We start from the raw sequence: 113,354 nt of genomic DNA, 5'->3' as shown, positions 1-113,354 counted from the left end.
GAGTTGGTCGAATAACCGCATGGACCAGGAAACCGCGAAGCCCGAGACGTTGCGGACGGGGATCACTCGGTGCCGCCGCTGTCGGGCGTACGCCGTGGGTTCCGCTTGAGAAAATCGAAACGACCGAGGGGACTGTGCTCGGCTATGTCATGGAGTTTTTCCCCGCTTACATGCATATCCTGCATTCCGCAGATCGCACTCTGCACATCATGTTGAGCAGCACTGTCCTCTCCAGACAGGAGCTCATCGGGTCGCATCAGTCCCCTGTGGGCGAGGACACCGGATTACCCACTGTCGCCGGATGTGTTCGTGTGGTTAACATCCGGTCACACGTGATCTTGGTTTGAACAGCTGTTGAAAACCCGTCGGCCAATTCTCCCGGTTGGCCGTGAACACGCGCGCGCTTTCAGCAATGTCCCCGCCGCCTGCAAGGGAAGATCCATGACCAAGTTCCGCAAGTCCGTCGCCGCGGTCCTCGCCGCCGGTGTCCTCACCCTCGGCTTCGGCCCGGCCGCGACCGCGTCCGCCGAGGTCCCTGCCGCGTCGCGAGCCGCTGCCGAGACCAAACTCGCTGCCCTGCGGCAGATCGTCACGCCGGAGAACGTCGACGAACTGCTCACGCGCGTCGACGACCCCGCCACTGTGAAGCAGCTGACCGACGCGCGTGCCGCGCTGGACAGCCCGCGGGCGCAGGACATCGACATCATCGCCGAGTTCAAGAAGTTCGCGAAGTTCGCCCAGCCGATCATCGTCGCCGGGATCCGGTACGGCGGTCCGATCGCCGCCGCGTTCGTCGCGGCCCTGCCCCTCATCGTCCCGCTGATCCCGGGGCTCAACGCGTTCGCCCCGTTCGTCGCGCTCCTCGCCCCGCCGATCGCCTTCCTGATCGAGAAGGGCGCGCCGATCCTGGCCGACTTCATCGAGTCGATCGAGATCGAGGGCGTCGACGAGCCGCAGGCCAAGCAGATGCTCACCAGTCACCTGCGGGACAGCGGCCTGCCGCTCGCCTCCGCCACCATGTTCGGCGGCGTGTTGGCCGCCCTGTTCGCCTGAGCCACGAGAACACCGGAGGGCGCCCGAGTGGCGCCCTCCGGTTACCTGGGAAGGGGTACCGTCGCGGTCATGCGAATCGCGTTCGCGGCTGACGACGAGAACGAGACCACCGAAGCGGTCCTCGACCACCTCGCCGCCGAGCACGAGGTGATCCGGCTCGCGCAGTCGGAGTCCTGGCCGGAGTTGGGCGCGGCGGTGGGTCGTGCCGTGGTCGACGGCGACGCGGACTTCGGCGTGGTGATGTGCTGGACCGGGACGGGCACGGCGATCGCGGCCAACAAGGTCCCCGGTGTACGGGCCGCGTTGGCGTGGGACGCGTGGATCGCGGCAGGCGCTCGCAAGTGGAACGACGCGAATGTCCTTGCCATGAGCCTGAAGCGGCTCGCGCCGGACGTCGCGGTCGAGGTGACGAAGGCGTTCCTCGGCGTCAGCGAACCGGATCCGGACGAGGCCGCGAACATCGCGCGGCTCTAGGTCACTGGCCGAAGCGGCGGATGATCCTCGCGACGACGCTGGACACGACGAGCCAGAACAGCGCCGCGATGCCGTAGTTGACCAGGACGTTCAGCTTCGGGTCGCTCGGCGTGAACAGGTCCTTGAAGCCGAGCGCGACCGGGTCGGCGACGTCGGCGAAGAAGCTCGTGATCCCGTTGGCGGGGTTCGCGCTGCCGACCGTCAGCAGGACGTGGATCACCAGCACCAGCGTGCAGAGCAGGCCGATCCACCTGACCACGGCCGCGATGACACCGACGACCTGTGCACGCGTGGCACCGGAGCTCTTCGATGAGTCGGCATGCTGGGCCATGCCTGCGAGTCTGGCACGGCCCAGCCAGTTTGGCTACTTCCGAGTAACCAACCGTTACCGGCCGATGATCCGGGCGATGATCGAGCCCACGACCAGCCAGAACACCGCTGCCAGGCCGTAGTTGAGGATCACGTCGAGGTTGTAGTTCCCTGTGCCGAACAGGCCGGGGAAGAACAGTGCGAGCGGCTCCGCGAGTGACTGGATGAACGTGTAGAACGCGTTCGCGGTGTTCGCGCCAAGCACGATCAACAAGATGTAGACGGCCTCGATCAGCGCGAAGATCGCCGTGACCCCGAACACGATCCGAGCCGCCGTCCCCCGCCCGCTCGACACATGCCATCTGCGAGTAGTCATATCTGGGGATTGACCTCGGCAACCACGGGGAAACCCGGCCGTTCGGAGTAACCGGTTCGTCCAGGATGTGGGACGCCTGGTTTTCGCCGACCGGGGTCGGCTCGCTAGTGTGGGACTCGTGGCTCGATCCCTCCTGCTTCGCTGCCGCGACGGGGCCTGATTCTCGACCGGCTCCCCGCCGCGGAGCTCAGCGTTGCCGCCGGTTGTCCGCTAATGAAGCTGGAGACCCTTTCGATGACCACGAATCCCGACTTCCGCACGTCCCGAATCCGCAAGCCCGCGCGTCCCGCGCCTGCCGGGCAGCCGGAGTGGAACGCCCAGCTCGGCTCGTCGATGCCGGTGCACCGGTACCGGCCGTTCGCCGAAGTGGTCGAGGACGTGACGCTGGCCGACCGCACGTGGCCGGACCGCAGGATCACCACGGCGCCGCTGTGGTGCGCCGTGGACCTGCGTGACGGCAACCAGGCGCTGATCGACCCGATGTCGCCCGCCCGCAAGCGGCGGATGTTCGACCTGCTCGTCAAGATGGGCTACAAGGAGATCGAGGTCGGCTTCCCCGCGGCCAGCCAGACCGACTTCGACTTCGTCCGCGAGATCATCACCGAGGGCGCGGTGCCCGACGACGTACGCATCCAGGTGCTGTCGCAGTGCCGTCCCGAGCTGATCGAGCGCACGTTCGAGGCCCTGCAGGGGGCGAGCAAGGCGATCGTCCACATCTACAACTCGACCTCGATCCTGCAGCGGCGCGTGGTGTTCCGCGAGGAGCGCGAGGGCATCAAGAAGATCGCCACCTCGGCCGCGGAAATGGTCGTCGAGCTGGCGGACAAGTACACCGACACGGACTTCCGCTTCCAGTACTCGCCGGAGTCCTACACCGGCACGGAACTGTCGTACGCCGCCGAGGTCTGCAACGCGGTCACCGAGATCTGGCAGCCGACGCCGCAGCGCCCGGTGATCCTGAACCTGCCCGCGACCGTCGAGATGGCCACGCCCAACGTGTACGCGGACTCCATCGAGTGGATGCACCGCAACCTGGAGCGCCGCGACTCGGTGATCCTGTCGCTGCACCCGCACAACGACCGCGGCACGGGTGTGGCCGCCGCCGAGCTGGGCTACCAGGCGGGCGCCGACCGCATCGAGGGCTGCCTGTTCGGCAACGGCGAGCGCACCGGCAACGTCTGCCTGGTCACGCTGGGCATGAACATGTTCAGCCAGGGCATCGACCCGCAGATCGACTTCTCCGACATCGACGAGGTCCGCCGCACGGTCGAGTACTGCAACCAGCTGCCGGTGCCCGAGCGGCACCCCTACGGCGGCGACCTGGTGTTCACCGCGTTCTCCGGCAGCCACCAGGACGCCATCAACAAGGGCTTCGACGCGCTGCGCGACGCCGCCGACAAGGCGGGGACCCCGGTCGAGCAGTTCGAGTGGGAGGTCCCGTACCTGCCGATCGACCCGAAGGACGTCGGCCGCACGTACGAGGCCGTCATCCGGGTGAACTCGCAGTCCGGCAAGGGCGGCGTGGCCTACGTGATGAAGACCGAGCACCAGTTGGAGCTGCCGCGCCGGCTGCAGATCGAGTTCTCCGGCGTGGTGCAGCGGATGACCGACAGCGAGGGCGGCGAGGTCAGCCCGACGGCGATGTGGGACATGTTCTCGGCCGAGTACCTGTCGGCCGAGGCGCCGCTGACGCTGCAGCGGCACCGGCTGGCCGACGACGGCGACGGCCACGACGAGATCTCCGCCCTCGTGCACGTCGAAGGCGACGCGCACGAGGTCACGGGTAACGGCAACGGCCCGATCGCGGCGTTCGTGGACGCGTTGGCGAGCGTGGGTTTCGACGTCCGCGTCCTGGACTACACCGAGCACGCCCTCACGGCAGGCGACGACGCACGCGCCGCCGCCTATGTGGAGTGCGCCGTGGGTGAGCGTGTGCTCTGGGGAGTCGGAGTCGACTCGTCGATCGTGACGGCTTCGTTGCGGGCCGTCGTGTCGGCGGTCAACCGAGCAAACCGGTAGGGCTCAGCGAGTCGGGCTGGTCGGGCATGGTCACCATGCCCGCTATCCCGAGCGCCACCGCGAGCACACCGGCGGCGACACCGATGGCGGCCATCCCGCCATCGGTCGCCCTGCCCTTGCGGGCCCGGACGACGCCGATGATCCCGAACAGCACGGCCAACACCCCGAACACCGTCGCGAGCAGCCCGAACAACACGGTCAGCCCGAATCCGACGCCGACGATGCCCAACGCGAGGGCAGTCGTGGCGAAGCCGTTGCGGAAGATCGGCGTTGCGGCCTCCGGCGGCCGGATCACGGCGCTCATGGGCAACTCCCGTGTGGGCTCGGCGCTTGCCCATAAATCGCCATTATCCACTTTGGTGTTACCGCTGAAACCCCACGTCAACCTATTGGCGTACAACAAAAAACACCCTGTGTACGACTCATCGCACAGCGTTGTGACTTGACCGATTCCGCCGGGTTCTAGCCGTATGTGTAGATCGCGGAGTGATCGACCATGTCCCGGGGTGTCACATCGCCCCACGGCTGCATGGCCTCGTCGATGTCGACGACGTCGGCGGTTCCGGAGACCGGCAGGTAGTTCGCCGAGCCGTGCGCCGCCTGCCAGTCCGACCACAGCTTGTCCACATGGCAGTGGTGCAGCCAGAACACCGGATCATTCGGTGATCCCGCGCCCGCCATGGTGCCGTTCACCCACACGTGCACCCGGTTGTGCAGGTTGACCCCGCGGAAGCCTTCGAGGTTGTTGCGGAAGCTGCCCGACGACGTGCTGTTCCACGGGGCCGTGTCGTACGTCCTGATGGCGAGCACGGTCTGCACGTCGCGGGCCGTCGGCAGGGGCACCCCGCTCGACCCGAAGCTGCGTCGCAGGAACCCCGCCGAGTCGCTGCGGACCGTCAGCGGCCAGTCCGTGCCGGTGAACGGACCGCTGGTCACCCGGCCGTTCTGGGTACGGCTGCCGTCCGGGCCCATGAAGTCCGTCGCCCACAGCGTGGATCTGGTGCCCGCGGTGGTCCAGTCCCAGTAGGGCAGGCTGACCGACGCGTCGACCGCCTGCAGCGCGCGCTCGAACTCGATCAGGTACTTGCGGTGCCACGGCAGGAAAGACGGCGACCGGTGCCCGATCCTGGTGCCGCTGTCGCTGTCGCCGTTGAACCGCTCGATGTGTTGGCGGACAAAGATGTCGTACGTCCCCGCGCCTTTGAGCGACAGAATGGCCTCGACCAGGCGGGCCTTCTCCTCCGCCGTCAGGTTCTGCTGGTTCTTGCGAACCCCCATGGTTCCGTCCCCTTCTCAGTGCGCGTGTGTGACTGGACGCAGGTCGCCGAGCGTGTCCACGGCTCGCTTGGCGGCGTCGCGCAACGACGAGAACGACTCGTAGTGGTTGATCGAGGTGGTGTACGAGCCATCACCGTTGCGCATCACGTGCACGAGGTCGCCGTCGACGAACAGCAGGTCGGCCTTGCCGCGGATGCGGCGGCCGTCGTAGATCTCGTCGAACTCCTGGTCCGCGTTGGCGACCAGCACGTTCCAGCCGAGGGTGACCCCGCCCGCGACGGCGACCGCGCTGGTCATCAAGAGTCTTCGTCTGTTCAGCATGTGCCAGAAGCTAGCCGTGCCGGGCACCGGGACGAATCCGCCGATCGGGAGGAAACCTTTGCCCATAAGAGAAAGCGATGAACAAAATCGCCAGAGATGCTGCTAGTAAGGGCTTTCTGTGCCGCTGGTCATAGTAACGCTCGTTAACCGATGAATCAACGCGGCCTGGTCGGCCGTCCGGTCCCGCCAGCACAACACGACCCGGCTGGCCAACGGATCTCCTTGTGGTGAACGGAAAACAACGCCCTGCCGGGCACGTGTCACCCCGGTGAACAAGCCGACAGCACGGCCCGAACGCACAAGCGGCCAATACACCCCGGGGTCGGCGATCCAATACCGCACGCGCGGCTCGAACCCGGCTCGCCCGCAGGCCGTCCGCAGGCCGCTGTCGCTGAACGGGTTGTCCACCCAGTCGTCGTCGGCGAGGTCAGCGAGGTCGACCGTGTCCTTGTCCGCCAACGGATGCTCCGCCGACATGCCGACCGGGCACGACTCGCGCGCGATCACCTTCCGGTGCACGCCTGCGGGCACGGGCAGTTCGGACCCGGCCGGTTCGGTCAGCACGCAGACGTCCACGGCTTCACCCGCCAGTTGCTGGAGCAGCCACGCGGGCGAATGGTCGACCCGCACCTCGGCCGTCCGCGGCAGTTGCGGGATCAGCGCCACCATCGTGGCGCACGGCTGGCCCGCGACCGTGAGCCTGTCGCTCCCGCAGGCCACGCTGCGGGCCGAGGACACCAACTGGTCCATGTCGGCGGCCAGCGTGCGGGCCTTGACCAGCACCCAGTCACCCAGCGGCGTGGTCCGCACGCCGCTGGCCGACCGGTGGAACAGCGCCCCGCCGAAGTACTTCTCGATCCGCTTGACGTTGCCGCTGACGGCGGGCTGGCTCTGGCCGAGGCGGATGGCCGCCCGGCCGATGCTGCCGCACTCGGCCACCGCGATGATCGTCCTCAAGTGTCCCTGTCCGAGCTCCATAATGCGGAGATCTTCTCGTGACCAGGGCTTTCCGCAACAGTATCTTTGGACCCAGCCCCTCGTGAGTGTTTTCGCCGGTTTGAACCGGACGAAACACTCACGAGGCTTGCGCTGGGAGTTTCACACCACGGTGACGGTTGGTTGCGACCCGGTGTTCTCCGGGAAGTGGCACGCCGCCTGACGGCCGGGCGCCAGCTCCGCCAGCGGCGGCTCCTGGGTCTTGCAGATCTCCTGCGCCTTCCAGCAGCGGGTGTGGAACCGGCAGCCGGACGGCGGGTTGATCGGCGACGGGACGTCACCCTTCAGCCGGATCCGCTCGCGCTTGGACTTGCGCTCGGGGTCCGGCACGGGCACCGCGGACAGCAGCGCGACGGTGTACGGGTGCATCGGCCGCTCGTACAGGCTGGTCCGGTCGGCCAGCTCGACGATCTTGCCGAGGTACATCACCGCGACCCGGTCGGACACGTGCCGCACCACCGACAGGTCGTGCGCGATCATCACGTAGGTCAGGTCGAGCTCGTTCTGCAGGTCCTCGAGCAGGTTCACCACCTGCGCCTGGATCGAGACGTCCAACGCGGACACCGGCTCGTCCGCGATGATCAGCTTCGGCTTCAGCGCGAGCGTGCGGGCGATCCCGATGCGCTGCCGCTGACCGCCGGAGAACTCGTGCGGGTAGCGGTTGTAGTGCTCCGGGTTCAGACCGACCAGTTCGAGCAGCTCCTGCACGGCCTTCTTCACGCCACGCTCGGTCTGCACCTTCTGCAGCTTGAACGGCGCGCCGACGATCGCACCCACGGTGTGCCGCGGGTTCAGCGACGAGTACGGGTCCTGGAAGATCATCTGCACATCCCGGCGCAGCGGGCGCAGGGCCGCCTGCGACATGTGCGTGATGTCCCTGCCCTCGAAGACGACCTTGCCCGCTGTCGGCTCGAGCAACCGGGTCAGCAGCCGTCCCGTCGTGGTCTTGCCACAGCCGGACTCGCCGACCAGCGAGAGCGTCTCGCCCTTCTGCACCGTGAAGTCCAGCCCGTCCACGGCCTGCACGTTGCCCTTGACACGCTGCAGCAGGCCCTTGCGGATCGGGAAGTACTTCTGCAGACCGCTCGCCTCGAGCAGCGTCTCGGTCCTGGTGGGGGTGGAAGTCAGTTCACTCATCAGCTCACAACTTCGGCTTGATCTCGGTGGTCCACAGGTGCTGGCGTTGTTCGCCGGACAGGTGGCACGCGATGTGGTGGCCGGGGCTCACTTCCCTGAACTCCGGGCGCTCGGTCGTGGACAGGTCACCGTTGAGGCCCGCGAAGGCGCAGCGCGGGTTGAACGGGCACCCCTCCGGCACGTTGATCAGGCTGGGCGGCGTGCCCTTGATCGGCAGCAGCCGCTCGCTGCGCTCCCGGTCGAGCCGGGGCATCGAGCCGAGCAGGCCCCAGGTGTACGGGTGCTGCGGCGCCGCGAAGATCTCGCGCGAACTGCCGTACTCCACCGAACGGCCCGCGTACATCACCATGATGTCGTCGGCCAGTTCGGCGACCACGCCGAGGTCGTGGGTGATGATGATGACCGCGGAGTTGAAGTCCTTCTGCAGGTCCACGATCAGGTCGAGGATCTGCGCCTGCACGGTCACGTCGAGCGCGGTGGTCGGCTCGTCCGCGATCAGCAGTTCCGGGTCGCACGACAGCGCCATCGCGATCATCGCGCGCTGCCGCATACCGCCGGAGAACTGGTGAGGGTAGTCGTCGACCCGCTTGTCCGGCTGCGGGATGCCGACGCGGTCGAGCATCTCGACCGCGTGCTTCCTGGCCACCGACTTGGACACGTTGTGGTGCACCCGGTAGGCCTCGATGATCTGGTTGCCCACCGTGTAGTACGGGTGCATCGCCGTCAGCGGGTCCTGGAAGATCATCGCCATCCGCTTGCCGCGCAACGACCGCACCTGCTCCGGCGTCGCCGTGACCAGGTTCTGGCCGTCCAGCACGATCTCGCCGGAGATGTTCGCGGTGCCCCGCTTGTGCAGGCCCATGATCGACAGGCTGGTCACGCTCTTGCCCGAGCCGGACTCGCCCACGATGCCGAGGGTCTTGCCCCGCTGCAGGGAGAACGTCAGCCCGTCGACCGACTTGACGATGCCGTCGTCGGTCGGGAAGTGCACCTTCAGATCGCGAACCTGCAGGAACGCCTCGTTCGGCCGGTCCGACGGGCGGGCCGCGCCGCCTGCCAGCAAGTCCTCTTGGGAATGTTTCACGAGTACTTCACCCTCGGGTCGACGACGGCGTACAACAGGTCAACGACCAGGTTCGCGATGACGATGAAGGTCGCGCCGACCAGCGTCACGCCCAGCACCTTCGGCAGGTCGTTGTTCACGATCGCGTCGATGGCGTACTTGCCGAGACCCGGCAACGAGTACGTGCTCTCGGTCAGCACCGCGCCACCGAGCAGGATGCCGAGGTCGAGGCCGAAGATCGTCAGGATCGGGGTGAGCACGGACCGCAGGCCGTGCTTGACCACCACAGTGCGCTCGTTGAGGCCTTTCGCCCGCGCGGTGCGGATGAAGTCCTCGTTCATCGTCTCCAGCATGGTCGCCCTGGTCAGCCGGGCGTAGCCGGCCGCGTTCAGGAACGCCAGAGTCACCCACGGCAGGATCAGCGCGCCGGCCCACGCCAGCGGGTTCTCGGCGAAGTTGACGTACGTACCACCGGGGACGGCCCAGCCGAGGCCGTAGCTGAAGATCGTCAGCGACAGCAGACCGGTGAAGAAGATGGGCAGTGAGACACCGGCGAGCGCGACACCCATCGCCGCCCGGTCGAAGACCGTGCCGCGGCGCAACGCCGACAGCACACCGGTGGCGACACCGAAGAACAGCCAGATCACCGCGGCACCGACGGCCAATGAGATCGTCACGCCCATCCGGTCGACGAGGTCCGGCCAGACCGGGTTCTGGGTGATGAAGGAATAGCCGAGGCACGGTGCCGGGCAGTGCACGGTCGTCGGACCGGTGCTGTAGTCCGCACCAACGAAGATTGCCGAAACGAACCGCCCGTACTGCGTCAGCAGCGGGTCGGTGAACCCGAGCTTCTCCGCCATCTGGCGGATGGTCTCCGCGTCGGCGGTCTTGCCGACATACCGCGAGGCCATGTCCTCGACGGACGCGCCTGCGATCCGCGGGACCAGGAAGAAGATCGAGAAAGTGACCAGGCTGACGACGAAGAGCAGGATCACCGCTCCGAGCAGCCTGCGGATGATGTAAGCGAGCACCGTACTCGGCCTTGGTGGCCGGGACGCTGGAGAATCTCAAGCGTCCCGGCCACCAGTTGCCTTCACCTACCTTTTATCTGGTCGCTGGTCCAACTCAGCCCGAGACGCCCAGGGCGAGGTAGTCGTACTCCGAGAAACCGTCCGTGATGAACACGTTGGTCAGGTTCTTCGGCCGGTAGTACAGACCCTTGGCGACCACACCGGGCAGTGCGTACGCGCTCTCCATGGCCTTGCGGTCGACTTCGACCCACGCCTTCTGGCGTGCGTTCTCGTCCTTCTCGGTCATGGCCTTGTCGATCGCCTCGTTGACCTTCGGGTCCTTGACGGAGAAGTTGGTGTTACCGGCAGGCTTGATGTTGCGGCTGTCGGTGATCTCCTTGAGGAAGCCGAAGCCGTTCGGCCAGTCGGCGGCCCAGCCGAAGACCATCATGCCCAGGTTGTTGCTCTTGGCGAAGTCCGGCTTGCCCGCGTACAGCTTGGCGTAGTCACCGGTCGGGTAGGCCTTGATGTTCAGCTTGATGCCGACCTTGCCGAGCGACTGCTGCAGCGACTCGGCGGTGGCCTTCTCCTTCGGACGCTCGGCCCGGTAGGAGATGTTGGTCTCGAAGCCGTTCGGCTGGCCGCACTTGGTCAGTGCTTCCTTGGCCTTGTCGAGGTCACCGGCGTTGTCCTTGCTCGGGTACAGGTCGATCTTCTCGGCACCCGGGATGATCGGGGGCAGCAGGCTGGAGGCGACCTCGCCACCGGCGTTGCCACCGTAGGCGCGCTGGTAACCGGTGCGGTCGGCGGCGTACTGGATCGCCTTGCGGCACTCGATGTTGTCCAGCGGAGCGACTTCACCGTTGATGTTGGTGAACCAGAGGCGCGCGGACAGCGGGTTGTCCGAGTTGTTCTTCAGGTTCGGGTCCGCGAGGATCTTCGCCTGCGCCGCGGGCTGGACACCGCTGCCGACCACGTCGACGTCGAGGTCACCGGACATCAACCGGTTGTCGAGGTCGTCAGGGTTGACGTTCACCTGCACCGTGATCTTGTCCGGCAGCGCCTTGCGGTTCGGGTCGGTCGCCGGGTCCCAGTTCTCGTTGCGGACCATCGAGAAGCTCTTGCCCAGCTCGACCTTCTCGAACTTGTACGGCCCGGTCGAGACGACCTTCTCCTTGTACTTCGAACCGGTGTCCTTGGCCTTCGGGACAGGCATGGTCGACGGCATGCCCGCGAAGTAGTCGAAGTCCGCGAACGGCTTCTTCAACTTGAACACGATCGTCTGGTCGTCCGGCGTCTCGATGGCCTTCAGACCGAGGCCGTTCGGGTCGCTGTCCTTGTAGGGCGAGGTGTAGCCCTGCAGGTCGAGGAACTCGTTGAAGTACGTCGGACCGTTGGGGAAGATGTCCTTGTCCAGCGACCGCGAGACGCCGTACTTGACGTCCTTCGAGGTGACGGGGGTGCCGTCGTCGAACTTGACGCCCTTGCGGATCTTGTAGGTCCAGGTCTTGAGGTCCTCGCTCGGCACGCCCTTGGACTCGGCGAGGTCCGGCGTCAGCTTGGCGCCGTCCTGGCCGGGAGCGGAGGCGAACATCATCAGCGAGCGGCCGTAGAGCCGGATGAAGTTCCACGAGTACGCGTAGTACGTGTCACCCGGGTCGAGGGAGTCCCAGTCACCCGCGTTGGCGAACCTCAGCGTGCCGCCCTTCTTGTCAGAAGGGTTGAACGCCTTGCCGATGGCTGCGTTGGGGCCGGTGGCCGACGGGTTGCCGCCACCTTTGTTGTTGTTGTTGTTGCTGCTACCCCCTCCGCCACCACACGCGGAGAGTGCCATGACGGTAGCCGCGCCCGCGGCAACCATCGTGACCAAACGTTGCTTCCTCATCTACAGTTGCACCCCTTTTAGGTTGCTAGCAGCCACCGGTTCGGCGGCTTATCCGATGGCTAACGCGCCCGCGGGTCCAATGCGTCACGCAGTCCGTCGCCGAAGAGGTTGAAGGCCAGCACGGTGATGAAGATGGCCAAACCTGGGAAAACCATGAACCACGCGTCGACCTGGTACCACCTGGAGGCCTCGGACAGCATCGTGCCCCAGGTCGCCGACGGTGGCTGGATGCCGACACCGAGGAACGACAGCGCCGCCTCGAACAGGATGTTCGTCGGGATCAGCAGCGTCGAGTAGACCAGGATCGGGGCGACCAGGTTCGGCAGCAGCTCCTTGAACAGCACGTGCGGCGCCCGCGCGCCGAGGCTGCGGGACGCGTCGACGAACTCGCGCTCACGCAGCGAGAGCGTTTGTGCCCGGATGATCCGGCCGATGTACGGCCAGCTGAAGAACCCGATCACGAAGATCAGCACGAAGATCCGTGACCCGTCGCGGCCGAGGCCGAACGCGCTGTCCGGCACGACACCGACCAGCGCGATGGCGAACAGCAGCAGCGGGAACGCGAGGAACACGTCCATCAGGCGGCTGATCACCGTGTCCACCCAGCCGCGGAAGTACCCGGCGATGACACCCATGATCGTGCCGATCACCACGGACACCAGTGTGGCCGCGAAGCCGATCAGCAGCGAGATCCACGACCCGGCGAAGATCCGGGTGAGCAGGTCGCGGCCGTTGATCGGCTCGAGGCCGAACGGGTGGTCCAGGCTGATCCCGCCGAGCGGACCGGTCGGGATGCCCTGCTCGGGGTCGATCAGCTCCTGGTGGAAGGCGTTCGGGTTGATCACGCCGAACACCCGGTCGAGCAGCAGCGCCACGATGGCGGCGACGACCATCACCGCGATCAGCACGCCGCTGGCCATCGCGACCCGGTCGCGCTTGAGCCGCATCCACGCGATCTGCCCGAGCGACCGGCCCTGGATGGCCTTCTTGCCCATTCCCTTGAGCGCTGCCTCCGGCTGGGCCTCGGACGAGCCGGGGGAGGCTTCGAGTGGCGCGGTCACGAGATCGGAGTGCGGGTCGAACGGTCAACGCCGGTGACACTCAGCGGTCGCCGCGACGCGTCAGAAGCAGCACGCTGCATCGGACGCGCGGATCGCGGGTAAGCCATCACGCACTCCCTAGGAAACCGTCCGGATGTTGTCCGGGTCTCACTGTGTGGTCGCCGAATCTAGTCGGTCAACGGTGCTGTCCGAACCACCGGAGGTCACAATCGGGCCACGTCGTTTCCCAAAAAACACGCATCTACATGCGCACGATTACCTAGGGTGAAATTTTGGGCCCGCGCGAGCCGCCGGATTGTCGACTTCGAACCACCCCGTCTCGAACCGCTGCCAACGCAACAGGTGTGTGCGGTATCTCTCACCATCGCGTGTAACAGAGCGTTCAAGTCGAGCGGCCGCGTCGGCGAATTCAACCCAAACGAGGGTTGAAAGCCGGGCGTGAACAGCCGTGCGCCCAGCGGACACACCTTCGAGAACGAGGACTTCCGGAACTTCGACGGTGATGAGTTCACCGGATGTTGGTATGTCGTGCACCCACTCGGTGCGTTGATAACGACCCGCGCGGCCATGCGCCAATGGCTGCAAAACGCCTTCTTCGAGGCGTGACCACCAGGCGACCGGGTTGTCCCAAGTCGCGAACTCGTCGGTGGATATCAGGGTCGTCGTGCGGGATTCACCGCGCAACCGCTCGACGACCCGGCGGGCCAGCGTGGACTTGCCCGACCCGGACGGGCCGTCGACGGCCAGCAGGCGGACGCCGCCGAGTCGCGGCGGCGCCGCCAGAACAGCTTCGACGACATCGGGGACGACATCGGGGATGTCGTCAGACGGCACGACGTCCCGACAGCGCGCGGGTCAACGTCAGCTCGTCGGCGAACTCGAGGTCGCCACCCATCGGCAGGCCGGACGCCAGCCTGGTCACGGCCAGCCCGGGGAAGTCGCGCAGCAACCGGATCAGGTACGTCGCGGTGGCCTCACCCTCCGTGTTCGGGTCGGTCGCCAGGATCACCTCGGTCACGTCGTGCTCACCGATCCGGCCGAGCAACTGGCGGATCCGCAGTTGGTCCGGACCGATGCCGGACAACGGGTCCAGCGCGCCGCCGAGCACGTGGTAGCGGCCCTTGAACTCACGGGTCCGCTCGATCGCCAGCACGTCCTTGGGCTCCTCGACCACGCACACCTTCTGCGCGTCGCGCCTGGCGTCCCGGCAGATGCGGCACGTCGCCTGCTCGCTGACGTTGCCGCAGATGTCGCAGAACTGCACCCCCTCCTTGACCTTCTGCAGCGCGTCCTGCAGCCGGGCGATGTCGGCGGGCTCCGCGGCCAGCAGGTGGAAGGCGATCCGCTGCGCGCTCTTCGGACCGACGCCCGGCAGCCGGCCGAGTTCGTCGATCAGGTCCTGTACCGGGCCTTCGTACATCAGAGACCAGGCAGTCCGAGCGCGCCGCCGAACCCACCGGCGAGGCCACCCATCTTCTCCTCGGCCAGTTTCTGCGCGTTGCGGTTGGCGTCCCTGACCGCCGCGACGACCAGGTCGGACAGGGTTTCCACGTCGTCGGGGTCGACCGCCTTCGGGTCGATGGCCAGCGCGGTCAGCTCGCCCGCGCCGGAGACCGTCGCGGTCACCAGCCCGCCGCCTGCCGTGCCCGTCACCTCGACGTCCTCGAGCTCCTGCTGCGCGGACGCGAGCTTCTCCTGCATGGCCTGCGCCTGCTGCAGGATGTCCTGAATGTTCGGCATTCCGCCGGGTCCGGGTTGCACCGCCGCTCCCTCGAGTTCGCGTCCTGGTTTGTGTTGTCAAGACTAGTCTCTCGGTGTGACGTCCTCGCCCCGCCGCGCCTGTTTCGCGCTCGCCGCCGCAGTGGCCTTCCTCGCCGCGTGCGGCACGACCGAACCAGGCACGCCCATCGCGGTGCCCCCCGCGCCGACGCCGGTCGAGACGGCCGCGTCGACTCCGTCGGCGACCTCGTCGAGTCAGGCCCCCGCGTCACCTCCGGCTGCGTCGACGCCGCCGACCACGTCGGCCGCCCCGCCGGTGGCGGGCAAGGTCGTCGTCCTCGACCCCGGGCACAACGGTGGGAACTCGTCGAATCCCGCCGAGATCAACAAGAAGGTGCCAGCCGGGCGTGGGCAAACCAAGGCGTGCAACACCACCGGGACATCGACCAACGCCGGGTACACCGAGCACGCGTTCACGTGGGACGTTTCCGTTCGCGTGCGGGAGTTGCTGACCGCCAAGGGAATCAAGGTCGTGATGACCCGTGACGACGACACCGGTGTCGGCCCGTGCGTGGACAGGCGCGCGGCGATCGGCAACCAGTCGGGCGCGGCCGCCGTCGTGTCCATTCACGCCGACGGCTCCACTTCCCCTGGCGCACACGGTTTTCACATCGCCTACTCGGCGCCGCCGCTGAACGCCGCGCAGGGCGAACCGGCGAAGAAGCTCGCCACGGCACTGCGGGATGGCTTGCGCGCAGCGGGTTTCGCGACGTCGACGTACATCGGGACGAACGGCATGTCACCCCGCGCCGACCTGGGTGGACTGAACCTCTCGGAACGCCCGGCGGCACTGGTCGAGTGCGGCAACATGCGCAACGCGGACGAAGCGGCCGTGCTGTCCAGCCCCCAGGGGCGCCAGCGCTACGCCGACGCCATCGCGGCGTCGATCGTGACCTACCTCGGCTGATCCCCGGCCGGATCCACCGACGGTCAGATCTTCTTCGCGCCGAGTTCCTGGGTCAGCAGCTCGATCGCCACTTCCTCCGGGTCGCGTGCCACGATCCGCTCGCCCTCGCCCGGCTTCTGTGACGCCTCGACGAGCATCTCCTCCTCTTCCTCCGCCTCGGTCTTGGGCGGCGGTGGTGGCGGAGCAGGTGGCGGGAGGGGGTCGTCGGGCTCGGGCGGCTCCGGCGGCGGGATGTCGTCGTGGTCCGTGGCCGGACGCGGGGCCTGGCGCTGCGGCGGTGGAGGGGCAGCCGCCTGGCTCGGGCGCGTCGGCTGTGGGCGCGGCTGCGGCGGGGCCTGGGCCGCCTGCGGCGCGGCCGAGGCACTCCCGTGCACGCACGTGATCCGCCACTTGCCGCCGATCACGTTGTTCAACGCCGTACTGATCAGGTCGACGTTGCGAGCCTCGCCCAAGCGCCTGGCCAGCGGTGCGGCGGCGTGCGCGATCACGACCATGTCGCCTTCGATGCTCTGCACAGTCGCGTTGGTGAGCATGGCCTCGGTGCTGCGGCCCCCGGGCTGGCGACGCACTTCCGCGAGCAGTTCCGGCCAGATCCGGCGCAGCGCCGCGGCGTCCATCACACCTGGCTCGGCAGGTGCTGCCGGGGCGGCGGCGGGCGGAGGCGCCTGGTGTACAGGGGCCGCGGCCACCGGCACCGGTTCCGGCTGCCGTTGTGGTTGCTGCACAGGAGCCGCGGCGGGCGTGGGCGCCTGCGTCGGCGCGGGCGCGGCCTGCTGGGCGAGCGCGGGAACGGCGGCAGCGGCGATCGGCGCCACCGACGCGCGCTTCTCCAACTGCTCAAGACGTTGCAGCACAGCGGAATCGAGCGCCGGATCGCTCGGCACCGCCGCGGGCAGCAGCATCCGCGCGCACAGCAGCTCCATCACCAGCCGCGGCGACGTCGCGCCGCGCATCTCGATGAGTCCGGTGTGGACGATTTCGGCGAACCGGGACAACGTCGCCGGGCCGAGCCGGTCGGCCTGCGCGGACATCCGCGACAACTCGTCGTCCGGCACGTTCACCAGACCACGCGCGCCCGAATCCGGCACGGCGCTCAGCAGGACGAGATCACGCAACCGGTCGAGCAGATCGGACGCGAACCTGCGCGGATCGTGCCCTGCGTCGACGAGGCGCTCGATCGTGCCGTACACGGCCGCCGCGTCACCCGTTGCCAGCCCGTCGACCATGTCGTTGATCAACGCGATGTCCGTGACACCCAGCAACGACACCGCGCGCTCGTAGGTGACACCGTCGGCACCGGCACCGGACAACAACTGGTCCATCACCGACTGCGTGTCCCGCGCGGAGCCGCCACCGGCCCGGATCACCAACGGGAAGACCGACGGCTCGACCGCGACGCCCTCGGCGGCGCAGTTGCGCTCAAGCAGCTCGCGCATGATGCCCGGCGGGATCAGCCGGAACGGGTAGTGGTGCGTCCGCGAGCGGATGGTGGTCAGCACCTTGTCCGGCTCGGTGGTCGCGAAGATGAAGATGAGGTGCTCCGGCGGCTCCTCCACGATCTTCAGCAGGGCGTTGAAGCCCTGCGTGGTGACCATGTGGGCCTCGTCGATGATGAAGATGCGGTAGCGCGAGATGGCGGGCGCGAAGAACGCCCGGTCCCGCAGCTCACGGGTGTCGTCGACACCACCGTGGCTCGCCGCGTCCAACTCCACCACGTCGACGCTGCCGGGGCCGTTGGGCGCCAGCGACACGCACGACTCGCACTCACCGCACGGATCAGGGGTCGGCCCCTGCACGCAGTTGAGCGATCTGGCCATGATCCGCGCGCTGGAGGTCTTCCCGCAGCCACGAGGGCCGGAGAAGAGATACGCGTGGTTGACCCGACCAGCCGAGAGCGCGATGCGCAGCGGGTCGGTGACGTGCTCCTGACCGACCACCTCAGCGAAGGTCGCCGGACGGTACTTGCGGTAAAGGGCGAGCGCCACGGCGACGACCCTACCCAAAGGGTCCGACATTCCCAGCGCCAGGACCAACCGGGCCCACCGACCGCCCCGGTGTAAGTCGGCTACACTGATCGTGGATCCCATGCGGCGTCCATCCCGTGAACCTCCCCAGGGCCGGAAGGCAGCAAGGATAAGCGGGCTCTGGCGGGTGCATGGGATCCGCTTACTTCCACCGCCCCCTTCGCCGGGCCGGTTCAGGTTTGGCAACCAATGTGGCCTTTGTTGCGAAAAACGCAACGAAGGCCACATTGGTTGCACCCAACACTCAGGTGAGTGGTTGGCGGTTTGGCAACGTCATGAACCGATCAGCGGTTGCACGCGCTGTGGTCGTCCCGTTACTCATGGATCAAGCCCCTCGTCGAGGGGCTCATTGAGAAGGGAGACACCCATGGCGGTAACCCTGCCCCGCCTGGTGCGCACCTGCCTCGTCGCGTTGGCGACCGCGGCGGCGGCACTGTCGTCCGTGTCCGTGGCATCGGCGGATGTCTCACCCATGATCGTCGGCGGTACCCGGGCCAACATCAACGACCACAAGTACACCGTCTACCTGGCGAGTGGCTCCACCGGCAGCGGGCAGTTCTGCGGTGGCACGCTCGTCAGCGCGACCAAGGTGGTCACGGCTGCGCACTGCACCGTCAACCGCAGCCCGTCCAACACCTACGTCGTGTGGGGTCGTGAGGACAAGCAGAGCACGGCGGGCACTGTCGCCCGGGTGACCAAGATCTGGGTCCACCCGAGCTACACCTCCGCCACCCGCGGTTTCGACGTGTCGGTGCTGACCCTCGGCACCAGCCTGGCCGGTCCGTACCTGCCGCTGGCCACGACGGCCGACACCGCGCTGTACGCGGCGGGCACCCAGGCCACGATCCTCGGCTGGGGCACGACCAGTTCCGGCGGGTCCGCCTCCCGCTACCTGCTCAAGGCCACCGTGCCGCTGACCTCGGACGCGACCTGCCGCAGCGCGTACGGCACCTCGTTCGTGCAGTCGGCCATGGTGTGCGCGGGTCTGGCAGGCGGCGGCGTGGACACGTGCCAGGGCGACTCGGGCGGCCCGCTGATCGCGGGCGGCAAGCTGATCGGTGACACGTCGTGGGGCCGCGGGTGCGCGCTCGCCGGTTACCCGGGCGTGTACGGCCGGATCGCCACCTACCAGACGGCGATCGCCGCTCAGCTGTAGAACGGCTCAGCTCGGGAAAACGGGTTTTCCCCACTCCCCGGTGAACGCGATCTCCGAGAGCGGGAGCCGCTTGCGAGGTGCGAGCTCCCGGTCTCGGAGGTCGTCCGGGATCGAGTCGCGGTCGCCGAGCTTGCCGATCGCGATCACCACCACCGGCCTCGCCTCCGGCGGCAGTTCGAACAGGATCCGCGCGCCTTCCGCGTTGAACCCGCCCATCTGGTGGGCGACCAGGCCTTCCGCGACGGCCTGGAGCACCAGGTTCTCAGTCGCCAGGCCCAGGCCGTACTCCGAGAGCGGCAACCCGCCTTTCTCGTTGACCGTCATCGCGATACCCAGCATCAGCACGGCGGATCGCTGCGCCCATTCCTGGTTGCGTCGGCTGAGTACGTCGAACACGCGCTCGTACGTCGAGTCGCCACGGCGTCCCACGAAATATCGCGCGGGTTGTGAGTTGCCGTAGGACGGCGCCCAGCGCGCGGCCTCCAGCATCGCTCGCAACTGCTCGTCGGTGACCACCGCGTCCGCGTCCAGCCACCGCGGGCTCCACCGGTCCTTGATCAACGGGTGCATCAGATCGCCCAGCTCCACACCGTCAGCGAGTAGGCGCCGAACCAGGACGTGACCACGGCCAGCCCGGCCAGCGTGGCCACGACCGTAGCGGTCCGCCGTTGGGCGAGGCCGATGGCTATCGGGATCAGCAGGACGAACGCGGGCATCAGCAGCCTCGCCTTCGACGCCATCATCCCGTTCGACCCGAGGTCCATCACCAGCACGCCGAGGGCGAACACCATCAGCGGCCACGGCACCTTCATCCGGAACCCGATCACCACGAGGGCGATCGACGCGAGGATCACCAGGATCGTGACGCCTTCGAACACCGACAACTGCCTGGTCAACGCGTCCAGCGCGAACCTCGCGGTGGCCAGGCCCCCGTCGAACTGCGAGTCCCAGCCACGTGCCTGCAGTTCGAAGTACCCGAACAGGTCGCCCGTGCGCACGGCCACCCACCCCAGGTAGCCGAAGAAACCGAGCGGCACCAGCAGGCCACCGAGCCACGGCCGCCACCCGTCGCGCCGTTTGATCACGGCGACCACCATGGCGAGCCCGACCCCGAGGATCAGTGCCGCCGCCGTCGGACGGACCAGTCCGGCGCACGAGCACGCCAGCCCGGCGAGGATCCAGTTGCGTTCGAGCACCCAAACCAGCGACCACGCGGCGAACGCGCAGAACAGCGCCTCCGAGTACGGCATGACCAGCACGACGCTCACCGGCGCCGCCGCGAACAGCGCCACCAGGATCAGCCCGACCTTGGTCGAGCCGCCGGGGACCAGCCTGCCGATCCGGACGAGGGCGTACGCGCAGAAGACCCCGGCCACGATGGTGATCGTGAACGCCGCGAACAGCCGCGCGCTCTGCGTGCCGCCGAGCGGCGCCGCGAGGTAGTTGATCAGCTTCGGGTAGCCGGGGAAGAACGCGAGCGGTGTCTCGGGGCTGCGCTGGCTGAAGGCGTCGACGAGCCGGGCGGGCACGTTGTCGTAACCGCCTGCCGCGATGCCCAGGTACCAGTCCGCGTCCCACGAGGTGAGCGCCTGGCCCATCGGGAAGTGTGTCTGATAACTCATCCACGACAGCACGAGCAGCCCGAACTCGCGGATGCCCAGGTAGATCAGGGCAGGGGCGAGCATGTAGGCGACTCTGCGCACCGTCCAGGGTCTGCGCCGCGGCCGCGGTTCGGTCGGCGCGGTCAGCACCGGCTGCTCGGTCACCTCCGTCGTGGACACGGCAACCAGGCTAAAGCGTGCGGCGCCGAGTGGGCGGCACCACACGAAGAACGAAACCCGATACCAGGCGCGGGTAGGCTCACCCCGACGTGGTCTGAAGCGATTGAGGAGAGGGTTGAGCTGCGTGGCGCTCGTCGTCCAGAAATACGGCGGTTCCTCCGTTGAGAACGCCGACCGGATCAAGCGGGTCGCCGAGCGGATCGTCGCCACGAAGAAGGCGGGCAACGACGTCGTGGTCGCTGTCTCCGCGATGGGGGACACCACGGACGAACTGCTCGACCTGGCTGGCCAGGTCGCGCCGGTGCCGCCCGCCCGCGAGCTGGACATGCTGCTCACGTCCGGTGAGCGGATCTCCATGTCGCTGCTTGCCATGGCCATCCACGCGCACGGTCTCGAGGCCCGGTCGTACACCGGCTCGCAGGCAGGCGTGATCACCACGGCGGCGCACGGCAACGCACGAATCATCGACGTCACCCCGAGCCGGATCCAGGAGGCGCTCGACGACGGCGCCATCGCGATCGTGGCCGGGTTCCAGGGCGTGAGCCAAGGCACCAACGAGATCACCACGCTCGGCCGCGGCGGTACGGACACCACGGCGGTGGCGCTGGCCGCCGCGCTCGGTGCCGACGTCTGCGAGATCTACACCGACGTGGACGGCGTGTTCACCGCCGACCCGCGGATCGTGCCCAACGCCCGGCACCTCGACCGCATCACCTACGAGGAGATGCTGGAGATGGCCGCGAGCGGGGCCAAGGTGCTGATGCTGCGCTGTGTCGAATACGCCCGGCGGTACGGGGTGCCGGTCCGGGTCCGGTCGTCGTTCAACCAGAAGCCCGGCACGGTGGTGACCGGGTCGATCGAGGAGCTCTCCGTGGAACAAGCGATGATCACAGGCGTCGCACACGACCGTTCCGAGGCGAAAGTCACCGTCGTCGGCGTGCCGGACAAGCTCGGCGTCGCGGCCGCGATCTTCCGCGTGATCGCCGACATCGGCACGGACATCGACATGGTCCTGCAGAACGTGTCGTCCACCCACACCGGCCGCACCGACATCACGTTCACGCTGTCCAAGGCCAACGGCCCGACCGCGGTCGCGGCGCTGGAGAAGGTCCGCGCCGAGCTCGGCTTCGAGCAGGTGCTCTACGACGACCACATCGGCAAGGTCTCGCTGGTCGGCGCGGGCATGCGCTCGCACCCCGGCGTCACGGCGACGTTCTGCGAGGCGCTGGCCAAGGCCGGTGTGAACATCGAGATCATCAACACCTCCGAGATCCGGATCTCCGTGCTGATCAGGGACACCGAGCTGGACGCCGCGGTGCGCGCGATCCACGAGGCGTTCGAGCTCGGCGGCGACGAAGAGGCCGTGGTGTACGCGGGGAGTGGTCGCTGATGGCACCGGTTCTCGCGCTCGTCGGAGCCACCGGCGCGGTCGGTGGCGTGATGATCGACATCATGAACAACCGCCCCACCTTCCCGTGGGGCGAGGTCCGGCTGATCGCCTCGGCGCGTTCGGCCGGCAAGAAGATGACCGTGCGCGGCAAGGAGCTGACGGTCGTCGAGATCTCCCCCGAGGCCTTCGACGGCGTCGACGTGGCGATGTTCGACGTGCCGGACGAGATCTCCGCCCAGTGGGCGCCGATCGCCGCCGAGCGCGGCGCGATCGCCGTGGACAACTCCGGTGCCTTCCGGATGGACGCGGACGTGCCGTTGGTCGTGCCCGAGGTGAACCTCGACAAGATCGGCGAGCGGCCGCGCGGGATCATCTCCAACCCGAACTGCACGACGCTGTCGATGATGGCCGCGGTCGGCGCGCTGCACCGGAAGTTCCAGCTCACCGAGCTGGTGGTGGCGAGCTACCAGGCGGCTTCCGGGGCGGGCCAGGGCGGGATCGACCGGCTCTACGCCGAGCTCGAAGCGGTGGCGGGCAAACACGTCGGCGGTCGTGCCGGTGACGTGGCCGAAGCGCTCGAAGCCGCGGGACTGTCGGCCGCGGACTCGCCGTTCCCCGCGCCGTTGGCGTTGAACGTGGTGCCGTGGGCCGGGTCGCTCAAGCAGGACGGCTGGGCCAGCGAGGAGCTCAAGGTCCGCAACGAGGCACGCAAGATCATGGGTATCCCGGACCTGAAGGTGTCCGCGACCTGTGTGCGCGTCCCGGTCGTGACCACGCACTCCCTCGCGGTGCACGCGACGTTCGCCAAACCGGTGACGGTCGCCGAGGCGCACGAGGTGTTCGACGCGCAGCCGTCGATCGTGCTGGTCGACGACCCGGCGAACCTGAAGTTCCCGACCCCGGCGGACGTCGTCGGCGGTGACCCGACCTACGTCGGCCGGGTCCGCCAGGCGCTGGACTTCCCGAACACGCTGGACTTCTTCGTGTGCGGGGACAACCTCCGCAAGGGCGCGGCGCTCAACACCTACGAGATCGCCGAGGCGCTGGTCGGCTGAGCACGGGCCGGTGACCGGCGGATGAGCAACGCCGCGACAGCGGCGACGACCAGTCCGCCGGCACCGGCGCCGACGAAGCCCCAGCCCGGTGATCCGCTGTGGTCCACAACGAACCCGACCACCGGTGAGCCCAGCGCCGCCCCGAAGGTGAACGCCGAGCTCTGCAGCCCCGTCGCTTCCCCGCGCACGACCACCGGGACGAGCTTGCTGACCTGCTCGCCGGTGGCCGCGATGGTCGGGGCGCACATCGCGCTCGCCGGCCCGAGTGCGATCGCGACGACCCACCACGCGGCGCCGTCCACGAACAGCACGGGCAGGGTCAACGCGCCCAGCAGTGCCATCAACACGACTTGCGGCAACGATTTCCGCACGGCGCCGTGCACGAGTCCGCCCATGATCGACGTCGCGCACAGGATGATCGTCGCCGCGCCGGTCCACTGCACCTCGCCGTTTTCACGGAGTGCGGCGACGAGCGCGACTTCTGTGCCCGCCAGCACGAAGACCGCGCCCGCGCCGACCAACAGCACCGCGGCCAGCTTGCCGTTGAGCCATTCCCGCCGTGGCGGTCGTTCGCCGACGACCTCGTCGTCGCCGCGCATCGCCGGGTTGGCGAAGAACAAGGCGACCGCGACGACCGCGAACCCGACGGCGACCACCCGCAGCGCGTCCGACGTGGACACCTGGGTGGCCAGTGCGACGGCGGCGAGCGGGCCGACCATGAAGCTGAGTTCCACCGAGATGGAGTCGAACGAGTAGGCCGTGCGGCGGTGCTCGTCCGGCACCAGCGCCGCGATCGCCTGGCGCCCGATCGACATGGTCGGCACGGCGAACATGCCGCCGAAGAACGCGACGACCAGCAGCACCGGGTAGGACATCATCGGCGCGGTCAGCCAGAACGACGTCTCGCCGATCCCGGTGACCAGCAGCAGGGTGCGCAACCCGTACCGGTCGATGATCCGGCCGGACAGCGTCGCGCCGATCGCGATGCCGACGGTCGCCACACCGCCGACCAGCCCCGCGGCGCCGTAGCCGTGCTCGAGCCCGATGGCCACGTGCAGCGTGAGCGCCAACGACGTCGCGGACGGCGGGATGCGCGCGAAGAACATCAGGACCAGCAACGTGCGAACGCCGGGGATGGCGAACAGGCGTCGGTAGCGCTCCACGAACAGTCAGGGGATCATGTGATTACCCCATCCGGCAACCGGGTTTTCGGTGCCCGCCGCACCTTTCCCGTGAAGTGTCACACGAATGGACGAGGTCTAGACCAGCCCGTTGTGGGTCACCCTGAGGGGATACAGCGACAGACGCTGTTACTTGGACGAGTCGTTCGGCGGACTCGGACCAGATTGAGCGGTGAGGTAGGTAGCGATGTCGACACCGACTACCCCGGACCGGGCCCGGATGCGTGAGCAGTTGCGTTCGACGGGGCTGCGTGTGACCGCGCCGAGGCTGGCGGTGCTCGCCCTGCTGGGTGAACACCCGCACTCCACCGCGGACCAGGTCGCCGGCGGCGTACGCGAGCTGCTGGGGTCCGTGTCCACCCAAGCGGTGTACGACGTGCTGAACGTGTTCACGGCCACGAACCTGGTGCGCCGGATCGAACCGGCCGGATCGCCCGCCCGGTACGAGACGCGCACCGGGGACAACCACCACCACCTCGTTTGCCGCCAGTGCGGCCGTACCGAGGACGTCGACTGCGTGATCGGCCCGGCGCCGTGCCTGACGCCCGATCACACGGCCGGTTACGTCGTCGACGAGGCGGAAGTCGTGTTCTGGGGGCTGTGCCCGGCCTGCGCGAGCGAGTGACCCCACGAACCTCCCACCACGAGGCAGAACGGCCCGGCGAGTGACAACTCGCCGGGCCGTTCGCGTCAACGCCGTGTCCGTGAGGTTCACTCACCCGGGTGACTCACCGGCGTGAGCACGCTGATCGCCTGTCCTCATTGCCAAGCCGGTCCGCAAAGCTCCGGCAGCCTCGTACATCGCCTCCCGAAAACGAGTCCCGACAGTCAGGAAATTGGCGTAACCGTGGATCAGGTCGTCGTGCCGGGACAACACGACCGGCACGCCGGCTTCCCGCAGCAACGCCGCGTACAACTCGCCCTCGTCACGCAGCGGGTCGAACCCGGCCGTCGCGAGGTAGGCCGGTGGCAACCCGGACAGGTCAGGCGCGAGGGCCGGTGAGTACCGCGGGTCGAGCTTGTCCTGTTGAGTCGCCGGGTACTGCTCGCCGACCCAGTCGATGTCCGCCTTGCTCAGGAAGAAGCCTTCGGCGAACAGCTCCTTCGACCGGGTCGCCCGTGTCCCGTCCGTCGTCGGGTAGAGCAGCAGTTGGAACGCGGGCTGCGGGCCGCCTTCCCGCGTTGTCACCAGAGCGACCACAGTCGCGAGGTTGCCGCCCGCGCTGTCGCCGCCCACCGCGATGGACGACGGGTCCGCTCCCAGCTCCCGTGCGTTGGCGTGCGCGTACCGGAACGCCGCGATCGCGTCGTCGACACCGTGGGGGAACCGGTGTTCGGGGGCGAGCCGGTAGTCCACCGACAGCACGCGCACCCTGGCGTACTTGGCCAGGAACCGGCAGACGGTGTCGTGTGACTCGACGCTGCCGAGCACGAACCCGCCGCCGTGGAAGAACACCAGCAGCGGCGAGCCCACGGGCAGGCCAGTTGGCGTGTACAACCGCGCGGGGACTGACCCGACAGCCAGATCCCGTACGTCCATCGGGCCGATCGGCGGTCCGCCGACGAGACCGCTGCTTTCTTCCAAGTTGCGGCGCGCCTTGACAGGGTCGCCGCCGAACAGCGAGGGCATCCCGGCCAACTCGCGGGCGCGCAGCAGCAGCTGGGCGTCCAGTGCCAGCTCCTGTCCGTCGATCCGGATCGGCGGTCCGGCCAGCAACCTGCGGATTCGCGGTGGTAAGCGGTACAGGGTGCGGAGTGCGACGCCCTGCACGGTGATCATCACTGACTTCGACGAGAGCGGCATCACGCTATCTTACTGTCGGTAAGTTCGGTGACGCACTCTAGACCTCAATCGAACTTGAACCCCTATTCTCGAAGGGTGGCCATACATGTGGTAGGTATCGGTGGCTCCTTGCGGGCCAACTCCCAGTCCGAGCGCGCGTTGCGGGTCGCGTTGGCCGGCGCGGAGGACCTGGGCGCCAAAGTCACGATGATCACGGGCGACGACCTGGTGCTCCCGTTCTACGACCCGGCCGTGCCCGAACGCTCCGATGCCGCGCGCAGGCTCGTCGAACACCTCCGCGACGCCGACGGCGTCGTGCTCGTCTCACCCGGCTATCACGGAACCATCTCCGGCCTGATCAAGAACGCACTGGACTACATCGAAGACCTCCGCACCGACGACCGCGTGTACCTCGACGGCCGGGCGGTCGGTTGTGTGGCCACAGCCCAGGGCTGGCAGGCAGCGGTCACCACGCTCACGTCGCTGCGGTCGATCGTGCACTCCCTGCGCGGCTGGCCGACACCGCTCGGCTCCGCGATCAACTCGGCCGAGGTCCGGTTCGACGGGTCGGGCGAGTGCTCCAGCGAGTCGGTCGCCACCACGCTGCGGACGATCGGTCAGCAGGTCGCGGAGTTCGCTCTGGGACGGTGACGATCGAGCAGGGTGCGATCGGAATCACCGTGATCGCCCCGGTTTGAGCCCGGGACGACCCGGGAAGCCTTCACGGTGAGGAGGCGATGAAGCAGTGAGCAAGTCACCGATCACCAGTCCGCTGTCGGAAGCGGACAAGAAGACCACCGGTGCCATTCTGCAGGCGACCCTCGTGGACCTGGTCGACCTGTCCCTGATCGCCAAGCAGGCGCACTGGAACGTGGTCGGCAAGAACTTCCGCAGTGTCCACACGCAACTCGACGAGCTCGTGGCGACGGCGAGGACCTACGTCGACGAGGTGGCCGAGCGAGCCAACGCGATCGGCGTCTCGCCGAACGGCAAGGCGAAGACGGTCGTGGAAAGCTCCGGCATGCCGGACTACCCGGACGGGTGGCTGTCCGACGAGCAGACCGTGGCCGCGATCGTCAAGACGCTCGAAGCGCTGGTCAAGCGACTGCGGGGACGGATCGACGAGACGGACAAGTCCGACCTGGTGACACAGGATCTGTTGATCGCCATCGCGCAGGACGTGGAGCAGGCCCACTGGATGTGGCAGGCCCAGCAGGCCTGACTCCGATTTATGGCCGGTCCCGCGTGCGTGCCTTGCAGGGAGGCACGCACGCGGGATGGCCCCATGTCTAGCGCATGCCGAGCATTCGCAACACGAAGTACACCTCGATGCTGACCTGCTTGACCATCTCGGAGACCACCAGCGAGCCGTGCCCGGCGTCGTAGCGGAACTCCTCGTACCTGGCCCCGCGTTCGGCCAGCCGGTCGAGGTAGTTGTCGATCTGCCGGATCGGGCAGCGCGGGTCGTTCTCTCCGGCCCACACCAGGATCGGCGCGCGCACGTTGTCGACGTACGTCATCGGCGAGCATTCCCGGTACAGGTCGGGCAGTTCCTCGGGTGAACCGCCGAACAGCGCCCGGTCGAACGCCCGCAACGGTTCCATCTCGTCCTCGTACGCGGCCAAGTAGTCCGCCACGGGCACGCCACCGACAACCGCTGCCCACTTGTCCGGCTGGGTCCCAGCGGCGAGCAGGCTCAGGTAACCGCCCCAGGAAGCGCCTGCGACAACGCACTTGTCCGGGTCGGCAAGGCCCGTGCTGACCGCCCACTTGTGCACCGCGGCGACGTCCGCGAGTTCCGTCAGCCCAGGGCGGCCTTCGATGGCGTCCCGCCACGCGGACCCGTAACCGGTCGAACCGCGGTAGTTCACGTGCACGACGGCGAACCCGGCGTCGACCCACGCCGCGCGGTACGCGGAGAACCTGTCCTCGTCGGCCGAGTGCGGTCCGCCGTGCAGGCTGAAGACCGTCGGCAACGGACCGTCCGGCGCATCGTCCGGCCGCGCGATCAACGCGTGCACATCACCGCCTTCGCTCGGCACAAAGGCATCCGTGAGGTTGACGGACCCCGGCGCCCTGTCGCCTGGCGGCGTCAACAGGACGCGGTCGGTGCCGTCCACGTGCAACGCGCGGATCAGCGACGGCTCGGCGGCCGACGACCACGAGTACTCGATCGTCCCGTCCGGGCGCACGCCCGCCGAGCCGACCGTCCCGGCAGGACTGTCCAGAAGCGAGAGTGAGTCGGTTTCGATCTCGTAGCGGTGCAGGGTGTTGCGTGCCTGGTGGGTGTGCACGACCAGCAGTGACCGGCCGTCGGGGTACCACGCGGCGGACAGCTCGCCCGGCAGGTCGAGCTGGATCTCGGCCTCGGTGTCCGCGGCGACGTCCCAGATCAGCAGTTCCTCGCGGCCGTGCCGCTCGTGCAGGACGAGAAGGCGTTGGTCGCCCGCGACCGGGCTGAACCCGACGGCGTCGAGGCCCTTGCCCTTGCCGTCCCACTTGTCGGCGACCGTCTCGCCGCTCGTAGTGATCACACGCAGGGCCGTGTGCCGGTTGTCGCCGTGTTCGGAGTGCGCGATGGCCAGGTACTGCTCGTCACGTGACAGTGCCGCCACACCCGCGTCGTGCTCGTTCTCGTAGACGACCTGACCGGGCTGGCCATCGCAGGACACGACGACCGTGGTGCCGTCGTCGTTGGAGATCCCGATGGCGCTGACCGTCTTCCCGATCTCCAGCCCGGCGGGGTAACCGGCGGGAACCTCGGCGATCGCTGGCGACGGCTCGGAGTCGACCGGGCGCCCGGCGAACGGCTCGGTCACCCAGCTGCCGAACTCGTCGCCGTCCTTGTCGGCGAACCACCAGATGTGCTCGCCGTCGGGGCTGATAGTGGAGTTGTAGGTGCCGTTGGGGCGGTCGGTGACCTGCCGGTGGTTGCCCGTCAGCCGGTCCCACGCATATGTCTCCCACACCCCGCTGGCGTTGGAGGTGTACACATTGCGGTCGGGTGCGTCACGGGCCCACTCGGGCAGGCTGACTCGGGCAGCACGGAATCTGGCCCGCCACCGCGCGTCTGCGTCCGCGTCGGTGAACAGGTGCTCCGGCTCCTCTGCTGCGGGATGCTTCGTCACAGCATGGATCCTGCCTCATCCACCTACTGATTTCGTTGACACGCCGAATCAATGACGGGCGGTAATCAACCAACACCGCCATTAGGAGGAAGCTCCTCGGCAAGGATCTGATCGACCTTCCGCGCTGCCGCCCGCAACGCCCGCACGGCCCGAACGACACCCACGAGGACGAGACCGACGACCAGAACGATCCAAAAAGGAACAAGGAAGCCGAGAAGAACAAGCAGGCAAACGAAAACACCGACGATGACGGTGCGAACGGCATGCGGCCGGATGGCGGGGGAGAGCGTGGAAAGGCTGCTCATGATGGATCCTTCCACCCACGGAACGCCCCGTGTTGGACGCTCGTGATCTCCTCGCGTTGATCACGCCGCCTGTTACCCAACGTGAGTTGAGCCCTCAACTTTCACTCTTTTGGGTTATCTACGCTGGGAAAACAGGTGCCAGCAGTGGACTTTGTGCCCTACCCAGGGCAGCAAGAAGGCCCGGTCGCGCCGAGGCGACCGGGCCTTGGAGCGAAACTACCCGGCGAGCTTCGCCTTCACCGCGGCGGCGACGCGGCCGCCCTCGGCCCGGCCGGCGACCTTGGCGTTGGCGGCCTTCATCACCAAGCCCATCTGCTTGGGAGTCAGCTCCCCGCCGACCTGCTCGCTGACCTCCGCGGCGGCCTGGCCGACCAGGTCGGCGAGCTCGTCGTCGGACAGCTGAGCGGGCAGGTACTCCGCGATGACCTCGGCCTCGGCCCGCTCGGCGGACGCCTGCTCGGCGCGACCTGCGGACTCGAACGCCTCGGCGGCCTCCTTGCGCTTCTTGGCTTCGCGGGTCAGCACGCGCTGGACTTCCTCGTCGGTCAGCTCGCGCGCCTCCTTGCCCGCCACCTCTTCGGTGCTCACGGCGGCGAGCACCATGCGCAAGGTGCCCAGGCGTGCGGTGTCCTTGGCCTTCAGCGCGACAACCATGTCGGACTTCAACTTGTCCTTCAGCTCAGCCATGGTGGAAACGTTACCGTCGGCACGCAACTCGGATACGGCTGCCACCACGCCGCGCGACGCCCGTACCCTCGAAGAGTGAGCAGGTTGGGTCGAATCGCGATGGCAACGACAGCAGCAGGCGCGGCGGCAGTCGCATACGGGGCCGGCATCGAGCGACGGCGCTGGACACTGCGCCAGGCCACCCTGCCCGTACTGGGCGAAGGCGCACGACCGCTCCGGATCCTGCACATCTCGGACATCCACATGCTCCCCGGGCAGAAGTCGAAACAACGCTGGATCGCCGCCCTCGACGCACTGGAACCCGACCTGGTCGTCAACACCGGCGACAACCTCGCGCACAAGCAGGCCGTCCCCGCGGTGGTCCGCGCCCTCGGACCGCTGATGCAGCGCCCGGGGATCTTCATCTTCGGCAGCAACGACTACTTCGCCCCGAAACCGAAGAACCCGGCAAGGTACCTGCTGCCCAGCGCGAAGAAGAAGCGCATCCACGGCATCAAACTGCCGTGGCGAGACCTCCGCGCGGCGATGGTCGAACGAGGCTGGCACGACCTGACCCACGTCCGCCGGATAGTGAGCGCGGACGGCAGGAACATCGCGGTCGCGGGCGTCGACGACCCCCACCTCCGCCTCGACCGCTACAACGAGATAGCAGGCCGCCCAGATCCGACGGCAGCACTCCGCCTCGGCATCACGCACTCCCCGGAACCACGCGTCCTGGACGCCTTCGCCAACGACGGCTACGACCTCGTCCTCGCCGGACACACCCACGGCGGACAACTGAGAATCCCCGGCTACGGAGCAATCATCACCAACTGTGACCTGGACCGCTCCCGAGCCCGAGGAGCCTCCCGCTGGGGAAGCCACATGTGGCTGCACGTGTCAGCAGGACTCGGCACATCCCCCTACGCCCCAGTCCGCTTCGCCTGCCCACCGGAAGCAAGCCTGCTGACCCTCGTACCCAGGACAAACGGCGGCGAAGCCGCGAAAACCAATACCCGTTTCGGCGCACGGGCAGACGTCCGCTAGAGTATCCCCAGCAAGACAAGCCGGGGTGTGGCGCAGCTTGGTAGCGCGCTTCGTTCGGGACGAAGAGGTCGTGGGTTCGAATCCCGCCACCCCGACGCTGGTCAGAAGCCCTTTCCTCCTCTTGGAGGGAGGGCTTCTTGCTGTCTGGGGCGTGCCTGGGGGAGTGGATCTTGAAAACGACTCTCCAGCTTCCTACGCCCGCGCCTTGCGAAGTTCGTCCAGTGCGACGACCGGTGAGCGCGGAGACATCGCCAGCCGGGCGTCCAGAGCGACTTCCCACTCGGCCGTGAGCCCCTCCATCAACCGCACCCGCATCTCCGGGGTGATGTGGTCATACCGGGATTGGACACTGCCGTCCTCGTGTCCCATCCGCTCGTCCATCAACTTCGGCGGAGTACCCAGCTCACGCATTCGCGTCTTGTGGGTGTGGCGCAGCCCGTGCGTCGTGAGCCCCCGCGCGATGGCCCCCAGCAGGCCTCTGTTCGGCCGTAGGCGCCACGAGCTGGCACACCGGGCCAGGGGTTCCGCCAGCACGGGCACGGGACGCGCGTCCTGCGGCGCCTTCTTCGGGGTACCACCCAGTCACCGCAGGTTGAAAGACCCACGTGGCGAACCCGTTTCGCCGCCAATGCGCGGCTGGCTCGCCCGAACTGGCTCCCCGCACGTAACCGAGGTCAGCAATCGCCTCCTCAACTCGCCCCGCGTCCCCTCTGCGACGGTCGCAGGTCGGTTGAGCACCGCCGACACAGTGGCAGGCGATACACCCGCAAGCCGAGCGACATCCACGAGCTTCGCCCCTGGCCGACGGGCGGCTTGTTTGCCGGACCAAGGCCGCGGAACACGTACATTTGGTCGTGACACACGCACGGTTGCGGTGAACTCCGCGCAATATGGTCAATGATCAACTTCCGCAGCCACTCCGGGATACCGATGTCGCGATAGCTGTCATCCTTGGGCGGACAGCGACGCAGCTCTCCTGTGTCCAGTTCGTACAGTTGCCACTCAATCCGAATCGACTCAGGCCGCACGAACTTGGTCTCCAAGCCAACGAGTTCGCCCCATCGCATGCCCGTGTACGCCTTGGTAACGCACGCGACGAATTCGTCATCTCGGCCAGACAGCAAGCCGCCGCAGCCAAAGGCAACCACGGCGGCCGACCCAAGGTGATCGACGACGACATGCTGACCTTCGCCCGCGTACTACGCGACAAGGGTGTCCCGGAGATCGCGAAGACACTCAAGATCCCGACCGGGAAGAACGCGGGCCGGCATCCCTCGGTGGCGTCGGGATACCGCTTGCGGAAGTGCTTCACCAGTTGGTCGACGTGAGCCGCCGCGTCCACAGGCTTCTCCTCGGGTGTCCCGGCCGATGAAGTTCCTGAGCCTACGGAGGATGGACAGTCCGGCTGTGACGAGGTAGCGGCGTAGCGCGCGTCTCGGTGTCGCGCTGCCGACCTCGGTCTGATCACATCAAGGTCGCAACCCGGGTGCCCCCGTGAGCACGATGGCAAGGTTCGGGCAATACATGAAGTATGGAGGCCATAACGAACCCGTTGCCTGATAGCGACCTCCGTCCTGACCTGCGAGGAGGCGGGAATGAACCTGCTCTTGTAGTGAGCCGGTTGTTCGACGCACACGCACGAGGACTGCATCGATACCTCGCTCGACGGGTCGGCGAGGCAGCCGCCGAGGATCTTGTGGCGGAGACGTTCGTCGCGGCCTGGGCCGACCGCGCCCGGTATGAACCTGAGCGGGCCGAGATCCGGGTGTGGCTGTACGGCATTGCCACGAACTTGTGCCGCCGGCATCGACGTCAGGAGTTGCGGGCTCTGGCAGCTACCGCTCGAGCCGGTGGGCAGGAATCTCTGATGATGGACGGGCCAGCTGACGTGGTAGCTGGGCAAGTGGACGCGCAGGCGCGTGTCCGACGGCTTGCGGCGGCTTTGGTTCGGCTACCGGATGCCGATCGGGACACGTTGTTGCTCACCGCGTGGGCCGGGCTGAGCAACGCCGAGGTGGCGGAGGCGTTGGGAGTGCCGGCGGGAACGGTCCGGTCGCGGCTGCATCGCGTGCGTCAGCTGCTGCGGACTGAGGAAGGCCGAACGGGGACGGCGCAGGCCACGTTCGGGGTAGGAAAAGACAAGGGAGGCACGCGATGACGGAGCGCGGTGACGATCGGGGTGACAGGCGGGACGACGCGGTGTGGACCGAGGACGAACTGGACGCCGCGTTGGCGGGCTTGCATTCGACTGCGCGCACAACGGACACGATGTTGGCGACCGCGCGCAAGCGGGTGCTGGCCGAGGTGATCGAACAGCCTGCGCGGGGAACAGGACAGCGGCGGCGTTCGCGGCGGCGGTGGCTGTTGAGCGCGGCGGCGGTGCTGTTGGTGGTGGTGGCCACGGTGGCTGGGGTGGTGCTGTTCCAATCGGCGACCGCTGGCCCGGCGTCGGCGCAGGCGGTGGCGGTGTTGGACAAGACAGCCGCGGGCACGATCGGGTCGTCGGATCCCGTGGTGGCCGCTGGCCAGTATCGGTATGTGGTGACCCGGGCGTGGAACGTGCGCGGTATCGGGTCACCGAGCAGTGGGCCGATGTCCTACCTCGCCGAAACGGTGATCGAAGTGTGGGCGCCGCAGGACTACCGGCAGGAATGGATGCAGGAGCGGGCAACCACGGGTCGTAAGAAGTGGCTGCAGGGCGATGAACGGCAAGCCCGGGAGGCGAACCTGCTGGTCGACTATCCGAGTGACCAGGCGGGGAAGTCGGCGGTGCTGCGCGCCCAGTGTGGTGACTTCGGCGCGGTCGACACAGGTAAACAGCCCTGTACCACTCCGGGAAGCTGGCAGGCGCCGACTCCGGAGTTCGTGGCGGGACTGCCTCGGGATCCGCAGCAACTACACGAGCGGCTGCTGCGTGACGCTCCGGGCGAACGTCGCGGTGACGCGCGTGCTCTGGTGTACGCGGCTGACGCACTGCGTAGTGGGTTGTTGCCGGCGGATGTGCGCTCGGCGCTGTATCAGGCGTTGACCCGCCTGCGGGGGCTTGAGGTCACCGACGGCGCGGCGAACCTCGATGGTCGCACGGGCACCGCGCTGGGCATCGATGACGGCGAACGCCGTCAGGACATCATCGTCGACCCGGCCACTGGCACGTTCATCGGGGAACGCCAGGTGCTGACCGGTGACGACTCGGACACCGACCTGCCGGAAGGAACGGTCACAAGTTTTACGTCAGTGCAAACCACGGTCGTGCAGACGCTGGGAGAACGGCCTCCACGGTGATCTGGTCACCGGAGGGCATCGGGTCCCTTGCCTCGGTCCGAACGAGGCCAGGGACCTGATGCATGCCCCCGCAGTTAGCGATACTCGACCATGATTACGGCAGACTAGTCAGAGGGACTCACGGCCAGTAACTGGAAAAGACCTTCACGCGGCCGACGTTGTCATTGAGCCCGGCACCCAGGAGCGGAACCGACAGCGTATACGTCTCAGTGAAGTCTATTCGAGTATTGTACACAAACGCCTTGTCACAGGTGTCGACTCTTCCGATGGACGACAGGTTCCCTGCCCAGTACGAGTTGGGGTTGATTTTGTACCCGGATCGGTCACATCGTCCAGCGTTGCCATAGATGACGTTGGAAAAGCCCTTGTAGTCGGCGTGTTCATACCAGATCATCAGGGGTGTGTCCGCAACAGCGGTGATGCCACGGTGTGACGCTTCGGCCCGCATTTTGTCGACCGCGTCCGCCCTTGACGTCTCCGAACATGCCTCGGCGAGCGTTGGCGATATGTCGGACGCCGTGGCGGCACCAACCAGCGTCGCACAGAATTCCGGTTGCGACGAACCCGGTGAGCGAGTGCCGGTGGTCTCTGTTGCCGAGGACGTCCCGGCGCCCATGAACGCGGACACCGCGGCAACTGTCATAACTAAAGTAGCTAGTCTTCTCACATTCTCTCCAATCGCAACAAAAGAGAGTTTTGTTCATGAGAGGGAGTGAGCAGGCCAAAGAAACCCCGAAATCACAGGGGGCGAAAAGTGGCGGTATCGACAATTAGCGCGCACCTACGGCCGGGTGGGCATGATAAAGCCCGCCATGATGTGTGGCCGGACTTCAGCGCAACAGGACTCCCCAGTGCCAGCAGTCAGCTAACGCCCTATTCGCGACAGAATCTGACAACACCGCCCTCTTTAACTTTGCCTTAGCTCGACGATGGCGGATTAAGACTGTTTACGCGCACCCCGCAATGAGCAGATCCCCCTAAGAACACACCCATGATCTTGGTACATTCGTAACCTACTACCGCAGCTAGGAGCTACGCAATCGACTATCCAGACTAAGGTACCCTCAAGGGGGTTGATCCAATTGGCCCGGTTCTGGCAACCAGATTTTTCATCAGACGGTGACGTAAAGACGGCAGCCATTGTGGCGGGGGTCGTAGTCAGATCTGAGGAAGCAGGGCTTCGACTGCTGCACGAGCCAGGACGCCTTGGCTCGTGGCCGACAGGCCAAACCGGTTCCAGTGGAAGATCACCACGTGGCCGATGACCGCCCGCAGGCCACGACCCATGTATCCAGCCGCAGCGGCGTCACCGAGCTGGCGGCCCGCACTCTGGAACGCGTCGAGCCACGGTTTGGCGTGCCCGGCGGGCCCGCCCGGCGTGAACAGGTCGCCGATGCGCACGGCGTCGGCGGCGGCCGGATGCATGCCTGACAAACTGCCTGACAATCACAGCGGACGACTACGGACGTAGCCAGACAGGCATGGACGCCGCGACAGGCCCTGACCAGTAGCTTTAGCAGGTCAGCGACCGGTTAATCGCCTTCGGGACGAAGAGGTCGTGGGTTCGAATCCCGCCACCCCGACTCGGCTAAGGCGCCTCCTGGTCGGTTGCTTCTCAACCTTCCCGGGGGCGCCTTCGTTTATTACTTTGGGGGGCCGAGCCCCCAAACCCCACGGTGCGTGCTCCTTCTGACCCAGCGCTGGGTTCGTTTCGCTTTGACCAGCGCGCGGCTTCGCCGCACCCCTTGTGGTCGACTCCAGAAAGCGACCGGGGGCACGAGAAAGGCCCACAATCGGGAACTTGTGGGCCTTTGGAGCGGGGTGGTCAGCCGCCGCCGGGGTCTCCTCCTGGGCCACTGCCTCCGGTTGGTGGGGTTCCGCCCGGGGTTGACGGGTTGGAGGGGATTTCGTGCTGTTGGGGGGCTACTCCTGTCGAGACGTAGATCGTGATCGTGCCGCCGGGCAGTTTGGTGCCGCGGGGAGTTTGGTTCACGACCGTTCCCTTGCGCCTGCTGTCGTCGCGTTGGAGCACGGTCACCGTGTAACCCGCGCCTTGCAGGATGTTCGTGGCTTCTTCCTGGGTTTTGCCGACCACGTCCGGCACCTTCGTCTCCGGGCCGCCGTCGACGTACCGGGGATCTGTCGGTGGCAAGGGCAGTTCGGGCTCGCTGGCCAGCAACGGTTTCATCGCTGCGAACCAGGTACGCGCCGGAACCGTTCCGCCGTAGATGTTGCCGGTGTCGGACAACCGCGGTGGGGTGGTGCGCACGTTGATCGGCCGCGGCCGGTTGCCGTCGGCGAAGGTCAGCGCGGCGGCCGCGTACTGCGGAACGGCGCCGACGAACCCTGCCGACTTGTAGTCCTGCGTCGTCCCGGTCTTGCCGAGCATCGGCCGGGTCCAGCCGTTGGCCCTCGCCGCGGCGTGCGCCGTTCCGCCGGGCAGGTCGTCCTTGCTCAGCCCGGTCACCAAGGTGTTCGCCAGCGGCTCCGCCACCGCCTGCTCGCAGGGCTGCTCCTTGCCCTTCAAGTCCAGCGGGTTGCCGTTGCGGTCGATGATCTCCACGATCGGCGACGGTGGGCACCACACGCCGCCGCTCATCAGCGTCGCGGCCACGTTCGCCAGTTCCAGCGGGCTCATCGGGCTCGGGCCGAGCGTCAGCGAGGCGTTGCCGGGGTAGCCCGGCTTGCTGCCGAAGTGCTGCGCCTGGGTCTCCTCGCCGGGCTTGGCGGGCTTGCCGCTCATGTTGGAGGCCATGGTCTCGCGCATGCCGAGGCGGACCAGCATGTCCACTACCGGGTCGGTGCTGCCGAGCATTTCCTCCAGCTTGACGAACCCGGTGTTCGGCGAGGTCGCGAGCCCCTGCTGCAACGTCATCCGGTCGGGGTAGTTGTCCCCGGCGTTACCCAGGCAGTACCAGGACGTGTCCCTGCCGTCCTTCGGGTTCTCCGTGCGCGGGCAGTTCTTCGGGTTGCCGCCGATGAACAGCCGGGAGCTGTAGTGCGCGGGCGTGTCGATCATCGAGTTGATGCCCATGCCCTTCTCCAGCGCCGCCGCCGCGGTGAAGATCTTGTAGATCGAGCCGGTGCCGAACTTGTTCTCGATGCCGTACGGCTGCGGGAACTGCGTCTGCCCCTTCGAGGCGTCCGGCCCGTAGTCCCGATTGGACACCAACGCGACGACCTGGTGCTTTTCTTTGCCGGGCCGCACGATCGCCATCACGTTGGCGATCCCTTCCGTCATCTTCGGCACCTGGTCCATCGCGGCCTGCTTGGCCAGCGACGTCGCGTTCAGGTCGAGGCTGGTCTTGATCGTGTAGCCGCCGATGGCCAACTGGTCCTGGGTGAAGCCGAGCTTTTCCAAGTACTCCACGACGTACTGGCAGAAGAAGCCGGCCTCCGGGCCCGCGCCGTTGCAGTTCTTCGCGGGCTTCACGGGCTCGGCCGCCACACCCAGCGGGGTCTGCTTCGCCGCTTCGCCGTCCGCCCTGCTCACCCTGCCGGTCTCGATCATCGTGTCGATCACGACGTTGCGGCGGCTGAGCGACTGCGGGCCGCGCTGCCACGGGTTGAACAGCGTCGGGTTCTGCACCATCCCGGCGAGCATCGCGGCCTGCGGCAGGGTCAGCTTGTCCGCCGTGGTGCCGAAGTACGTCTGCGCGGCCGCGCCGACGCCGTAGATGGAGTTGGAGAATTCCACAACGTTCAGATAACCGGTGATGATGTCTTCCTTCGACATCTTCTGCTCGAGCTGCAGCGCGATCCGTGCCTCACGCAGCTTTCGCGCGATTGTCGGCTCCTGCGCCTTGGCCTGCTCGGTCTTGTTGTTCCGGTAGACGACGTTGATCAAATAGTTCTTCACGTATTGCTGGGTGAGCGTCGAACCACCCTGCTGGTTGCCACCGCTCGTGCTCAGCGCGGCACGGAATGTGCCTTTCCAGTCCACGCCGTGGTGTTCGTAGAACCGCCGGTCCTCGATCGACATCAGCGCCTCGCGCATGACCGGCGCGATCTGGCGGGCCGATACCGGGATGCGGAACTGGTCGTACAGGGTGGCGACCGGCCTGCCGTCGACCGCCGTCATCGTGCTGATCAACGCGGGGGGGACCTCGACCATTTCGGCTTGTGCGCTGTCGATGGTGTCGCTGGCCCGGTTCGAGGCCACGCCGAGTGCCCCGACCACCGGAAACAGCATCCCGGCGAGCAGTACCCCGGCCAGCAGGCAGAGGCTGAGCATCTTGAACACACCGTTCGTGAAGCGCACGAAGGTCAGGGTACCCATGAGCCTGTTCGAGCCGCTGGCTACGCTACGTCAATCGCATTGACTTCTGAGCGCCCGGTGTGCGAGATAGTCAACGAAAGTGGGGTGGAACCGGGGGCGTTCGAACGTCGTCAATCTTGTCACGACAGGCAGCTGGAGCCGGGGGGCTTCGGGCAATGGACACGACGGTAGGAGCTGGGGGAGATGTATCAGCAACCCAACAAACCACAGGACTGGCGCGTCAACGCGGCATGTCGTGGTGATGATCCGGATGAGCTCTTCGTGCGCGGTGCGGAGCAGCGCAAAGCCAAACTGGTGTGCGTGGCATGCCCGGTGCGCACCGAATGCCTCGCCGAAGCGCTCGACAACAGGATCGAGTTCGGTGTCTGGGGTGGGATGACCGAGCGGGAACGGCGTGCACTGCTGCGCCGCAGGCCCGACGTGAATTCGTGGCGTGAGCTGCTGGACAACGCACGCCGCGAGCACGCACCCGAGGAGGACGCCCGCGTCGGCTAGACCGCTCAGCCCGCGCTGAGCTGGTCACCGATCTGCCGTAGGCCCGCCAAGTCATGCACGTCCGATGGCATGGCGGGCACGCGGGTCACAGGCACGCCGTGGTGCGCCTTGGTGAACCGGGCGACCAGCCGCCGTTCCCGGTCGGCGATCGAGACGCGGTCGGCGTGCAGCCGCAGCACGGCGGCGGCCAGCGGTGAGTCACCGCCGCGCTCCAGCGTCTCCGCCGCCGCGAGGGCCTTCGAACCGGGCAGGTCGGCCAGCACCGGGTGCGTCCGGTTGACCACCAACCCGGCCAGCGGCATCGACTCACCGGCCAGCCGCTCCACGAAGTAGCTGGCCTCGCGAAGCGCGTCCGGTTCCGGCGCCGCGACGACGAGGAACGCCGTCCCACCGGACCTGAGCAGCTCGTACGTGCGCGTCGCGCGCTCGCGGAACCCGCCGAACATGCTGTCGAAGGCCTGCACGAACGCGGACGCGTCGGCCAGCAGCTGCCCGCCGACGATCGTCGACACGGCCTTCGCGAACAGCGAGAACCCGGCTCCGACGATCTTGCGCAGCCCCCAGCCGCCCGCCTTGGCCGGACCGGCCAGCAGCTTGATCATCCGGCCGTCCAGCGCGGTGGACAGCCGCTGCGGCGCGTCGAGGAAGTCCAAAGCGGACCGGCTCGGCGGAGTGTCCACGATGATCAGGTCCCACTCGCCGTCCGCCGCCAGCTGCCCGAGCTTCTCCATCGCCATGTACTCCTGCGTGCCGGAGAACGAGCTGGAGATGGTCCGGTAGAACGGGTTGGCCAGCACTTCCTTGGCCTTCTGCGGCCCGGCGTGCGAGTGCACCATGTCGTCGAACGTGCGACGCATGTCCAGCATCATCGCCGAGAGCTCACCGGCGGGCTCGAACCCGTCGACCTCCACCTTGCGCGGCTGGTTGCCCAACTCGGGCAGGCCAAGCGCCTGCGCGAGCCTGCGCGCCGGGTCGATGGTCAGCACGACGGTCCGGCGGCCGCGTTCGGCCGCCCGGACGGCCAGCGCGGCGGCCGTGGTGGTCTTGCCGACGCCGCCGGATCCGCAGCACACGATCACCTTGGTCGACGGGTCGTCGATCAGCTCGTCGGTCTTCAGCGCCGGGGTCACCTGACCCCCTGTTCGACCATGATCTCCGCCAGTTCGTACAACGCCGCCACATCGATCCCGTCGGTCAGGTCCGGCAGCTCCAGCGCCGGCAGGTCGCTCTCGGCCAGCTGCTCGCGCGCGGTGGTCTCGGCCTGCACGCGGATCGCGTGCTCGACCGTCTCGGCGACCAGGCCGTCGACGACGTCCTCGGTCAGCTCGAGCCCTGCCGCGACCAGACCGGCCCGGACACGTGACGCGTCGACCCTGCCGCCTGCCGCGGGCGTGACCGACCTGGCGGGCAGCCGCGGCGGGCGGACGCGGTTCACGATCGCGGCGCCCGGCCGCAGGTCGGCGCCGTCCAGATCGGCGACGGCTTCGAGCGTCTCGCGGACGGGCATCTCCTCCAGCAGCGTGACCAGGTGCACCGCGGTGTCGTCGGAGTGCAGCAGCCGGACCACGCCCTCGCTCTGGCCCTTGACCGGCCCGACCTTCGCCAGGTCGGCCATGGCCCTGGTGACGTCGAGGAACTTCACGATCCGGCCGGTCGGCGGCGCGTCGAGGACGACCGCGTCGTACAGGTGCCGCCCGTTTTCGCCGGTGCGCCCGACCGTCTCCTTGATCTTGCCCGTCAGCAGCACGTCTCGCAGGCCGGGGGCGAGCGTCGTGGCGAAGTCGATCGCGCCCATCCGGCGCAGCGTCCGCCCGGCGATGCCGAGGTTGTAGAACATCGACAGGTAGTCCAGCAGCGCCGCCTCGGCGTCCACGTGCAGCGCGCGGACCTCGCCGCCGCCCGGCGCGGACGCGATGCGCTGCTCCTCGTAGGGCAGCGGCTGCGTGTCGAAGAGCTGGGCGATGCCCTGGCGGCCCTCGACCTCGGCGAGCAGAACTCGTTTGCCCCCGGTCGCCAGCGCGATCGCGAGCGCGGCGGCCACGGTGGTCTTTCCGGTCCCGCCCTTGCCGGTCACCACGTGCAGCCGTGCTCTGGCCACGTGATCGGTCCAACCAACGACAGGGGTGGTCACTGGTCCAGCGTAAATGTCTGATTAACCGTGTGCTCCCGACACGTGTCAGCTCGTGAGCAAGAGCACTGTGTTGACGACTCCGACCGCGGCGACGATGCCCCAGACCACGGCACCGGGCAACACGGTCAGTGACAACACGCAGAGCAACGTGACGACCGTGAAGGCGATGACTCCGGCGAGGGCGACGGTCGAGTTCGTCGCACCCCTGCGATCACGGGTCTGTGCCATCGCGAGCAGCACGAGGATCAACCCGCCGAAGGCGATCAGCACGCCCGCGATGACTCGCCACGTCTCCATTTCTCGACGCTACCCGGCCGTCGGAGACGATCACGAAGCGACACGGGATAGTCTCCGGCTCATGACGAAGTGGGAGTACGCGACCGTTCCGCTGCTGACGCACGCCACCAAACAGATCCTCGACCAGTGGGGCGAGGACGGGTGGGAGCTGGTCTCGGTGCAGCCGGGCCCGACCGGCGAGCAGCTCGTCGCGTTCCTGAAGCGGCCCAAGTCGTGACGAAGTGGTCGGCGAAACTCGCCGAACTGGGCATCCACCTGCCCGCCGTCGCCGCGCCGCTGGCCGCCTACGTGCCGGCGACGCAGTCGGGATCGCACGTGTACGTCTCCGGCCAGCTGCCCTTCATCGAGGGCGCTCTCGCCGCGACCGGCAAGGTCGGCGCCGAGATCAGCCCGGAGGAGGGCAAGGCGCACGCCCGGACCTGCGCGTTGAACGCGCTGGCCGCCGTGCACAGCCTCGTCGGCATCGACGCCGTGGTCGGTGTGGTCAAGGTAGGCGGGTTCGTCGCCGCCGCGGAGGGGTTCACCGCGATCCCCGCCGTGATCAACGGCGCCTCGGAGCTGTTCGGCGAGGTGTTCGGGGACGCGGGCAGGCACGCCCGTGCCGCCGTCGGGGTGGCTGAGCTCCCGCTCGGCTCGCCCGTCGAGGTCGAGGTGATCTTCGAGGTGGGCTGAGCCCGCCACCGGATAGGGAGCGCGAATGGACAGCTACGCCGAGTCGGACTGTCACGAGCTGCTGCTGCGGCTCGCGGGCCGACTGCCCGACCGCCAGCTCTGGCGGTTCCGCGACTGGCTCGCCGCGGGTGCCGTGACCGCACTCGCGCGCACTCTGCCGTTGACTCTTCTCAGAGAGCGTGTCGGACTCACAGCCGAGGAATCACGCCTGCTCACGAACGCGTTGCGGCCCGCGGGCGCCGATCCGGAGCGGCTCAATGCGCTGCCGTGGGTGGACGAAATCGCCGAGGTCGACTACACATTCACGTCAGAGTCGCCCGAATGGGTGAGCATGGGTGACTCCGCGGGCGTAGTCCTCGGGGCGATTGTCCGGGACCGCACCGACATCGGTGAGGTTCGCGGAACATGGCGGCTGCCACGAACGGGTGGCGGTGCGGCCACACGCGTCGTCCTGGTGACCGCGACCACGCAGCCCGCTCGGCTCGCAGGCGAGCTACAGCGGGTACTGCGGGCGCTCGGGGAGCACGAGCCGAGCGTCGAGGTGATCCCGAGGGGCATCCTGCTGCCTCGGTACCACCAGGCGGCACTGGCTGCGTCGGTGCCGTTGGCCATGGGGGCGGCAGAAGGGGGCCATCTGGTCCCGAGCTGACGTCCCCGCTCGACCAGCCGGAATGGAGTGAAGTCGTGACCCAGGTCGCCGACCGCGTTGCGCTCCCGATCCGTGTCCATGACCTTCTGCTGGCCCTCGCGGGCAGGTTGGACGACGACGCCCTCACCGATGCCCGCGAGCTGCTGGCGTCGGCGGAGCTGGACCGCTCGCTGGAACTGATCGGCGGCTGCCTGGTGGCCGGACGGATCCCGCTGTCGCCCGTGGAACGCCGGGACTTGGACGCGATGTTCGCCGAGGCGAACTGCGACACGACCCTGATCCAGCAGCTGAAGGTGGACGACGGCAGGGCGCGCCCACCGGTGCACAGGTTCCACCCCGGTCTCGTGGACTCGCGGATAGGTGGGGCCGAGGTGGGCGTGAGCGAAGCCGTGCACCGGGTGCTCGAGGTGCTCCCGGACGTGCGTGCGCTGTGGTGCGTCTGGCGGACCACCCCGGCGGGCGCGGTGGCCGGGCCGGTGCCGAACCGGATCGTCCTCGTCGAGATCGGACCCCGCGGGTTCCCGCCCGCGACGGCGTACCGGATCGAGCACGCACTGCGCCGCGCCGGGATCCGCGCGGCGGTCGAGGTCCTCAGGGACAACTCGCCGCTGACCGAGTACCACCGCCAAGGCATGCAGCAGGCCCGCCGGGTCTCGTTCGACGGAGCGGCGGAGGAACAACCACCACCGGCAGCCGAACCGCCCCGGCGGACATGGGGACAGCAGCGGGAGACGTGGAAGGACGACGCACCGGCGGCGAAGCCGCAGGCAGCGGACGAACCACAGCCCAGCACCAGCAGCTGGATCCCCGAGATGGACCCGGCACCTGCCCCGGTGGGCAAGGCGCCGACACCGACGCCGAAGGAGACGACCAACGTCCTCGACCCGGTGACCGACCCGGTGATCGACCCGGTCGTGGAAGTGCCCGCCGAGCCGACGCCCCGGCCGGAACGGCCGAACTTCGACCAGCCGGGTCTCCGCCAGGTGACGCCGCCGATCGACGAGCCGGAACCGGTCGCCCTGCCGAAGAAGCCGACGCCGGCCCCCTCACCGGTGTCGGCGAAGGACACCTTCGAGGACAGCGACCTCAACGACCAGGAACGCGACCTGCTGCGCCAACTCCAGGAAGAACTGGCCAAGCGTGAGCAGGCCGAGGCGGCCTCCAGCAACAAGAAGCTGAGCTGGCAGACAGACAAGTCCGGCAGGCACGCGGACGCCGAAGCCAAGTGGTCGAGCCCCTCGACCCCGCGGATCATCAACGGCGTCCCGCCGACGGCCGGCGGGTCGGTGGAGCCGCCGCGCTTCCCGCCGACGGCCTGAGAGAGCCCCGTTCACCTCCCCGCGAGCCCGTGCGGCTCGCGGGGAGGTGTCGTTCAACCGGTCTTACATATAACCAATCGAGTGATCTTCGCGCCGAAGATCCCACCGGCGAATCTGGTTGTCCACAACCGGCCAGTAACCCTTTGACCAGGCCTTATCCCCGGTAGACTGGAGCAGGGACGCCCCCCGGGTTGGGTGGGGGACTGTTTGTTGGCGTTTTGGTGGGGCGTTGGGCGCTTTGGTGGGGCGTTGGAATCCGGGTCGGCGGTGTTCTGGTGGGTCCGGGGCCTAGTGGTCACGAACGCCACCACTAGTTCTCCTCGGTTTCCTTGGCGATCGCTTCGATGATTCGTTGCAGGTGGAGACCTCGCTGGGCGTCGCAGGGGTGTGTCGTCGTCCCGCTGTGCACCATGGCGACGAAGTCGTCGAGGAGGATCGTGAACGCCTGGTCCGAGGGAGTGTCCCGGCCGGGAAGGGTGCGGTATCCGTTGTCGCCGTATGCGCTGAAATCGACGACCGTCGGCCGTAGGGGCATCTTCAGCGAGATCGTGATCGTGCTGGTCGCGCCGGTTTCGTGGGCCAGCATGAAGTGCCAGAGGTCGCGCTCGCCCCTGGTGGCGCCGACGACCTCGCTCACCGGGCCGAGGGCCGCGTCCATCAGGTCGATCACATGCGGGCCGATGTCCATCAGTGCGCCGCTTTCGTGGCGCCAGGCCGAGTCGGCGTAGTCGGGGGACAGCAGTGCTCCTGACAGCCACTGGGCGTTGCCGCCCACCCAGCCGCCTACCGCGTGCAGGTCGGCGAGCCAGTCCCGTGTTTCCTGCGCGAACCGGCGGACCAGGGACACCAGTGATACGACCCCCGCGTCCCCGATCGTGCCTGCCAGGCGTTCGGCTTCGTCGAGCGTCGCCGCCAGTGGCTTTTCCAGGATCACGTGCTTGCCTGCCTTGACCGCTTGGACGGCCAGTTCTGCCTGCACCGCCGGTGGCACGGCGAACGCGACGGCGTCGACCTGGTCGAACAGGTCCGCCGGTGAGTCGGCCGCGTCGATGCAGTAGGTCTTGGCGATCGCGTCGGCCGCTTCCCTTCGTCGTGCCCACACCGAGGCAAGGTGCACCCCGGGGTGGTTCGCCAGGCCGGGCGCGTGCGCGCGTCCCGCCCACTGTCCGGCACCGATCAGGCCAACCCGCACTTGTTCGTCCACGTGCCCAGTATCGACCGGTGATCCGGGTCACGGGGCTTGAGGCCGGTCCCGGTCGTAGGCTCGCAAGGGTGCGCGAACTGCCGAAGGAGATGGTTCTGCCGGAATCGATGGTTCCGGACACCTTTCCTGACCCGCCGGTGACCCCGAAGGACGCCGCGACGGTGGTGCTCCTGCGGGATACCAAGGCAGGTGTTGAGGCGTTCCTGCTGCGTCGCGTGATGGGGATGGCGTTCGCGGGTGGGATGACTGTGTTCCCCGGTGGTGGTGTCGACAAGCGTGACGCGGACGTCGACATCGCGTGGACCGGCCCGGAACCGGAGTGGTGGGCCGAGAAGTTCGCCTGCCCCGTGCCGTTGGCCAGGGCTCTTGTGTGTGCGGCTGTGCGGGAGACGTTCGAGGAATCCGGCGTCCTGCTGGCCGGACCGGATGCGGGCAGCGTCGTTTCGGACACCGCGCCGTACGCCTCCGCGCGGAAATCCCTTGTGGATCGCGAGTTCTCCTTCGCGCAGTTCCTGGGGGACGCCGGGCTCGTGCTGCGCGCGGACCTGCTGCGGCCGTGGGCGAACTGGGTCACGCCCGCCGAGGAACCACGGCGCTACGACACCAAGTTCTTCATCGCCGCGCTGCCGGAAGGCCAGCGCGCGGACGGATCCACCTCCGAGGCCGACCACGCCGAGTGGCGCCGCCCGACCGAGGTGATCGACCTGTGGAAGGCGGGCGAGCGCGCCCTGCTGCCACCGACCTGGATGACCCTCACCGACCTCGGCGAACAGCCGACCGTGGCCGCCGCGATGGCGGTCGACCGGACGATCAGCAAGATCATCCCCAAGGTGATCAGGGAAGGCCGCGTTCTGCGACCGGTCCTGCCCGGCGACCCGGCGTACCACCGCGCCGTCGGCCACCTGGACGCACGACCAGACGACACGCTGGGCTGAGAACGAGAGGGAGAACCCGTGAGCGTGGTGCATCCGGCGTACGGCGTGTTGCGAGAGGTCACGCCGACCGCCTCGGTGATGCTTGAGGACAACCCCGGCAACATGACGCTCGACGGCACGAACACCTGGATCCTGCGCGGACCAGGCGCCGAGGAGTGCGTCGTGGTCGACCCCGGCTACGAGGACATCCCGCACCTGACCCGAGTCGCGGACTGCGGCCCGATCTCCCTGATCCTGGTGACGCACCACCACCCGGACCACGTCGAAGGCGCGCCCTGGCTCGCCGAACGCACCGGCGCCCCGATCCGCGCGTTCGACCGCGCACTGTGCCGCGACGCCGAACCGTTGGCGCACGGCGACGTTGTCACCGCGGCTGGCCTGGAGATGACCGTCCTGCACACCCCCGGCCACACCGACGACTCGATCTGTCTCCAGCTCGCGGACGCCGTGCTGACCGGCGACTCGATCCTCGGCCGTGGGACGACCGTGATCTCGGCACTCGGTCATTACCTGGACACACTGCGACTGCTGCAGGCCATCCCCGGCATGATCGTGCTGCCCGGCCACGGCGCGGAGCTTCCCGACCTCGCCTCCGTCGCCAAGGAGTACCTCAGCCACCGCGAGCAACGGCTTGACCAGGTCCGGGCCGCACTTCGGCAACTCGGCGAGGACGCCACACCCCGCGCGGTCGTGGAAGTCGTGTACGCGGATGTGGACGAATCCCTGTGGGGACCGGCTGAGTGGTCGGTCCGCGCCCAGTTGGACTACCTGCGCGGCGGCACTGGAACCGGGGGCGGCTGACCGGCGTCACGCCGCACCGCCATCCCCGAGCGGGCGGCGCGACGTCGGCCTCGATATTCAGTTGTCGGCTCAGGTGGCGGGCGGACGCATGGGCGCGACCATGTACCGCAGGTCCATCACCACATCCGGATCCGGTGAGCTGAAGACCGTCGCCCGCATGCCCGGCTGGATGGCCAGCCGGACCCGGCCACCGGAGAACGGCTTCAACGCGTCGATCAGGAACCGCGACTGGAACGACGGCGACGTGCGGCCGTCGGACACGTCCGCCTTGATGGTCTCCTCGGCTTCGCCGGACTGCTGGTCGGCGCTGCGCAGCCGGATCTCGTTGTCCCCGACTTCCAGCTTGAGCACGCCACGGCTGTCGGCGTAGAGCGCGACCCGGCGCACCGCGGCCAGCAGCACGTCCGCGTCCAGCTCCACATTCGTGTCCACAGCGGACAACACGAGCTTGTTCTCGCTCAGGAACGAACCGTCCAGCAGTGCCGTGGTGACCACGGAGTTGTCCCACGCCAGGCCGACCCGGTTGGCATCCGAGTGCAGCGCGACCCGACCGCGGGCCTGCTTGGCGACCTCGGCGAGCAGCGTCGCCGGGATCAGCGCGTCGAGATCCGCGGCGACCGGGATCCACGGCAGGGACGCGACCGCCATGCGATACCGATCCGTCGCGGCCAGCACCAGCCGATCCCCGTCCGCCCGGATCCGGACGCCGGTGAACAGCGGCAACGCCTCGTCACGCGACGCCGTGGCGGCGACCGTCGTCAACGCGGACACCAACTGCTCGCCGTCGACCGTGCCCGCCAGCGGAGGCGCGACCGGTACGCCAGGGTGCAGATCCGCGTCGAGAAGCGGCAACGCGAAGCGCGCATTCGGCGTCCGGACCGCTAACCGGGCACCCTCCACCGCGAGACGGACCATCGGCACGTCCAACGCCCGCAACGTCTCCGCGAGCGGTTTCGCGGGCACCAGCACACGCCCAGGCGTGTGCACGGCGGCCGAGCAGGACAACCGGATGGCCCGTTCCCGGTCGCTGCCCGCGAGGACCACGGAATCCTCCGACGCGGTCAGCAGCAGTCCGGCGAGCACAGGGTCAAGCGTTCGGCCGGGCAGCAGGCGGACTGCCTCGGCGGCCGCGTTGGCCAGGTCTGCGGTTGTGGCTGTCAGGTCCATGCTCCGCACCGTATCGCCCCCGTATGACAGTTTTGGATGTCCTCGCTCCGCTCGGACGGGTTTGGTCGCCGGAAGCCGGTCATTTCCACCCCGCCCCACGCAACCGACATCTTCGCTGCGACCTGCTTGTCAGCGTTCCTGGGGCGATGTCGGGCGTGTTGCGTGGCGTAAACGACCGGCGCGACCAAACCGGGTTCGCAGGTAGGTTGCGGGATATGGATGACCGGACCTGGACGATCACGGGCAGCTTCGACCCGGGTGCCCCGGACTGGCACTACCTGCCCGTGGACGTGCCCGACGGCGTGCGCGAGATCGAGGTCGTCTACCGCTACGACAAGCCGGACGTCGCGTTCGGCGTCAAGGGCAACGCGCTGGACATCGGGGTCTTCGGGCCGGGTGAGCGGTTCCGCGGCTGGTCGGGCGGGGCGAGGGACCGGTTCACGATCAACGCGACCGAGGCGACGCCCGGCTACGTGCCCGGCCGGATCGACCGGGGCGAGTGGAGGATCGTCCTCGCTCCGTACACGATTTCCCCGCAGGGCATGGACTTCGAGGTCGACGTGACTGTCCGGTTCGGACCGGACGGGCCCGGGTTCCAGCCGAGCCCGGCCCCGCCGACGGCACCGGCGGCCGACCGCGGCCGGTCCTGGTACCGCGGCGACGGGCACATGCACACGATCTACTCGGACGGCGCTCGCACGCCGGAAGAGCTGGTGGCGGACGCCCGCGAGGCAGGCCTGGACTTCATCGTCTCCACCGAGCACAACACGTCCAGCGCGCACCTGCAGTGGGGGCACCACGCGACAGAGGACCTGTTGATCCTCAACGGGGAAGAGGTGACCACGCGAGCCGGGCACTGGCCGGCGTGGAACCTCCCGGCGGGCAAGTGGATCGACTGGCGCTACCGGGATCCGCGCGAGCTGGCGAAGGTCGTCGACGAGGTGCACGAGTGCGGCGGCCTGGTCGTCGCCGCGCACCCGTTCGGCCCGTGCATCGGCTGCACGTGGGAATTCGGCTACGAAAGCGCGGATCTGGTCGAAGTGTGGAACGGGACCTGGACGCTCGACGACGAGGCCACGGTCATCGCCTGGGACAGCCTGTTGCGCGCGGGCAGGTGGATCCCGGCGGTCGGCAACAGCGACTCGCACGGGCACCACGACCGGATCGGCTTGCCGCACAACGTCGTTCTGGCAGACGGCCTGACCGGCCCGCAGTTGATGCAGGGATTCGCCAAGGGGTACAACTGGATCGCGGAGTCGTCAGCCGTGCGGCTCGAGTTCACCGCGACGGCTGGCGGGACGACGGCGACCATCGGAGAGCGCCTGCTCGCCGAGCCGGGCGCACCGATCACCATAGAGGTCAAGGCAAGCGGTGCGCCCGACACGCACATCCGGATCCTGGACCACCACGGTCCCCAGTGGGGCGGTTACGTCCCCGCCGAGGGCGCGGAGGTCAGATGGACCACGCAGAGTCGTTACAGCAAATGGGTTCGGGTCGAGATCCGCCGGGAACAACCGACTCCCACCACGCGCGACACCATGGTCGCGTTGACGAACCCGATCTTCTTCCGTTAGTACCGGCTGGACAGTTCGTCGAGGATGTACGTGCGCAACCCGTCGACGTCGGCGTCCAGCGCGACGTCGACGACGCGGCCAAGCGGCTGGTCGACCTTGTTGCGGACGTCGGCGATGGTCGCACCGCTGCCCGGACCGTCGGTGCAGTCGACGTCGAGCAGCATCGGCGTGGTGTGCAGGATGCCCGGCCTGATCGCCTCCGCCACCGCGATCGCGTCGTGGATGATCAGGTCGTCCGTGCCGGTGTATTCCTGGTAGAACGCCCGGTAGCCCGGTGTCATCGCGGTCAGCTCACGGCCGACGGCGTTGGCGTCGGCCAGCTTCGACAGCCATTCGTCGCCGACCGCGACCTTCATCGTGATGTCCAGCGGGACGAGAGTGACCGGGACGTCCTCCTCGACCAGCACCCGCCGGGCGGCCTCCGGGTCGACCCAGAAGTTGAACTCGGCGGACGGAGTGATGTTGCCGCCGCTGATGCCGCCGCCCATGATCACCAGTCGTTCGATCTTGGACTTGATCCCGGGGTGCGCGGCGAGCAGCAGCGCGATGTTGGTCAGCGGGCCGATGGGGACGATCGTGACCGGCGCTTCGGCGGCGGTGAGCACGTCGACCAGCAACGTCACGGCGTCACGCTGGTCGAGACTCGCTGACGACGTGCCGAAGTTGTGCGCATGACCACCGAGACCGTCGTTGCCGTGGGCGTCGTCGCCGCGCACCGCGCGGGAGAACGGCCGGTGTGCGCCCGCGGCGACGGGAACATCGGCACGACCGCACAACGCCAGGAGGTTCAAGGCGTTGCGGGTCGTGTGCTCGATGCCGATGTTGCCCGCGACTGTCGTCACCGCGAGCAGATCGACGTCCGGGTGCCGCGCCGCCAACGCGATCGCGAAGGCGTCGTCGACGCCGGGGTCAGTGTCGATGATCAAGCGCCGCATCGTTCTCCCTAGTAACCGGCGAGTGCGTGGTCGGCTTTCCTGCCGGGCACGCCTGCGGCGATCGTGCCACGGAACACGAACACCAGGCCCGCGAAGATCAAACCGGCGACGGCGGCGGCGATGAACGCCGACGACACGCTGACGTGCTCGACGAGGTAGCCGCTGACCGACTGGCCGAGCGCGAGGCCGAGCGTGACAGCCGTGATGACCCAGCCGAACGCCTCGGTCATCGTGCTCGGCGGCGCGACGTGCTCGAGCGCGGTCGAGTGCGACGTCGACTGCGGTGTGATCATCGTGCCCGCGATCAGCAGTGTCGCTCCGAGCCAGAACAGCGACGACGGAATGGCCGACAACGTGATCAGCAGGGCGAACCCGGTGAGCAGCACCGGAAGCCGCAGGTGCATCGCGCGTGGCCACGGGCGCATCCCGTAGATGACACCGAAGACGACCGAGCTGATCGACCAGAGGCTGAGCAGCAACCCGCCCATGGCCTGCTTCCCGGCGGCCGTCGCCGCAGCCGGAACCGCGACCTCGGCGAAACCGATGACCACACCGAAGCCCATGACGGCGAGGATGACCGTGCGCATACCCGGGCTCACGAGCGGGCCAAGCAGGCTTGTACCCGTCTGCACCAATGGCCGTTGTTCACGGACAGTCCTGGTCAGCGCGAACCACATCGCACCGATCGTCTGCGTGACGGCACTGGCGAGCACGGCGGTCCCGCCCCACGGCAGCGCCGAGAGCAGCCCGGCCAGACCAGGACCGAGGATGAAGAACACCTCGATGCTGATCGCGTCGTAGTTGTACGCGGCCTGACGCGTGCTGCCGGCAGGCAGCAGACGAGACCAGAGCGTCCGCGACGCGGAGCCCACGGTCGGCTGGGTCAGACCGACCGCGAAGGCGGCAGCCACGAGTACAGGAGTACTCGCGTGGGCCTCGACGGCGGCGATGGCGATGGCGATAAAGACCACGAACGCGCTCGACGTGACCAGCAGGGGGCGGCTCGGCCCCAGCCTGTCCATGATCCGGCCCTGGGAGACGGAACCGATCGCGGCGCCGACCAACGCGCCTGCTGAGACGAAGCCTGCGGTGGCGTACGAGCCCGTGGTGCGCTGGACGTAGAACAGCATGGAGAAGCCGACCATGGCGATCGGCAGGCGGGCGAACACGGCAGCGATCATCGGGCCGCGTGCGCCAGGAGTGGTCAGAGCGGCCCGGTAGTCAGCAAGTGAGACGTTGTGGGACACACGTACCATTATGCGGTGGAGTGGTACGGCAGTACCACTAGCTGACGGTGTGTTTGCTCACCATCGCTCGTTCGGTGCAGTCAAACTCAGAGTCGATCACGGTTCCGTAACGGAAAGTGAATTCTGCGCACGCCTGCACAACGAATACGACTCATCCCGGCCCCTTCAGAGTGAAAAGACTTGAGCCGCAGGGGTCGCTCGGGCGATGGTGGATTTTCACCGCCACACATCGGGTACACCGAGGCGGTGTGAAACTCCCTCCGGCGGAAGGGTCGGGGCCATGACGCCCGGAGGGCGGGGAGCGCGAGCCGTCGGGGGATGGTTCGCGCGATGCAAAGGGCCGGTGCGCTGCGTCGGGGGCAGCGCCCGGCCCTTTGTGTGCCCACCAGCTGGAAGCACCGCACGGCTGTAGCCCCCGGGAACTCCGAGGGCCACAGTGAGCTGGGTGGATCTACCGGGCCCGGCGGGCCAGGCGCTCCGGGTCGAGGATGAGCACGCTCTTGCCCTCCAGGCGCAACCAACCGCGGTGCGCGAAGTCGGCCAGGGCCTTGTTCACAGTCTCGCGGGAGGCGCCGACGTACTGGGCGATCTCCTCCTGGGTCAGGTCGTGCGTGACCCGCAGCAGCCCCGCCTCCTGGCTGCCGAACCGCTGTGCCAGCTGGAGCAGGGCTTTCGCCACCCGGCCAGGCACGTCGGTGAAGATCAGGTCGGCGAGCATGCCGTTCGTCCGGCGCAGCCTGCGGGCCACCACGCGCAGCAGCTGCTCCGCGATCTCCGGGCGGGTGGCGATCCACTGCCGCAGTTCCGGCCGGCCCATCGTCACCGCTCGGACCTCGGTCACCGTCGTCGCTGTCGACGTACGGGGGCCCGGGTCGAAGATCGAGAGCTCACCGAACATGTCCGACGGCCCGAAGATGCCGAGCAGGTTCTCCCGCCCGTCCGGCGACTTCCGGCCGAGCTTCACCTTGCCCGACAGGATGATGTACAGCCGGTCGCCCGGCTCACCCTCGGCGAAGATGACATGCCCGCGGGGGAACTCCACATTCTCGAGCGTCTGGCTGAGCGCCTCGGCTGCCGCTGGCTCAACCCCCTGGAAGATGCCTGCCCTGGCCAGGGTCTCGTCCACGCTCGTCCCTCCTGTCGAGACACGGCGAACCAGACACCGTCGCCGTCTTCACTACCTGCAGTGTAGGACGTTCACCCGGATGTACTTACCGGGCACGCCGCACGCTACCGGTAAGTAGTCACATGCGCACGCGCTGCCTAGTCCGCGCGGCGCGTCCGCCTCGGCGGCGCAGCCTGAACAGCTCCAGCGCGCGGCCGATCCCGCTGACCTGGAGCGCGCGGACCTCGTCCGGCCGGACGTCCTCGAGCAGCTGGGTGACCTCGTCCTCACGCACGGCGCCGTTGCGCAGCCGTGTCTCCACACGCTCCATGAACAGGGCGAACAGCATGATCACGAGCGGCACCACGAACACGAACCAGACAGCCACCATCAGTTTGATCCTCGCTTAACGTGCGTCGGGGGCACATTGACTAAGACGTCTGGGGTCGGTTGACGTTGTTCGGCGGCCCGTAGGCTAGTCCCGTGCCTCCCGCCACCAAGCAGCCACCCGGCCAGACGGTCAAACCGGCGACGGGGTTGGTCCGACGAGCCAGGCGGATGATGCGCTCGCTGTCCGAGGCGTATCCGGACGCGCGCGCCGAGCTCGACTTCACCAACCCGCTCGAGCTGATCGTCGCGGTCGTGCTGTCCGCGCAGACCACGGATGTCCGGGTCAACCTGACCACGCCCGCGCTGTTCGCGAAGTACAAGACCGCCGCCGACTACGCGAGTGCCGACCGGACCGAGATGGAGGAGCTGATCCGGCCGACCGGCTTCTACCGCAACAAGGCCGCCGCCGTCATCGGGCTCGGTGCCGCGCTGGTCGAGCGATTCGGCGGCGAGGTGCCCGGCACCATGGAGGAGCTCGTCACGCTCCCCGGTGTCGGCCGCAAGACCGCCAACGTCGTCCTCGGCAACGCCTTCGACGTGCCCGGTCTGACCGTGGACACGCACTTCGGCAGGCTCGTGCGGCGCTGGGAGTGGACCGCGGAGGAGGACCCGGTCAAGGTCGAGTACGCGGTTGGCGCGTTGTTGCCGCCCAAGGACTGGACGATGGCGTCGCACTGGATCATCTTCCACGGACGGCGCGTCTGCCACGCCCGCAAACCGGCGTGCGGCGCATGCCTGCTGGCCAAGGACTGCCCTTCGTACGGCGCCGGGCCCACGGGGTTCGAGGAGGCCGCCAAGCTCGTCAAGGGCGTGGAGGCCGAGCACCTGCTCGCCCTGGCCGAACAGGCGGGCAAGCCCAAACGCAAGGTCACCAGTTGAGCGTCCGGGTCCGCTGGGCGATCGTCGCGTTGGTCCTCGTCGTGGCCGGGGCGGTCGCGCTGTGGCCGCGCGGTGACGACGCCCCGCAAGCCGTCCCGCCGTCGCCGCAGCCGATCAAGACGAACCTGCCGACGTGCTCACGCCAGGGTGTCGCGGTCGAGACGATGCAGGGCCTCAAAGCAGTCTGCCTGGCCGACGGCGGTGTCACGGACGTCGCGCAAGCGTTTGCCGGGCCGGTCCTGGTGAACGTCTGGGGCACCTGGTGCGCGCCCTGTCGGGAGGAGCTCCCCGTGCTTTCGGCATACGCCGCCGAGCCGGGCGCGATCCCGGTCGTGACCCTGGCCGTCCAGAGCGACCAGGCGGCCAGCACCGCCCTGCTACGCGACCTGGACGTGCGCTTACCCGCGCTGTTCGACAAGGACGACTCGCTGTGGAAGGCGCTGCGACCGCCGAGGATGCCGTCGTCGTACCTCATCAACGCGCAGGGCCAAGTGAACCTGGTCAGCGACCCGCCCGTCTTCAGGACCGTGGCGGATGTACGCAAGGCGGTGGGTCAATGACGCACGGCCCGCTCGTCGACCCGGCCGACGTCCCGAACTGGATGGCCAAGCTCGTCGGCGCGACCGGTGAGCTGGACGTGGAGATGTTCCGCAGGCTCGCCCCGCCCGACCACGTCGTCGCCCGGCCCGCGGCCGTGCTGATCCTGCTCGGCGAAGGCCCGAACGGCCCCGACGTGCTGTTGATCCGCCGCTCGGACGACCTCGGCTCGCATCCCGGCCAGGTCGCGTTCCCCGGTGGCAAGGCCGACGAGGGGGACGACTTCCCGATCGGCACCGCGATGCGCGAGGCGGTCGAGGAAACCGGCGTCCTGCCCAGCGGTGTCCAGCCGGTCGCCGTTATGCCCGAGTTGTATGTCCCGGTTTCGAAGTTTCTCGTCACACCGGTCGTCGCGCACTGGCACACGTCGTCCCCGGTCCGGGCGGTCGACCTGGCGGAGACCGCGGCGGTCGCCCGCATCCCCCTCGATCACCTCGCGGACCCGGCGAACCGGTTCAGGGTCCGGCACCCGTCCGGGTTCACCGGGCCCGCGTTCTCCGCACCCGACATGCTCGTCTGGGGGTTCACCGCCGGGCTGCTGACGGTCGTGCTGGCCATAGGTGGGTGGGAAGTGCCGTGGGACACGACCGATGTACGGGAACTTGACGTAGCGTGGCGGTCGAGCCGTCCAGAGGAGTGAAGCTTGAACTGGGTCGACGTGCTGGTGCTGGCGCTTGTCGTGTTGGCCGCGATTTCCGGTGCGCGACAGGGCGTGGTGATCGCTCTGCCCGCTCTCCTCGGTGTGTTCGCCGGACTGGTGCTCGGCGCCATCGTCGCCCCGCTCGTCGTGGAGAACTTCACCAACTTCGCCACCCGGGCGGCGTTCTTCATCGCGATCGTGGTGTTCCTGGTCGCTCTGGGTGAGACAGCCGGGGTGTGGGTCGGCAGAACCTTGCGTCGCAAGATGAAGACGCCCAACCTCACGCCGGTCGAGAGCGTCCTCGGTGCGCTCGTGCAGGGCGTGGTCGTGTTCGTGGTCGCGTGGATCATCGCGGTGCCGTTGACGACGGTCACCGGCCTGCCCGGTCTGGCCAACGCGATCCGGGGCTCGGTTGTCCTCGGCGGCGTCAACGACATCATGCCGCCGGGCGCCGAGAAGCTGCCCAACGGCGTGAAGAAGCTGCTCGACGACTCCGGATTCCCCAACGTGATGGGGCCGTTCTCGCAGACCCCGCTGATCGACACCGGCCCGCCGGACCCGGCGTTGCAGTCCAGCCCGGTGGTCCAGCGGGTCCGGTCGAGCGTGCTCAAGATCCACGCCCGCGCGCAGTCCTGCTCGCGTGCGCTGGAGGGCACGGGTTTCGTGATCTCGCCGCAGCGCGTGATGACCAACGCGCACGTGGTCGCCGGAACCGACCAGGTGTCCGTGGAGACGGACGGCGGCCAGCTCGACGCGCGTGTCGTGCTCTACGACCCGTCGGTGGACGTGGCGATCCTGTCCGTGCCTGAGCTGAACGCGAAGGCGTTGCCGTTCGCGCCGCAGGACGCCAACAAGGGTGACTCGACCATCGTGCTCGGCTACCCGCTGGACGGCCCGTACACGGCTTCGGCCGCGCGGGTCAGGGAGCGGATCAACCTGCGCGGCCCGGACATCTACGACGCCAACACGGTCACCCGTGACGTGTTCACCGTGCGTGCGAAGGTGCAGAGCGGCAACTCCGGCGGCCCGCTGGTCGATCCGAACGGCCAGGTCGTCGGGGTGGTGTTCGGCGCCGCGGTCGACGACGACGAGACGGGTTTCGTGCTGACCGCCAAGGAGGTCTCCGACGAGGTGCAGCAGGCACCAAGGCTGACCCGCCGAGTCGACACCGGAGCCTGCGCCGCCTGAACCACCAGCTCGTGAGTGTTCATCCGGGTTAGAACACCGGTAACCACTCACGAGGGGTTCAGACGGTTGAGAGCCAGGATTTGAGGGTTTTGTTGACGCTGTCGGGCGCTTCCTCGTGCGGGTAGTGCCCGATGTCGGCGAGCATGTGCAGCGGTGCCCCCTTCGGGAGCCAGCGGTGTGACGCCTTCGCCGTGGCCGGCAGGATGAACGGGTCCTCGGCGCCGTGGATGCGCAGTGACGGGACGGGGATCGTCTTGTCGAGCGCGTCGCCGAAGCGGCGGCCGTCGCTGCGGATCTGGGAGCGCACGGCCCACCGGTAGTACTCCATCGCGGAGAACGCGACACCGCGGATCCGGATGGCCTGCTTGTAGCGTTCGACGGCTGCCGTGAAGTCCGCGCTCGCCGCCCATTGTGGACCCGCCCACCGGCGCATCAGGTGTTCGAGCGCGATCGCGTCGTCCTTGACCAGCTTGCGTTCCGGGTACATCGGGATCTGCCCGCGGAACACCGTTCCGGCCGCACGTGCCTGGTTGCCGGCCTTGCGGCGCAGCGCGGTCCGGCGGATCTGACGGCGCAGCGCGAGCGGGTGGGCCGCGCCGATCGCGACGACCGAGTGCACCAGCCTCGGGTGCAGCGCGGCTGCCGACCAGGCCAGCATGCCTCCCCAGCCGTGCCCGATGACGTGCGCCTTGCGCTCCCCGAGCGCCTTGATCAGGCCACCGACGTCACCGGCGAGGGTCCACGCGTCGTAGCCGCGCGGGGGTTTGTCCGAGTCCCCGTAGCCGCGCAGGTCGACCGCGACCGCGCGGAACCCGGCGTCGCTCAGCGCGGTCAGCTGGTGCCGCCAGCTCCACCAGAACTCGCCGAAGCCGTGCAGCATCAGCGCGAGCGGGCCCTCGCCGGTCTCGCTGACGTGCAGCCTGATCCCGTTGGCGTGGACGTCGCGGTGCGCCCATGGACCGTCGACGCGGACCGTGGCCGGATCAGGAAGGTGACTCATCGCTGTCGCGCTTGAGCGCGGCCAACGTCTCCTGTGCCGACTGGATCGTCTTCTTCGGACCCTTGATGCCCCGCACCTTGCGGTAGCCGAGGTAGCCGAGCAGTCCGACGACGACCAGCATCACGCCCCAGGTGATCAGGAAGCCCGCCCAGCGCTGCAGGCCGATCTCGGCCAGCCCCTCGGCGAGCGCGATGAACGGGAAGTACAGGCTGAACATCAGCACCACGAGGGCGAGGATGAAGAAGATGCTCCCCCGCACGGCGCGCTTGACGTCACGGGAGATCTCGATCTTGGCAAGCTCGATCTCGGCCCGGACCAGTGTGGACAGATGCGTGGTGGCGTCCTTGACCAGGGCCCCGATCGACTGGTCGCCCGGGGGCAGACCGATCCGGTCCTCGGTCAGGGGGATCGACGGGACCTGTGGCAGTCCCGAGCCTGCACGGTCGTTCTGCTGCGCACTCGTCACCTGGTCATCGTGCCACGTGGGCGGTCACGAGGCCCGGTGTGCCCGGCTGCGCCGCACCAACAGCGCCGCAGCCAGCAACGACGCCGCCGCCGACGCGAGCAGGACCGCCGCCTTCACCCGGTCCGCCGCGGTCGCGTCGAGGGCAAGATCGGCGATCAGCAGGCTGACGGTGAACCCGACACCGCCGAGCATCGACACCGCGGCCAGGTCACGCCAGCCGAGGTCGTTGGGCAGTACGGCGGCCTTGAGCCGGACGGCGAGGAACGAGGCGCCGAAGATCCCGAGGAGCTTGCCGATCAGCAGTCCGGCGATCACCGCGACGGCGACCCGGTCGTCCAGCATCTCGCCGAGCGCGCTCGGCGAGACCGGCACACCGGCGGCGAACAGCGCGAACACCGGTACGGCGAACCCTGCCGACCACGGCTGGAGCCGGTGTTCCAACCGGACTGCGGGCGAGTGCCGCTCGTACGGGTCCCTGCGGACGCGGGTGAGCAGGCCGAGCGCGACCCCGGCGATGGTGGCGTGCACCCCGGACTCGTGCACCGCGAACCATGTGCCGAGCGCGATCGGCACGTACAGCCACGCCGAGCGGATTCGCTTGTGCTGCAGGTAGGCGTACAGCGCGAGCAGGACAATCGCGGCCGCCGCGGCCAGCAGGTTGAATTTCGCGGTGAAAAGGATCGCGATAATCAGGATCGCGCCGAGGTCGTCGACGACCGCGAGGCTGAGCAGGAAAACCCGGGCGCTGCTGGGCAGGCCGGAAGCGGTGATGCTCAGCACACCGAGCGCGAACGCGATATCGGTCGCTGCCGGAATGGCCCACGCCTGTTCGATTCCCGGCGCGCCCCAGCCGACCGCCAGTGCTATCCCGATCGGGACGACCATGCCGCCGATCGCACCGATCACGGGCAGGATCGCGGCCTTGAACTTCGACAACTCACCCACGACGAGTTCGCGTTTGAGTTCGAGCCCCGCGACGAAGAAGAAGACCGCGAGCAGACCGTCCTTCGCCCAGTCGCCGACCGACAGCTCCCAGATGTGGAAGTCGCGAACCGCCTGGTAGACGCCACGGGCGGGGGAGTTGGCCAGCAACAGCGCGACCGCCGTCGCGCAGAGCAGGATGATGCCGCCGACCGTCTCGGTCCGCAGGTACCTGGCGAAGTCGCTGACGTGAACGCGCCGCATGACTCTCCCGTAAATCGACAGCACTGATTGGCTGCCGACCAGGCTTCCCGGCGCTCCCTTACGGGATCTTAACTCATGCGATCGGGTCCGGCAGGCGACGGACGTGGTATTCGGTCGAGATGGTCCGCCCGGTGAGCGGGTCGCCCAGTTCCACCCGCCAGGCGTCGGCGAACTGGTCGACGCCCTTTTTCATCGGAATGGTGCCGGAAAGCAGGACGGTGCCCGGCGCGTGCAGCTTCTGCGCGTGTAAGACGTCGATCCAGTACTCCGGCGGGAGTAATTCCCCGCAGGTACCCGCCTGGATCTCGGTCCATTCCCCCGATGACCGCACCCACGCGGTGAGCGTGAGGTCGTCGGTCCGGTCGGCCACGTCGGCCAGCCGCCAGGCCTGGCGGCCGAGCATGTCCGGCGCGGCCTGCTTGCTCCACGCGACGCCGTGCACTTCGAGGTCGCGGTCGGTGTGGTCGCAGGCGACGGTGAGCAGCACCTCGTCACGGGTGATCACCAGCGCCCATTCGGCTTCGCCGGAGGTACGGCTGTGCTGGGCGTACACCTCGCCGGACTGCAGCGCCAGGAACGGGGCGATCGGGTACAGGCACGGCGTCTTCGTCGGCGCCGGGATGCCCATCGCGGCCAGTTCGGCGACGTGTTCGGCCACGTGCTCCCGGCTGCGGCCGGCGAACCCGGCGTTGAGCAGCGCGCGTACCTCGACGGCGACCCGGTGCCCGTCAGGAAGGCTGAAGTGCAGCACCGGCACCTCCGAATGCTTGGCGTATACCACTTGTATACATACGATATGCCACAACTTCCCGAAGGTGCGACATGACTTCTGCGACAGTCGCCGACCGGCGCGGCCACGTTCCTCATCGGAGTGCTGTCAATTTACGCCACAATCGGCGGTACCGCCGCAAAATTGTTGGTGCCGTTGCGGTTGACCCAAGGCGCTGCGGCTCGTGCTGATCCCGGGCGCGGCCGGGTCAGCTGATGAGCTGGACCCGCAGTGTTTCCCGCAGGTGGGCGTCGATGGCCTGCCGCGCGCGCTCGACGTCCTGCTCGGCGAGGGCGTCGAGGATGGCGGCGTGTTCGGTCAGCACGCTGTCCTGTCGGCCGGGGACGTTGGCCAGCGCGATCCGGCCCGCCCGGTTCTGCCGGTCGCGCAGACCTTCGTACGTCCTGGTCAGGATGTCGTTACCGGTCGAGCGCACCAGGGCGTCGTGGAACCGGGTGTCGGCCTCGATGAACTCCCGCGCCTGCCCGGCCGAGCGCAACAGGTGCTGCGCGGCGAGCGCGTCACGCATCTCGGCGACCGGCCCGTCGTGGCACGCGAAGGTGGCGGCGTGCCGTTCGATCACGCCGCGGGCCTCGACCAGTTCGGTGAGTTCGCGGCCGGACATCGGCGCGACGTACGCGCCGCGCTTGGGCACCAGCTCGACGAGTTGCTGGGCGGCGAGCATGAGCAGGGCCTCGCGGATCGGCGTCCGCGACACGCCGAGCTGGTCGGCGACCACCTGCTCGTTGATGAACGTGCCCTGCACCTGCGGGTCCGTGAGCAGCTGGTTCTTGACGAAGTCGTACGCCCGCTCCCGACCGGATAGGCGCATGAATACTCCTTACATACACGTTGTATACGAGTTATGTTAGACCGGTGCGAGTAGCGATGAGTCAGTTCGCCGCGGACACCGATCCCGAGCGGAACCTGGACCACATCAGGACCACGGTCCGGCAGACGGGCGACGCGTCGGTCGTGGTGTTCCCCGAAGCCACCATGGCCAGGTTCGGCATCCCGCTCGGCCCCATCGCGCAACCGCTCGACGGCCCGTGGGCGACCGAGGTCCGCGCGATCGCCGACGAGGCGGATGTGCTGATCGTGGCGGGCATGTTCACACCGAGCCCGGACGGCAGGGTCACCAACACGCTGCTGATCACCGGCCGCGGTGTCGACACGTACTACGACAAGATCCACCTCTTCGACGCGTTCGGGTTCGCCGAGTCGGCGACGGTCGCGCCGGGTGAGCGCATTGTCGTGTCCGAAGTGGACGACGTGACGATCGGCTTCGCGACCTGTTACGACATCCGGTTCCCCGGTCTCTTCCAACGCCTCGCCGACGAGGGCGCGGCGATCACGATCGTGCCCGCGTCATGGGGTTCGGGCCCCGGCAAGCGCGAGCAGTGGGAACTGCTCGCCCGTGCGAGGGCGTTGGACAGCACGACGTGGATAGTCGCGTGTGGACAGGCTGATCCCGTGACGATCGGGCAGGAGCCGTCGGGCAAGGCGCCGACCGGCATCGGGTACAGCACAGTGGTGTCGCCGCTCGGCGAGGTCCGCGGTCAGCTCGGCGCGGAACCCGGCCTGCTCACCGTCGACATCGACACCACCGAGGTGACCGAGGCCCGCAAGATCGTTCCAGTACTGGCGAACAGGAAGTTCTGATGCACGAGTACCCAGTGACCATCACCTGGACGGGCAACAACGGAACGGGAACCTCCGGCTACCGCGACTTCAGCCGTGACCACATCGTCTCGGCGGACGGGCGCCCGGACATCCTGGCCACGTCCGACCCGTCGTTCCGTGGGAATCCGGAGCGCTGGAATCCGGAACAAATGCTCGTCGCCGCACTGTCGGACTGTCACATGCTCTGGTACTTGCACCTGTGCGCCACATCCGGCGTGATCGTCGAGTCCTATGTGGACGATGCGATCGGCTACATGGAAACTGACAAGAGCGGTGCCGGTCAGTTCACGGAAGTCTTGCTGCGGCCGAAAATCGTGATCAGCGGCGGTTCGCTGGACACTGCGCGGGAATTGCACGCGAAAGCGCACGAGATGTGCTTCATAGCACGGTCGGTGAACTTCCCGGTAAAGCACGAACCTCAGGTGGCGAGCTCCAGCTAGCTACGTCACCATGTGGCCTTTCTCAGCAGAAAGGCCCCGGGACCCCATGCCAGGTCAACGCAAGCCGCCCACAGCCAGGGACCGTGCTCTGGGCGCCCAGCTCAAGTCGGTCCGGAACAAGCAGACCACACTGTCGCTGGAGGCAGCGGCCGCTCTGCTGGGTTGGTCGTCGGCGACGATGAGCCGGACCGAGAACGGCAAACGACATATCAGCGCCGAGGACGTGGCAAGCGTGCTGGCGGTGTACAGAGTTCCCGTGACCCAACGCGACGCGTTGGTGCGTCGCGCCAAGTCCATCGACGAACCCGGCTGGTGGTCCCGCCCGTTGCCCGGCGTGCCAGATGAGTTGAGTGTCCTGGCCAGCTACGAAGCCGAAGCTAGAGCGCTCACCGACTGGTCGATCACCTTGATCCCAGGCCTGCTCCAGACATACGAGTACGCCAAGGCCTACATGCGTGATGTGGGCGTCTCGACCGAGGACATGGAGATGTTCTGGATGGCCAGGCTGCGGAGGCAGCAGACCTTGCCGAAGGTGGAATACACGGCCTTCATCGGTGCGGCCGCAGTTCGAACTCCGTTTGGGGGCTGGGATGTGTTGATCGCACAACTCAAACACCTAGTCGAGATGTCCAAGCGTGGCATCGGGATTCGGCTGGTGCCCGAGTACACACCCAGGGCGGGGCTCTATCACCCGTGGTTGTTGTTGGAGTTTCCGGACTCGTCCGCGATCGCGCATGTTGAGCTGTTGCGTGGCGGCATGTTCCTGCACGACCCTGAAGTTGATCGGTATATCGCTCAGCGGGCCAAGTTGCACAAGATAGCCCTTACCACCGCGGAAAGCCGGGATATCCTGGGGAAACTCATCGAACAACGAGAGGGCAGGCGATGACTTACAGCTGGCGCAAGTCGTCCAGGTCCGCTGACCAGACCAACTGTGTCGAGTTGGCCAACACCGGCGCCGTCCGTGACAGCAAGAACCCGACCGGCCCCACCATCACCGTCGACCTGAGCACGCTCCTGGCCGCCATCAAGTCCGGCCGGTTCGATCTCGCGTAGAACCAGCGAGGCCCCTCGTGCCAGTGCACGAGGGGCCTCACTCAACGCTGGAACTCAGTCCTCGGAGCCCTTGTTCAGGCCCTGGGAGATCATGTCCATCACCGACGAGTCGGCGAGCGTGGTCACGTCACCGATCGACCGGTTCTCCGCCACGTCACGCAGCAACCGGCGCATGATCTTGCCGGATCGGGTCTTCGGCAGCTCCGGCACGACCATCACCTGACGCGGCTTGGCGATCGGGCCGATCTCCTTGGCCACGTGGTCGCGCAACGCCTTGACGGCGTCGTCGCCACCGTCGGCGGCGTCACCGCGCAGGATCACGAACGCCACGATGCCCTGGCCGGTGGTCGGGTCGGTCGCGCCGACCACCGCCGCCTCGGCCACGGTCGGGTGCGACACCAGCGCGGACTCCACCTCGGTCGTGGAGATCCGGTGCCCGGACACGTTCATCACGTCGTCGACCCGGCCGAGCAGCCAGATGTCGCCGTCGTTGTCGTACTTGGCGCCGTCACCGGCGAAGTAGAAGCCCTGCTCGGCGAAACGCGACCAGTACGTGTCGCGGTAGCGCTCGTTGTCGCCCCAGATGCCGCGCAGCATCGACGGCCACGGCTTGTCGAGCACCAGGTACCCGCCACCGCCGTGCGGGACTTCGTTGCCCTGGTCGTCGACGACCTTCGCCGAGATGCCGGGCAGCGCGCGCTGTGCCGACCCCGGCTTGGTCGAGGTGACGCCGGGCAGCGGCGAGATCATGATCGCGCCGGTCTCGGTCTGCCACCAGGTGTCCACGATCGGTGCCCGCCCGGCACCGACGTTCTCCCGGTACCAGATCCACGCCTCCGGGTTGATCGGCTCGCCGACGCTGCCGAGCACGCGCAGCGACGACAGGTCGTAGCCCGCTGGGATGTCCTTGCCCCACTTCATGAACGTGCGGATCAAGGTCGGCGCGGTGTAGTAGATGGAGACCTTGTACTTCTGCACGATGTCCCAGTGCCGCCCCTCGTTCGGGGTGTTCGGCGTGCCCTCGTAGACCACCTGCGTCACCCGGTTGGACAGCGGTCCGTACACGATGTAGCTGTGTCCGGTTACCCAGCCGATGTCCGCTGTGCACCAGTAGACGTCGGTGTCGGGCTTCAGGTCGAACACGTTGTGGTGCGTGTACGACGCCTGCGTGAGGTAGCCGCCCGAGGTGTGCAGGATGCCCTTCGGCTTCCCGGTCGTGCCGCTGGTGTACAGGATGTACAGCGGGTGCTCCGAGTCGAACGCCTCCGGCGTGTGCTTGTCGGACTGTTTGTCCACCAGGTCGTTCCACCAGATGTCGCGGCCTTCGGTCCACGCGACCTCGGTGTCGGTGCGCTTGACCACGAGGACGTGCTCGATGGTCGGCGTCTGCGCGACGGCCTCGTCCACGGCGGGCTTGAGCGCCGCCGGCTTGCCGCGGCGGTACTGCCCGTCGGTCGTGATGACGAGCTTGGCCGCGGCGTCCTCGATCCGGGACCGGAGCGCCTCGGCGGAGAACCCGCCGAACACGACGCTGTGGGTCAGGCCGAGGCGGGCGCACGCGAGCATCGAGAAGATCGCCTCGGGGACCATCGGCATGTAGATGGCGACGCGGTCGCCTGCCTGCAGGCCGAGTTCGGTCAGCGCGTTCGCGGTCTTGCTGACCTGCGCGAGCAGGTCGTTGTACGTGATCGTGCGGGTGTCGCCCGGCTCGCCCTCCCAGTGGATGGCGACCTGCTCACCGTGGCCGGACTCGACGTGCCGGTCGACGCAGTTGTAGGCGACGTTGAGCTTGCCGCCGACGAACCACTTCGCGAAGGGAGCGTCGCTCCAGTCGAGGACCTGGTCCCACTTCGTGTCCCAGTGCAGTCGCTCCGCCTGCGCGGCCCAGAAGGCCTCCCGGTCGGCGTCGGCTGCCGCGTACATGTCCGCGCCCGCGTTGGCCGCGGCGGCGAACTCGTCGGAGGGCGGGAAGGTCCTGCTCTCGGTGAGCAAGTTGTCCAGCGCGGGGCCCTGGGACTGCTCGGTCATCTCGTGTGACCTCCTCGAAACGCGAAAACTCGTGATGGCAGTGACCGTAGTGCGACACGCGACGCATTAACAGACCGGGACCGCAAGAGGTCCAGACCATTTACGCCGGATTGGGCCGCGGAGCGGCTGTCGAACACCAGCCGGTCAGGGATAGTGTCTGCGCGTGACCGATCCGTTGGGCCCGCTGCTGGACCTCCCCGGCATCACCGAGGCAGTGCAGTCCGCACGCGAGAGCATTGACGCCGTGCACAAGCACCCGGCGAACCGCCGCGGCTGGCCGACCACCGCGGCCGAGGCGTCCGTCCGAGCCGCGCGCTCGTCGGCCTACCTGGACGGCGGGAACCCCGAGATCCCCGAGGACGGCGAAGTAGCCGACCCGATACTCGCAGGTGCGTTGCGCGTCGCGGAGGCCATCGGACCCCTGCTGCCCGTCTGGCAGCGCGCGCCCCTGCAGGCCCTGGCCCGGCTGCACCTGCTGGCCGCGGCGGACCTGGTCCCGGCGGCCGAGGACGAACGGCTGGGCCGTCCCCGCCACGCCCAGGGCGTGGCCGGACGCCTGGACCTGCTGGCCAACCTGGTCACCGGCGCGACCGCGGCACCAGGTCCGATCCTGGCGGCGGTGGTCCACGGCGAACTGCTGACGCTGGCCCCGTTCGGCCTCGCCGACGGCGTGGTCGCCAGGGCCGCGGCCCGGATGACGATCATCGGCACCGGCCTGGACCCGAAGGGCCTGACCGTGCCGGAGGTGGCGTACCTGCGCCGCCCCGAGCGCTACCGGGAGGCAGCCGAGGGCTTCGCGAGCGGCAAGCCGGACGGCGTACGCGAATGGGTCCTGCTGTGCTGCGAGGCGTTCCAGACCGGTGCGAAGGAGGCACTGGCCATCGCGGACTCCGCCAACACCTGACCCCGCCACCCCCGAATTTTTGTGCAACCAATGTGGCCTTTGTTGCGTTTTTCGCAACAAAGGCCACATTGGTTGCACAAGTGTCACACGATGGTGTGAACGGCGTAACGACTGACCGGCCTGTGTGGAATTCACAGGTAGCCGGACGGTCGCCGAAGGACGAACCGGTACTGGATCAGGTTCTCGATGAGGGTCATCTGCACGGTCGTTCTGCTGCTTGCCGTCGTGAGTGCTTGTGCCGTACCGGATCGCACGATCGCGCCCGCGCCGAGCATCCCGACGATGCCGGATCCGCCGTCCACGGCGGAGAACCCGGTGAGCACGCCGTCGGCCGCGTCGATGCCGTTGGAAAGAGCGGGAACGACCACCACGACATCGACATCGACACCGACCACCACGCCGACGCGGCAGCCCTCGGCGCCACCGCCGTCATCGTCACCGTCATCGGCGAGGTTCGAGTACAAGAACTGCGCCCAGGTGCGAGCCGCGGGCAAGGGGCCGTTGCGCCGCGGTGACCCCGGCTGGGCGGACTACCTCGACACCGACGGCGACGGAATCGCCTGCTACCCGAAGAAACGCTGAACCGTACTCAGTGGACCGGACTACCTGGCGGCCGCGCCCAGCATGTCCAACGCGTTGCGGACATGGCCGTTGGTCTCGCTCAGCGCCTTGGCCGCGCGCTCGGAGTCAGCGCCGGAGAGTAGGTGCACGAGCGCGACCTTCAGATCGCCGTTCGCGGACGTCAACGCCTCGGCGCACTCCTGCAGGCTGTAGCCGGTCGCCTCACGCAGGATCCGCAGCGTCCGGCCGCGCAGCTTGGCGTTCGTGGCGCGCATGCTCACCATCAGGTTCGAGTACGTGCGCCCGAGCTTCACCATCACGGCGGTCGAGAACGCGGTGAGCACGAGCTTCTGCGACGTGCCCGCCTTCATCCGCGTCGACCCGGAGATCGCCTCGGGGCCGGTGTCCACCGCGATCACCACGTCCACATCGGCCGTCCGCGCCGAGATCGGGTTGTTGGACACCAGGCCCGTCCCCGCGCCCAGCCGCCTTGCCGCCGAAAGCGCTCCCAGCACGAACGGAGTGCGGCCCGACGCGGTCAGGCCGAGGACGAAATCCCCGGCCTCCGCTTCACGGGTCAGCAACGCGGCCCCTGCCGCCGCGTCGTCCTCCGCGTTCTCCACGGCTGTGCGCAACGCCTTGGTGCCGCCCGCGTGGTGGGCGACGAACCAGCCGGCCGGAGCGTTGAACGTCGGCGCGAGCTCGGCCACGTCCAGACTGGCGAGTCGCCCGGACGTGCCCGCTCCGACGTAGTGCACCCGGTGTCCCTGGCGCAGCGCCTCCGCTGCCAGGTCGACGGCTTCCGCCAGCTGCGGCAACGCCTCCGCCACGGCGGACGGCACGAGCCGGTCCTCCGCGTTGATGGCGCGCAGAACCTCGAGCGTGGGCAACGTGTCCAGCCCGGTGGTTCTCGGGTTTCGGCCCTCAGTCGGAGAGTCGACGTAGACCGCTTGCTGGGGAACCGTCATCGCCGTCCTGGTGCTCTCATTTTCCGGTGTCGCGGGTCTTTCGGCGTCCGTCCGGCCGGGTCTCCAGCCGGTGCGGACCAACCGCGTCCCGCGTGGCTTCCAGTGCGCCCATCGCCGACGGCAGGTGCCGTTGTGCCACTCCGATGAACAGGCAGTCGATCACCGTCAACTGGGCGATCCTGCTGGCCATCGCGCCGGAGCGGAACGTGGTCTCCCGTGCCGCGGTGGTCAACACGAGGTCGGCCACTTCGGTGATGGGGGAACGCGGGAAGTTCGTCAACGCCACGGTTGTGGCGCCGCGTTGCCGCGCGGTGCGCAGCGCTTCGACTGTGTCGGTGGTCGCCCCGGTGTGCGAGATGCCGACCGCGACATCTCCCGAGCCGAGCACCGCCGCCGACGTGAGCATGATGTGCGTGTCGTTCCACGCGAAGCTCACCCGGCCGATCCGATGCAGCTTCTGCTGCAGGTCGAGCGCGACGAAGGCGCTCGCGCCGACGCCGTAGACGTCGACCCTGCCCGCCGCCGCGATCACGTCGACGACCTGGTGCAGTGTGGCGATTTCCAGCTGGTCGGCGGTTTCCTCGACCGCGCGGGCGTCAGCGAAGGTGACCTTGCTGACGACCTGGGCGAGGTCGTCCTCCGGGCTGATCTCGCCGCCGAGGTCGCGCTCGGCGCGCGCCTCCGTGCGAGCCGTGTCCGCGGCCAGCGCGATGCGCAGCTCGGGATACCCGCCGACGCCGATCGCCTTGCAGAACCGGGTGACCGTGGTCTCACTGGTGCCTGCCGCGTCGGCGACTTCGGTGATGCTCCGGCGTGCGACCGACGCCGGGTTGTCGAGGACCACCTTGGCGACTCGCTGCTCCGCACGGGCCAGGCCCGGCAGCAGCGACCTGATGCGTACGAGCGGGCTGTTCTCAGCGCGTTCGTCAATCATCTCCGCGGTGCTCACGTGGGAAACTTACTAACAGTTACGGGATCCGACAAGGTCACGGCTAGACCTCCTGACGCAACGACACCCAAACGTGTCCGAAACTTGAACCTGCAACCACTGGGGCTTGCGTGGGAAATCGCAGGTAATGGGGGTGTCGTTAGCAAACTTTATCATCGGATTCGACGATCCCAGCCTTGCGAATCGAGCGCGGTTGGTTGTTTTTCACCGTCAAGAAGTATTCGGCTACCCTCGGTGATTTTGATGTTGTCCAATAACACCCCGCGCCCGGTGAGGGTTCTGTCCGTACTGAAACGCCATCGCAAGAAGATCTTGTCGAACGTCGGTACCTCGGACCGGACATTCCACCAGGTCCGGTGCCCTGCGCCGGAAAGATGGGATGACAGGCCGGCGGGCGCGCCAGGCCCCCGCGCGGCGACCGGGACCGCTTGCCACGACAGGCCGTCACCGCTCGACTCCAGAACGAGGTGGTCGGAAATTTCTGTGTCGACGAACGTGTCGAACGTAACCCGGATGGGTGTACCCCGCGTCCGGAGCTCCCGTGTGGACAGTGTGGCTGTGCTCAGATTGCCGATCCCCGTGTACCACGCGTCACGACCGTGTCGCGGTCGGACAGCCAGTGCCTTGGCCATCCCGGTCGCCAGCGTCTCGCGCGCCGGGTTGATGGATCCCCAGTTGCGCGACACGTGAACCCTGTTGGACAACAGGATCGCGATGGAACGGGACTGCAGGTCGAGCACGAGTGTCGTGCCCGTGTACCCGGTGTGGCCCGCGGTCGCCGGGCCGCTGAGCCCTCCCATGTAGAACCTTCGGTCCAGTTCGAAGCCCAAACCGTGTGCGTTGCCAGGGAAGTTCGTCGTGTAGTCGGTCAGCATCGCCCGCACGGTCTGCTGCTTGAGGATCCGCTTGTGGGCATAAATGCCGCCATTGATGAGACTTTGGGCGAGGATCGCCATGTCGCGCGCGGTCGAGAAGATGCCCGCGTGCCCGGAGACGCCGCCGAGTGACCACGCGTTCTCGTCGTGTACTTGTCCCCGAACGATTCCGCGCGGCGGGGCGGACTGGTACTCGGTCACCGCGATCCTGTCCAGTTTGGACGCCGGTGGGTTGTAACCGGTGTCGGTCATCCCGAGCGGACCGGTGATGCCTTTGCTGACAACGTTGTCCAAGGTGGACCCCGTCAGTCGCTCGATCATCACGCCAAGCGTGATCAGATTGAGATCTGAATACTCGTACGTGGAGCCCGGCACGTACTTCGGCGCTATGTCCATCACGCCCTTGATCCGGGTCGCCTTGTCCGGGTACATGCTCCACAGCGGGATGAACGCCACCAGGCCGGACGTGTGGATCAGCAGTTGCTTGACCGTGATCCCGGCCTTGCCGTTCACGCCGAACTCCGGCAGATACCGGGAAACCGGCGCGTCGACGTCCACCTTGCCCTGCTCGACGAGCTGCATGACCGCGATCGACGTGAACAGCTTGCTGATCGAGGCCATGTCGAAGATCGTGTCGTCACGCATGGGAACACGCTGTTGTGCGGGCAGTTCGGTCCCGGCGGCATCGGAATACCGCAGTGCGTAACCGGATGCTGACCGGCTGACGACGACGCCTTCGTGCGCCAGCAGCGTGACCACGCCGGACATCAGCGGCTTGGCCACGGGCGGCGACGTCGGGTTGGTCCGCGTCCACTCGTCGATCTGCTTGAGCGCGGCGTCGATCGGCGCCCGGTCCAGGCCGGCCTGCTCGGGCGTGCCGTCGCGCAACTGGGTCCACGGGGCGGCGAAACCCTGCCTCGGCCGGTCGAACCGGCCCGAGTCACCGCCGTGCGCCTCCGCGGACACCGCACCGGTCGCTGTCATGCCGACCATCGTCAGCGCCAGCACCGTTCGACGAAACATGGGGTCACCTCACCGATAGATCAGGTGTTGCCTGCGCCGCTGACGGAACTCTGCCAGTTCGCGCTGCCACGCCCCGGTGATCTCGGCGACACCGGCGCCCGCGTCGATCATCGTGCGCAGCCTGGCCGAGCCGGAGAGCAGGTCGATCATCCTGTCCGGCCGCCACCCGAACAGCGCGGGGTAGAGCCGCTTCACGGTCACCAACATGGTGACGGCCGTCAGGATCGGGTCGAACGATTGTTCGTCGGTCACGTGCAGCTGGACGCCACCGCAGGTCTTGCCGACGAACTTGTTGAACGTCGGCACGAAGTAGTTCTCCCGGAACCGCACGCCGGGCAGGTTCTGCCTGGTGAGCTCCTCGGCCCAGCGCCAGTCGATGTCCGGCATGCCGATCATCTCGAACGGCCTGGTCGTGCCCCGCCCCTCGGACAGCAGGGTGCCTTCGAACAGGCACGTTCCCGGGTAGACCAGTGCCGTCTGCGGCGTGGGCATGTTCGGGCTCGGCGGCACCCAGTCCAACCCGGTTTGGGCGAACAGTGCGTCCCGGTGCCAGCCCCTGACCGCGATCACGTCCAGTTTGGACAACCGGCGACCGCCGGTGTCGGCTGGCAGGAACTCCGCGTCGAAGAACTTCGCCAGCTCGCCCGCGGTCATCCCGTGCTGCTGGACGATCGGCTTGCGGCCGACACCGGACGCGAACGCGGGGTCGAGCATCGGCCCGAACGCCTTGCCGCCGACCGGGTTCGGCCGGTCGAGCACGACGAACGACGCGCCCGTCTCGACCGCGGCCACCATGGCCGTGTACATCGACCATATATAGGTGTAGAAGCGGGCGCCGACGTCCGCGATGTCGAAAACGACCGTGTCGACTCCGGCTTTCCGGTACATCTCCGCGAGTTTCGCAGCCGTTATGCCGTATGCGTCATACACCGGAACCTTGGTGCGCGGGTCGGTATAACTACCCTCGGAACCACCGGCTTGTGCCGTGCCGCGGAATCCGTGCTCGGGGCCGAACACCGCCACCGGCGCCATTCCAGCGGCCACGAGCGAGTCCACGATGTGCGTCCGGTCCCGGAGCACACCTGTCGGGTTGGTCAGCACGCCGACCTTGCGCCCCGCGAACTCACGCCAGCCGTGTTCGGCCAAGCGGTCCGCACCGGTCGTGACCCCGCGGCCCCGCTGCTCCTCCTGGGCCTGGGCCGTTGCCGGGCTCGCGGCGGCGACCACCGCCGCGGGCGCCGCGGCCAGCAGGCTCCGTCGACTCACCATGTCAGTCCCGTCCCGAACGGGAAGAGGACACCGGTGGAGTCGGCGTTGGGCACGTTCACGGGCAGCTTGCCCTTCGGGGCGACCTTGCCGGTGATGACCTTGGCCAGCGACGCCATCGAGACGTCACGCCACGCGTACGTGGTGATCCACGTGGGAACGTCGACGAATGCCGGGTCGTACGGCACCTGCGAGGCCACCGCGATCACGGGCTTGCCGGTCTGCTGCAGCCTGGTCAGCAGGGCGCGCTGCGACGCCGACGTGCGCAGGCCGTTGGTCAGCACGATCACGAGGTCCGATCCGTTCGCCGCCGCGACCGCCTGGTCGATCTGCGCGGCCGTCGGCGCTGCGCCCGTGGACAGCGCTGTCGCGCCGAGTTCCTTGGCCAGAGCGGCGACGGGCTCGGCGGGCTTGCCGGGGAACGCCGGGTTGTTCCAGCCGGTGACCAGGACCTTGCCGGGCAGCGTCCTGACCGGCAGCAGCTTGGCGTCGTTGCGCAGCACGGTCACCGTGCGGTCGCTGATCCGCTGGATCTCGGCCAGGTTCTGCTTCGTGCCCACCTCACGCGGCAGCGCGCGCTCGTCGGCGAACGGCTTGAGGAAAACGCCACGCTTCCACTTCTGCTTGAGGATTCGCAGCACGCTCTGGTTGATGCGGTCCTCGCTGATCCGGCCGCTGCGCACGGCGTCGAGCACCGCGCCGATCGTGGTGTCCAGGCTCGGCGGCATCAGCATCTGGTCGACGCCCGCCTCCAGCGCGAGCACCGGGATGTCGGTGTCCGGGTGCATCTTGCGGATGCCGTCCATCGCGAGCGAGTCGGTGACGATGACACCGTCGTACTTCAGTTCGGTGCGCAGGATGTCGGTCATGAACTTCTTCGACAGCGTCGCGGGTTCCTTGGACGGGTCGACGCTCGGCACCGTGATGTGCGCGGTCATGATCGAGTCGATGCCCGCCGCGATCGCGGCCTTGAACGGCGGCAGGTCGACCTTGCGCCACTGGTCCTCGGTGCGGTCGATCTGGGGCAGGCCGTAGTGGCTGTCGTCCTTGGCGTCGCCGTGCCCGGGGAAGTGCTTGGCCGCGGCGGAAACGGTGTCACCGGGCCACCCCGCCCGCTGGTACCCGGCGATCTGGGCGGACACCATCTCACCGGCCAGCGTCGGGTCGGACGAGAAGGACCGGGCGGCGATCACGGGGTTGAGCGGGTTGGAGTTGACGTCCGCGGCCGGTGCGAAGTTCTGGTTGATGCCCATCGCGCGCAGCTCGTGCCCGCTGATGGCGGCCAACCGCTTGGCGTCCTCCGGTTTGCGACCGGCCCCGACGGCCATCGCGCTCGGGTACTCGCTGGCAGGCGACACGACCCGGGTGACGTTGCCACCCTCCTGGTCGATCGAGATCAGCAACGGGATGTGCGCACCGGACGTGAGGGCCGCGCGCTGCAGGCCGTTGGAGAACCGCGTGAGCTGCGCCGGGTCGTCGACGTTGTCCGTGCCCGCGTTGTTGAAGTAGATGACGCCGCCGACGTGGTAGCGCTGCACGACCTGAGCGGGCGTGTCGACGCCGTAGCGCTTCTTGTTCTCGGGGTGCGCTTCGTCAGCGGACTTGCCCCAGACAGTCGCGACGAACAGCTGCCCGACCTTCTGCTCGAGAGTCAGGTGCCGCAGAGCGGCGGTTGCCCAGCTCGACATCGCATCCATCTCGGGTGCGGCTGACGCGGGCGTGGCGACCGTGGCCAACGCCGTGACGGCGGCCAGAGTCGGGGGGATCCAACGACGTGACACCTCTGCCTCCCTGGAGGCGTAAGATTCTTACCGAGTTGACGCTTCAATCGGTAAGTTACCCACGTCGCTCGAGGGAAGCCAAGAGCCAAACGGCGGTGTTTACCGCTTATGACCACCTGGCCTGGTCCGATCCACGCTACCCGCCCAGACCCGGCCGGGCGTGTTGCCCACCGAGAAGCGAATGCCGGTCAAGCCAAACCCAAGGTGCTGGTCGAAACCCAAAGCAACCAGCGCTGGGTCAGAAGGAGCTCGCACCGTGGGGGGGGTTTGGGGGGCTCGGCCCCCCAACAAAAAGCGAGGCGACCTGGGGAAGGTGCCAAAGGCACCGAACACAGGCCGCCGTCGCCGAGCGCGGACGTCTCGGGTTACCAAGCGTGCAACTCACGTCGTACTCACTGGGCCTCGGCGCCCGGCGTCCCGGTACGCAGTCCCTTGACGACAAGCCTCCCGCGGCGTGCTGCGCGTGGGTGCCCGGAGTCCGCGCACGGAGCTCTGTCAGGGTGGACCAAGCTTCTCTTCGTTTGGTCCCTGGCTGTTCAGAGGTCCGCACTAACTTTGTACCTAGTGAGCGCGGTCACTTCAAGGGCACGGACGGGTGCACCGGTACAGAGTCTTTAAGCGGTAGATCAACACGGGGTGTGTCGAACGGCGTACGAGTAGCGGGCGGGCGGCCGTCCGCGCTACCTCCGACCGGGCTATCGACGTCCCCCACATGGTTGGCTACTTTCGCCTGCGCCGCCTGATCCCGTACCACGTCGCGCCTGCCGCCGCCGCGACGCCGAGGCTGGCGGCGGTGATGGCCACGGTCGTGCCGGACGGCATCTGGATCCGGGAGCGCAGGGGCACCGGCTTGGAGAACGCGAGCACCGGCCAGCCGCGCTCGGTCGCCAGCTTCTTCAACACCCGGTCGGGGTTCACGGTCGCCGGGTGTCCCACCACATCGAGCATGGGGATGTCGGTGCTCGAATCGCTGTACGCGTAGCAGGCCGAGAGGTCGTAGTTCCGTTCGGCGGCCAGTTGTTTCATCGCCACGGCCTTGTTCTCGCCGTAGCAGTAGAACTCGATCTCCCCGGTGTAACGGCCCTGATCGGCGACCATTCGGGTGCCCGCGCAGTCGGTTGCTCCGATCATGCGGGCGATCGGCCGCACGATCTCCTCGCCCGAGGCGGAAACCACGACGACGTCGTGTCCCTGGTTCTTGTGGTCGGTGATCAGTTCGGCCGCCTCGGCGTAGACCAACGGATCGACGATGTCGTGCAGCGTCTCCTCGACGATGGACCGGACTTGTTCGATGTCCCAGCCCTCGCACAACGCGGTGATATGGGCACGCATCCGCTCCACCTGGTCGGCGTCCGCGCCGGATTGCATGAAGACGAACTGGGCGTACGCGCTCTTCAGCACGGCGCGGCGGTTGATCAGCCCGCCGTGGAAGAACGGGCGGCTGAAAGCCAGCGTGCTCGACTTGGCGATGACCGTCTTGTCCAGGTCGAAGAACGCGGCGACCCGCTTCGGCGCATCGGTCATAAGCCCAGCATATGCCCTGCCTGGTGAGGTCGAGCATGGCCGGTGTGCATAAGACACACCAATAAAAAGCTGTATCCGTGACCACGAGCGCGTGGGAAGGAGATACAGTAAGGGCGTCCGGTCTTCGACACCGGACCGGTTCAGTCCGACCCCCCGGGACTGAACCTTTTGACGACCCCCGTCCCTCCCCCCTGGCGGGGGTCGTCCCTCATTCACGGCCGCCGTGCGAACCCCGATCAGCTGCGCCGATGTGTTCTACGGTCGAGTAGGATCGTCTCCGTTGTCGAAAGATTTGTTGCACGACAACATTTTTCCGGCGTTCGAAGTGTGGTCGGCGGGGCGCTGGGTGTTCGCAACGTCACCGGGGTGTGACTCCGAGCATTCAGCCGGTCGGGGCGGCGCAATCCCCGTCTACTGTGGACGAAAACGGCCGCATTGTGTTGATACGTTCCAATGTTGTCCGCGCCGGTTGGCATAGCCGGAATGGATCCGCGCGCGTATACCACAAATAGCCAAGAGGAACCCTCGAACAACCCCGGAACCGGCGGCCTTGTCCACAGCCACTCCACTTGTCCACAGCCGGCCACCGTCCCATTGCACCCCCCACCGCCAAGCGAGAGCGTGGAAAGCGTCGGGCACAAGCCCGAAAGCCGAATCCGGGGGTCCACGATGTCCGAGAACCGTCCGCTCGTCCTGGCCGACAACGAGGCCGTGCTCGACGAGTTGCTCCGCCTCGCCGCCGCGGCTGGCTGCGATCTGCGGCGAGTGCCCGACGTTGCGGCAGCCAGATCACTGTGGTCCGACGCGCCGCTCGTCCTGCTCGATCCGGCGGGGGCCTGCGCGGCGCTCACCGACCGGTTGCCGAGGCGGGCCGGAGTCATCGTCGTTTCCCTGGGCAGCAGCACAATCACCACTCTGCAAGCCGCCGTCGGGCTCGGCGTCGAGCGAGCCGTCGAGCTGCCCGCGGCCGACACCTGGCTGACCGAGGTGATGGCCGACGCCGCGGAAGGACCGCCTGGCCCGCCGGGCAGGGTGATGGCGGTGGTCGGCGGCCGAGGTGGCGCGGGCGCTTCGGTGTTCGCCGCGGCCGTGGCCAGGGCTGCCGACCACGCGGGCCACCGGGCGATGCTCGTGGACTGCGACCCGCTGGCAGGTGGCCTCGATCTGGTACTGGGTGCGGAAAGCCAGAAAGGACTGCGCTGGCCGGAGATGAACGTCAAAGGCAGGGTCGCGGCCTCGTCGCTGCGAGACGCGCTGCCGGGCAGCGGAAGACTGAAAGTGGTCTCGGGCGCGAGAAGGGGGTTCGCCCCGGAGCCGGACGCGGTGACAGCGGTCATCGAAGCGGCCAGACGCGGCGGCGACGTGGTTGTCTGCGACCTGCCTCGTACCCCCTCGGCGTCCGCGAGCGCGGCGCTGGACCTGGCGGATCTCACCGTGCTGGTCGTCCCCGCGGAACTGCGCGCGTGCGCGTCGGCGGCGCTGGTCGCGGAGCGCCTGAAAGAGCGCGGCACGACCGCACAGGTCCTGGTCCGCGGCCCAGCCCCGGGCGGCCTGACGGCGGACGACGTGGCCGAAGCCGTGAACCTCCCCCTGCTGTCCTGGATGCCCCACCAACGCGGCCTGGCCACAGCCCTGGAACGCGGCGAGTTCACCGCCAGGCGCGGTCCGCTGAGTGGTGCCGCCCGCCGAGCGCTGCAGACCCTCGGCATCGAATGGCAGGTGGCCTCCTGATGCCAACCGCAAGAACGCGCTGGTTACCTGCGCTGGACTGAAGTGCCAGCGGCGCGGAATTGCCCACCGTCAGCCCGACCCCCTGTCTCGCAACGAAGTCAGGCCAACGAGCCGAGAACTTCGACCAAATCCGAAGGAAGCGTGTCATGAAAGTGGACTTTGTCGAGCGTGTCCGCAGCCGCGTCATCAGTGCCGGCAACGGAATCACCTCCGCCTCCGTGGCCGCCGCGATCCGGGACGAGGCCGGCGGCGTGGCGGGGGACAAGGACGTGCTGGACGCGCTGCGAGTCCTCGGCCAGGAGCTGGAGGGCGCCGGGCCGCTGGACCCGTTGCTGCGCGATCCGGACACCACCGATGTCCTCGTCACGGGGCCGCACGAGGTCTGGGTGGAGGGAAAAGCCGGTCTGCGCAGGGCGGATGTCAGCTTCGCCAACGAACAGTCGGTGCGGCGCCTGGCGCAACGGCTGGCAGCCGCGGCGGGCCGCAGGCTCGATGACGCCCAGCCGTTCGTGGACGCGTGGTTGCCGGGTGGCGTCCGGATGCACGCGGTGCTCCCGCCGATAGCCCCGGCGGGTACGTGCCTGTCCCTGCGAGTGCTCAGACCGGCGGCACACACCGTGGACGCCCTCCGTCGGCTGGGGACCGTCGACGCCGAAGGCGCCCGGCTGATCCAGGCCATTGTGGATGCGCGGCTCTCCTTCGTCGTGATCGGCGGGACCGGCTCGGGCAAGACGACCTTGCTCGGCGCGATGCTCGCCGCCGTCCGGCGGCACGAACGGATCGTCTGCGTCGAGGACGCGGCGGAGCTGGCTCCCGAGCACCCCCAGTTCGTCCGGCTGGTGGCCCGGCCGCCCAACATCGAGGGCACCGGCGGTGTCGGCGTGCGGGACCTCGTTCGACAGGCGTTGCGAATGCGACCCGACCGGCTGGTGGTGGGCGAGGTCAGGGGCGCGGAAGTCGCGGACATGCTCACCGCGCTGAACACCGGGCACGACGGCAGTGCCGGAACGTTGCACGCGAACTCCCCGGCCGAGGTGCCCGCGAGATTCGAGGCGCTGGCCGCGCTCGGCGGGCTGAGGCGATCCGCGTTGCACAGCCAGTTGGCGGCCGCGGTACGGGTGGTCCTGTCCATGCGTCGCGACGGTGATGCCCGGCGACTGGCTGAAGTCGGTGTCCTGCAAACGATCGGTGAGTACGCGACGGTGACCCCGGCCTGGCGGCCGGGTGAGCGGCTTTACGGGCGGACGTTGTTGGGGCAGTCGCTGACCGAGAGAGGAGTAGTGCCGCCATGGCAACCCTGATCTTGCTCGTCCTTGCCGCCGTTCTGCTGATCTGGCCGACGGCGACGGCGTCGAGACGTCTCACCGCGTTGATCGGGCCACCGCGACGCGTGCTGAGACCACCGAAACCCAGTACCGCCTTGCTGGTGATCGCAGGCGGTGTGGTCGGCGCGGCACTGCTGGGCGTCGGCGGTGCGATCGCGGGCGCGATCAGCGGGGCAGTCGCCTGGCGGTACTGGCGGTCGCGTCAACAGCTCCGGCAACGCGCCACTGCGGTCGACGAGTTCGCGGAGACGTTGCGTGCGCTGGTGAGTGAGCTCAGGGCAGGCGCGCATCCGGTCATCGCCGCCGAGACAGTGGCGGCCAACGCTCCCCCGGGCGGTGCCGAGGCGATGCGTGCCATCGCAGCGGCCGCGCGGATGGGGGGTGACGTCGTGCAGGCAGTGCACGAACCGCTCTTCGCCGATGTGGCGCATGCGTGGGCATTGGCCCAACGACACGGTCTACCGCTCGCGGACGTGCTGGCCGCGGTGGTCCGGGATCTCGATCAGCGAGTCCGTTTCGCACGTCAGGTCCACGCGAGGATGGCCGGGCCGAGGACGAGCGCGGTCGTCCTGGCCGGTCTGCCGTTGGCCGGGATAGCGCTGGGACAAGCCGTCGGCGCGGATCCCATCCGGATGCTGTCCGGCTCGGTCGCGGGTCAGGCGCTGCTTGTTCTCGGTGTCGTTCTCCTGTGTACGGGCTTTCTGTGGAGCGGGCGGCTCACGAGGCAGGTGGCCCTGCCATGACGGAACCGATGTGGGAGTTGGCGCTCGTGGCGGCCGCCTTGGTGGTCATGCCTGGAGCGGTGGTGGCCAGGCTCAGGCTGGCGGCCCTGACGACCAGATCCAGACGGAAGCTACCTGGAACCCAGGTGATCCCGGCCGTCACCGCGGCCGCCTTGCTCGCCTTCACCGCGGCGCTGGGCGCGTGGGTGATCGCGTTGCCCGTCGCGATCGCGGGCTGGTTCGGTGTGCGGCGGCTGCTCAGGCCGTCGGTCCCCGCGGCGGATCCCCTGCGGCTGGCCACAAGCTGGGACCTGCTTGCCGCGTGTCTGCGGGCGGGACTGCCTGTCTCCGAAGCGGTACGGGTGATCGCGGACCGGGTGCCCGGCGACGGCGGCAAAGCACTGCGGACCACCTCGGGTCTCTTGGCGCTCGGCGCGGACGCCGCCGACGCCTGGCGGCCTGCGGCAGCCGTATCCGCGACAGCGGCGTTGGCTCGCGGTGCGCGCAGGACCGCCAGATCAGGGACCGAGTTGGCGACAGTGGCCGCGGCGTTGGCCACAGAGGTCCGCGCATCGGCGAACGACATCGCCGAAGGACGCGCCCAACGCGCCGGGGTGTTGATCGCCGGTCCGCTGGGCCTGTGCTTCCTGCCCGCGTTCGTCTGCCTCGGCATCGTGCCGGTCGTCACCGGCCTCGCCGGTCACCTGGGACTGACCGGATGACCACACCGATCCGACATCCGAAAGGACCTCACCATGCAGAGCCCTGTGCAGATCAGCAAGCGACCACACCGGCTGCGTGGCTTCCACGGCGACAGCGGTGCCGTGACGGTCGAGTACGCGTTGCTCTACCTCGTCGCCGGTGCGGCCTGTGGCCTCGTCTACATGATCATCAGCAGCGACTGGTTCCACGACATGATCACCGATCTGATCAAGAAAGCGATGCGGGAGCCATAACCGTCGAGGCGGCCATCGGCCTCGGTGTACTGATGGCGGCCCTCGCCCTCGCCGTGGGTGGTGTGTTCGCGGTGACCGCTCATCTGCGGTGCGTGGACGCGGCCAGAGAAGCGGCCCGCCTTCTCGCTCGAGACGACCCGGCCCTTGCCCGGGAAGCGGCGGAGAGGATAGCGCCGACCGGCGCGAGCCTCCGTGTCACGACGGACGGCGACAAGATCAGCGTCGAAGTCGCCGTGGCACCCGTCGGCGGCCTGCTGTCCGATCTGGTCATCACTGGCGAGGCCTTCGCGATCGCCGAGCCAAAGGCAGCCGATGAGACAGACCCGGGCTAGGGAACTGCGCCCAGCGGCGACGTGTCCGGAAACGGCGACCTATACAGAAGGTGCGGAAGGCGCGGACAGGGGCGCGGCGACCGTCGTGGTGGCGTTCGCGGTGGCGATGCTGATGTTGATCGCGGGCTCCGTGTTCATGATCGGTGCCGTCGCGTCCGCTCGGCATCGCGCCGACAGTGCCGCTGACCTCTCGGCGCTCGCCGCGGCCGCGAGTTGGCCGTGGGGCGAGGAAATCGCCTGCGACCAGGCGCAGTGGGTCGTCGAGCGGATGCGGATGCGGCTCGACGAGTGCCGGATGAACGGTCAGGCGGTGCACGTCGTGGTCATCGCGCCGGTGAGCGGTCTTGGGCAGATCACCGCTCGTGCCACGGCAGGACCGGTTGGCGCAGATGAGTCCGGCTGAAGAAAACGGCGGGCTGACCGCGGGCAGCGGTCGCCCGAGAGCGATGAACGGCACGGTGGGCGGGTCGAGCTCGGTCGGTGGGCGGTACCGCCGACCGGTTGACGTTCGGTTGGAACGTCGAACCTGTTTCACTCGCCGTTCATTACCGACCAGTTGCCGACAGACGGTTACTACGAACGGCGGTCGTGCCGTTTAGTCAGACGCAGGGCACGGATGGTGCCCGCCGGGCGAGGAGGCAAGTACCCAAGATGTTGGAGACTGACTGGTCGGATAGCTGGCGCGGGGCCTTCCGTATCGAACTTCGTGCGGAGGCGGTGGGTCTCGCGTGGCGCGGGTGGCCAGTGCTGCCCGGCACCTATCCGGCGGGCTCGCAGTGGGCGGGCCGTGAAGGCACGGAGAACACCGGTCCGATTCCCGTGCACAGGGACTGGCAGGAGCGCATCGGCACGAAGCCGGAACAGGTCGCCGCGTGGTGGACCGGGCGTCCCTACAGCCTGCTGGTGGCCACGGGTGTCGTGCTCGACGCGATCGAGGTCGACGACTCGCTTGGCCGTAAGGCCGCGGGCGTGTTGCGCACCTATGGCATGCCGGTGCCGATCGTCGCGACCCCGGCGGGCCGCTGGATGTTCCTGACCAAGACCGGGCGTCCGCTGCGCCGCGAGCTGGCCGCTGACGAGCAGGTCACCCTGCACGGCGCCGGAAGCTACGTGCCGCTGCCCCCGAGCCCCTTCGAGCACGGCGTCGTGCACTGGCGGGTCAAGCCCGAGGTGTGCGGCTGGCGACTGCCCGAGTCCGCGGTCGTGCAGGAGGCTCTCGCCGACGCACTGGCCACGCCGAGCAGGCTCAGCGCACTGTCCGAGCTCGTAGCGGCCGACTGACCGGACATCCGTCCGACACCACAACTCAAGAGTGAACACAGGTTTGCCGAGTCCCAGGTCGATCCGCCGGTTTCCCGCACCGGAGCGACGACCGGGACCTGGCGGCCTGCCGAGCACCAGCACATGGCATGCGGCCTCCCGTTCCGCGACAGCCACCGGTGAACGCGGCCCCACCAGCCGCATTCGGCGATCCTGCCCCCGGGATGAATTCTGCGGCGGTCGACGTCTTCGCCTCCCGGCGTCGACGCGCTGACGGCAGTCACGTCGAACGGTTGCAGGCCATGCCACTGGCTCGGCGGCAAAGGCAATACGCAGTGGATGTCGTACGGAACCGGCATCCCCTGCGTATTGCCGTTTATCGGGACCTTTACAAGCGGGCTGTCAGGTGATGGCTGCCAGCACGATGTCCAGCACGCGAATCGCGCCTGCCTTGTCCAGCGGCTCGTTTCCGTTGCCGCACTTCGGGGACTGCACGCACGAGGGACAGCCGGACTGGCACTCGCACGACGCGATGGCCGTCCGGGTCGCGGTGAGCCATGCCGACAGCGACTGGAAGCCGCGGTCGGCGAATCCCGCGCCGCCCGGGTGACCGTCGTGCACGAACACGGTCGCTTCCCCGGTGTCGGGGTGCATCGCCGTGGAGACGCCGCCGATGTCCCACCGGTCGCATGTGGCCAGCAGGGGGAGCAGGCCGATCGCCGCGTGCTCGGCCGCGTGCAGTGAACCGGCGGTCCGCGCCCGCTCGACCCCGGCGGCGCGCAGGAGGTCCTCGGCGATGGTGTACCAGACCGCCCGTGTCTCCAATGTCTGCTCCGGCAGGTCGAGTGGTACCTGGTCGAGCACCTCACCGGTCGGCAGCCGACGCAGGTAGGCGACCACCTGTGACGTCACCGCGACGTCGCCGAGGCACACCGACACACCGTCGAAGTCCTGCTTGGTCAGCGTTTTGAGCACCGAGATGTCCACGACTTCCCGCGGCTGGGTGGTCCACTCCGGATCCTCCGGGTGCACGAGCGCCAGGCCGGTCTCCAGATCGAGGTCGTCAACCACATAGGACGTGCCCTGGTGCAGGTACACCGCTCCGGGGTGCACACTCGTGCACGCCGAGCCGGGGTCGACCGTGCCGAGCATCCGTCCGGTCTCCGCCTCGACGACCATGATCTGCTCGCCACCCGAGCCGCGGATGTCCACATGCCCGTGTGGCCGGTCCCGTGACGTCCAGTACCACCCAGCGGGACGTTTGCGCAGCACCCGTTCGGCCACCAGGTTCTGCAGCACCTCACGCGCCGCGTCACCACCGAACGGCGGCAGGTCCCTCTCGGTGAGCGGCAACTCGGCGGCCGCACACGCCAGGTGCGGCGCGAGCACGTACGGATTGAGCGGATCCAGCACTGTGGCCTCGATCGGCCGGTGCAGCATCGCGGACGGGTTGTGCACGAGATACGTGTCGAGTGGATCGTCTCGCGCGACGAACACCACGAGCGAACCGTCCCCGGCTCGCCCCGCGCGCCCGGCCTGTTGCCAGAACGACGACAAAGTGCCTGGGTAACCGGCCACCACCACCGCGTCCAGGCCGGCGATGTCCACACCGAGCTCCAACGCGTTGGTGCTGGCCACGCCGAGCAGTTCGCCGGAGGCCAGCGACTTCTCCAGCGCACGGCGTTCCTCCGGCAGGAACCCGGCCCGGTACGCGGCCACCCGCCCGGCCAATGTACTGTCCACTTGGGACAAAGCGTGCCGGGCGGACAACGCGGTCAGTTCGGCACCGCGCCGGGAGCGCACAAAGGCGAGCGTGCGTGCGCCCTCCACCACCAGGTCGGTCAGGATCCGCGCGGTCTCGGCACCGGCCGACCGCCGGACGGGCGCGCCGTTCTCGCCCCGGAGTTCTTCCATCAACGGCGGTTCCCACAACGCGACCGTCCGCGCGCCACGCGGTGATCCGTCTTCGGTCACCGGAACACATTCGACGCCGGTGAGCCGGGTCGCCGAGATGCCCGGGTCGGACACGGTTGCGGATGCCGCAATGAATATCGGGTCCGAACCGTAATGCAGGGCCACCCGGCGAAGCCTGCGAAGCAACAACGCGACATGAGAGCCGAACACGCCGCGGTACGCGTGCGCCTCGTCCACCACGATGTACCGCAACCGCCGGAAGAACTGGGCCCAGCGCGCGTGCGACGGCAGGATGCCCCGGTGAACCATGTCCGGGTTGGTGAACACCCACCGGGCATGGGCCCGCACCCAGTCGCGCTCCTGCATCGGGGTGTCGCCGTCGTAACTCGCCGCACGGACGTCAGGGAGATCTAAATCACATACCGAGCGCAACTGGTCGGCACCGAGTGCTTTCGTCGGGGCGAGGTACAGCGCCGTGCAACGCCGTTCCGCGGCGAACGAGGACAGCACGGGAAGCTGATAAGCCAACGATTTCCCGGAAGCGGTACCCGTCGAAAGTACGACGTTCCGCGAGTTCCACACGTGTTCGGCGGCCTCGATCTGGTGCGCCCACGGCCTTTCCACACCACGCGCGCGCAACGCCGCGACGAGGGCCGCAGGCGTCCAACCAGGCCATTCGGCGAACCTCGGCGGTCGCTCGGGCAGATCCTCGGCATGCGTCAGCGGGTTCTCGTCGGCCGGAACCCCGGCGAGGACACGGGAAAGCAACTGCCGTCCGCGCTCGGTTCGCCCGTCACCCACGCCATGACTTAAGCACACGGGCACGACACTCCGTCCCGGCCTGGTCTTGATCGATACCGAGTTCGGCGAATCGAAGATAACGGAACGTACACGGCCGGGGACGCCTCACGTACGAGCTTCCCCATACACATAGACTCCGCCGACGTCCCACCACTTGTGGTGGTGAGCACGTCCCGTCGGGGTAGTACAGCGGACGGGAGAAATCGGCAGATGTCACAGGAGGACATGGATGTCCGGGCAGTACCACCTTGCGGAGGCTGCGCTCTCCGGTGGTGACCGCGGCGTTGTCGTCGCAGTCGCCGTGGTCGCCCTCGCTGCTCTTGCCGTCGGTTATGTGCTGCTCAGGGAGGTGCTGGCCGCGGGCCAGGGCACCGCGAAGATGCAGGACATCGCCAAGGCGGTCCAAGAGGGCGCGGCGGCCTACCTCAAACGACAGCGCAACACCCTGACGATCTTCGGCGTCGTGGTGTTCCTGCTGCTGTTCGCACTACCGGCGGATACCATCAGCGAACGAATCGGCAGGTCGCTCTTCTTCCTGGCCGGCGCGGGGTTCTCGTTCGGTATCGGTTACCTCGGCATGTGGCTGTCCACGCAGGCGAACCTCCGGGTCGCGGCGGCCGCCAACGACGAGGGTGGGCGTGAGAAGGCGACGCGGATCGCGTTCCGCACCGGCGGCGTGGTCGGCATGGCCACCGTCGGGCTTGGTTTGTTCGGTGCCGCACTGGTCGTGCTCGTGTACGCCGGTGAGGCCCCGAAGGTCCTCGAGGGCTTCGGTTTCGGTGCCGCGCTGATCGCGATGTTCATGCGTGTCGGTGGCGGTATCTTCACCAAGGCCGCCGACGTCGGCGCCGACCTGGTCGGCAAGGTCGAGCAGGGCATTCCGGAGGACGACCCCCGCAACGCGGCGACCATCGCCGACAACGTGGGTGACAACGTCGGTGACTGCGCCGGTATGGCCGCGGACCTCTTCGAGTCCTACGCCGTGACCCTGGTCGCCGCGCTGATCCTCGGCAGTGCCGCGTTCGGCACGCAGGGCCTGCTGTTCCCGCTGATCGTTCCGGCCATCGGTGTGATCACCGCCGTCATCGGTGTGTTCATCACCAAGGCACGTCCCGGCGAGAACGGCCTGAGTGCGATCAACCGCTCCTTCTACATCTCCGCGTTGATCTCGTTGGTGCTGTGCACCATCGCGGCGTTCACGTTCCTGCCGACCTCGTTCGCGGGGCTGGAAGGCGCGAAGAACCCGGCGTTGACGGGCAACCCCGGCCTGATCGCCGCGATCGCCGTGATGATCGGCATCGCGCTGGCGGGCGTCATCCTCTGGCTCACCGGGTACTACACCGGCACCGAGCACAAGCCGGTCAAGCACGTCGGTGAGACGTCGGAGACCGGTGCGGCGACGGTGATCCTGTCGGGTATCTCGGTCGGGTTCGAGTCCGCGGTGTACACCGCGCTCGTCATCGGTGGTGCTGTCTACGGCGCGTTCCTGCTGTCCGGTGACGTGACTGTCGCGCTGTTCGCGATCGCTCTGGCCGGTTGTGGTCTGCTGACCACAGTCGGCGTCATCGTCGCGATGGATACCTTCGGCCCGGTGAGCGACAACGCACAGGGCATCGCGGAGATGTCCGGCGACGTGACCGACGAAGGCGCGCAGATCCTGACCGAGCTGGACGCGGTCGGCAACACCACCAAGGCGATCACCAAGGGCATCGCGATCGCGACGGCCGTGCTCGCCGCGACGGCGTTGTTCGGTTCGTACAGCGAGGCGATTCGCGATGCGAAGAACGAGGCACTAGGCGTGGCGCAGGACTTCGCAGCCAACCTGATCAGCCCGAACACCCTCGTCGGTGTGCTGATCGGTGCCGCTGTGGTGTTCATGTTCTCCGGTCTGGCCGTCAACGCCGTGTCCCGTGCCGCAGGTGCGGTGGTGTACGAGGTGCGGCGCCAGTTCCACGACAACCCCGGGATCATGGACGGTTCGGTCCGTCCGGAGTACGGCCGCGTTGTGGACATCTGCACCAGGGACTCGCTGCGTGAGCTGGTGACGCCGGGTCTGCTGGCCGTGTTCGCCCCGATCGCTGTCGGTTTCGGTCTCGGGGTCGAGTCGCTCGCCGGTTACCTCGGCGGCGCCATCGCGACAGGAACGCTGATGGCGGTGTTCCTGGCCAACTCCGGTGGCGCGTGGGACAACGCCAAGAAGCTCGTCGAGGACGGCAACCACGGCGGCAAGGGCTCGGCCGCCCACGAGGCCACCATCATCGGTGACACCGTCGGTGACCCGTTCAAGGACACCGCCGGTCCGGCCATCAACCCGCTGATCAAGGTGATGAACCTGGTGTCGGTGCTGGTGGCGCCCGCCGTGATCACGTTCTCGTTCGGCGCGGACAAGTCCGACGTGCTGCGGATCTTGATCGCACTGGTGTCCGTGGCGATCATCGCCGCCGCGGTGATCGTGTCCAAGCGTCGCGGCAGCGCGATCGCGGACAGCCCGGCGGAACAGGTCAACAGCGCCTGATCGCCCGGATCGTCGAGGGCCACCCCGCCACGGCGGGGTGGCCCTCACTTCGTCCAAACCAGGGCGCGGGTACCGTCGCCCCTGCCATGTCCTCGAGGCCAGGAGAGTTCATGAGTCGTCGCCTTACGTTCGTCGCGTTCGCGGCCGTGCTGGCCCTCAGCGCCTGCTCAAGCAACGACGGCGGGAACGCGCAGAACGCCGCAGGTCAGGGCTCTCCGGCCGGGTCGGCCCAGTCCGTGCAGCCGCCGGCCAACGGCGGCAACGAGCCGACGAAGCCCGCTCCGCCGCCTGCACCGAGCAACGGTGACCCGCAGGTGTGGGTGGGCAACCTCTGCGCGCCGATCAACGACTTCACCAAGTCGATCGCGGGCCGGATGGGCGAGCTGGGCAACGCGACCGACCAGGCGCAGATGCAGGCCAAGCTCGGCCAGTTCATCGACGGCATCGCGGGCAGCCTCGGCGGCACGGTCGACCGGCTCAAGCAGTTGGAGCCCGCGCCGGTCAAGGGCGGCGACGACGTCAAGAACAAGATCATCAGCATGTACTCGGCCTCGCAGAACGCGTTGAAGGAGGCGGCGGCCAAGATCCGCGCCGGTGACCAGGACGCGGCCGCCCAGGTGATGCAGACCCTCGGCGACGAGACCGCCAAGATGACCGACCCGTTCAAGGACAACGACACTGCCGAAGTGCGGGCAGCGATGCAGAAGGCACCACAATGCAAGGACATCCCGAGCAACTGAGCGTGCGCCGCGCCGCGACGGCGTTGGCTGTGCCGCTCCTCATCGGGCTATTGGGCGTGGCGGGGTGCCAGGTCCCGGCGAGCTCGTCGGCCAAACCGGGACCGTCGACCGCTTCGGGTGCCAGCCCGGCGGCGGTCGAGTGGGTCGACCGGCTGTGCGGCGTGATCCTGGAGTACGACGGCACTCCTGTGAAGATCGAGGTGGACTCCACCAGCCCGGACGCCGCGATCGCCTCGTTGAAGCGGTCGCTCGACGGGATGACCGGCCGGATCGACGAGACCCTCGGCAAGCTCAGGGAGGTCGGGCAGGCACCGGTGCCCGGTGGCGACGACGCGGCGCTCGGCCTGGTCACCTCGTTGGAGGACCGCAAGGCGATCGTGCGCCAGTCGTTGGACCGCCTCGGCGGTATCAACGTGGCCGATCGGACGGCGGCGACAGCGGCGTTGCAGGAGGTCGCGCAGAACCTGCAGCGGCTCAAGACACCGGTGAACCCGCTCGAGGGCATGGGCGAGCGGTTCCCGGAGCTCCAAGCGGCCGCTCGCAGCGCGGACAACTGCACGGAGATCACCAGGGTGCGGGCGAGCCGGTCGGCTCTGCCGCCGACGTCGTCCGCCACCTCTGGGTACCCGTCCGGCACGTCGACGCCGCCGACCTCCGGTACGGATGCGTCCACACCGCCGACGGCGACCACTGAACCGACTTTCTGAACCCCGCGGGGTCCGGCGGGATCTCGCGGGAGTGGAACATATGTTCTATTCTGTGACGCGTGGGGCAGATGTCGTTCTTCTCCGCCGAGGCGATGCAGCCAGGGGTGGCCGACCTGGCTGGGCTTCTGTGCGCGTCCGGGCAGGTCGCGCACTTCGCCCGGCGCGCCGCCCGGCTGTCGGTCGTGGTCGGCGAGTCGTGGCGGCGTGACGCGGTGGCCGAGGCCTTCGCCGAGCGGGGGATCGACCCCGAGGTCGGCGTGTCCGACGAGGAACACCCGCTGGTCAGGACCCCGTTCCGGACCGACCTGACCAGTCTGGCCGACGCGTGGACCCACGAGACGGCGAAAGCGGTCCCCGTCGGGCTCGCGTTGGACGGCGCCTCCTTGCGTTTATGGACGCTCGCGACGGGTCGTTGGGTGGGCAGTGGATACGTCCTCGGCCTGGATCCCATGGCGCCGGAGACGCACGAGCCGCTCGTGGGCGCGCTGACCCGGATCGGGCTGCCCGCGACCCTGCTCGGCCCCAAGGCCGGTGCCCCCGGCATACGGCTGACCGGCCGACGCCGGATCGGCCGGCTGGTCGAGTTGGTCGGCAGGATGCCGTCCTCGGCAGCGGAGCCGTACTGGCCGGTGTGAAGATACATCCAAATGGGTGAATTTCCCTCGCGCGCGTAGGGTTGCCTCCAGTGATGCACTCCGACGCGTCGCCGTGCTAGTAGTGGGTTGCCTGCGGACCGTGGCGCAACGGGCCTCACATGCGGCGGGACGCGCTGGGGTAACGAGTCGGATGCTCTCGGCGAGTTAGAGAGGGTCACCGGCGGTGACCCGGACGAAACGCCAATGGGCGGTGTGCCCCGGGCCACCTCCGCTACGGCCAGCGGCACCGGGCAGTGCACACTGACGGGCTGATGCTCGAAGCCGAGCATCTCGACAGGCGGGACAGAGGGCAGGAAAGCGTGGCAGCAACTCGGACGAAGAAGAGCGACGGTTCGGCCAACGGCGCTGTGCGCCGGCTGGTGATCGTCGAGTCGCCCGCCAAGGCGCGCAAGATCGCCTCCTACCTCGGTCGCAACTTCGTGGTCGAGTCGTCCAAGGGACACATCAGGGACCTGCCCCGCAAGGCGGCGGAGGTGCCGGCGAAGTACAAGGGCGAATCGTGGGCCAACCTCGGTGTGAACGTCGACGGCGGGTTCGAGCCGATCTACATCGTCACCCCGGACAAGAAGTCGACCGTCACCGAACTGAAAGAGGCGTTGAAGGACGTCGACGAGGTCTACCTCGCGACAGACGGTGACCGCGAGGGCGAGGCCATCGCGTGGCACCTGCTCGAGACGCTCAAGCCCAAGGTGCCCGTGCGCCGGATGGTCTTCTACGAGATCACCGAACCGGCCATCCGCGAGGCCGCGGCCAACCCGCGTGACCTGGACCAGCACCTGGTGGACGCCCAGGAGACCAGGCGAATCCTCGACCGGCTGTACGGCTACGAGGTCAGCCCGGTGCTGTGGAAGAAGGTCATGCCGAGGCTGTCGGCGGGCCGTGTGCAGTCGGTAGCCACGCGGATCGTGGTGCAGCGCGAGCGCGAGCGGATGGCGTTCGTCTCCGCCTCGTACTGGGACATCGCGGCGACCATGGACGCCGGCGAGAACGTGGACCCGCGCACCTTCGGCGCCCGGCTGATCGCCGTGGACGGCAGCAAGCTCGCCACCGGTCGTGACTTCGGCCCGGACGGCAAGCTCAAGAACGCCGGCGACGTCCGCCTGCTCGACGAGACCGAGGCACGCCGCCTCGCCCAGGCGCTCGACGGTGTCGACATGCGCGTGGCGAGCGTCGAGGAGAAGCCGTACACGCGGAAGCCGTACGCGCCGTTCATGACCTCGACGCTGCAGCAGGAGGCCAGCCGCAAGCTGCGCTTCTCCGCGGACACGACGATGCGTGTCGCGCAGCGCCTGTACGAAAACGGCTACATCACCTATATGCGTACCGACTCCACGACGCTGTCGGAGACAGCGATCGCGGCGGCCCGTGCGCAGGCCGAGAGCCTGTACGGCAAGGAGTTCGTCCACCCGACGCCACGCCAGTACACGCGCAAGGTCAAGAACGCGCAGGAAGCACACGAGGCGATCCGCCCGGCCGGTGAGGTGTTCCGCACGCCCGGCCAGGTCGCCAACGAGCTCCAGTCCGACGAGTTCCGGCTCTACGAGCTGATCTGGCAGCGCACGATCGCCTCGCAGATGGCGGACGTCCGCGGCACCACGATGACCGTGCGGATCGTCGGCACGGCGGGATCGGGCGAGGAATGCACGTTCTCGTCGTCCGGTCGCACCATCACGTTCGCGGGCTTCCTGAAGGCGTACGTGGAGACCGTCGACTCCGAGCAGGGCGGCGAGGCCGACGACGCCGAGCGCAGGCTGCCGTTGTTGGTCAAGGACCAGCCGGTGACCGCGACCGAGCTGACCGCGGACGGGCACTCGACCAACCCGCCGCCGCGCTACACCGAGGCCAGCCTGATCAAGGCGCTGGAAGAGCTGGGCATCGGCCGTCCGTCGACGTACTCGCCGACCATCAGCACCATCCAGGCCCGCGGTTACGTGTGGAAGAAGGGCGCCGCGCTGGTCCCGTCGTGGATCGCGTTCGCCGTGGTCGGCCTGATGGAGCAGCACTTCGGCAGACTGGTGGACTACGACTTCACCGCGACGCTGGAAGACGAGCTCGACGGCATCGCCGAGGGCCGCCAGGAGCGCAACGACTGGCTGTCGGGCTTCTACTTCGGCGGCGACGTGGGCCCGGAGGGCTCGGTCGGCCGGGCGGGCGGGCTGAAGAAACTCGTCGGCACGGGTGTCGACGAGATCGACCCGCGGCTGGTCAACTCGATCCCGATGTTCGACGACGCCGAGGGCCGCAAGGTCGTCGTGCGCGTCGGCCGCTTCGGTCCGTACCTGGAGCGCGAGGTCGACGGCCCAGGAGAAGACGTCACAGCCCAGCGGGCCAACCTGCCCGAGGACCTGCCGCCGGACGAGCTCACCCTGGAGATCGCCGAGCAGCTGTTCGCCACCCCGCAGGAAGGCCGGTCGCTCGGCACGGACCCGGTGTCCGGGCACGAGATCGTCGCCAAGGACGGCCGTTTCGGCCCGTACGTGACCGAGGTGCTCCCGGAGGAGAACGGGAACAAGAAGGTCAAGCCGCGTACCGGCTCGCTCTTCAAGTCGATGACGCTGACGGACGTGACGCTGGAAGACGCGTTGAAGCTGCTGTCGTTGCCGCGAGTGGTCGGCAAGGACCCGCAGTCCGGCGACGAGATCACCGCGCAGAACGGCCGTTATGGCCCGTACCTGAAGAAGGGCACGGACTCGCGGTCGCTGGCGACCGAGGACCAGATCTTCACGGTCACGCTCGACGAGGCGCTGAAGATCTACTCGGAGCCGAAGAAGCGCGGGCGTGCCGCGGCGGCCTCGGCGCCGCCGTTGAAGGAGCTCGGCAACGACCCGGTCTCCGGCAAGCCGATGGTCGTCAAGGACGGCCGTTTCGGCCCGTACGTGACCGACGGCGAGTTCAACGCGTCGCTGCGCAAGTCCGACAGCGTGGAAGCGCTGACTGACGATCGTGCCGCCGAACTGCTGGCGGAGAAGCGTGCGAAGGGCCCGGCTCCGAAGAAGGCACCGGCCCGCCGCAAGACGACCACGACGAAGACAGCGTCGACGAAGACGGCGACCAAGACCGCCGCGTCGAAGACGACCGCCTCGAAGACGACCGCCTCGAAGACGGCTGCTTCGAAAACGGCTGCTTCGAAAACGGCTGCCAAGCCGCGTGCGGCGTCGTCTCGCGCCAAGTCCAAGTCGTAGTCCTGGTTCAGCGTGATGTGGAGGTGGGTCTTGCCCGCCTCCACATTTCTGTGCCTGCGGTCTGTGGGTGGGCGGCCACCGGCCCCCGATCACCAGCCTAGCGGGGGCGGGCGACAGAACTGGGGGAGTCCGGGGAGTTGTCCACAGCCCTCGATGAGGCGGCTACCTGCTAAAACGCTGGACCATTCATGAACCATCCCAAGCCTGTGGATAACCTGTGCGCAGTTCCGCTCCGCTGTCGGCACATGCCAGTAGTGTGGAATCGGGGGCTACTCAGTACGGACAACCGGCTGCGGGACGCTGGAAACCCTGAAGAGCCAAGGTGATTGGATCCCACAGAACGACACAGTGGACGCGTGGCGTCGACAATGGATTCAGGGCGGCTCCCGGTCGCTGAAATCCTGTGTAGACAGTGCGATGCCGGTGCGGCGCCGCCCCCGTGCCCAGTTATCCACAGGCATTTTCGGCTTTGACCTGCTGAGAACGTGGAAAACGCATGATCCACAGGGTGGTTGTGGACAACTTCTGTCCGGGGGAGGGTGGTTCCGGCGGGAAGCGATAGCGTGGATGTGACAGTGACGGGCCAGGGGAGGGGCGCTGTGTACGGTGAGGCCGAGCGGCGGGTCGTCGAGATGTGGTTTCGGCGCCGGGGCCTGCCGATGGTCGTGCGGCGGCAGGTCAGGGGCACGTCGCTGCTGTCCCGCGCCACGCCCGCGTTGGTGTTCCTCGTCCTCTTCCGGCCGCTGCTGAGCTGGGTCAACAAGGAGTTGGACAAACTAAACGTCAGCACGGCGGAGGCGCCGTACGTCATCGGCCTGCTCGCGCTGTCGCTGGGGACGTTCGTCGTGCCCTTCCTGGTCGCGTGGTTCGTGTCGCGGTCGTTGCGCGCGCGTTCCGAGCTGAAGCGGCTGCTGATCGCCGCCGCCGTCCTCGTCCTCGGTGTGGTGGCGCTGCCGATCGTCCAGAAGAAAATCGGCCAGATCAGCAACGTCCCCATCACCATGGGGACGTATGCGGTCATCGCCGTCGTGGTCCTCTTTCTCGTGTTCGTCGGAGCCGGGTCTGTTCTCGCCTGGACGCTGCGGGTCGCCGTCCGGCACGTTCGTGACGTCGGCAACCTGGCGAGCCGGGCGCTGCCGCTGCTGATGATCTTCATCCTGTTCGGGTTCTTCGCCACCGAGACGTGGCAGATCGCGCAGAAGCTCCAGGGCGCGGACGGCAGGCGGACCAACCTCTGGCTGGTCATCGGCTTGTTCGCGTTGCTCGCGTCCCTCTTCCTGATCGCCATCCTGCGCGACGAGGGCCGTGAGGTCCTGCTCAAGCACCGCGCCGCGAGCATGAAGGACTACGAAGCCGTCCTGGACAAGACCCCGCTCAACCACGACGTGCCAGACATCCACAACCATCCGCTGACCCGCCGCGAGAAGCTCAACCTGGCCGTCGTCGTGTTCCTCGCGCTGGCTCTGCAGGCCGTGGTCTTCGCGTTCGTCGTCTTCTGGTTCCTCGTCGTGTTCGGGCTGATGGCGATCGACGACAGCGTGATCAACGGGTGGCTCGGCCACGGGCCGTCCGAGAGCGGTCACCTGTTCGGTGTTCCGTTACGCGGTGTGAGCGACGAGTTGATCCTGGTCTCGATGTTCCTCGCTGGCTTCTCCGGGATGTACTTCGCCGCGTCCAACGCGACGGATCCCACGTACCGCAAGTCTTTCTTCGATCCGTTGATGGCCGATCTCGCGGTCAGCCTGGCCGCGAGGGACGCGTATCTCACGTTGTGGGACAAAGATGGTGGCCCGCCGGGCTACCCTGAAGAGGGACCTTTGGCGACGAAGGGTGACCTGGAGTGGCAGAGAACTCAGTGACCGGGGTCGACGGCACGTATGAGCCCGTACCGCCGCCGTGGTTGTCCGACCCGCTCTCCGGCCTGGTCACAGGCGCGAACCTGCCGTCGCAGCGCCGGGACGAGTTACCCATGGTCAAGCCCGATCTGCCGGACCCGGACGACATCAGGGCCGCCGTCGAGGCCGCGCTGGAAGCGGAGGAGGAGCAGTCGGCCCCGCCTCCCCAGACGCCGCCGCAGCAGCCGCCGAGCACGACGCCCGGCCTGCTCAGGCAGTGGCCCGCCGCCGCGGCCGTCGCCCGCGGCCTGCGTGCGACCAAGGACCGGATCACCGCCGCGCCCGCCGAGCGCAGGCCGGCCGGGATGCGCAGCGGGATGGCCGTCGTCGTGGTGATCGTGCTGGTCACGGTGGTGATCCTGTACTTCGTGATCACCAGCTTGGTGAACACCTTCAGCCAGCTCTTCGGGTGACATCGGCTGAAGCTACGCTGGTGTGTGCCGAAATGAGGTGGGGCATATCAGCGCAGGCGGGGACCAGACTGCACGGACCGAGGACATGGCGTCGGTCCGCTCCGACGCGTCCTTGGCACACCGGATCCGCAGCGTGCTGGCCATCCGGCCGTTTCGCAGGCTCTGGGGTGTCAGCTTCATCTGCAGCATGGGCGACTGGCTCTCGCTGCTGGCACTCACCGGCCTGATCACGAAGCTCACCAACGACTACGCGTTCCAGAACTACGCGTTCGCCGGGGTCGTGCTGACCCAACTGCTGCCAGGGCTGCTGTTCGCGCCGTTCGGCGGGCTGCTGGCGGACCGGTTCGACCGGCGCAAGGTCATGGTCGCCTGCGACGTCATGCGCGCGGGTCTGCTCGTGTCCATCGCGGTCGTCGGCTCGCCGGTCTGGCTGCTCATCGCGAACTTCCTGGTCGGCTGCTGCCAACTGCTGTGGATCCCGTCGAAGGACGCGGCGGTGCCCAACCTGCTGCGCCGCAAGGACCAGGTCGAGACGGCCAACCAGCTGTCACTGGTGATGACCTGGGGCATCTCGGTGATCGCGGGTGCCGGGCTGTACGCGCTGCTCTACGGCATCTCCCAGCAGGTGTTCCACGTCAAGCTGGACGACACGGGCATGGGCATGGCCACGATCATCGTGGGCATCAACGCCCTGTTCTACCTGACGTCGGCGATCATCATTGCCACCCGCATCCCCGAGCTGTCCATCCGAGTGACCTCCGCCACGCCGGCCAAGCCGGACGGTCCGGCGGCGCCGGAGGGCAATCCCGGTCTCTGGGCGTTGCTGCGGGAAGGCCTGCGGTTCATCCGCAGTACGAGGCTGGTGCGTGGCCTGCTGATCGGCATGACCGGGGCGTTCGCCGCGGCGGGCGCGCTCGTCGGCAGCTCCAAGCCGTACTCGTCCAGCCTGATGGGCGGAGACTCGGCCTTCGGCTGGCTGTTCGCGGCGCTGTTCATCGGCATCGGCACCGGTATGGCGTCCGCCACCAAGATGGCGCAGCGGATTCCGCACAACCGCCTGTTCGGCATCTCGATCGTGCTGGCCGGCCTCGGCCTGCTGCCGACCGCAGCCTCGCCGCACCTGTGGGTGTCGCTGATCGCGGTCGCGTTCGTCGGGGCGTGCGCCGGGATCGCGTTCCTCACCGGTGTCACCATCATCGGTACGCAGGTCGAAGACGCCGTCCGTGGCCGGATCAACGCGATCTACCAGTCGCTGATGAAGATCATCCTGGCCGGGTCGATGATCCTGGTCCCGGTGTTCATCGGCCTGGTCCGGCCGCGCAACGTGGAGATCTTCGGCAGTCCCGTGCGGATCGACGGCACCCGGCCGGTGCTGTTCGTCGCCGGGCTGATCGCCGCGGTCGTCGGCGTGATCGCGTACCGGCAAATGGACGACCGCCGCTCCGAGACGATCCTCGCCGACCTGAAGGCGGCGATCCGCGGCAAGCCGCAACGCTCGACCGGCCTGCTGATCGCGGTCGAAGGCGACACGGCCCAGGACACTGCGGCCCAGTCCCGGCTGCTGACCGACTGGCTGCGCAAGTCCGGCAACCGGGAGATCATGCTGGCGACCGACCCGACGCTCAACGACCGGCGACTGCGCGCCGTGCTCGCAGGCGCCGAACTGACCGGCGCGCGGGCGCACGCGCTCGTGGCAGCCGCCGTGCGCGCGGACATCGTCGAACGGGAGATCCGCCCGGCGCTGGACCGCGGCGCGATCGTGGTCATGGAGCGGTTCGTCGACAGCCCGTTCGCGCACCTGTCCGCCGTCGCGGGGCTCGACCCGGAGGAGATGGAAGGCCTGACCGACTGGGCCACCGCGAAGCTGCGGCCGGACCTGACGGTGCTGCTCGACCGCGACCCGGCGACGTTGCCGCCGACGAAGTTCCAGTCGAACGACCACCACTGGCGCGTCCAGAACGTCCTGATGGACATGGCATCGTCCGACCCGGACCGCTATGTCGTGGTCGACACCGATGACGATGACGAAGCCACCGCACAGCGCGTCGAGATGGCGGTGCGTGGCGCGATCGCGGCCCGCAAGCTCGGGCTCGACGAAGGTGAACGGACGCCAGTGGAGGCCTAGTGACCGTCTGGTCGCAAGTTGTCGGGCAGGCAGACGCCGTCGCGGTACTGACCAAGGCAGCTCAGGCAGCGGCGTTGATCGTGCGCGGTGAGCAGGCCGCGTCGGGCGGCATGACGCACGCCTGGTTGTTCACCGGACCGCCTGGCTCAGGGCGTTCCACGGCGGCGCGTGCGTTCGCGGCGGCCCTGCAGTGCGATTCGGGCACGGGTTGCGGTGAGTGCAGCGGTTGCCGCACAACCATGGCCGGGACGCACGCGGACGTACGGCTGGTCGTACCCGAGGGGCTGTCCATTTCGGTCGCCGAGATGCGTGCGCTCGTGCAGACGGCGGCCCGGCGCCCGACCGGTGGCCGCTGGCAGGTCGTGATCATCGAGGACGCCGACCGGCTCACCGAAGGCGCGGCCAACGCGCTGCTGAAGGCGGTCGAGGAGCCGCCGGAGCGGACCGTGTTCCTGCTGTGCGCGCCGTCGGACCACCCGGACGACGTGTCGGTGACGATCCGGTCCCGGTGCCGTGGTGTGTCGTTGCGGATCCCCCCGGCGGCGGCGATCGCGGAAGTCCTGGTGACCCGCGACTCGGTCGACCCGGACACGGCGAAATGGGCCGCGTCGGTGTGCGGCGGACACGTCGGCCGCGCTCGGCGCCTGGCCACGGACGAGGCCGCGCGGGAACGCCGTGCGGCAGTGTTGCGGATCCCGTTGGGTCTCCGCAGGCCGGGGGACGTGTTCTCGCTGGCGGACGAGCTGGTCAAAGCGGCCGAGAACGAGGCGTCCGAGCAAAGCGGATCCCGTGACGAGGCCGAACGCGACGCGCTGAAGACGGCGTTGGGCGCTGGGGGTACAGGAAAGGGCACCGCGTCGGCGACCAGGGGGTCGGCGGGTGCGTTGAAGGAGCTGGAGCGCAGGCAGAAGTCCCGCGCGACCCGTACCCAACGCGACACGCTCGACCTGGCGCTGGTCGACTTGGCCGGGTTCTACCGTGACGTGCTGGTCACCGGCAGCGGGTCGGAAGCCGCGTTGAACCACCCGGACCACGCGAACGACGCGCGTACCGCATCCGCTTCGTGGTCGCCCGAGTCGACGCTCCGGCGCCTCGAAGCCGTCCTGTCGTGCCGCGAGGCGCTGGAGCTGAACGTGAAGCCACGCATCGCCGTCGAGGCGATGGTGACCACGCTCTACTACGGCTGATCAGTCTTGTCAGGGCCCGCCGCGGGCTGGGTCCGGCGGATCCGGCGTGTGGGCAGCGCGGCGACGAGGATGACGCCGACCAGCAGCATGGTCGTACCGGTCCAGAAGATCGGGATGGCCTGGTAGGCGCTGGTGTACGCCAGGATCGGCTCCTTCGGCGCCGGTGCCTTGGCCGGCGGCTGCGCCGGCCCACCCGCGGTCCCGCACACCACACCACCGGCCGGTGCCGCGGCACGCGAAACCTGCTCACCGAGGGAAACCTGTGCCAACGCGGACGGCAGACCAGGCAGACCGAGCGCCTGCGTCGGCAGCACCTGCAGGTCCAGCATCCGCGCACTGGCGGCGAGCTGGTGGCCCTTGAACGGCTGCGTCATGTCCTCGGCCTTCTGCTGCAGGCCTGCGATGGACAGCCGCAGCACACCGATGTCGAGCTTCAACTTGTTGAGCTCACCGGCCTTGGACTGCAGCGGGGAGTCCTTCGGCAGCGCGTTGGCCAGGTCGCCGATCAGCGGCAGCTTCTTCAACGCGTCCGGAAGCTGACTGGTCAGGTCCGGCAGCGGAATGCCGATGGGAACGTCGAAAGTCGGGTTGGCGGCGTCCAGTTTGAACAGGACCTTGTCGCCCTGCTTCACCTCGAGCACAGGGGCGGTGTACTTGACGGTCGAAGTCTTCGCGTCGCCGGTGGCCGTGACCTGCAGCGTCGGCTGGCTGACGACGTTCAGCGAAAGCGAGAACGGCGTACCCGCCAGCAGGTTGAGGCTCGCGACCTGCAAAGTGGACGTGGACCGGACAGCCTTGTTGGCCGAGCCGGGAATGTCGACGAGGTCCACAACCGACCGCGTGGACAACGTGTTCGGCAGGCTGATGAGTGAACCCGCGCCATCAGCCTTGTTCGGACCGGGCAGCAGACCACCGAGCTCGGCAAGCGGGCCAGGAAGAGCCTTGAGCTGGTCGGTGAGGGCGGTGAGCTGGTCGGGGGCGAGCTTCGACTCGGTCAGCTTCCCGCTGAGGTCGGTGATGCCCGGCAACGTCGGAATGGCGTTGAGCAACGACAAACTGGCTACAGACGTACTCGCGTCGGACAGCGGGGTGACGCAGGGACCCAGCGTCTCGCTCCACCGGGCATGCGCGCTGCCGTTCAACAACCCGACCTTGATCAGGGCATCGAGGGGAGTCTTCGGCGGATTGAGCCCGAACGTCGTCGGCTTCTCGTTGTCGGGAAGAGCGGTCTGCGCGACAGCGCCGGGAGACTGCGGACTCTTGCCCTGCACAGCGACCCCACCCGGAGAAGCCTGCGCGATGGCCCGTTCGGCGATGAGCGCGGACTCGGAGTTGACCTGAGCACTGGACAGCCCGAACCCGACCTCCAACGCGGACTGCTTGGGCAACTTGTCGGAGTACCCGGGAAGGATGGTGTTGGTCGGCGCGGACGAAGGAAGAAGGCGGATCATCGTGAGCGCGGTACCAGCGTCCCCGATGGCATGCCCCAACGGCTGCGGACCGATCGGGCTCGACGCAGGAGGCGAGTTCGGATCCTTGGGGGGCGGAAACGGCGTCGTCGAAGGCGGCTGAGCAGCGGCAGCAGTAGGCGCAGCCACCAGCGCGAGCACGGCGACAACCACCGGCATGGCCCAACCGGCAGGCATGCTTCTCCGCATAAAACGTCTCCTCTTTGCGACCGCCGTCACACACCCCAACGACCAACCAGCCGATAGGTGACTCCCCCACGTGGGTGGTCGTAAACCCGTCGACGACACCCGCTACACTGAACAAGTACACGCCGCCTTAGCTCAGACGGCTAGAGCGACGCACTCGTAATGCGTAGGTCAAGGGTTCGATTCCCTTAGGCGGCTCCACCACCAGATCGCAGTTCACCTCGTGTGAGCTGCGGTTTTGTGTATCAGGAGCTGATCTGCCGAAGGGTTACGCCGTCAGATGCGGCGACTTGTGAGCCCGAAGTGAGCCCATGGGTTCGGGCGTGAGCCCGAGGGATCAGCCGGGCTGCTGCCTCGGCTGCGTCTTGCGCGACCTGCGGAAGCACGCTCGTGTACGTGTCCGAGGTGATCGTGATCGAGGAGTGTCCCAGCATCTCCTGGACGATCTTCATGTCCGCACCGGCTGCCAATGCCAGCGTGGCCGCTCCGTGCCTCAAGTCGTGCAGGCGCACCGGAGGCAGACCAGAAGCCTTGACGGCGCGTTCAAACGCGTCGGACAACCACCCTGGGTGAAGCCATGCGCCGTCGTCTTGAGTGAAGACGCGTCCGCTGTTCTCCCAAGCTGGTCCCCACGCCATCCGTTCGGACGACTGCTGAGCCCGATGTGACTGCAGCACGTTGACCGTCTCTGCATCGAGGGCGACTACCCGGGCACCGCTGTCTGACTTCGGGTCGCTCTCCTCGATCTCCCAGCCATCCTGCACGAGCTGCGTGGCCACGGTGAGTGTGCGGGCTTCGAGATCAACCTCGAGCCACCGCAGCCCGCAAGCTTCACCCCGCCGGAGTCCTCGGAGATCGCCTTCCTCCTTGGAGAGAAGTGAGCGATCGGCCTAAGGATCTTGAAAGCTGGGTAGCAGAGTTCGCTGATGAAATGGGAAAGCTGCTGTCTGCTGTTTTCGACGACGCTCCGAGTGTCCTCATTACGCGACACAAAGACAAGCTGGTAGTCGCCACAGATGGGCATGTTCCGTTGTCTGCTGCGGACGGCGTCAAAGTAGGAACGCTAGATATTAGCCTTCTGTGTCAAATCGACGCGTCTAAACAATATCTCGCGGTTAACTACTCATATATCAAACTTCGATCAAGTATTGATCGTGTTCCCATGGTGCGGTGGGAATACGAACGTGACGCATACAACAAGCCTACCGCCCACATTCAAGTACATGGCCACCGAGGAGCGCTCTCACATCTCCTCTCCAGGACCGGACATCCGACACCTCACAGCATGGAATCTCTGCACTTGCCGGTCGGCGGCGCTCGATTCAGGCCGTGCTTGGAAGACGTAGTTGAGTTTTTGGTGCGCGACTGCCGGGTGCGTGCGAGGCCGGGCTGGAAGGAAGCCGTTTCGGCAGGCCGTGAGCGTTGGCGCCGCTACCAGGCTCGAACTGTTGTAAGGGACATGGCAGCAGACGCGGCTGACGTTCTCCGCAAGTTGGGTTACACCGTCATTCCTCCAGAGCAGGGCGATCCCCCTGACTCTGAAAAAGCCCTGGCCACTTGGTGAAGTCGTCCGTCCGTGTTAGACCTGCTGTGACCGGTTGTTGCCTATATTGCGCAAACGAGGCTGTTAGTTGTTGCCTGCTGGCCTGAGCAGATCGTTCAGGCGCCTGAGGGCAGCGTTCCCGGCGTCGCTGATGTCGGTGAATCCGCCGTCGTGGGCTGCGCGGATGGTGCGCTGGATTTGGTGTGGCAACCGGTGCGATTCGGCGGATGCCAAGGCCGTGCGTAGCGCATCCGCGGCGGCGTCTAGTTTGCCTGCGGCGAGGAGGACTTGCCCGGCGGTGACGCGCTCGATGATGTGCCACTGCGGCGCGGCAGGCAGAGCATCCAGCTGCGCGGTCTCCATGATCCGTGCAGCGATGTTGGGGCGGCCGGTGGAGATCAGGCCGCGTAGCTGTACTTCGCGGAAAGTGAAGGGGTTGAACAGCATTCCGCGGGCGGTTCCACTGTCGAGGAGATCCCGGTAGCCGCTGATGGCGTAGTCGAACAGGTCCGGGTCGTCTTGTTCGCCAGCTGCTCTCGCGAGCAGCGCGTAAGCGGCGCCTTGCCCTTCGCGGTCGGTGGATACCTCGATCGCGCGGCCAAGGCGCGCGATTGCTGCCGCTGGATGGTCTGCCTTGCGGAGTTCGTTGCCGTGCATTCGTAGGGCGTGAGCCAGGAACACCGGATCGTCGAGGCGTTCGGCGACCTGCAACGCCTTTCCGGTCCATCGTGCCGCGGCCGTGAGCCGTTCTTCAGGCAGCACGGTGCCCAGCGAGACGCCGAGTGCGGCTCTGCCGTGGCCGAGGAGGATGAGCGTGTCTCGTTCGGCATGGCCTTCGGCGGCGCGTGCCTCCAGGCGGGCGACCAGCGGCCATAGCTCGTTGACCGCGTCCACCGCACGCCCGGACTGCCGGGCTATTTCGGCGAGTCGGATGGTGGAGTCGCCGAACTGGAGCATGGCCGCGAAGTCGGCGTCGTTGGTGTCGGTCACTCCGAGTACGTGTGTCGGCAGGCCCAGCGTTTGAGCGATGTGGCGTCGGGTGCTGACGTCGCTGATGATCCTCCGGCGGGTCTCAATCATCGAAACGTAGGTCTTGTCATAGCCGAGGAGCGCGGCGAGGCGGTCCTGGCTGATCCTGTTGAGCCGCCGATAGACTCGCAGAATCGTTGCCAGATCACGGCTTCTGAGCGCGGTGCTTGCCTCGGGTGCGGACCACATCCAAACCGCAGGAGCCAGTCGAGGGGTCGGGATCGATGGCGGTTTGTGCTTGGCGCTGGCGTGGCAGGTGGGGCAAACAAGCTCGGTGGCGAACCTGCTCAACTCCGCGCCGCACGCGTCGCACCGTCCGCCTGTCATGGCCCTATCCGACCAGTTCCGGGGTGTCCTTGCGCAGCCGGTCGTACCAGGTGGCGATCGAGCGCTTGTAGCCGTCGGGCATGTTCAAAGTGGGCACTTCGTTTTCGGTGAACAGGCCGATTTCCTTGTGCTCATAAGAAAGCACTGGCTCGGTGTTGCCGTCGACGTAGCATCCGTAGGTCACGATGAACACGTGCTTCTCGGCCACGTCGATGTAGTACATCCACGTGTCGAGGAGCGGGCCGGTGGTCACTCTCCACTGGGTCTCTTCGGTGATCTCGCGGGCGACGCACTCTTCGGGTGTCTCGTCGAGTTCGATCCGACCCCCAGGCAGTTCCCACTCGTTCCGTTCGTTCTTGAGCAGCAGCACTGTTCCGCCGCGCACGACCACGCCCTTGATCGAAACGGGAAACGTGCGCGGAACGTAGTCGGGCTGGCTCATCGAGGCGTCCTCCGAAGTCGCTGACTAGCTGCTCACAGGCAACGTAGCACCGCCGCGCTGGCAAGTGGGCGACGGAGGGTTGACAGTCTGTCACTGGACGTGGCTGCTCAATCCGGTTGTGCTGGATGTACCGGCTCGACCAGTTTGGGGAGGTAGGAATGGTGCTCGACTCACTTGAGCGCTATCACGTCGGAGTCCACGAGGTCCCGGCCGCGCTTGCTGAGCGCGGGCTCGCATTGGTTGAAGGTCTGGCCGACTCCTCGGACCTATTGCGGTTGGCGGAGTCGACCGGGACGGTTGTGCCGCATCGGGACAGTGGAGCTGACGGCGTCACCACGGTTGCTGATCTTGGCGCCGAGCGGGTTCAGAGCGGCTTTGCCGGGTTCAGTGCCTGCGCTCTCAATCCGCACACCGATCGATCGGGCGTCGACCATCCGCCAGTGCTGCTGATGACGAGCTGTGGCCAGCCAGCAGTCACAGGCGGCGAATGCGTGTTGATCGACGGCCAGGCGGTCTACAACGAACTCGCCGAGTCCGAGCCGGATGCATTGCGCGCGTTGTGCGCTCCCCGCTCCGTGCTGTTCGGCGGCGCCGCCGGTTACCTCGGTTCGATCTTCACTGACGTTGAGGACGGTTGGGTTGCGATCCGCCTGCGGTTGGATGACCTCGCCCAGTTCTCGCCCGAGGTAGACCGCTGGCTGCCGACCTTGCGAGCTGCGATCGACCGGCACGCGATGAGGATCAACCTGGACACTGGCCAAGGCTATGTACTGAACAACCGCCGTTGGCTCCATGGCCGTCGCGCCTTCACTGGTCAGCGCGTGGTCTTCCGCGTCAACGCGAGCCCTCTGCCACACCTGGGGATTCCGTTCGGCTTCCGGTCAAGTCCGGTAGCAGCGTCGAGCGGGACACGGTGACATGCCATGTCCGCTCGGGCGAGGAGTGCAAGACGGCTGGCCAGCCTGTTGACAACAGCGGCTGGCGTCCACGTGATCGTTCAATACCAACGCGACCGGAAGCGCTATCGGGTGATCTGGGAGGGTGGCCCGGCCGTTGACGCGATGCGTGGCCTGGCGTGCGACCACCTTGACCAGTTGAGCGCGCTTGAGATGAGCGGACTTGACTGGTCCCGCGCTGCGGCATGACCGCATGGATGTCGTGACTGCTGCTGGTGTGTTCCGACTCCTGCTGCATGTGGTCGAGGTTGACGGCCGTTCGATCGAGTTCGAGGCATCCGCTTGTGGTTCGCGTACTGCGGTGCTGCCTGCGTGTTGCTGGACGAGGAGCCTCCCGGCAGGCGCGAACGGTGCCCGATTTGCTTCCGGTAGACGTGAGCCCGAAGTGAGCCCGGACGGTTCATAACGACTCGGGCCAGACGATCATGGAACGGTGCTGCCCGGAACCCTTCGACATGATCACTACGGAACTCGTAATGCGTAGGTCAAGGGTTCGATTCCCTTAGGCGGCTCCCCGGCGATCAACTCGCTGACCTGCGGCGCCCGACGCAGTACCGTGCGTTCCCCGGCGGGACTTCCGGTGGCCGGGTCAGCGATGATCTCGTGGCGGATGGTCCGTCCAGACGGTACGGTTCGCGTCGCTGGCTGCAGTTGGTTTTTGCATGCTTTCCGTTGAGGGGTTAGCTGGGTAGCGCCCAGCCGAGGACGACGGTGGTTCCCCTGCTGTCGTGGTGCAGGTTGAACACGTCCGACAGTGCGCGCATGAGCGACAAGCCGCGACCGCGAAAGCCCGGGTCGGCAGCGGGGCGCCGCCAGGTGCCGTCATCCGACACGACGACTCGGACCACTGATGCGTCTCGGTCCTGGGCCGCGAACACGACTACCGCGCCGGTTTGATCGTCGGCGTAGGCGTGCTCGACGGCGTTCGCGATCGCTTCGTCCACGACTAGCACGACGTCGTCGGACCGCTCGGCGGTCAGGCCGATGTCCTGGGTCCAGTCGCGGACGCACGCCCGCAGGATCGCCAGCTTGGCAGGTGTTGCAGGCACCCTGAAGTGGAAATGAGGCTGGGTGAGGTCCGCGTCGCGGACGACATCGGCCGCCAGGTGCGGCAGCGAGCCCGCCCATTGGAGCGCCGGTGACGGCACTCGGTGACCGTTGTGCGTGCCCTGCATGGTGTTCACACCCCCAGTGGGGTCGCGGTCGGTTCCTACGCCCTGGCTCCTTGGTACCCCCCTGCCCAGTCCCGGCAAACTCAGCGACCGGAAGGGCGGACGAGGCTTGGCCGACCGGCACACACGACTCACCCACCAATTGCCATGCTCTCTGTTCCGTCAGTGGCTCACATCTCCGACTGATACGGCTCCACACCCGTGGCAACGAGGTACTTGACAGTCTCGGCGGGCGGTGTCGTGGGGGCGTCCGGGACACGTGGTACGTGCTGAGCGAGATCGACGGCGATGTGAGGGCGGCGGAAGCCGCCGGTCGTTGCGTTGCGTCTGCTGCTGGGCCGTGCGGCCCAGCACGGCCGGGGCGTTGTCAGTCTTGGTGGCGCGGTTCGGTGTTGAGGCGCTGCGTCTCGTTGAGTTGTTGTGCTTCGTGGAGTTGGTCTTCGAGGGTGACGATCCGGCAGGCGGCGTCCAGGCCGGTGCCCTGATCGACCAGTTCCCGAACGCGGGCGGCCAACCGCAGTTGGTGGCGCGAGTAACGGCGGTGCCCGCCGGCGGAGCGCTGCGGTTCGATCAGTTTCGCTTCGTCCAGGCTGCGCAGGAATCCCGGCGTGGTGCCCAGCATCTCCGCAGCCCGCCCCATGGTGTAGGCGGGGTAATGCTCATCATCGAACTTGTCACCCGCGCCGGGCGCGGGCGTGTTACGGGGGTCAGGGATCATCGAGCCTCCACATCACGAAGGGGCCCCGGGAGCGCATATCGCGCTCCCGGGGCCCTGGGTGGGTTTCATCATCGTCAACCGGCCGTGAGACCGGTTGGACGTACCCGCGTCCAACCCATGGGTACAGATCGCGGGGATCGCTTGTCAGTAACCGAGAACCACCTACCAATCCGATGGGCCTGCGGTACCCGCCCGGCGAACTACAGCCACGACGGGCGATCAGATGACGTGTCCCTTCCCTTCTGTCTCTTCCTTGATCCTGCTGGTTCGGTACTGCTGTGGCGATCACCGTCTGGAACCCCTTGCCTAGATCGGCCCCAGCACGCGTCATACGCCACTGATCAGTGGCCGCAACCCCTTCTCCTGACCGGCTGCGGCCACCTGACCGTCGTTACTGCTGTCCTCGCACTGCTACTTCATCAAACATCGTGGGCGCACCGTCTCCACCCACACCATGCACTTACTTGCTCACCGGGACTGGTACTGCCTGGAACTTCTGGTCCCGGTGTTACTGCACGGCCGTCCGGACGTTCGTCGAAACCGTCATAACCGACGACCGTTGTCTCACTTCGCGGGTAGTTACGTCCTCTCCCGCGCCTGCTTGACCTTTTCTTCTTGGCTATGACGAGAATACTACACACACCTACGATCGAATGTCTACTCCAGCGACCATAGATTTTCTTCCTGCTGGTCAGATGGGGGTCCAGACCGCCTTCGGTGAGCCCGACCAGCGAACGGGTCGACCGACAGGCATGGTCGCGGCGGTCGACGGGCGTGCGCGGTGTGCACCCTCGTCGCAGGGACTGTGGACAGAGGTGCGGGCGCTTCGACGAGCGTGCCGAGCTCTGCCGACCGCCCGGGCTTGTCAGTTCGTGAGCATCGCCAGGTGGGGTGTTGGGCTGTTGCGCGTGTTTTCCCAGTAGTTGGGGACTGGTGGGTGCGGATCGCCGGATTATGCGTTACCTTAGGTAACTGTAACTTCAGGTAACACCTAGATGCGGTCATCTACCAGGAGGTTTTCCATGGTCACCACTGGCGTGGTAGCCGGTTCTGGCCGCGAAGCGCTGGCCAAGCGGCTGCTGCACTCGTCGGAGATACTGTCCTACGACCCCGTCCAGGAGGTCGACTGGGAAACCCCGTTGGACAAGGGTTTCCATGGCGCCAGCCCGGAGTGGTCCACGCTCTACGGCACCAAGTACTGGGCCGAGATGACCCCTGAGCAGCAGCGGGAGCTCACCAGGCAGGAGTCTGCCTCCGTTGCCAGCACGGGCATCTGGTTCGAGATGATCCTCCAGCAGATGGTGCTGCGGGACTTCTACGCCAAGGACCCCACCGACCCCGACTTCCAGTGGGCGCTCACCGAGATCGCCGACGAGTGCAGGCACTCCATCATGTTCGCGCGGGGCGCCGCCAAGCTGGGCGCTCCGGCCTACCGGCCGAAGCGGCTTGTGGTCGAACTCGGCCGTGCTTTCAAGACCATCGCGTTCGGCGAGGCCGCTTATGCCGCCATCCTCGTCGCCGAAGAGGTTCTCGACGTCATGCAACGCGACTGGATGCGTGACGAGCGGGTGGCTCCCTTCGTGCGCACCATCACCAACATCCATGTCGTCGAAGAGTCGCGTCACATGGCGTTCGCGCGTGACGAGACCCGTAAGCGGCTGCAGGGCGCTGGTTGGTTGCGTAGGCAGATCAACGCGCTGGTGGTGTCCATTGCGTCCTACGCGATCGTCACCAGCATGGTGCACAAGGATGTGTACGCCAACGCTGGTCTCGACACCCGTCGTGCCCTGCGGGAGGCCAAGGCCAACGAGCACCACAAGGCGATGATGCGGTCGAGCTGCTCCGGTCTCATGGAGTTCCTCGGCTCCTGCGGTCTGCTCACCCGCGCGTCCACCTGGTTCTACCAGCGCGCGAACCTGATCTGACGCACATGGCCTTCGCGATCACCCAGACCTGTTGCAACGACGCCACTTGCGTCGCGGTCTGTCCCGTCAACTGCATCCACCCGACGCCGGACGAGCCCGACTTCGGTACCACCGACATGCTCTACGTCGACCCACGCACCTGCATCGACTGCGGTGCGTGCGCCGACGCTTGCCCTGTCGACGCGATCTACGAGGCGAAGGACCTGCCGGACCCACTTCGGGTCTACGCCGACCTCAACGCCGAGTACTACGCGGACAAGGAAAACGTCGAGATCAGCCCCGCGCCCAACTTCCACGTCTGGGCCCCGACGGTCTTCACGCGCGTCATCCCCAGCGATCTTCCCTCGCTGGACGTGGCGGTCGTGGGCACCGGGCCTGCCGGGATGTACGCGGTGGAAGACCTGTTGCTGCACACCAGCGCCCGGGTCACGCTGATCGACCGGCTGCCGACGGCCGGGGGGCTCGTCCGGTACGGCGTCGCTCCCGATCACGGGTCGACGAAGCGGATCGGGGAGAGCTTCGCACGCTTCCACACGCATCCCAGGGTTCGCATGCGGCTCGGTGTCGAGGTGGGACGGGACGTCACCGTCGCCGAACTCGCGGCGCGGTACGACGCGGTGGTCTACGCGGTCGGTGCGTCGGAGGCCCGTCGTCTTGGCATCGCGGGGGAGGACCTGCCGGGCAGTTTGCCCGCGACAACCGTCGTCTCCTGGTACAACGGCCACCCTGATGTGCCGCCGAACGCGGTCGACCTGTCGGCCGAACGGGTCGTGGTGGTCGGCACGGGCAACGTCGCGTTGGACATCGCCAGGATCCTGACCGCCGATCCGGACACGTTGGACGGTACGTCGATCGCACCGGAAGCCTTGGCGTGCCTGCGGTCGAGCAAGGTCCGTGAGGTCGTTCTGCTCGGTCGGCGCGGGCCGGACGACGCCGCGTACACCACGCCGGAGCTGCTCGGCCTCACCAGGTGGACCGACGTCGACCTGGTGCTCGACGCGCACGACCCGGCTGTCCTCGCGGCGGTCGACACCTCGGCCGGGAAAGCCGCGCTGCTGCGGGGAATTCGCCGCGAGGCGATCGACTGGTCCGAATCACCGCCGGACGGCCCGAAGCGCATCGTGTTCCGGTTCGCCTCCGCGCCCGCGGAGATCCTGGGCGACGCACAGGTGAGCGGTCTGTGGGTCACGCGGAACGTGGGCGAGGTCGCGATGAAGGCCGACCGCGTCATCCGAGCGGTCGGGTTCCGCGGGAAGCCGGTGCCAGGACTGCCGTTCGACGACGCGAGCGGGACAGTTCCGAATTCCGGCGGACGCGTTGCCGGCATGCCGGGGACGTACGTCGTCGGCTGGATCAAACGCGGGTCCTCCGGCGGAATCGGTGCGAACCGCACGTGCGCCGAGGAAACCATCGGCGCGTTGATCGAGGACGCCGCGGCCGGTTCGATCGGCCGCGGCACCCTGCGCCGTCCGGGATCGGGCCGCTCGCGACTGGCTGCCCTGCTGGGCAACCGTTAGCGGACCTTCTTCGCCACTCCGCCGTAGATCTGCGCGTTCGTTTCCGGATCGTCGGTGACGTCGCCGGTCCCGCCGGGACGCCACACCGCGCAGCCGACCAGGCCCGGTTCGACGAGTTCGAAGTCACCGAACATCGTCGCGACCGCCTCGTACGGCCGCGGTGTGGCCTGGTCGGCGCCTTTCGAACTGTTGAACATGTCGACCGCGTCGGTGATCTCCTCGGTGTGCTGGTCGGTGGTCAGGTGCGAAAGCGCCAGGTAACTGCCGACCGGAACACGATCGCAGTACTGCGCCACCAGGGCCGCCGGGTCCCATTCATCGGGAATCCAGTGCAGCAACGCCATCATCAGCACGCCGACCGGCTCGTCGAGGTTCAGCAGGCGCCGGGCCGGCGCGCTGTCGAAAACGTGATCCGGATATTTGAGGTCCGCGTGCACGATGGCCGCGTTGTCGTTGGTCGCGAGCATCAATTCACTGTGCGCGACCGCGACCGGGTCGCGATCGACGTACACCACACGGCATCCGGAACTTACCTGGTCAGCCACCTGGTGCACGTTTCCGACAGTCGGGATTCCGGAGCCGAGGTCCAGGAACTGCCGGATTCCGGCGTCGATCATGAATCGCACTGTCCGGCCGAGGAAAGCCCTGTTCAGCCTGGCGACCTTCTGGATACCGGGCATGATCTTCTCGGCCATGACCGCGGCCTGCCGGTCGGCGGCGAAGTTGTGCGCGCCGCCGAGCAGGAAGTCGTATGTCCGTGCGCCGCTTGGTTTGTCCGTGTCGATGTCGGGTGGGATCCAGTCCTGCTGCTGTTTCTCCACTGCCGCATCCCCTCTTCATGCCGACTGAAAGGACAATGAGCCTACTCGCGCCATTGAGCGACAGCCGCTGCGCCATCAGCATGACAATGCGCCACCCGATCGGGTGCTGTTGTAATCGACCGTTCGGCGCCTAGGGTGGGCCGTCCGTTTCGGCAAGTCTAGGAGAAAAATGACCATCCCGGTCGCACCCGGCCGATGGGTCCTCCTCGGGCACACCGTGCCGATGTTGCGTCGCAGGACGGGTTTCACCGAGACGCTGTACGAGCACGGCGACATCGTGCGGCTGTTCCTCGGTCCGCTGCACACTTATTTCCTGACCAGCCCGCAATTGGTACACCAGGTGCTCGTCACCGACGCGAACAGTTTCGAGAAAGGCGCGATCTTCGACAGATTCCGCCCGTTCATGGGAAACGGGCTGGTCATGTCGGCTGGATCGTTCCACATGAGACAGAGAAGGCTCGTGCAGCCCGCGTTCCACCGCGCCAGGCTGGCGCGTTACGCGGAGACGATGCGGCGCGTCACCAACGAGACGATCGACGCGTGGCAGCCCGGCGAAGTGCGCGAGTTCGACGCCGACATGCAGCGGATGGCCGTCACCATCGTCGGTGAGACGTTGTTCGCCACCGAGCTGGGCAAACGGGCCATCGCCGAGGCGTGCCGCTCGATCCCGATCGTGTTGAAAGCCGGCATGGTCCGGGCGCTCACGCCGTCGGTTCTTGAACGTGTGCCCGTGGTTCCGGCCAACCGCCGGTTCGACGAAGCCGTCGACCGGCTGCGCAAGATCGTGCTCGACGTCATCACGGCCTGGCGCGCCGACGGCACGGACCACGGTGACCTGCTGTCGATGCTGTTACTCGCGCAGGACGCGGACACCGGCGAGAAGATGAGCGACCAGCAGGTCTTCGACGAGGTCATCACGTTGCTGACAGCGGGAAGCGAGACCATCGGCGTCGCACTGACGTGGCTGTTCTACGAGTTATCCAAGCACCCGGACGTCGAACGCCGGGTCCGGGCCGAGGTGGACGAGGTTCTCGGCGGCCGCGCGATCGCGTTCGAAGACGTGCCGAAGCTCGAGTACACCCGGCAGGTCATCAACGAAGTCCTGCGCATGTACCCGATCTGGATCTTCATGCGCCGGGCTCGAGTGGACGTCGAACTCGCCGGTCAGCGCCTGCCTGCGGGCACTGAGTTCATGCTCAGCCCCCACGCTTTGCACCACGATCCCCGGTTCCACGACGAGCCCGGCCGGTTCGACCCGGACCGTTGGACCGCCGAGCGAGCCGCGTCGTTACCCAAGGGTGCGTTCATCCCCTTCGGCGCGGGCAACAGGCAGTGCATCGGCAATTCGTTCGCGTACACGGAGATGACCATCGCCGTAGCCACCATTCTCGCCCGCTGGCGGCTTGTGCCGGTTCCGGGCAAGCCCGTTCGCACCACCGTGACCTCGGCTGCCTATCCGAACCGGATGCCGATGACCGCGGTCCCGATCACCTGAGGTTGTTCCCGCGCAGATCTTCATGGAGGTTGTCACCCGTGCGCTGGTTGCACAATGGACTCAAACGGTCCCTGTCCCGCCGCTTGCTCGCTGTCGCGCTCGCCGTGACCGGGGCAGGTTTCCTGACCACGCCGGTCGCGCAGGCCGAGCCCACGTCGTCATGCCAGGACCTGTACTTCCCGGTCACGCTGACCGTGGTCCCGCAGATCATGTACGGCAAGCTGTGCGTTCCGGCGGGCGGCTCGAACACGGTCCACGTCCTGATCCCCGGTGGGACGTACAACAGCTCGTACTGGGACATCGGCTACAGCCCGGAAACCCGGTCCTACCGGCAGGCGTTGAACGAAGCCGGGTACGCCACGCTGGCACTCGACCGGCTCGGCACGGGCCGCAGCACGATCCCGCTGAGCGCGTTGCTGACCGCGATCACCGAGGCCGAGGTCGTGCACGAGGTGGTCCAGCAGGTGCGCTCGGGCGCACGGGGCCCGAAGTTCGGCAAGGTCATCCTGGGTGGTCATTCGTTCGGGTCCGGTGTGGCGATCATCGAGGCGGGCACGTTCAAGGACGTCGACGGCGTGCTCATCACCGGTCTGGCGCACCGGATCAACGTCCTCGGCGCGGCCACGGTGTTCGCCGCGACGCTGCCCGTGAGCATCGACCCCAAGTTCTCCAGGACCGGGCACGACCCGCTCTACATCACGACTCTGCCGAACACCCGCTACGACATCTTCCACCGGCCAGGACCGCGAATCGAGGGTGCCGTCGCGTATGACGAGGCCACGAAGGACACGTCGGTGCACACGCAGGCGGTGGACCTGTTCCCGGTCGCCGTCATCCTGCCGTACTCGCGGTTGATCGACGTTCCCGTGATGGTCGGCCTCGGCCAGGACGCTGTCTTCTGTGGACTGTTGGCGACCGACTGCTCGTCCGGCGAGGCGATCAAACGCACCGAGTCGCTGTACTACTCGTCGAAGGCACAGCTGAACGCCTACGCGATGCGGGGTTATGGGCACGTCATCAACTACGCGCCCAACGCCCGTGACTTCTACAAGGCTGTCGCGCAGTGGGCCAACCGCAAGGTCGGTCGCTGACCGACCTCCCCGAGAAGCAGGTCAGCCGTGGTTCGCGGTTGGCCTGTTTTTCTTTTGTGCCAGAGTTCTCACCAGAGCAAGAGCAGTGGCCGCGAGACACAGCCACGCGAACCAGTCGCCGAAGCGGTTGTACAGTGTCGGTCCTGGACCGAGCGGGACATCGCCGACCACGGTGGTGAAACCGTCCGTACCTGGACCTGTCGGCTTCGAGGCGATGACACGGCCGTACCCGTCGGACAGCATCATGGTGGATTGCCGCCCGCCCCAGGCGATAGCCATGCCGTTCTCCACGCCACGCAGCAGTGCCGTGCGGCTGTGCTGCCAGCCGTTGTCGTCCTCGTCGGAGACGGCGAACGCGAGCATCCCGGCGCCCGCGGCGGCGTAGGCCGCGCTGGGTGAGCGGAAGTTCACGTCAAGGCAGATCGCTATCCCGATCCGGCCGGGGTCGGCGAACACCAGCTCGTTGCCGCGCGGGCTGACCGTGTCGTAATGCTTCAGGTACCTCGCACCAGTGGGGAAAGACAGGGCGTAGTTGTACTTCGCGTTGGGCGCCCAGTACGCGTACCCGACGATGATGGTGAACCCACGGGTTTCGGCGATCCGTCGCATGGGTTCGGTGAGCGAAGGCGGCCACTCCTGCTTCGAGCCGAACGCGGCCTCGGGCAGTACGACCGTCTTGACGTCCGCAGGTAGAGCGTTGAGCTGCTGGACGTACTCCGTCAGCAGGTCTTTGCCCGCTGCGGTGTCCAGATCG

The 113,354-nt window shown here is 67.6% G+C and carries 112 protein-coding genes, 2 tRNA genes, 1 other RNA gene and 1 pseudogene (1 of these 116 cut by a window edge); 58 read left to right on the top strand and 58 right to left on the bottom strand.

Going from position 1 to position 113,354, the window contains the following annotated elements; all coding sequences use genetic code 11:
* Positions 1-441: 441 nt before the first annotated feature.
* Both ALI144C_RS29955 and ALI144C_RS29950 read left to right on the top strand, forming a co-directional pair.
* The gene (locus ALI144C_RS29955) at positions 442-1,053 is read left to right on the top strand and encodes a hypothetical protein (RefSeq protein ID WP_076990480.1); all 612 of its coding nucleotides are present in this window, start codon (positions 442-444) and stop codon (positions 1,051-1,053) included.
* Positions 1,054-1,122: 69 nt separating this feature from the next.
* Positions 1,123-1,527 carry an RpiB/LacA/LacB family sugar-phosphate isomerase gene (locus tag ALI144C_RS29950; RefSeq protein WP_076990562.1) on the top strand — a complete coding sequence of 135 codons (405 nt, stop codon included), beginning with the start codon at positions 1,123-1,125 and terminating at the stop codon, positions 1,525-1,527.
* A gap of 1 nt (position 1,528) precedes the next feature.
* Here the strand turns inward: ALI144C_RS29950 and ALI144C_RS29945 are convergent, their stop codons facing one another.
* Both ALI144C_RS29945 and ALI144C_RS29940 read right to left on the bottom strand, forming a co-directional pair.
* The gene (locus ALI144C_RS29945) at positions 1,529-1,858 is read right to left on the bottom strand and encodes a hypothetical protein (protein ID WP_076990479.1); all 330 of its coding nucleotides are present in this window, start codon (positions 1,856-1,858) and stop codon (positions 1,529-1,531) included.
* Positions 1,859-1,912: 54 nt separating this feature from the next.
* Positions 1,913-2,212 carry a hypothetical protein gene (locus tag ALI144C_RS29940; protein ID WP_076990478.1) on the bottom strand — a complete coding sequence of 100 codons (300 nt, stop codon included), beginning with the start codon at positions 2,210-2,212 and terminating at the stop codon, positions 1,913-1,915.
* 234 nt (positions 2,213-2,446) lie between these two features.
* Here ALI144C_RS29940 and leuA point away from each other — a divergent pair, with 234 nt between their 5' ends.
* Positions 2,447-4,231 carry a 2-isopropylmalate synthase gene (gene leuA, locus ALI144C_RS29935; RefSeq protein WP_076990561.1) on the top strand — a complete coding sequence of 595 codons (1,785 nt, stop codon included), beginning with the start codon at positions 2,447-2,449 and terminating at the stop codon, positions 4,229-4,231.
* Here the strand turns inward: leuA and ALI144C_RS29930 are convergent.
* The 12 genes from ALI144C_RS29930 to ALI144C_RS29875 all read right to left on the bottom strand — a co-directional run bounded on the left by ALI144C_RS29930 (position 4,212) and on the right by ALI144C_RS29875 (position 14,722).
* A complete protein-coding gene (locus tag ALI144C_RS29930; protein WP_076990477.1) occupies positions 4,212-4,535 on the bottom strand; it encodes a hypothetical protein in 324 nt (107 codons plus the stop codon). The genes leuA and ALI144C_RS29930 overlap by 20 nt on opposite strands.
* 158 nt (positions 4,536-4,693) lie before the next feature.
* Positions 4,694-5,509, bottom strand: coding sequence for a tyrosinase family protein (locus ALI144C_RS29925; RefSeq protein ID WP_076990476.1), 816 nt, complete (start codon positions 5,507-5,509; stop codon positions 4,694-4,696).
* A gap of 15 nt (positions 5,510-5,524) precedes the next feature.
* Positions 5,525-5,830, bottom strand: coding sequence for a tyrosinase family oxidase copper chaperone (locus ALI144C_RS29920; protein WP_168211375.1), 306 nt, complete (start codon positions 5,828-5,830; stop codon positions 5,525-5,527).
* A 102-nt stretch (positions 5,831-5,932) separates the two neighbouring features.
* Complete coding sequence (locus ALI144C_RS29915) at positions 5,933-6,787, bottom strand: LysR family transcriptional regulator (protein WP_168211374.1); 855 nt, start codon at positions 6,785-6,787, stop codon at positions 5,933-5,935.
* Positions 6,788-6,928: 141 nt separating this feature from the next.
* The gene (locus ALI144C_RS29910) at positions 6,929-7,963 is read right to left on the bottom strand and encodes an ABC transporter ATP-binding protein (protein WP_076990474.1); all 1,035 of its coding nucleotides are present in this window, start codon (positions 7,961-7,963) and stop codon (positions 6,929-6,931) included.
* 4 nt (positions 7,964-7,967) lie between these two features.
* Positions 7,968-9,047: an ABC transporter ATP-binding protein gene (locus tag ALI144C_RS29905; protein WP_083753489.1), complete on the bottom strand. Its 1,080-nt coding sequence runs from the start codon at positions 9,045-9,047 to the stop codon at positions 7,968-7,970.
* A complete protein-coding gene (locus ALI144C_RS29900; RefSeq protein ID WP_076990473.1) occupies positions 9,044-10,057 on the bottom strand; it encodes an ABC transporter permease in 1,014 nt (337 codons plus the stop codon). The genes ALI144C_RS29905 and ALI144C_RS29900 overlap by 4 nt, the downstream gene beginning before the upstream one ends.
* 94 nt (positions 10,058-10,151) lie before the next feature.
* Positions 10,152-11,921: an ABC transporter substrate-binding protein gene (locus tag ALI144C_RS29895; protein ID WP_076990472.1), complete on the bottom strand. Its 1,770-nt coding sequence runs from the start codon at positions 11,919-11,921 to the stop codon at positions 10,152-10,154.
* Positions 11,922-11,980: 59 nt separating this feature from the next.
* A complete protein-coding gene (locus tag ALI144C_RS29890; protein WP_076990471.1) occupies positions 11,981-12,982 on the bottom strand; it encodes an ABC transporter permease in 1,002 nt (333 codons plus the stop codon).
* Positions 12,983-13,237: 255 nt separating this feature from the next.
* A complete protein-coding gene (locus ALI144C_RS29885; protein WP_083753488.1) occupies positions 13,238-13,816 on the bottom strand; it encodes a uridine kinase family protein in 579 nt (192 codons plus the stop codon).
* A complete protein-coding gene (gene recR, locus ALI144C_RS29880; protein WP_076990470.1) occupies positions 13,806-14,402 on the bottom strand; it encodes a recombination mediator RecR in 597 nt (198 codons plus the stop codon). The genes ALI144C_RS29885 and recR overlap by 11 nt, the downstream gene beginning before the upstream one ends.
* A complete protein-coding gene (locus ALI144C_RS29875; protein ID WP_076990469.1) occupies positions 14,402-14,722 on the bottom strand; it encodes a YbaB/EbfC family nucleoid-associated protein in 321 nt (106 codons plus the stop codon). Before ALI144C_RS29875 ends, recR begins: the two co-directional genes overlap by 1 nt.
* Positions 14,723-14,798: 76 nt before the next feature.
* On the opposite strand from ALI144C_RS29875, the gene ALI144C_RS29870 reads away from it, so the two are divergent.
* A complete protein-coding gene (locus ALI144C_RS29870) occupies positions 14,799-15,668 on the top strand; it encodes an N-acetylmuramoyl-L-alanine amidase (protein WP_076990468.1) in 870 nt (289 codons plus the stop codon).
* Between the two features lie 23 nt (positions 15,669-15,691).
* Here the strand turns inward: ALI144C_RS29870 and ALI144C_RS29865 are convergent, their stop codons facing one another.
* Entirely contained in the window at positions 15,692-17,653 is a 1,962-nt protein-coding gene (locus tag ALI144C_RS29865) for a DNA polymerase III subunit gamma and tau (protein WP_076990557.1), read from the bottom strand.
* Between the two features lie 89 nt (positions 17,654-17,742).
* Between ALI144C_RS29865 and ffs the strand changes: the two genes are divergently transcribed.
* An RNA gene (ffs, locus tag ALI144C_RS29860) (signal recognition particle sRNA small type) lies at positions 17,743-17,839 on the top strand.
* 220 nt (positions 17,840-18,059) lie between these two features.
* Positions 18,060-18,848: a S1 family peptidase gene (locus ALI144C_RS29855; RefSeq protein ID WP_076990467.1), complete on the top strand. Its 789-nt coding sequence runs from the start codon at positions 18,060-18,062 to the stop codon at positions 18,846-18,848.
* 6 nt (positions 18,849-18,854) lie between these two features.
* On the opposite strand, the gene ALI144C_RS29850 is transcribed toward ALI144C_RS29855, so the two are convergent.
* The gene (locus tag ALI144C_RS29850; RefSeq protein ID WP_330359621.1) at positions 18,855-19,436 is read right to left on the bottom strand and encodes a nitroreductase family protein; all 582 of its coding nucleotides are present in this window, start codon (positions 19,434-19,436) and stop codon (positions 18,855-18,857) included.
* Positions 19,418-20,629, bottom strand: coding sequence for a hypothetical protein (locus ALI144C_RS29845; protein ID WP_237774374.1), 1,212 nt, complete (start codon positions 20,627-20,629; stop codon positions 19,418-19,420). Before ALI144C_RS29845 ends, ALI144C_RS29850 begins: the two co-directional genes overlap by 19 nt.
* Positions 20,630-20,753: 124 nt before the next feature.
* On the opposite strand from ALI144C_RS29845, the gene ALI144C_RS29840 reads away from it, so the two are divergent.
* Positions 20,754-22,019, top strand: coding sequence for an aspartate kinase (locus ALI144C_RS29840; RefSeq protein WP_076990466.1), 1,266 nt, complete (start codon positions 20,754-20,756; stop codon positions 22,017-22,019).
* Positions 22,019-23,074 carry an aspartate-semialdehyde dehydrogenase gene (locus ALI144C_RS29835; RefSeq protein ID WP_076990465.1) on the top strand — a complete coding sequence of 352 codons (1,056 nt, stop codon included), beginning with the start codon at positions 22,019-22,021 and terminating at the stop codon, positions 23,072-23,074. Before ALI144C_RS29840 ends, ALI144C_RS29835 begins: the two co-directional genes overlap by 1 nt.
* Here ALI144C_RS29835 and ALI144C_RS29830 read toward each other — a convergent pair.
* Complete coding sequence (locus tag ALI144C_RS29830) at positions 23,044-24,237, bottom strand: MFS transporter (protein WP_330359620.1); 1,194 nt, start codon at positions 24,235-24,237, stop codon at positions 23,044-23,046. The two genes, ALI144C_RS29835 and ALI144C_RS29830, sit on opposite strands and share 31 nt — an antisense overlap.
* Positions 24,238-24,442: 205 nt before the next feature.
* On the opposite strand from ALI144C_RS29830, the gene ALI144C_RS29825 reads away from it, so the two are divergent.
* Entirely contained in the window at positions 24,443-24,880 is a 438-nt protein-coding gene (locus ALI144C_RS29825; protein ID WP_076990463.1) for a Fur family transcriptional regulator, read from the top strand.
* 90 nt (positions 24,881-24,970) lie between these two features.
* Here the strand turns inward: ALI144C_RS29825 and ALI144C_RS29820 are convergent, their stop codons facing one another.
* Complete coding sequence (locus tag ALI144C_RS29820; protein WP_237774373.1) at positions 24,971-26,059, bottom strand: alpha/beta hydrolase; 1,089 nt, start codon at positions 26,057-26,059, stop codon at positions 24,971-24,973.
* Between the two features lie 75 nt (positions 26,060-26,134).
* Here ALI144C_RS29820 and ALI144C_RS29815 point away from each other — a divergent pair, with 75 nt between their 5' ends.
* Positions 26,135-26,689, top strand: a complete 555-nt coding sequence (locus ALI144C_RS29815) for an NADPH-dependent FMN reductase (RefSeq protein ID WP_076990462.1) — start codon at positions 26,135-26,137, stop codon at positions 26,687-26,689.
* Between the two features lie 94 nt (positions 26,690-26,783).
* Positions 26,784-27,260, top strand: a complete 477-nt coding sequence (locus ALI144C_RS29810; RefSeq protein WP_076990461.1) for a Dps family protein — start codon at positions 26,784-26,786, stop codon at positions 27,258-27,260.
* A gap of 67 nt (positions 27,261-27,327) precedes the next feature.
* Here the strand turns inward: ALI144C_RS29810 and ALI144C_RS29805 are convergent, their stop codons facing one another.
* The 3 genes from ALI144C_RS29805 to ALI144C_RS29795 all read right to left on the bottom strand — a co-directional run bounded on the left by ALI144C_RS29805 (position 27,328) and on the right by ALI144C_RS29795 (position 30,158).
* A complete protein-coding gene (locus ALI144C_RS29805) occupies positions 27,328-29,166 on the bottom strand; it encodes a S9 family peptidase (RefSeq protein WP_076990460.1) in 1,839 nt (612 codons plus the stop codon).
* A 65-nt stretch (positions 29,167-29,231) separates the two neighbouring features.
* Positions 29,232-29,471 (bottom strand): hypothetical protein, encoded by a 240-nt coding sequence (locus tag ALI144C_RS29800; protein WP_076990459.1) that lies wholly within the window; start codon positions 29,469-29,471, stop codon positions 29,232-29,234.
* A gap of 216 nt (positions 29,472-29,687) precedes the next feature.
* Entirely contained in the window at positions 29,688-30,158 is a 471-nt protein-coding gene (locus ALI144C_RS29795; RefSeq protein WP_076990458.1) for a GatB/YqeY domain-containing protein, read from the bottom strand.
* An 84-nt stretch (positions 30,159-30,242) separates the two neighbouring features.
* On the opposite strand from ALI144C_RS29795, the gene ALI144C_RS29790 reads away from it, so the two are divergent.
* Both ALI144C_RS29790 and ALI144C_RS29785 read left to right on the top strand, forming a co-directional pair.
* Entirely contained in the window at positions 30,243-31,184 is a 942-nt protein-coding gene (locus ALI144C_RS29790) for a metallophosphoesterase (RefSeq protein WP_076990553.1), read from the top strand.
* A gap of 21 nt (positions 31,185-31,205) precedes the next feature.
* Positions 31,206-31,279: transfer RNA gene (locus tag ALI144C_RS29785), tRNA-Pro, on the top strand.
* A gap of 97 nt (positions 31,280-31,376) precedes the next feature.
* Here the strand turns inward: ALI144C_RS29785 and ALI144C_RS58505 are convergent.
* Together ALI144C_RS58505 and ALI144C_RS57795 are read right to left on the bottom strand one after the other, a co-directional pair.
* The gene (locus ALI144C_RS58505) at positions 31,377-31,718 is read right to left on the bottom strand and encodes a tyrosine-type recombinase/integrase (RefSeq protein WP_269086711.1); all 342 of its coding nucleotides are present in this window, start codon (positions 31,716-31,718) and stop codon (positions 31,377-31,379) included.
* 48 nt (positions 31,719-31,766) lie between these two features.
* A complete protein-coding gene (locus ALI144C_RS57795; RefSeq protein WP_237774372.1) occupies positions 31,767-31,931 on the bottom strand; it encodes a hypothetical protein in 165 nt (54 codons plus the stop codon).
* Positions 31,932-32,347: 416 nt separating this feature from the next.
* On the opposite strand from ALI144C_RS57795, the gene ALI144C_RS29775 reads away from it, so the two are divergent.
* The 3 genes from ALI144C_RS29775 to ALI144C_RS29765 all read left to right on the top strand — a co-directional run bounded on the left by ALI144C_RS29775 (position 32,348) and on the right by ALI144C_RS29765 (position 34,466).
* Entirely contained in the window at positions 32,348-32,512 is a 165-nt protein-coding gene (locus ALI144C_RS29775; protein WP_202819083.1) for a hypothetical protein, read from the top strand.
* 203 nt (positions 32,513-32,715) lie between these two features.
* Positions 32,716-33,342 carry an RNA polymerase sigma factor gene (locus tag ALI144C_RS29770; protein ID WP_083753487.1) on the top strand — a complete coding sequence of 209 codons (627 nt, stop codon included), beginning with the start codon at positions 32,716-32,718 and terminating at the stop codon, positions 33,340-33,342.
* Positions 33,339-34,466 carry a CU044_5270 family protein gene (locus tag ALI144C_RS29765; RefSeq protein WP_083753486.1) on the top strand — a complete coding sequence of 376 codons (1,128 nt, stop codon included), beginning with the start codon at positions 33,339-33,341 and terminating at the stop codon, positions 34,464-34,466. The genes ALI144C_RS29770 and ALI144C_RS29765 overlap by 4 nt, the downstream gene beginning before the upstream one ends.
* Before the next feature lie 118 nt (positions 34,467-34,584).
* On the opposite strand, the gene ALI144C_RS29760 is transcribed toward ALI144C_RS29765, so the two are convergent.
* From ALI144C_RS29760 to ALI144C_RS29750, 3 genes are all read right to left on the bottom strand, one after another.
* The gene (locus ALI144C_RS29760; protein WP_143230943.1) at positions 34,585-35,094 is read right to left on the bottom strand and encodes a hypothetical protein; all 510 of its coding nucleotides are present in this window, start codon (positions 35,092-35,094) and stop codon (positions 34,585-34,587) included.
* A gap of 530 nt (positions 35,095-35,624) precedes the next feature.
* The gene (locus ALI144C_RS29755; RefSeq protein WP_083753485.1) at positions 35,625-35,891 is read right to left on the bottom strand and encodes a lantibiotic dehydratase C-terminal domain-containing protein; all 267 of its coding nucleotides are present in this window, start codon (positions 35,889-35,891) and stop codon (positions 35,625-35,627) included.
* Positions 35,892-36,291: 400 nt separating this feature from the next.
* Positions 36,292-38,727, bottom strand: a complete 2,436-nt coding sequence (locus ALI144C_RS29750; RefSeq protein WP_076990551.1) for a transglycosylase domain-containing protein — start codon at positions 38,725-38,727, stop codon at positions 36,292-36,294.
* A gap of 201 nt (positions 38,728-38,928) precedes the next feature.
* Here ALI144C_RS29750 and ALI144C_RS29745 point away from each other — a divergent pair, with 201 nt between their 5' ends.
* On the top strand, positions 38,929-39,240 hold the full coding sequence (locus tag ALI144C_RS29745) for a WhiB family transcriptional regulator (RefSeq protein ID WP_054287775.1): 312 nt from the start codon (positions 38,929-38,931) through the stop codon (positions 39,238-39,240).
* 5 nt (positions 39,241-39,245) lie between these two features.
* Here ALI144C_RS29745 and ALI144C_RS29740 read toward each other — a convergent pair whose 3' ends face one another.
* The 3 genes from ALI144C_RS29740 to ALI144C_RS29730 are packed head-to-tail and all read right to left on the bottom strand — an operon-like array spanning position 39,246 to position 41,668.
* On the bottom strand, positions 39,246-40,370 hold the full coding sequence (locus ALI144C_RS29740) for an ArsA family ATPase (RefSeq protein ID WP_076990455.1): 1,125 nt from the start codon (positions 40,368-40,370) through the stop codon (positions 39,246-39,248).
* Positions 40,367-41,371, bottom strand: a complete 1,005-nt coding sequence (locus ALI144C_RS29735) for an ArsA-related P-loop ATPase (protein ID WP_076990454.1) — start codon at positions 41,369-41,371, stop codon at positions 40,367-40,369. The genes ALI144C_RS29740 and ALI144C_RS29735 overlap by 4 nt, the downstream gene beginning before the upstream one ends.
* 45 nt (positions 41,372-41,416) lie before the next feature.
* Complete coding sequence (locus tag ALI144C_RS29730) at positions 41,417-41,668, bottom strand: hypothetical protein (protein WP_076990453.1); 252 nt, start codon at positions 41,666-41,668, stop codon at positions 41,417-41,419.
* A 61-nt stretch (positions 41,669-41,729) separates the two neighbouring features.
* Between ALI144C_RS29730 and ALI144C_RS54735 the strand changes: the two genes are divergently transcribed.
* From ALI144C_RS54735 to ALI144C_RS29715, 4 genes are read left to right on the top strand one after another with little or no spacing between them, the layout of a single operon-like run.
* On the top strand, positions 41,730-41,885 hold the full coding sequence (locus ALI144C_RS54735) for a DUF4177 domain-containing protein (protein WP_143230942.1): 156 nt from the start codon (positions 41,730-41,732) through the stop codon (positions 41,883-41,885).
* Positions 41,882-42,340: a RidA family protein gene (locus ALI144C_RS29725; RefSeq protein WP_076990452.1), complete on the top strand. Its 459-nt coding sequence runs from the start codon at positions 41,882-41,884 to the stop codon at positions 42,338-42,340. The genes ALI144C_RS54735 and ALI144C_RS29725 overlap by 4 nt, the downstream gene beginning before the upstream one ends.
* Before the next feature lie 25 nt (positions 42,341-42,365).
* On the top strand, positions 42,366-42,989 hold the full coding sequence (locus tag ALI144C_RS29720) for a hypothetical protein (protein WP_042184613.1): 624 nt from the start codon (positions 42,366-42,368) through the stop codon (positions 42,987-42,989).
* 35 nt (positions 42,990-43,024) lie between these two features.
* Positions 43,025-44,308, top strand: coding sequence for a hypothetical protein (locus ALI144C_RS29715; RefSeq protein WP_076990451.1), 1,284 nt, complete (start codon positions 43,025-43,027; stop codon positions 44,306-44,308).
* Positions 44,309-44,618: 310 nt separating this feature from the next.
* On the opposite strand, the gene ALI144C_RS29710 is transcribed toward ALI144C_RS29715, so the two are convergent.
* Entirely contained in the window at positions 44,619-45,512 is an 894-nt protein-coding gene (locus ALI144C_RS29710; protein ID WP_076990450.1) for a Gfo/Idh/MocA family protein, read from the bottom strand.
* A gap of 89 nt (positions 45,513-45,601) precedes the next feature.
* On the opposite strand from ALI144C_RS29710, the gene ALI144C_RS29705 reads away from it, so the two are divergent.
* Positions 45,602-46,447, top strand: a complete 846-nt coding sequence (locus tag ALI144C_RS29705) for an NUDIX hydrolase (RefSeq protein WP_076990550.1) — start codon at positions 45,602-45,604, stop codon at positions 46,445-46,447.
* Between the two features lie 24 nt (positions 46,448-46,471).
* Entirely contained in the window at positions 46,472-47,248 is a 777-nt protein-coding gene (locus ALI144C_RS29700; protein WP_143230954.1) for an MBL fold metallo-hydrolase, read from the top strand.
* A 69-nt stretch (positions 47,249-47,317) separates the two neighbouring features.
* On the opposite strand, the gene dnaN is transcribed toward ALI144C_RS29700, so the two are convergent.
* Complete coding sequence (dnaN, locus tag ALI144C_RS29695; protein ID WP_076990548.1) at positions 47,318-48,415, bottom strand: DNA polymerase III subunit beta; 1,098 nt, start codon at positions 48,413-48,415, stop codon at positions 47,318-47,320.
* A gap of 215 nt (positions 48,416-48,630) precedes the next feature.
* Between dnaN and ALI144C_RS29690 the strand changes: the two genes are divergently transcribed.
* Positions 48,631-49,989 carry a CehA/McbA family metallohydrolase gene (locus ALI144C_RS29690; RefSeq protein ID WP_237774371.1) on the top strand — a complete coding sequence of 453 codons (1,359 nt, stop codon included), beginning with the start codon at positions 48,631-48,633 and terminating at the stop codon, positions 49,987-49,989.
* Here ALI144C_RS29690 and ALI144C_RS29685 read toward each other — a convergent pair.
* The 4 genes from ALI144C_RS29685 to ALI144C_RS29670 all read right to left on the bottom strand — a co-directional run bounded on the left by ALI144C_RS29685 (position 49,986) and on the right by ALI144C_RS29670 (position 53,664).
* On the bottom strand, positions 49,986-50,924 hold the full coding sequence (locus ALI144C_RS29685; protein WP_076990449.1) for a nucleoside hydrolase: 939 nt from the start codon (positions 50,922-50,924) through the stop codon (positions 49,986-49,988). The genes ALI144C_RS29690 and ALI144C_RS29685 overlap by 4 nt on opposite strands.
* A gap of 8 nt (positions 50,925-50,932) precedes the next feature.
* Positions 50,933-52,180, bottom strand: coding sequence for an MFS transporter (locus ALI144C_RS29680; RefSeq protein ID WP_076990448.1), 1,248 nt, complete (start codon positions 52,178-52,180; stop codon positions 50,933-50,935).
* Positions 52,181-52,622: 442 nt separating this feature from the next.
* On the bottom strand, positions 52,623-53,297 hold the full coding sequence (locus ALI144C_RS29675; protein WP_033389944.1) for a Crp/Fnr family transcriptional regulator: 675 nt from the start codon (positions 53,295-53,297) through the stop codon (positions 52,623-52,625).
* 118 nt (positions 53,298-53,415) lie between these two features.
* Positions 53,416-53,664, bottom strand: coding sequence for a hypothetical protein (locus ALI144C_RS29670; RefSeq protein WP_054296346.1), 249 nt, complete (start codon positions 53,662-53,664; stop codon positions 53,416-53,418).
* A 170-nt stretch (positions 53,665-53,834) separates the two neighbouring features.
* Here ALI144C_RS29670 and nth point away from each other — a divergent pair, with 170 nt between their 5' ends.
* The 4 genes from nth to ALI144C_RS29650 are packed head-to-tail and all read left to right on the top strand — an operon-like array spanning position 53,835 to position 56,970.
* On the top strand, positions 53,835-54,545 hold the full coding sequence (gene nth, locus ALI144C_RS29665) for an endonuclease III (RefSeq protein WP_076990447.1): 711 nt from the start codon (positions 53,835-53,837) through the stop codon (positions 54,543-54,545).
* Positions 54,542-55,105 (top strand): TlpA family protein disulfide reductase, encoded by a 564-nt coding sequence (locus ALI144C_RS29660; protein WP_076990446.1) that lies wholly within the window; start codon positions 54,542-54,544, stop codon positions 55,103-55,105. The genes nth and ALI144C_RS29660 overlap by 4 nt, the downstream gene beginning before the upstream one ends.
* Positions 55,102-55,782 (top strand): NUDIX hydrolase, encoded by a 681-nt coding sequence (locus tag ALI144C_RS29655; protein WP_076990445.1) that lies wholly within the window; start codon positions 55,102-55,104, stop codon positions 55,780-55,782. Before ALI144C_RS29660 ends, ALI144C_RS29655 begins: the two co-directional genes overlap by 4 nt.
* Positions 55,783-55,785: 3 nt before the next feature.
* Positions 55,786-56,970 carry a MarP family serine protease gene (locus ALI144C_RS29650; RefSeq protein ID WP_076990444.1) on the top strand — a complete coding sequence of 395 codons (1,185 nt, stop codon included), beginning with the start codon at positions 55,786-55,788 and terminating at the stop codon, positions 56,968-56,970.
* A 58-nt stretch (positions 56,971-57,028) separates the two neighbouring features.
* On the opposite strand, the gene ALI144C_RS29645 is transcribed toward ALI144C_RS29650, so the two are convergent.
* The 5 genes from ALI144C_RS29645 to ALI144C_RS29625 form a co-directional block, all read right to left on the bottom strand.
* On the bottom strand, positions 57,029-57,970 hold the full coding sequence (locus ALI144C_RS29645) for an alpha/beta fold hydrolase (protein WP_076990443.1): 942 nt from the start codon (positions 57,968-57,970) through the stop codon (positions 57,029-57,031).
* Positions 57,954-58,436, bottom strand: coding sequence for a phage holin family protein (locus tag ALI144C_RS29640; protein ID WP_076990442.1), 483 nt, complete (start codon positions 58,434-58,436; stop codon positions 57,954-57,956). The genes ALI144C_RS29645 and ALI144C_RS29640 overlap by 17 nt, the downstream gene beginning before the upstream one ends.
* Positions 58,437-58,460: 24 nt before the next feature.
* Positions 58,461-59,621 (bottom strand): Na+/H+ antiporter NhaA, encoded by a 1,161-nt coding sequence (gene nhaA, locus ALI144C_RS29635; RefSeq protein ID WP_076990441.1) that lies wholly within the window; start codon positions 59,619-59,621, stop codon positions 58,461-58,463.
* A 73-nt stretch (positions 59,622-59,694) separates the two neighbouring features.
* Positions 59,695-60,378 carry a DUF2848 domain-containing protein gene (locus tag ALI144C_RS29630; RefSeq protein WP_076990546.1) on the bottom strand — a complete coding sequence of 228 codons (684 nt, stop codon included), beginning with the start codon at positions 60,376-60,378 and terminating at the stop codon, positions 59,695-59,697.
* A gap of 220 nt (positions 60,379-60,598) precedes the next feature.
* The gene (locus ALI144C_RS29625; protein ID WP_076990440.1) at positions 60,599-61,222 is read right to left on the bottom strand and encodes a GntR family transcriptional regulator; all 624 of its coding nucleotides are present in this window, start codon (positions 61,220-61,222) and stop codon (positions 60,599-60,601) included.
* A gap of 44 nt (positions 61,223-61,266) precedes the next feature.
* Between ALI144C_RS29625 and ALI144C_RS29620 the strand changes: the two genes are divergently transcribed.
* The 4 genes from ALI144C_RS29620 to ALI144C_RS29605 are packed head-to-tail and all read left to right on the top strand — an operon-like array spanning position 61,267 to position 63,569.
* The gene (locus tag ALI144C_RS29620) at positions 61,267-62,052 is read left to right on the top strand and encodes a carbon-nitrogen hydrolase family protein (protein WP_193441236.1); all 786 of its coding nucleotides are present in this window, start codon (positions 61,267-61,269) and stop codon (positions 62,050-62,052) included.
* Positions 62,052-62,513, top strand: a complete 462-nt coding sequence (locus ALI144C_RS29615; RefSeq protein ID WP_076990438.1) for an OsmC family protein — start codon at positions 62,052-62,054, stop codon at positions 62,511-62,513. The genes ALI144C_RS29620 and ALI144C_RS29615 overlap by 1 nt, the downstream gene beginning before the upstream one ends.
* 10 nt (positions 62,514-62,523) lie before the next feature.
* The gene (locus ALI144C_RS29610) at positions 62,524-63,402 is read left to right on the top strand and encodes a DUF5753 domain-containing protein (RefSeq protein ID WP_083753482.1); all 879 of its coding nucleotides are present in this window, start codon (positions 62,524-62,526) and stop codon (positions 63,400-63,402) included.
* A complete protein-coding gene (locus ALI144C_RS29605; RefSeq protein ID WP_076990436.1) occupies positions 63,399-63,569 on the top strand; it encodes a DUF397 domain-containing protein in 171 nt (56 codons plus the stop codon). Before ALI144C_RS29610 ends, ALI144C_RS29605 begins: the two co-directional genes overlap by 4 nt.
* 54 nt (positions 63,570-63,623) lie before the next feature.
* Here the strand turns inward: ALI144C_RS29605 and acs are convergent, their stop codons facing one another.
* Positions 63,624-65,597, bottom strand: a complete 1,974-nt coding sequence (gene acs / locus ALI144C_RS29600) for an acetate--CoA ligase (protein ID WP_076990435.1) — start codon at positions 65,595-65,597, stop codon at positions 63,624-63,626.
* Positions 65,598-65,760: 163 nt separating this feature from the next.
* Between acs and ALI144C_RS29595 the strand changes: the two genes are divergently transcribed.
* Positions 65,761-66,501, top strand: coding sequence for an oxidoreductase (locus ALI144C_RS29595; protein ID WP_076990434.1), 741 nt, complete (start codon positions 65,761-65,763; stop codon positions 66,499-66,501).
* Positions 66,502-66,632: 131 nt separating this feature from the next.
* Here ALI144C_RS29595 and ALI144C_RS57790 read toward each other — a convergent pair whose 3' ends face one another.
* Positions 66,633-66,965, bottom strand: a complete 333-nt coding sequence (locus ALI144C_RS57790; RefSeq protein ID WP_237774370.1) for a hypothetical protein — start codon at positions 66,963-66,965, stop codon at positions 66,633-66,635.
* A gap of 13 nt (positions 66,966-66,978) precedes the next feature.
* Between ALI144C_RS57790 and ALI144C_RS57785 the strand changes: the two genes are divergently transcribed.
* Positions 66,979-67,083 (top strand): excalibur calcium-binding domain-containing protein, encoded by a 105-nt coding sequence (locus ALI144C_RS57785; RefSeq protein WP_237774369.1) that lies wholly within the window; start codon positions 66,979-66,981, stop codon positions 67,081-67,083.
* Positions 67,084-67,103: 20 nt separating this feature from the next.
* On the opposite strand, the gene ALI144C_RS29580 is transcribed toward ALI144C_RS57785, so the two are convergent.
* The 6 genes from ALI144C_RS29580 to ALI144C_RS29555 all read right to left on the bottom strand — a co-directional run bounded on the left by ALI144C_RS29580 (position 67,104) and on the right by ALI144C_RS29555 (position 75,448).
* A complete protein-coding gene (locus ALI144C_RS29580; RefSeq protein ID WP_076990432.1) occupies positions 67,104-68,030 on the bottom strand; it encodes an N-acetylmuramic acid 6-phosphate etherase in 927 nt (308 codons plus the stop codon).
* A 16-nt stretch (positions 68,031-68,046) separates the two neighbouring features.
* Complete coding sequence (locus ALI144C_RS29575) at positions 68,047-68,964, bottom strand: MurR/RpiR family transcriptional regulator (protein WP_076990545.1); 918 nt, start codon at positions 68,962-68,964, stop codon at positions 68,047-68,049.
* A 167-nt stretch (positions 68,965-69,131) separates the two neighbouring features.
* The gene (locus ALI144C_RS29570) at positions 69,132-70,877 is read right to left on the bottom strand and encodes a serine hydrolase domain-containing protein (protein ID WP_076990431.1); all 1,746 of its coding nucleotides are present in this window, start codon (positions 70,875-70,877) and stop codon (positions 69,132-69,134) included.
* A gap of 9 nt (positions 70,878-70,886) precedes the next feature.
* Positions 70,887-72,146 carry an exo-beta-N-acetylmuramidase NamZ family protein gene (locus ALI144C_RS29565; protein ID WP_076990430.1) on the bottom strand — a complete coding sequence of 420 codons (1,260 nt, stop codon included), beginning with the start codon at positions 72,144-72,146 and terminating at the stop codon, positions 70,887-70,889.
* A complete protein-coding gene (locus ALI144C_RS29560) occupies positions 72,140-73,840 on the bottom strand; it encodes a glycoside hydrolase family 3 protein (RefSeq protein WP_083753509.1) in 1,701 nt (566 codons plus the stop codon). The genes ALI144C_RS29565 and ALI144C_RS29560 overlap by 7 nt, the downstream gene beginning before the upstream one ends.
* Positions 73,841-74,644: 804 nt before the next feature.
* Positions 74,645-75,448, bottom strand: coding sequence for an HAD-IB family hydrolase (locus ALI144C_RS29555; RefSeq protein WP_076990428.1), 804 nt, complete (start codon positions 75,446-75,448; stop codon positions 74,645-74,647).
* Positions 75,449-76,117: 669 nt separating this feature from the next.
* On the opposite strand from ALI144C_RS29555, the gene ssd reads away from it, so the two are divergent.
* From ssd to ALI144C_RS29515, 8 genes are all read left to right on the top strand, one after another.
* A complete protein-coding gene (gene ssd, locus ALI144C_RS29550; RefSeq protein ID WP_076990427.1) occupies positions 76,118-77,179 on the top strand; it encodes a septum site-determining protein Ssd in 1,062 nt (353 codons plus the stop codon).
* 146 nt (positions 77,180-77,325) lie between these two features.
* Positions 77,326-78,480 (top strand): TadA family conjugal transfer-associated ATPase, encoded by a 1,155-nt coding sequence (locus tag ALI144C_RS29545; protein WP_076990426.1) that lies wholly within the window; start codon positions 77,326-77,328, stop codon positions 78,478-78,480.
* Positions 78,468-79,247 (top strand): type II secretion system F family protein, encoded by a 780-nt coding sequence (locus ALI144C_RS29540; protein ID WP_076990425.1) that lies wholly within the window; start codon positions 78,468-78,470, stop codon positions 79,245-79,247. Before ALI144C_RS29545 ends, ALI144C_RS29540 begins: the two co-directional genes overlap by 13 nt.
* Positions 79,244-79,948: a type II secretion system F family protein gene (locus ALI144C_RS29535; RefSeq protein WP_237774368.1), complete on the top strand. Its 705-nt coding sequence runs from the start codon at positions 79,244-79,246 to the stop codon at positions 79,946-79,948. Before ALI144C_RS29540 ends, ALI144C_RS29535 begins: the two co-directional genes overlap by 4 nt.
* 33 nt (positions 79,949-79,981) lie before the next feature.
* Positions 79,982-80,182 (top strand): DUF4244 domain-containing protein, encoded by a 201-nt coding sequence (locus ALI144C_RS29530; protein ID WP_076990424.1) that lies wholly within the window; start codon positions 79,982-79,984, stop codon positions 80,180-80,182.
* The gene (locus ALI144C_RS29525; RefSeq protein ID WP_076990543.1) at positions 80,128-80,514 is read left to right on the top strand and encodes a TadE family type IV pilus minor pilin; all 387 of its coding nucleotides are present in this window, start codon (positions 80,128-80,130) and stop codon (positions 80,512-80,514) included. Before ALI144C_RS29530 ends, ALI144C_RS29525 begins: the two co-directional genes overlap by 55 nt.
* Complete coding sequence (locus tag ALI144C_RS29520; RefSeq protein ID WP_083753480.1) at positions 80,495-80,917, top strand: Rv3654c family TadE-like protein; 423 nt, start codon at positions 80,495-80,497, stop codon at positions 80,915-80,917. Before ALI144C_RS29525 ends, ALI144C_RS29520 begins: the two co-directional genes overlap by 20 nt.
* Positions 80,918-81,165: 248 nt before the next feature.
* Entirely contained in the window at positions 81,166-81,795 is a 630-nt protein-coding gene (locus tag ALI144C_RS29515) for a bifunctional DNA primase/polymerase (RefSeq protein ID WP_076990423.1), read from the top strand.
* Positions 81,796-82,176: 381 nt separating this feature from the next.
* Here the strand turns inward: ALI144C_RS29515 and ALI144C_RS29510 are convergent, their stop codons facing one another.
* Positions 82,177-84,489 carry a DEAD/DEAH box helicase gene (locus tag ALI144C_RS29510; RefSeq protein ID WP_076990422.1) on the bottom strand — a complete coding sequence of 771 codons (2,313 nt, stop codon included), beginning with the start codon at positions 84,487-84,489 and terminating at the stop codon, positions 82,177-82,179.
* 229 nt (positions 84,490-84,718) lie between these two features.
* Here ALI144C_RS29510 and ALI144C_RS29505 point away from each other — a divergent pair, with 229 nt between their 5' ends.
* From ALI144C_RS29505 to ALI144C_RS29465, 9 genes are all read left to right on the top strand, one after another.
* Entirely contained in the window at positions 84,719-87,004 is a 2,286-nt protein-coding gene (locus ALI144C_RS29505; protein ID WP_076990421.1) for a sodium-translocating pyrophosphatase, read from the top strand.
* Between the two features lie 110 nt (positions 87,005-87,114).
* Complete coding sequence (locus ALI144C_RS29500) at positions 87,115-87,744, top strand: hypothetical protein (RefSeq protein ID WP_076990420.1); 630 nt, start codon at positions 87,115-87,117, stop codon at positions 87,742-87,744.
* Positions 87,720-88,451, top strand: a complete 732-nt coding sequence (locus ALI144C_RS29495) for a hypothetical protein (protein ID WP_143230941.1) — start codon at positions 87,720-87,722, stop codon at positions 88,449-88,451. Before ALI144C_RS29500 ends, ALI144C_RS29495 begins: the two co-directional genes overlap by 25 nt.
* A 68-nt stretch (positions 88,452-88,519) precedes the next feature.
* Positions 88,520-89,086 (top strand): hypothetical protein, encoded by a 567-nt coding sequence (locus ALI144C_RS29490; protein WP_237774381.1) that lies wholly within the window; start codon positions 88,520-88,522, stop codon positions 89,084-89,086.
* Positions 89,087-89,358: 272 nt separating this feature from the next.
* Positions 89,359-92,289 carry a type I DNA topoisomerase gene (topA, locus tag ALI144C_RS29485; RefSeq protein WP_193441235.1) on the top strand — a complete coding sequence of 977 codons (2,931 nt, stop codon included), beginning with the start codon at positions 89,359-89,361 and terminating at the stop codon, positions 92,287-92,289.
* 599 nt (positions 92,290-92,888) lie between these two features.
* Entirely contained in the window at positions 92,889-94,148 is a 1,260-nt protein-coding gene (locus tag ALI144C_RS29480; RefSeq protein WP_076990417.1) for a hypothetical protein, read from the top strand.
* Positions 94,130-94,597: a hypothetical protein gene (locus tag ALI144C_RS29475; protein WP_143230940.1), complete on the top strand. Its 468-nt coding sequence runs from the start codon at positions 94,130-94,132 to the stop codon at positions 94,595-94,597. The genes ALI144C_RS29480 and ALI144C_RS29475 overlap by 19 nt, the downstream gene beginning before the upstream one ends.
* 85 nt (positions 94,598-94,682) lie before the next feature.
* Positions 94,683-96,722 (top strand): bifunctional MFS transporter/dTMP kinase, encoded by a 2,040-nt coding sequence (locus ALI144C_RS29470; RefSeq protein ID WP_076990415.1) that lies wholly within the window; start codon positions 94,683-94,685, stop codon positions 96,720-96,722.
* Entirely contained in the window at positions 96,722-97,909 is a 1,188-nt protein-coding gene (locus ALI144C_RS29465) for a DNA polymerase III subunit delta' (RefSeq protein ID WP_076990414.1), read from the top strand. Before ALI144C_RS29470 ends, ALI144C_RS29465 begins: the two co-directional genes overlap by 1 nt.
* On the opposite strand, the gene ALI144C_RS29460 is transcribed toward ALI144C_RS29465, so the two are convergent.
* Positions 97,900-99,567 carry a hypothetical protein gene (locus tag ALI144C_RS29460; RefSeq protein ID WP_168211372.1) on the bottom strand — a complete coding sequence of 556 codons (1,668 nt, stop codon included), beginning with the start codon at positions 99,565-99,567 and terminating at the stop codon, positions 97,900-97,902. The genes ALI144C_RS29465 and ALI144C_RS29460 overlap by 10 nt on opposite strands.
* A gap of 121 nt (positions 99,568-99,688) precedes the next feature.
* On the opposite strand from ALI144C_RS29460, the gene ALI144C_RS29455 reads away from it, so the two are divergent.
* Positions 99,689-99,765 (top strand) — tRNA-Thr (locus ALI144C_RS29455).
* A 44-nt stretch (positions 99,766-99,809) separates the two neighbouring features.
* Here ALI144C_RS29455 and ALI144C_RS29450 read toward each other — a convergent pair.
* Positions 99,810-100,400 (bottom strand): annotated as a pseudogene (locus tag ALI144C_RS29450) (site-specific integrase); the annotation flags it as partial.
* Positions 100,401-100,441: 41 nt separating this feature from the next.
* On the opposite strand from ALI144C_RS29450, the gene ALI144C_RS29445 reads away from it, so the two are divergent.
* Entirely contained in the window at positions 100,442-101,128 is a 687-nt protein-coding gene (locus ALI144C_RS29445; protein WP_143230938.1) for a hypothetical protein, read from the top strand.
* Positions 101,129-101,191: 63 nt separating this feature from the next.
* Here the strand turns inward: ALI144C_RS29445 and ALI144C_RS54725 are convergent, their stop codons facing one another.
* Positions 101,192-102,325, bottom strand: a complete 1,134-nt coding sequence (locus ALI144C_RS54725; protein ID WP_237774366.1) for a helix-turn-helix transcriptional regulator — start codon at positions 102,323-102,325, stop codon at positions 101,192-101,194.
* A 142-nt stretch (positions 102,326-102,467) separates the two neighbouring features.
* Positions 102,468-102,905 (bottom strand): NUDIX hydrolase, encoded by a 438-nt coding sequence (locus tag ALI144C_RS29435; RefSeq protein WP_076990412.1) that lies wholly within the window; start codon positions 102,903-102,905, stop codon positions 102,468-102,470.
* Between the two features lie 125 nt (positions 102,906-103,030).
* On the opposite strand from ALI144C_RS29435, the gene ALI144C_RS29430 reads away from it, so the two are divergent.
* Positions 103,031-103,822 carry a TauD/TfdA family dioxygenase gene (locus ALI144C_RS29430; protein ID WP_083753478.1) on the top strand — a complete coding sequence of 264 codons (792 nt, stop codon included), beginning with the start codon at positions 103,031-103,033 and terminating at the stop codon, positions 103,820-103,822.
* Positions 103,823-104,541: 719 nt separating this feature from the next.
* Here the strand turns inward: ALI144C_RS29430 and ALI144C_RS29425 are convergent.
* The gene (locus ALI144C_RS29425; protein ID WP_237774380.1) at positions 104,542-105,036 is read right to left on the bottom strand and encodes an ATP-binding protein; all 495 of its coding nucleotides are present in this window, start codon (positions 105,034-105,036) and stop codon (positions 104,542-104,544) included.
* Between the two features lie 364 nt (positions 105,037-105,400).
* The gene (locus ALI144C_RS29420) at positions 105,401-105,751 is read right to left on the bottom strand and encodes a helix-turn-helix domain-containing protein (protein ID WP_076990410.1); all 351 of its coding nucleotides are present in this window, start codon (positions 105,749-105,751) and stop codon (positions 105,401-105,403) included.
* 1,022 nt (positions 105,752-106,773) lie between these two features.
* On the opposite strand from ALI144C_RS29420, the gene ALI144C_RS29415 reads away from it, so the two are divergent.
* Entirely contained in the window at positions 106,774-107,676 is a 903-nt protein-coding gene (locus ALI144C_RS29415) for an AurF N-oxygenase family protein (protein WP_076990409.1), read from the top strand.
* A gap of 5 nt (positions 107,677-107,681) precedes the next feature.
* Entirely contained in the window at positions 107,682-109,193 is a 1,512-nt protein-coding gene (locus ALI144C_RS29410; RefSeq protein WP_076990408.1) for an FAD-dependent oxidoreductase, read from the top strand.
* Here the strand turns inward: ALI144C_RS29410 and ALI144C_RS29405 are convergent.
* Positions 109,190-110,014 (bottom strand): SAM-dependent methyltransferase, encoded by an 825-nt coding sequence (locus ALI144C_RS29405; protein WP_076990407.1) that lies wholly within the window; start codon positions 110,012-110,014, stop codon positions 109,190-109,192. The two genes, ALI144C_RS29410 and ALI144C_RS29405, sit on opposite strands and share 4 nt — an antisense overlap.
* Positions 110,015-110,183: 169 nt before the next feature.
* Here ALI144C_RS29405 and ALI144C_RS29400 point away from each other — a divergent pair, with 169 nt between their 5' ends.
* Together ALI144C_RS29400 and ALI144C_RS29395 are read left to right on the top strand one after the other, a co-directional pair.
* The gene (locus ALI144C_RS29400) at positions 110,184-111,509 is read left to right on the top strand and encodes a cytochrome P450 (protein WP_076990406.1); all 1,326 of its coding nucleotides are present in this window, start codon (positions 110,184-110,186) and stop codon (positions 111,507-111,509) included.
* A gap of 38 nt (positions 111,510-111,547) precedes the next feature.
* A complete protein-coding gene (locus tag ALI144C_RS29395) occupies positions 111,548-112,600 on the top strand; it encodes an alpha/beta fold hydrolase (protein WP_237774365.1) in 1,053 nt (350 codons plus the stop codon).
* Positions 112,601-112,621: 21 nt separating this feature from the next.
* Here the strand turns inward: ALI144C_RS29395 and ALI144C_RS29390 are convergent, their stop codons facing one another.
* Positions 112,622-113,354 carry the 3' portion of a nitrilase-related carbon-nitrogen hydrolase gene (locus ALI144C_RS29390; RefSeq protein ID WP_076990405.1) on the bottom strand. It continues 647 nt past the right edge of the window, so 733 of the gene's 1,380 nt are visible here — the last part of the coding sequence; its start codon lies off the right edge, out of view; it ends in the stop codon at positions 112,622-112,624.

Origin of the sequence: Actinosynnema sp. ALI-1.44 (assembly GCF_001984155.1) — a bacterium.
In the GTDB taxonomy this organism is placed as follows: domain Bacteria; phylum Actinomycetota; class Actinomycetes; order Mycobacteriales; family Pseudonocardiaceae; genus Kibdelosporangium.
The sequence above is the reverse complement of the archived record's forward strand: the minus strand, read 5'-3'. Positions and strand labels throughout refer to the sequence as shown.

Coding starts and splice junctions, on each gene's coding strand:
- ALI144C_RS29895 (WP_076990472.1), bottom strand. CDS start 11,921: ATGAGGAAGCAACGTTTGGTCACGATGGTTGCCGCGGGCGCGGCTACC.
- ALI144C_RS29920 (WP_168211375.1), bottom strand. CDS start 5,830: ATGCTGAACAGACGAAGACTCTTGATGACCAGCGCGGTCGCCGTCGCG.
- ALI144C_RS29420 (WP_076990410.1), bottom strand. CDS start 105,751: ATGATCCCTGACCCCCGTAACACGCCCGCGCCCGGCGCGGGTGACAAG.
- ALI144C_RS29940 (WP_076990478.1), bottom strand. CDS start 2,212: ATGACTACTCGCAGATGGCATGTGTCGAGCGGGCGGGGGACGGCGGCT.
- ALI144C_RS29950 (WP_076990562.1), top strand. CDS start 1,123: ATGCGAATCGCGTTCGCGGCTGACGACGAGAACGAGACCACCGAAGCG.
- ALI144C_RS29430 (WP_083753478.1), top strand. CDS start 103,031: ATGTACCGGCTCGACCAGTTTGGGGAGGTAGGAATGGTGCTCGACTCA.
- ALI144C_RS29955 (WP_076990480.1), top strand. CDS start 442: ATGACCAAGTTCCGCAAGTCCGTCGCCGCGGTCCTCGCCGCCGGTGTC.
- ALI144C_RS29565 (WP_076990430.1), bottom strand. CDS start 72,146: ATGGTGAGTCGACGGAGCCTGCTGGCCGCGGCGCCCGCGGCGGTGGTC.
- ALI144C_RS29680 (WP_076990448.1), bottom strand. CDS start 52,180: ATGGTACGTGTGTCCCACAACGTCTCACTTGCTGACTACCGGGCCGCT.
- ALI144C_RS29410 (WP_076990408.1), top strand. CDS start 107,682: ATGGCCTTCGCGATCACCCAGACCTGTTGCAACGACGCCACTTGCGTC.
- ALI144C_RS29795 (WP_076990458.1), bottom strand. CDS start 30,158: ATGGCTGAGCTGAAGGACAAGTTGAAGTCCGACATGGTTGTCGCGCTG.
- ALI144C_RS29435 (WP_076990412.1), bottom strand. CDS start 102,905: ATGAGCCAGCCCGACTACGTTCCGCGCACGTTTCCCGTTTCGATCAAG.
- ALI144C_RS29755 (WP_083753485.1), bottom strand. CDS start 35,891: ATGCATCCGGCCGCCGCCGACGCCGTGCGCATCGGCGACCTGTTCACG.
- ALI144C_RS29685 (WP_076990449.1), bottom strand. CDS start 50,924: ATGCGGCGCTTGATCATCGACACTGACCCCGGCGTCGACGACGCCTTC.
- ALI144C_RS29530 (WP_076990424.1), top strand. CDS start 79,982: ATGCAGAGCCCTGTGCAGATCAGCAAGCGACCACACCGGCTGCGTGGC.
- ALI144C_RS29560 (WP_083753509.1), bottom strand. CDS start 73,840: ATGGATGCGATGTCGAGCTGGGCAACCGCCGCTCTGCGGCACCTGACT.
- ALI144C_RS29520 (WP_083753480.1), top strand. CDS start 80,495: ATGAGACAGACCCGGGCTAGGGAACTGCGCCCAGCGGCGACGTGTCCG.
- ALI144C_RS29515 (WP_076990423.1), top strand. CDS start 81,166: ATGTTGGAGACTGACTGGTCGGATAGCTGGCGCGGGGCCTTCCGTATC.
- ALI144C_RS29875 (WP_076990469.1), bottom strand. CDS start 14,722: ATGCCGAACATTCAGGACATCCTGCAGCAGGCGCAGGCCATGCAGGAG.
- ALI144C_RS29930 (WP_076990477.1), bottom strand. CDS start 4,535: ATGAGCGCCGTGATCCGGCCGCCGGAGGCCGCAACGCCGATCTTCCGC.
- ALI144C_RS29500 (WP_076990420.1), top strand. CDS start 87,115: ATGAGTCGTCGCCTTACGTTCGTCGCGTTCGCGGCCGTGCTGGCCCTC.
- ALI144C_RS29645 (WP_076990443.1), bottom strand. CDS start 57,970: ATGAGTCACCTTCCTGATCCGGCCACGGTCCGCGTCGACGGTCCATGG.
- acs (WP_076990435.1), bottom strand. CDS start 65,597: ATGACCGAGCAGTCCCAGGGCCCCGCGCTGGACAACTTGCTCACCGAG.
- ALI144C_RS29770 (WP_083753487.1), top strand. CDS start 32,716: ATGGAGGCCATAACGAACCCGTTGCCTGATAGCGACCTCCGTCCTGAC.
- ALI144C_RS29570 (WP_076990431.1), bottom strand. CDS start 70,877: ATGTTTCGTCGAACGGTGCTGGCGCTGACGATGGTCGGCATGACAGCG.
- ALI144C_RS29535 (WP_237774368.1), top strand. CDS start 79,244: ATGACGGAACCGATGTGGGAGTTGGCGCTCGTGGCGGCCGCCTTGGTG.
- recR (WP_076990470.1), bottom strand. CDS start 14,402: ATGTACGAAGGCCCGGTACAGGACCTGATCGACGAACTCGGCCGGCTG.
- ALI144C_RS29575 (WP_076990545.1), bottom strand. CDS start 68,964: ATGATTGACGAACGCGCTGAGAACAGCCCGCTCGTACGCATCAGGTCG.
- ALI144C_RS54725 (WP_237774366.1), bottom strand. CDS start 102,325: ATGTGGTCCGCACCCGAGGCAAGCACCGCGCTCAGAAGCCGTGATCTG.
- ALI144C_RS29460 (WP_168211372.1), bottom strand. CDS start 99,567: ATGCGGAGAAGCATGCCTGCCGGTTGGGCCATGCCGGTGGTTGTCGCC.
- leuA (WP_076990561.1), top strand. CDS start 2,447: ATGACCACGAATCCCGACTTCCGCACGTCCCGAATCCGCAAGCCCGCG.
- topA (WP_193441235.1), top strand. CDS start 89,359: ATGCTCGAAGCCGAGCATCTCGACAGGCGGGACAGAGGGCAGGAAAGC.
- ssd (WP_076990427.1), top strand. CDS start 76,118: ATGTCCGAGAACCGTCCGCTCGTCCTGGCCGACAACGAGGCCGTGCTC.
- ALI144C_RS29505 (WP_076990421.1), top strand. CDS start 84,719: ATGTCCGGGCAGTACCACCTTGCGGAGGCTGCGCTCTCCGGTGGTGAC.
- ALI144C_RS29580 (WP_076990432.1), bottom strand. CDS start 68,030: ATGACGGTTCCCCAGCAAGCGGTCTACGTCGACTCTCCGACTGAGGGC.
- ALI144C_RS54735 (WP_143230942.1), top strand. CDS start 41,730: ATGACGAAGTGGGAGTACGCGACCGTTCCGCTGCTGACGCACGCCACC.
- ALI144C_RS29605 (WP_076990436.1), top strand. CDS start 63,399: ATGACTTACAGCTGGCGCAAGTCGTCCAGGTCCGCTGACCAGACCAAC.
- ALI144C_RS29690 (WP_237774371.1), top strand. CDS start 48,631: ATGGATGACCGGACCTGGACGATCACGGGCAGCTTCGACCCGGGTGCC.
- ALI144C_RS29540 (WP_076990425.1), top strand. CDS start 78,468: ATGGCAACCCTGATCTTGCTCGTCCTTGCCGCCGTTCTGCTGATCTGG.
- ALI144C_RS29820 (WP_237774373.1), bottom strand. CDS start 26,059: ATGCCGCTCTCGTCGAAGTCAGTGATGATCACCGTGCAGGGCGTCGCA.
- ALI144C_RS29425 (WP_237774380.1), bottom strand. CDS start 105,036: ATGCAGGGCACGCACAACGGTCACCGAGTGCCGTCACCGGCGCTCCAA.
- ALI144C_RS29835 (WP_076990465.1), top strand. CDS start 22,019: ATGGCACCGGTTCTCGCGCTCGTCGGAGCCACCGGCGCGGTCGGTGGC.
- ALI144C_RS29825 (WP_076990463.1), top strand. CDS start 24,443: ATGTCGACACCGACTACCCCGGACCGGGCCCGGATGCGTGAGCAGTTG.
- ALI144C_RS29615 (WP_076990438.1), top strand. CDS start 62,052: ATGCACGAGTACCCAGTGACCATCACCTGGACGGGCAACAACGGAACG.
- ALI144C_RS29625 (WP_076990440.1), bottom strand. CDS start 61,222: ATGCGCCTATCCGGTCGGGAGCGGGCGTACGACTTCGTCAAGAACCAG.
- ALI144C_RS29730 (WP_076990453.1), bottom strand. CDS start 41,668: ATGGAGACGTGGCGAGTCATCGCGGGCGTGCTGATCGCCTTCGGCGGG.
- nth (WP_076990447.1), top strand. CDS start 53,835: ATGATGCGCTCGCTGTCCGAGGCGTATCCGGACGCGCGCGCCGAGCTC.
- ALI144C_RS29925 (WP_076990476.1), bottom strand. CDS start 5,509: ATGGGGGTTCGCAAGAACCAGCAGAACCTGACGGCGGAGGAGAAGGCC.
- nhaA (WP_076990441.1), bottom strand. CDS start 59,621: ATGCGGCGCGTTCACGTCAGCGACTTCGCCAGGTACCTGCGGACCGAG.
- ALI144C_RS29910 (WP_076990474.1), bottom strand. CDS start 7,963: ATGAGTGAACTGACTTCCACCCCCACCAGGACCGAGACGCTGCTCGAG.
- ALI144C_RS29415 (WP_076990409.1), top strand. CDS start 106,774: ATGGTCACCACTGGCGTGGTAGCCGGTTCTGGCCGCGAAGCGCTGGCC.
- ALI144C_RS29490 (WP_237774381.1), top strand. CDS start 88,520: ATGTCGTTCTTCTCCGCCGAGGCGATGCAGCCAGGGGTGGCCGACCTG.
- ALI144C_RS29610 (WP_083753482.1), top strand. CDS start 62,524: ATGTGGCCTTTCTCAGCAGAAAGGCCCCGGGACCCCATGCCAGGTCAA.
- ALI144C_RS29545 (WP_076990426.1), top strand. CDS start 77,326: ATGAAAGTGGACTTTGTCGAGCGTGTCCGCAGCCGCGTCATCAGTGCC.
- ALI144C_RS29720 (WP_042184613.1), top strand. CDS start 42,366: ATGGACAGCTACGCCGAGTCGGACTGTCACGAGCTGCTGCTGCGGCTC.
- ALI144C_RS29800 (WP_076990459.1), bottom strand. CDS start 29,471: ATGAGCAGCCTTTCCACGCTCTCCCCCGCCATCCGGCCGCATGCCGTT.
- ALI144C_RS29765 (WP_083753486.1), top strand. CDS start 33,339: ATGACGGAGCGCGGTGACGATCGGGGTGACAGGCGGGACGACGCGGTG.
- ALI144C_RS29495 (WP_143230941.1), top strand. CDS start 87,720: ATGCAAGGACATCCCGAGCAACTGAGCGTGCGCCGCGCCGCGACGGCG.
- ALI144C_RS29945 (WP_076990479.1), bottom strand. CDS start 1,858: ATGGCCCAGCATGCCGACTCATCGAAGAGCTCCGGTGCCACGCGTGCA.
- ALI144C_RS29400 (WP_076990406.1), top strand. CDS start 110,184: ATGACCATCCCGGTCGCACCCGGCCGATGGGTCCTCCTCGGGCACACC.
- ALI144C_RS29470 (WP_076990415.1), top strand. CDS start 94,683: ATGGCGTCGGTCCGCTCCGACGCGTCCTTGGCACACCGGATCCGCAGC.
- ALI144C_RS29655 (WP_076990445.1), top strand. CDS start 55,102: ATGACGCACGGCCCGCTCGTCGACCCGGCCGACGTCCCGAACTGGATG.
- ALI144C_RS29555 (WP_076990428.1), bottom strand. CDS start 75,448: ATGACCGATGCGCCGAAGCGGGTCGCCGCGTTCTTCGACCTGGACAAG.
- ALI144C_RS29745 (WP_054287775.1), top strand. CDS start 38,929: ATGTATCAGCAACCCAACAAACCACAGGACTGGCGCGTCAACGCGGCA.
- ALI144C_RS29855 (WP_076990467.1), top strand. CDS start 18,060: ATGGCGGTAACCCTGCCCCGCCTGGTGCGCACCTGCCTCGTCGCGTTG.
- ALI144C_RS29705 (WP_076990550.1), top strand. CDS start 45,602: ATGGTTCTGCCGGAATCGATGGTTCCGGACACCTTTCCTGACCCGCCG.
- dnaN (WP_076990548.1), bottom strand. CDS start 48,415: ATGGACCTGACAGCCACAACCGCAGACCTGGCCAACGCGGCCGCCGAG.